This window comes from Vibrio sp. LaRot3, from assembly GCF_027587025.1.
GTDB lineage: Bacteria > Pseudomonadota > Gammaproteobacteria > Enterobacterales > Vibrionaceae > Vibrio.
Genome location: NZ_JAPPTI010000001.1, coordinates 1 through 115,343, shown reverse-complemented (window position 1 = coordinate 115,343; position 115,343 = coordinate 1). Strand labels below are relative to the sequence as shown.

The window sequence follows — 115,343 nt, the reverse complement described above, 5'->3', positions numbered from 1 at the left end:
CGCCGGAAAAAGTTAGGTGTGCGAGATCTCGTTACTCACATAGAGAATCTCGTGATTAATACACTGAAGGCTTACAATATAGAATCAGCAGCGAAGCCGGATGCGCCCGGAGTTTACGTTGACGGTAAGAAGATTTGCTCATTGGGTTTGCGCATTCGTAAAGGGTGTTCATTCCATGGATTAGCACTTAACGTCAATATGGATCTTGCGCCTTTCCTACGTATTAACCCATGTGGCTATGCAGGCATGGAAATGGCTCAAGTTAGCCAACTTGGCGGCCCAGACAGCGTAGACAGTGTTGCTGAGCAACTATTACAAGAACTCGTGACTTTGTTGGATTACCAACATATAGAAGTCAGTACAGAAGTCCCAAACTATAAGTAATTGAAGCATGAGTAAACCAATCCAAATGGAAAAAGGCGTCAAGTATCGCGACGCTGATAAAATGGCACTGATCCCAGTGAAGAATATGCCAGTTGAGCAAAAAGAAGTTTTGCGTAAACCGGACTGGATGAAGATCAAGCTGCCAGCAGATAGCCAACGCATTCAAGACATCAAATCGGCAATGCGTAAAAACAACCTGCACTCCGTTTGTGAAGAAGCCTCATGCCCTAACCTTGCCGAATGTTTTAACCACGGTACGGCCACTTTCATGATCCTAGGCGCTATCTGTACTCGTCGTTGTCCTTTCTGTGATGTTGCCCATGGTCGCCCAGTGACACCTGAAGAAGGTGAACCACAAAAGCTGGCCCAAACCATCAAAGACATGAAGTTAAAATACGTCGTAATCACCTCAGTTGACCGTGATGACTTACGTGATGGCGGTGCGCAGCACTTCGCTGACTGTAACCGTGAAATCCGTAAGCTAAACCCAAACATCAAGATCGAAACTTTGGTTCCAGACTTCCGTGGTCGTATGGATGTTGCACTTGATTTAATGCATGACAACCCGCCAGATGTATTCAACCACAACTTAGAAACAGCACCGCGCCTGTACCGTAAGGTTCGCCCGGGCGCAAACTACAAGTGGTCTCTAAACTTACTTAAGAAGTTCAAAGAGCAGCACCCACACATCCCAACGAAATCTGGCGTGATGATGGGCCTAGGTGAAACCAAAGAAGAGATCGTTGAAGTATTAAAAGACCTTCGTGAACATGGCGTCACTATGCTGACACTTGGCCAATACCTTGCGCCAAGCCGTCACCACCTTCCTGTTGAGCGTTACGTGCCACCAGCAGAGTTTGATGAGCTTAAAGAGATAGCCTTAGAACTTGGCTTTACTCATGCCGCTTGTGGTCCATTTGTACGTTCTTCTTACCACGCAGATCTGCAAGCACAAGGTGTGGAAGTTAGCTAACAATTGCAAAAAAACATGAACTAAACAATAAAGCCAGCACCTCGCTGGCTTTTTTCTTATCGTCAACTTGAATCCGCAGATCGCCACTTCTAGGCTTAAAATTATCTTCAATCTTATTCACAAGATTGCTCATGTAAGCACCGTCAGAGTGCGTCACCTAAAAGGATTCAGCCATGATTAGATTTGGATTGTTCGCAGTGATATCCGCCCTGATACTTACCGCCTGCTCAAACTCAGAGCAGCAAGATAATTTCCGCGAGGCTTCATTTGAACTATGTAATACCGAAGTCGATATCTACTCCGTCAGCGACGACGGCCGCGTGCGTATTCTATGCTCCGATGGTTCTAAGTTTGCGCTCACAACAGAGAATACCCTTGAGACCATGCGCGATATAAACATCGATTACTGCGATGGTGAAGGGCTAGGTAAGTTCAACGAAAGCTCCAAATATTACTCCTTCAAATGTAAATCCGGCACGCTACTTAGCATCGCCAAATAATCGAAAAACTACCCCACCTAAAAAACAAAAAGGACTCCAAACGGAGTCCTTCATCATTCAATAATTTTCAAAGTAGATGGACGAAATTCAAGGAGAACACACGGAGTTTGCTCTAGCAAATGAGTATGTTCGACACAGAAGTTCGTTCACTCTACGAAGAAAATTTAAGCGTAAACCGGTAGACGCTTACAAATATCTAATACTTTCGCTTTTGTCGCTTCAATCACTTCATCGTTGCCGATGTTATCAAGCACGTCTGCCATCCAGTTTGCTAGCTCTTTCGCGTCTTCTGTTGTGAAGCCACGACGAGTGATTGCTGGTGTACCAACACGGATACCTGAAGTAACAAATGGGCTACGAGGATCGTTTGGTACTGAGTTCTTGTTTACAGTGATGTTTGCTGCACCTAGTGCTGCATCCGCATCTTTACCTGTGATGTCTTTGTCGATTAGGTCAACTAGGAACAGGTGGTTCTCTGTCGAGTTAGATACGATTTTGTAACCGCGCTCTTGGAACTGAGCTACCATCGCTTTTGCGTTATCAACTACACGTTGCTGGTACGCTTTGAACTCTGGCTCCATTGCTTCTTTGAACGCTACCGCTTTACCTGCGATTACGTGCATTAGCGGGCCACCTTGACCACCAGGGAAAACTGCTGAGTTCAGCTTCTTGTACATGTCTTCACCTGCATTAGACAGGATTAGACCGCCACGTGGACCTGCTAGCGTTTTGTGCGTAGTGGTTGTTACTACGTGTGCATGAGGTACTGGTGTTGGGTAAACACCTGCAGCGATAAGACCCGCTACGTGAGCCATGTCTACGAAGAAGTAAGCGCCTACTTTGTCTGCGATTTCACGCATGCGAGCCCAGTCTACGATTTGCGAGTAAGCAGAGAAGCCACCGATGATCATTTTCGGCTTGTGTTCAACCGCTAGAGCTTCCATCTCGTCGTAGTTGATTTGACCTGCTTCATCGATACCGTAAGGAATAACGTTGTAGTGCTTACCAGAGAAGTTTACTGGTGAACCGTGAGTTAGGTGACCACCGTGCGCTAGGCTCATACCTAGAACCGTATCTCCTGGGTTAAGTAGCGCCATGTATACTGCGCTGTTTGCTTGAGAACCAGAGTGAGGCTGTACGTTCGCGTATTCACAACCAAATAGCTCACAAGCACGATCAATTGCAAGAGCTTCTGCTTTGTCTACGTACTCACAACCACCGTAGTAACGCTTGCCTGGGTAACCTTCAGCGTATTTGTTAGTTAGCTGAGAACCTTGAGCTTCCATTACACGTGGGCTTGTGTAGTTTTCTGAAGCGATAAGTTCGATGTGTTCTTCCTGGCGAAGAGTTTCTTCTTGGATAGCTGCGAACAGTTCCGCATCGTAATCTGCGATGTTCATATCACGCTTAAGCATCTGTATCTCCTGACTCAGATTTTGACTGAAAGTTACAAAAAACCGGTTAACGACCCCGACGCAAACGTTTTCGTCACCCTAATGGCGCGCATTTTACATAATTTGATCTAGGTCATAAAGAGAAAATTTCATTTTTTCTCATGCAGTTTTTTCATACTGGTTTACAAGGTTTGTCATGTTGACCTTTATCTCATTGCAAAATGAGGAAAAGTGTCAAATTTATCCTTTACACCCCGTAAAACGATAATTACATAGGTTTACCTTAAATTTCGCTCTCAAGCTACCGAAAACCTCATCTTTTACATACTATGCTCGCCATTCGTTCAACGTTTAATTGTTCATTGATGGAAAAACACTCACGTAAAGAAGATTGGATCGCGATACTGACTGGCACTTTCTTAGTCGCTCAAGGTATCTTCTTTCTTCAATCCGCCACATTGCTGACTGGTGGAACAACAGGTTTAGCGCTTTTGGTTAGCCAGTTTGCAACTTGGTCTTTTGGTACGCTTTATTTTCTTGCGAACTGTCCATTCTACCTGTTGGCTTGGAAACGTTTTGGCGCGCGCTTCGCATTTAATAGTGCGATTTCTGGCGCGATGGTGTCGATTTTGGCCGATCACCTCTACTTGGTTATCAGCCTAGATAAAATTAACCAAGCATACTGCGCGGTTGCAGGCGGCTTATTGATGGGCTTGGGCATGCTGATTCTATTCCGTCATCGCTCCAGTCTTGGCGGCTTTAACGTTCTATGTCTGTTCATCCAAGATAAATTTGGCATCTCTGTGGGTAAAACGCAGCTTGCGATTGATTGTGCAATTCTAATTGCTTCGTTCTTCTTCGTTGATACCACCACCATCATTTACTCGGTAATTGGTGCTGTTGCGCTTAACTTAGTGTTAGCGATGAACCACAAACCTCAACGTTACACAGTCAGCTACGGCTAGATTGCCAGCATAAAACAAAGGCTTTGGTTGACGAGACCAAAGCCTTTTTTCTTATTTAAAAGTAATAGAGGTTACTTTTTTATCAGGAGAATTCGCGTTTCATAAGGCTTTAAGTGAATGCGCTTACCTTCATACTGCAATGGGTGAGAGTAATTAGTTAGCAAACACTCTGAGTTTTCTATCGCGAGATCTACAGGCATTTCACAGAAGACTTCTTGAGGATAGTAATTACTTACACATACCAATTGGTGAGTGGCGTTTTCTCGTAAGTAAGCCCAACAATGTTGATGATCTGGCAATAAATCTAGATAGCTACCATCGGTAATGACTGGTAAGTGCTTACGCAGTTCAATCAAAGCTTTATAGAAGTAAAAAACGGAATCGCCATCTTCTACCGCTGCCTTGGCATTCACTTGCGGATAGTTTGCCGCCACTTCTAGCCATGGTTTGCCTTGTGTGAAACCGGCATTGTCAGAGCCATCCCACTGCATTGGTGCTCGCGAGTTATCACGAGATTTCTGCGCCAAAATCGCCATCATATCGTCATGGCTAACTCCTTGTTGATTCACCATGATGTCGTACATGTTGGTGCTTTCAACATCGCGATATTGGGTAATGTCGGTATACGCAGGGTTAGTCATACCAATCTCTTCGCCTTGGTAGATATAAGGTGTGCCCTGCATCATGTGCAAAGAGGCTGCCAGCATCTTTGCTGATTCGACTCGATAAGTTTGGTCGTCACCTAATCGGCTGACTATTCGTGGCTGATCGTGGTTACACCAAAATAGCGCACCCCAGCCTTGGCCATTAAGCCCTGTTTGCCAATGATTGAAGATTTGCTTAAGTTGAATGAAATCAAAAGGGGCTTTAGTCCACTTCTCACCATTGGGATAATCCACTTTAAGATGATGAAAGTTAAACACCATCGATAGCTCTTTACCATCTTGCGCCGAGTATTGCTGGCAATGCTCTAACGTGGTTGAAGACATTTCACCCACAGTGACACTGCCGTATTTTTGAAATACCGCTTCACTGATCTCTTGTAAGTATTCATGTACACGCGGACCATCAGTGTAAAAACGTCGGCCATCACCAGACTCATCACTCGGGAAATCTTGTTGCTTAGAAATCAGGTTAATCACGTCTAAGCGGAATCCATCGACACCTTTTTCAGCCCAGTAGCTAATCACCTGTTTTACTTCTTGACGCACCGCAGGATTTTCCCAGTTAAGGTCTGCTTGTTCAGTGGCAAATAGATGCAGGTAATACTGGTTTGTTGCTTGATCCAGTTGCCATGCACTGCCACCGAACTTAGATTGCCAGTTGTTAGGCTCGCCCCCTTCCACAGGGTCTTTCCAGATGTAGTAATCACGGTATGGGCTTTGTTTGTCACCTAATGCGGATTGAAACCATTGATGATGAGTCGAGGTATGGTTAACTACGATATCCATAATGATGCGAATGCCACGCTGATGTGCTTGGGCAAGTAGCAGATCAAAGTCCGCCATGGTGCCAAACTCAGGGTTTATCGCGTAGTAATCTGAAATGTCGTAGCCATTATCCACCATTGGCGATTGGTAAACCGGTGTTAGCCAGATGGCATCAATCCCTAAACGTTTTAAATAATCGAGTTTAGAAATAATGCCTTTGATATCTCCGGTACCTTGACTGCCGCTGTCACAAAAACTTTTCGGATAAATTTGATAGATAGACGCGGTTTTCCACCAATTAGCATCTTGATTGAGAATCGTCATCGCAATACTCACTTACCAGTAAATTAGATAAATAAGCCATGAAAGCCATGGCAAAAAAGAATTGAGCGAGACCTTAGCCTCGCTTGTTTAACTTAAGCGCTTGCTGTTTCCAGCTCGCCTTTTGCTTGGGCACGCTTGTATAGGAATAGAGTTAAAGTGACTGGAACTGCAACTGCCACCAGCATAGCAACAGCAAACACACCCCAGTATTGTGGCTGAATAGAGAGAATACCCGGTAGACCACCTACACCAATGCCATTGGCCATTACACCCGCCATGCCACAAATCGCCGCAGCAATTGCAGAACCAATCATGGCACTCAGCATTGGGAATTTGTATTTCAAGTTAATGCCGTACATCGCAGGCTCAGTTACACCAAGGTAGGCCGAGATAGCTGCAGGCACAGAGATGTCACGTTCACCATGTTTTTTGCTAATAATGATGATGCCCACAACCGCTGATGCTTGCGCGATGTTAGAAAGTGCAATCAATGGCCAAATTGGTGTACCGCCAAGGTCTTGCATTAGTTGTAGGTCAACGGCGTTAGTCGTGTGGTGAATACCCGTAATCACAAGCGGAGCATATAAGAAGCCGAAGATCATAGAGCCAATCACGGCAAAATCACCAGTCATGGCCGCTTTAGCCGCAAACGCCACACCATCACCCAACATACGACCAAATGGACCAATCAGAGAGTGCGCCAAAACAACAGAGAGAATGATAGAAACAAAAGGTACTACCACTAGGTATAGGTACGAAGGAATAATGCGTTTCAAATTAGTTTCGATAAAGGCTAAAGCAACACCCGCCAACATGGCTGGAATTACTTGCGCTTGATAACCGACTTTCTCAATGACAAACAAGCCAAAGTCCCAGACTTCCGGCACTTGCTTACCAATCAAGTAGGCATTCATTAGCTGTGGCGAAACTAGCGTCACACCAAGAGTAATACCAAGAATCGGGGTACCACCGAGTTTTTTCACCGTCGACCAACACACGCCAACTGGCAAGAAGAAGAAGATCGCTTCACCAATCAACCATAGGAAGCTATGTACAGTCGCCCAGAACTGGCTGATTTCAGTCAGAGACTGGCCATCAAACATCTTGATGTCGCCAATCACATTACGGAAACCAAGGATCAAACCACCAGTGATAATCGCAGGAAGCAGCGGCACAAAGATTTCAGCAAGATGGGAGATACCGCGTTCGAGAATATTCATGTTTTGACGAGCAGCAAGCTTCGCCTCATCTTTTGAAGCCGCTTGCTTACCCGTTAAAGAGATCAATACTTTGTAGACCTCATCAACTTCAGTACCAATCACAACTTGGAACTGGCCCGCATTGGTAAAGCAGCCCTTAACGACACTCAATGCTTCTAGCCCTGCCTCATCCGCTTTGGCAGTGTCATTTAAGACAAAACGTAAACGCGTTAAACAGTGACTCACACTGGCAATGTTTTCAGATCCGCCAACGAGTTCGATCAGACGCGCCACATCTTGTTTAGCAATCTTCCCCATAACCTTGTCCACCCTATTGGAAATTCGATTTATGTTCTTAATTTTACTTTTTTTGGGAACGTTCCCTTTAATTGTTTATTATATTGGCAGAATCTATCAAACTCAGAAATGGGAACAGTCCCATTAATTGAGAACGATCACAGTATAATTTTAAACCAATTGAAAAAGAATTACTTAGATTAGGACAGGTTCTTGGGTAATATGAGTCAGCTCTGACTCTCCATTTATATGAGATATCAGAAGGTTAGCCGCTTTCACCCCGGCATCAGCGTAGCCTGGGTCAATGCTGAATACATTAGGGAATAAGAAAGAAAGCAATTCGCTTCCACCTACACCAGTGACTATCACATCTTCTCGCGAGAGTTCTTGCAGCCGCTTTATGACCCCAAGAGCAAGGCTATCACTGGCACACACAATCGCTTGAGTGTGTTCTGTCAGGACTTGTTCGACTAGCTGATAAGCGCTTTCATGGTGAAGATCACCGGTTCGATAAACACTCTCGATACCATGTTGCGCGCACCAAGATTGATACGCCTCTAGACGTAACTTACCCGTCGTCTTGTCGCTTGGGTCTACGCCAATGTAACTGATATTGCGGCCGCCTTGCTGATACAAATGCTGCAAGGCTTGAGTGATCACACCACTGTTGTCATAGTTAATAGAAGAGACTTGTTGCGTGTCCATCGCGATAACAACCGCTTTACCTTGCCACGCCTCGAGCTTATCCAAATCAAAATCGCTAAAACCAAACACGATCACGCCATCGACATTGCGTCTTTTCAGTACTTGAAGGTGCTCATTGGTTTTATCACGATCGAACTGGCTTTCCATAATCACCGCATCATAACCCGCTTGATACAAAGCTTGCAGCATACTACCAACGGCTTTGTTTTCAGACGGAGAATCAAGACGAGAGATGATCACCCCAACCACTTTTTGGCTACCACCACGCATAGACTGCGCAGATTTAGACGGAACATAACCTGACTTTTCAATCACTTGGAGAACCTTTTCACGAGTTTCAGGCTTCACCTTTGGATCGTTAGTCAACACGCGAGACACGGTAGACTTACCGACTCCCGACAAACGCGCGATATCAAGAATGGTCAGTTTTTTGCTCATACAACAAGTATTCAATAGATAAAAGGAAAGTTCCTATGGGGCATACCACATAAGATGCCCCAAGGTTAGGTGGCTAACATTATTGTGTTTTACAGTTTTTGTAAATCTCTCGCCCTAATTCTAAGCGGGCGTACTCACCTTTCGTGTACAAAGTCACAGGCTGAATGTTGGATTGGGCATTCTGTGGTAATGAGTAACGCGTCCCTGAACCAGAAGGAACTTGCACTAATGCGAAGTCTGCTTGATCAATTCGAAGCAATGCCCCTTGTTCCTCGACCAAATAGGCGACATCAAAGGTCAAATCCGAGTCACATTGATAGTGATAAAGTTGTTCACTATTGACCTTATCCATTCCATCTGATGACTGGCCGCTAGAACAAGCAAACATGAAAAGACTACTGAAAAGAGTTAAGCCGGTTTTTATCATTGTCCCTGCCATAAAATAGTTACCTCCTATAGAAATAAAGGCCGCTCAATGAGCGACCTTTACAGGGTAGACTATTTTTTTAGATAGGCTGGCACATCTCTGAGACTATCGAGCACAGTTGTGGCGACCGCCTCACCGCGCTCTGTAACAGGCTTACCAGTACGAACCAAAATCTTAGTCCCCACACCTGCTGCATCAGCTGCCATCATGTCTTCAGGTTTATCACCCACCATAACTGAATTGGCCATATCTATTTTTAGAAAATCGCGAGCAGAAATAAACATCCCCGGCTTTGGCTTACGGCACTCACAGTCTTCTTTGTATTTACCAATGCCATGCTCACTATGATGCGGACAGTAATAGATACCATCAAGCTCTACACCGTTATCAACAAAGTTCCAATCCATCCACTGGGTTAGCGATAAGAATCGGTCTTCACTGAATTTACCGCGTGCAATGCCCGATTGGTTAGTCACTAAAACAAGTAAATAACCCATCTCTTTAAGTTGCTTAGTCGCTTCAAACACACCTTCGATAAATTCAAAGTCATGCTCGTCGTGCACATAGCCATGATCGACATTAATCACGCCATCGCGATCTAGAAAGACTGCTGGTTTAGCCAAAATTCGGTTCTCTATTTTGCTCACTATTTTTAAGGATTATTGCACGCTTTATTTCTTTCATCACTATCTAATTACCTAATCGTTTGCCTAAAATAACCATTTAGACGTCTAGACGTAAAAATATCTATTGACACAAAACCAACAAAGCCATAGCATCTTCTACTAAATGAGATGTAGCTCAACATATTCTTCTGTTCCGAACTCGAGCAAAAAGTAGGTTTCTCAATGATTAGCATTAACCAAGTCAACAAGGTGTTCTACCAAGGCAAGAAAGAGATTCATGCCTTAAAAGACATCAATCTGCATATTCCACAAGGCAACATCTTTGGTGTTATCGGCTCGTCTGGTGCAGGTAAAAGTACCCTAATCCGTTGTGTAAACATGTTGGAAGCCCCAACAAACGGTGAAATCATTGTTGATGGTGTTGATCTAACGAAACTGACTAAATCACAGCTCAGCGAAGCTCGCCGCAACATCGGCATGATCTTCCAACACTTCAACCTACTTTCTTCACGCACAGTCTTTGACAATGTCGCACTGCCATTAGAGCTTGCAGGGAAAGAACAAAAGCAAATCGAAGCAAAAGTCACCGAGCTATTGAAACTGGTTGGTCTAGAAGATAAACATGAAACCTACCCGGCGAATCTAAGTGGCGGTCAAAAGCAGCGTGTTGCTATCGCCCGTGCACTGGCATCGGACCCAAAAGTACTACTGTGTGATGAAGCCACTAGCGCGCTTGACCCAGCGACTACACAGTCAATTCTTGAGCTACTAAAAGAAATCAACCGTAAACTCAACATCACTATTCTCATCATCACCCATGAAATGGACGTGGTAAAAAGCATCTGTCACGAAGTGGCAATCATCGGTCGTGGTGAACTGGTTGAGAAAGGCACAGTGGGCGAGATCTTTGCTCACCCTAAAACGGAGCTGGCTCATCAGTTCATTCGTTCAACATTAGACCTTTCAATTCCAGAAGATTACCAAGCACGTTTACAAGAAACGCGCGTAGAAGGCAGCTACCCATTAGTGCGTTTAGAGTTCACTGGCGCGACTGTCGACGCACCACTAATGACGCAAATCGCTCGTAAATTTAACATCGATGTCAGCATTTTAAGTTCAGATCTGGATTACGCTGGTGGCGTTAAATTCGGCATGATGGTCGCTGAGCTATTTGGTTCAGAACAAGATGATAACAATGCGATTGAATTCCTACGTGACAACAAAGTAAAAGTAGAGGTACTTGGCTATGTCCTTTAATACGATTTCAGAATGGCTAAACCTAAACAGTAAACTACTTATAGGCGCGACATGGGAAACGCTATACATGGTAGCGGTTGCTGGCATTGTAGGCTTTGCTGTGGGCATTCCGCTTGGCGTAATTCTTCACACCACCAAGAAAGGCGGCCTAATTGAAAACACCAAACTGAATGGTGTGCTCGGTGCAATTGTCAACGTGGGTCGTTCAGTGCCTTTCCTCGTACTGATGGTTGCGATTATTCCAGTGACCAAACTGCTTGTTGGCACCTTTATCGGTACGACAGCAGCCATTGTCCCACTCACCATTGGTGCAATTCCATTTGTTGCCCGCCTTATTGAAGGCGCACTATTAGAAGTGCCAACAGGTTTAGTAGAAGCCGCGCAATCTATGGGCGCGACTCCATTACAAATCATTACCAAAGTATTGCTACCAGAAGCGATGCCAACCATTGTTAACTCAGTCACTATCACACTTGTAACCCTAGTGAGCTACTCTGCGATGGCTGGCACAGTTGGCGGCGGCGGCTTAGGTGATGTAGCCATTCGTTATGGCTTCCACCGCTACGATGTCGTGATCATGGCTGTAACCGTCGTTATGCTTATCGTATTGGTACAAATTATTCAGTCTATCGGTGATGCCATTGTTCGCCGTGTAGACCACAGATAACCCGATTTAAAACGAAGACTTAAAAAAGAATTTTAAGATTTATACAAGGAGACAGTCATGAAATTTAATCTTAAAGGTTTACTTACCATCGCAGCAGCGGCCTCTGCCCTAATTCTTTCTGGTTGCGGTGAGAAAGAAGCTGATACTAGCACAATCAAAGTAGGCGTTATGGCTGGTGCAGAAGCACAAGTTGCTGAAGTAGCTGCAAAAGTAGCGAAAGAGAAATACAACCTAGATGTAGAGCTAGTAACATTCACTGACTACGTAACACCAAACGCGGCGTTAGATGACGGCTCTATCGACATCAACGCGTTCCAACACAAGCCATACCTAGATCAGCAAGTAGCTGACCGTGGTTACAAGCTAGTTATCGCAGGTAATACATTCGTTTACCCAATCGCGGGTTACTCTAAGCAAGTAAAATCAGTGGATGAGATCCAAGAAGGTGCGCGCATTGCAGTACCAAACGATCCAACGAACCTTGGTCGTTCCCTACTTCTTCTTGAGCAACAAGGTCTAATCACACTGCGTGAAGGTGCTGGTCTACTAGCAACAGTTCGTGACATCGTTGAAAACCCGAAAAGCATCACTATTGTTGAGCTTGATGCTGCCCAACTACCTCGCTCTCTTGACGACGTAGCACTGTCTGTAATCAACACTACTTACGCAAGCTCTATCAACCTTACTCCACAAAAAGATGGCGTGTTCGTTGAAGACAAAGAATCTCCATACGTAAACCTAGTTGTCGCTCGTGAAGACAATGCAGCAGCTGAAAACGTAGTAAACTTTGTAAAAGCATACCAAACGGAAGAAGTGTACTCAGCAGCGTCTGACATCTTCCAAGGTGGCGTCGTTAAAGGCTGGTAATCACCTTTTCTTCACCAAACAAACTCTAAGGCTAGCTTCGGCTAGCCTTTTCTATACCTGCTCCTCCATTGCGATCCATTTCACAGCTATCAACATTTCACCTTGTGTTAGAGCTAACTCAAACCCGCATAACTTTGACTTCTTTAGATTCACATATAAGAAGGACACCACATGCAAACACACACGCTCGGAAATTCACAACTCAAGATATCTACACTGGGATTAGGAAGTTGGGCTATTGGAGGAGATATCGGCGATTGGGGATGGGGTACTCAATCAACCCGGGAGTCCGTAAAAGTCATTCATGCAGCCCTAGACCAAGGGATTAACTGGATCGATACCGCACCCGCTTATGGCTTAGGCAATGCCGAGAAAGTTATCGCTAAAGCGCTTCATCAAACTCATTACACACCATCTATCTTTACTAAATGTGGTTTTCGTTGGAATGATGGGGAATCAGAGTTACAACCTTGCCTCACCAAGCAATCGATACTTCAAGAAGTAGAGCACAGTCTTCGCCGTCTTAATATTGACTGTATCGACTTGTACCAAATTCATACGCCAAATCCATCAGCTCAACTTGAAGAAGCATGGCAAACTCTAGCGGAACTGCAACAAGCAGGAAAAGTAAGACACATTGGCGTGTCCAACTTTTCTCAATCGCAATTGCAGCGAATACAAGAAATCGCACCTATCACTTCACTACAGCCCCCCTACTCTCTACTCAACCGCCGCATAGAGCAAGATGTACTGCCTTGGTGTACAGATAACAACATTGGAGTCATTCACCATTCGGCGATGAGTCACGGACTCTTAACAGGAGATTGGAATATCGAAAGGCTCAACAAGCTAGATAAGCGAGATTGGCGGCATAAAAGTAACCAATTCCAGCAACCGGAGTTCAACCGGATTGTAGAAGCAGTAAATAAATTAAAAGGCTTAGCAGACAGCAAGCAATGTCAAACCGCACAATTAAGCTTAGCGTGGACATTAGCCAATCAAGCAACAACAGGTACGATCATCGGTGCACGAACAGAAAAGCAACTTAACCAATTATTACCAGCTACAGAGATAGGCATAACCCACGAAGAAATGACCATCATTGAACAACTATTTCCACACTGATTTAAAAGCTATAGCAGATTTTGATAGTGCTCTATTTTCCAACTAATATGCTTTAAGCATTCATCAATCTCTGCACGACTGATCTCTAAACGTTGTTTATGTTCTGCCAATATTTTCAACAAATACTGTGGCTGTTTATCATCAGACACTACACGTTTAGCATAGGCTTGGATGTCTTTTAATGGCATCCCAGTCATCTTCAAGCATTGGATAAACTTGAGCCAATGGACATCTTGTTCTCGATAATATCTATGACCAAACTCATCTCTTGGCACCGCCCAAATCAGCCCCTGCCGCTCATAATACCGTAATGTATGCTGGCTTAATCCCGTATCCTTTGCAACTTGCTGAATTCGCATTCCTATACCTCAACTCATTCACTAATAGCCAAAGTATCAATTCACTGCTCGTTGTTTCTAGTATTTCTAATAAGCAATAATTCACATGCGACTCAAATCTCAGACATAAAAAAAGGGTTAGCAGTTTGCTAACCCTTTCTTATCAATACGATTTACTTAAGCGGCTACTTGCTCAGTCGCTACCGCAGCTGGTTTCTTCTCACCAATAGGAAGAATCGTGCGGCCGTATTCATTATTTAGAACTTGAGCCATCGCGAAGTAGATTGCGCTCGCACCACAGAAGATGCCTTCAAAGCCAGCAATCGTGCCAATCAGTTCGCTACCCGTGAAATCACGTGCTGCAAGTAGGAAGAATAGAATGGTTAGTGAACCGAATACTACTTGTTTCGCTACTGGGTAACATAGTGAACCGATGAACATGAAACCAGTGAAGATACCCCAAAGTGTTAGGTACCAACCCATGAAACTATGAGGGCTTGCTGGTAGACCCATGTATGGCATTACAATTAGACCAACAAGCGTTAGCCAGAATAGGCCGTAAGAAGTAAATGCAGTGGTACCAAACGTGTCGCCACGCTTAAAGCACATCATGCCAACAAGAACTTGGCTAAGACCACCGTAGAAAATACCCATCGCTAGGATCATAGAATCAATTGGGAAAAAGCCTGCATTGTGGATGTTTAGCAGGATGGTTGTCATACCGAAACCCATTAGGCCTAGTGGCGCAGGGTTAGCCAGTTTAGTCGACATTGGCGTGTACCTTTTCAAAAAAGTTGATAAAAATTACGCGCGAATTTTAAAGGTCAATCCTACAAACACAATAAGCGTTACGCGCAATCTTAGATTGCACAAAACACCAATCAGTTGATTTCTCTGATCAAAGAGCATTAACTGAAAATAAAGACGAAAAAAAGCCTGCAAATAGACATAAACACATAGTTGCAGGCTTAAAAACAGCTGATATTAGATTTCAGCTAAAAACACTTTATTGTGCAGGTACTGCAGAGATAAATTTCCATGGGTCGCCTTTGGTAGGATCATCACCTTGTGTCCACCATTTCGCTTCATAGATTGCATTCTGATGAGTGACCTGATCACCGGTGTTGTACACCTTATTAACGTCCCACGCAGGAGCTGTGCCCGGTGGATCAACCGGTGGCGGAGCTAGGTTATCAACCACTCGCACTTCCGGCCAACTTGCATGAGATTGATAGAAGTTGGTGACACATTTCTCGTAGTCCCCTTCAACCAACGCAGAATAAGCTGTTTGGAAGCCAACTAACTCACACTCAAACGAGTAACCTTCAGGACGGTCCGCATAGTATTTCCAGTTACCATCCCAGTTGGTGTAAAGCACATCAGTCGCGCCATCTAGGTTCAAACTTGCGTAAGGCGTTTGCTGCCAACAAGTATTCACTTCATCAGCTTCAATTGGGATCTGATAATGCGCTGATAGGCCTTCCCAATATTTGATTCGGTTAACTGGCTGACCTTTGTTTTTGTTTTGTTCACCACACTCAATACCACCATTGATGATGTTAATTGTGGTACCAAAGCCATAACCGATACCCGCATCGATTTCACGCTGTGATGGAACCCAAGTACGGTCAATCACATGCAGCATGGCAGGCTTAGGCGCTTGAGGCGTTAAGAAGAACCAAATTGCAGAAGCAAGGTTCAGCCAAGAGTCTGCTACTAATGCTGGGTTGTTAAGCAGTACCGTTGCGTCGCCGTCGTACATCGCCTCAGAGAATGCGCCGTAGTTAAAGTGGTAAGAAAGCTGTTTAGCACCACGGCCAAAGTAACCTTGCCCTGGAGCACATGGCCACTTACGGTTTTGCCAATCATTTTGACCACAACCGGTGGTGTAACCTTCTTGACCTTCAGACCATCCCATTTCACGCACATGAACTAAAGCCTGCTGCCACTCTTCAAGACCTAATGGATTATCCCAATGATTGTCTTTAGAGATGTGACCGCCTGTCTCTTGAGCAAAGTGTGCAAATGCCGTGATGATGGACTTCTTACAGATTGCATCAGAGTTACGTCCATCAGTGTAAGTAGCACAAAACGCTGGGAACTTACCGATTGCACGTAAGAATTTGGTGTAGGTGTATTCTGGCGCTGCCATTTGAGTTAAGTAGTCCCATTCGCTTTGAGGGAATACCAGTTCTGCTCGTTTGACGTTCTCTGGGTTAGTCGCTAGACCAGGTTCAATCGCTTCGACAACCGTGTTGCTTGCCGTGCGAAGAGCGTCTGCCCATACCGCATACATAGGGTCAGAAGTTTTACTGGCTTCCATCGCTTGGATCTCTGCGCGATCCATCACGTAGCCAGTCGGGTTTTGAGGGTCAGGTTGGATGTTAGGGCTAGCCCAGACACTGGATGCACTGGCTACAGCGATAGCCGCGGCAATGCTAGTTATTGTTTTCATGTTGTTGGAGTCCTCTAATTAATATTAACGTCCAACGAAAGCATAGAAAAACGAGGATAATTTGGTGTCAAATGCCATCTGGCAAATAATAATCTTGCGATATAACTATAGAAATTTTCCATTGATAAACAGCACAATTAATATGCCATTTTGATTGCGCTCCCAAAACTGAATGCCTTACCGTATGATAAAAAACGCGCAGCCCATTTTTAGGCTACGCGTCACCGAATGGTACTAAGTTGTCGCGATTATACGTTCGCTTTATACAACTTTTGCCCTATTTGAGTTTTGGTAATTAGCAGGTAGAAGCTAATTTGAACCGTTAATGCCGCAAGTAATGTCAAAGGTGATTCAGACAGACCAGCGACAACAAAGCTAAGCAGCGCAATCGCTCCATTGACCAGCGCGTAAGGAAGCTGAGTTCTAAAGTGCTCGTACTGCTCACACGCTGCACCTGTCGATGATAATATGGTCGTTTCTGAAATTGGCGAACAGTGGTCACCAAACAAACCGCCCGACAGTACCGCACCAATACACACCAGCAATGGCGCATCAATCGCTATGCCAGTTGGAATCACGAGTGGCATCATGATGGCAAATGTTCCCCATGATGACCCTGTCGCAAAGGAAATGATCCCAGCGAGTAAAAAGGCCATTGCTGGTAATAACCAACTCGGGAATCCTGCTTGTGCTTGCTCGGCAATATAAGCAGCAGCGCCCAGTTCTTTACCCACAGAGCTTAATGCCCAAGCCAATACCAGAATGACCGCCACAGACATCATTCCCGACATGCCTTTTAAGTAAACTTGAATGCTATCAGCGATTTTCCTTACTCCGTAGAACGCCATTAAACTAATCAAAGTAAAGGCCGCAAATAAATATGCCGTCGAGAGCGCAGCACGGAATGTCGAACCTGCCACCTTTTGGAATGGGAAGCCCAGCGGTACAAGCATTGAACACAGCACAATTAACATCACTAGAAGCGGAGCCCAAACAAAGGATGCTTTCGCATTTTTATGCGAGAACGCTTGATGCTGCTCTGTGCCAATTGGCTGACTGATGATTCCTTGCTTAGCCTCTTGCTCGGCCTTAGCCATAGGACCAAAGTCACACTTAAAAATCGAGATAATCGGCACAATCGCGATCGCGAGGAATGCATAAAACTGATAAGGAATCGCACCAATGAAAGCATCCCAGTCACTCATGCCCACATCAAGCTGTGAGAACTCCTTTTGGATCAGCCCCATGATATACACCCCCCAACCAATGAAAGGGATTAAAATAGCCACTGGAGATGACGTCGAATCGATAATAAAAGCTAGCTTCTGGCGAGAAATTTTCAGCTTATCAAACAAAGGTCTAAACACCGGACCTACGATGAGTGGCGTACCTAAGTCTGAGAAAAATATAACAATACCGCCAAACCACGCAGAAATTTGAGCCTGACACTTACTGGCGACAAGCTTAGTGACACGTTCAGCAAATGCCACGCCGCCTCCTGACTTTTCCATCAAAGCCACAAAGCCACCAATGAAAACCAATAGCAAAATAACCCCCGCGTTATAGCTATCCGTCAATTGAGGTAGTAAGTAACCTTTCATGAGCGCACCAAAGGAATCTAAAGGACCACTCTCAACAAAAGTGCCTTCTAGCATAGCCACACCACTGACTACACCAGCAAACAAACCAACAACCACATTTCGAGTCGTCAAAGCTAAGGCTAAAGTTATTAAAATGGGAATAAGAGAGGTAAATTCAGCCTGTTCCATAGCAAACACCAATTAAAATATTTAAACAACAAAACTGAATATACATGCAAAATATCGTATTGTATATGCATTATAGTAAAAAAGTTTAGATTACTATTCATTTGAAATTAGACACAAAAAAACCAGCCCGAAGGCTGGTTTTACTATTTTAATCTTTACGTCAAATACTCCAACTCATTCCCAAAATAGTTGGAGTTGCAACTAGGCGACAACGTTGCTACTTCAAATATGAAGAGAATATTATTCCCATTCAATTGTTGCTGGTGGCTTACCTGAAATATCGTAAACCACGCGCGAAATGCCATCTACTTCGTTGATAATACGGTTAGAAACCTTACCTAGGAAGTCGTATGGTAGGTGCGCCCAGTGAGCTGTCATGAAGTCGATAGTTTCTACCGCACGTAGCGATACAACCCAGTCGTACTTACGGCCATCGCCCATTACGCCTACAGAGCGTACTGGTAGGAATACTGTGAACGCTTGTGATACTTTGTCGTAAAGGTCTGCTGCGTGTAGCTCTTCAATGAAGATAGCATCAGCACGACGTAGTAGGTCACAGTACTCTTTCTTGATTTCACCAAGAACGCGAACACCTAGACCAGGACCAGGGAATGGATGGCGGTAAAGCATGTTGTAAGGTAGGCCAAGCTCTAGACCGATCTTACGAACTTCATCTTTGAATAGCTCGCGTAGCGGCTCAACAAGACCCATTTCCATATCATCTGGAAGACCACCAACGTTGTGGTGAGATTTAATAACGTGTGCTTTACCCGTCTTAGAAGCTGCTGACTCAATAACGTCCGGGTAGATAGTACCCTGAGCTAGCCATTTTGCGTTCTTCAGTTTCTTAGACTCTTCATCGAATACGTCGACAAATACGTGACCGATGGTTTTACGTTTTTCTTCAGGATCCGCTTTGCCTTCAAGCGCTTTTAGGAAGCGATCTTCTGCATCAACTTTGATGATGTTTAGGCCGAACTTATCGCCAAACATATCCATTACTTGTTGGCCTTCGTTTAGACGAAGTAGACCGTTATCAACGAATACACACGTTAGCTTATCGCCGATTGCACGGTGAACAAGCATTGCAACTACTGATGAATCAACACCACCAGATAGACCAAGAATAACTTCGTCGTCACCCACTTGCTCTTTAATACGAGCAACTGCATCTTCGATGATAGATTCAGAAGTCCATAGACGCTCACAGCCACACACGCCAAGAACAAAGTTCTCTAGCATTTGTTTGCCTTGCTTAGTGTGCGTTACTTCTGGGTGAAACTGTACGCCATAGTACTTCTTCTCTTCATTCGCCATTGCAGCGTAAGGACAAGTATCTGTCTCACCTACTTTTACGAAATCAGCTGGAATTTCTACTACTTTGTCACCGTGGCTCATCCATACATCTTGAGTTGCTTCAAGATCTTTAAATAGTGCAGATTCGCCAGAAACTTTTACTTGTGCGTAGCCAAATTCACGCTCATTTGAGCCAGCTACTTTACCACCTAGCTGCTCAGCCATAGTTTGCATGCCGTAACATACACCTAGAACTGGCACACCAGAATCAAAAACATATTGAGGAGCGCGTGGAGAGTTATCTTCCGTTACGCTTTCAGGGCCACCAGACAGGATGATGCCATCTGGGTTGAATTCACGAATATCCGCTTCTTCTACGTCCCAGCTCCATAGCTCACAGTAAACGCCGATTTCACGAACGCGGCGCGCGACAAGTTGAGTGTACTGAGAACCGAAGTCCAAGATCAGAATACGTTGGTCATGGATATTTTTAGTCATTTTGGCAGTCTTATAAGCTAGGTTATTAAAACGAAGGCGAGTGTACTCGCCTTCGTTTTATGCTTCAAGGGAAAACGCAAACGTTTCCGTTAAATGTATAGGTTTTAATTTTTCGACGGTTTTCGTTAAAGAGCCTTTACCGAATGAACGGAGAAAGCGCCCTGTTTATATGCATAAATGAGCACTTTCGATGTAACTATCGAACGAAATAACCAGTAGAAATTAGCCTAAACGGTAGTTTGGCGCTTCTTTAGTGATCTGAACGTCGTGTACGTGAGACTCTTTCATACCTGCACCTGAGATACGAACGAATTCCGCTTTAGTACGCATATCTTCTACTGTTGCAGAGCCTGTTAGACCCATGCTTGAACGTAGGCCACCCATTTGTTGGTGAACGATCTCTTTTAGACGACCTTTGTATGCGATACGACCTTCGATACCTTCTGGTACTAGCTTGTCGGCTGCATTGTCTGATTGGAAGTAACGGTCAGAAGAGCCTTGAGACATTGCGCCTAGAGAGCCCATGCCACGGTATGCTTTGTATGAACGGCCGTTGTAAAGAATCACTTCGCCCGGAGCTTCTTCAGTACCTGCAAACATTGAACCAACCATTACACATGATGCGCCAGCTACGATTGCTTTACAGATATCACCAGAGAAGCGGATACCGCCATCTGCAATAACTGGAATGCCGTATTCATTCGCAACTTCTGCTGCATCTGCGATTGCAGTAACTTGTGGAACACCAACACCTGTTACGATACGTGTTGTACAGATTGAACCAGGGCCAATACCTACTTTTACTGCGCTTACGCCAGCTTCGATAAGTGCTTTAGCGCCTGCGCCAGTCGCTACGTTACCACCGATAATGTCTAGATCTGGGTAAGCTTCACGAGTTTCGCGGATGCGGTTTAGGACACCTTCAGAGTGACCATGTGAAGAGTCGATAAGTAGAACGTCAACACCCGCTTCAACGAGCGCTTTAACACGTTCTTCGTTACCTGCACCGGCACCTACCGCAGCACCTACACGTAGACGACCTTGTGCATCTTTACATGCATTTGGTTTACGTTCTGCTTTGTGGAAGTCTTTCGCTGTGATCATGCCAGTCAGTTGGAAGTCGTCGTTTACTACTAGAACTTTCTCAACACGTGCGCTGTGCATTTTCTCTTGAACTTCTTCACGAGATGCACCTTCTTTAACAGAAGCTAGGCGCTCTTTTGGCGTCATTACTACGTTTACTTTTTTGCTTAGGTCTGTCACGAAGCGTACGTCACGGCCAGTGATGATACCAACTAGCTCATTGCTTTCAGTCACAACAGGGAAACCCGCAAAACCGTGCTTTTTAGTTAGCTCAACCACATCTGCAATAGTTGCATCAGGGTGAACCGTTACCGGATTGGTCACAACACCAGCTTCAAAGATCTTCACTTGGTGAACCATCTCTGCTTGCTGCTCAATAGACATGTTCTTGTGGATAAAGCCAATGCCACCCTCTTGGGCTAGCGCAATCGCTAGACGAGCTTCAGTTACGGTGTCCATAGACGCCGAGATCATTGGGATGTTTAGGGTGATGTTCTTAGTTAGCTGAGTGCGAAGATCAGCTGTGTTTGGGAGAACGGTGGAGTGTGCTGGCACAAGTAATACGTCGTCGAATGTCAGCGCTTCTTTGGCAATTCTTAGCATTTGCAATATCTCACAATTAGAGGAGTAAAAAGAACAATCCAATCTCATCGTTTCGCATAATGAGGGTAACCAAAGTTAGGAAATCAGTTACATTTGGATTAGATATTGCGGAGGGATTATACGTTCAACGTAATCGCTTGACCACCAATTTTTTTAATTTTTTTCTTGCATTTACCCCCTTGCTATGTATTATATTGCCGCTAATTTCCATACTCACGCCTTCGAGATTAGCTGTGTCATCTCTGACCTATTCCCACAACAGTAGTAATAGCAACGCGAACATCTTCACGGTCTCTCGTCTCAATGCCGAAGTACGTCTTCTACTAGAAAACGAAATGGGTATTGTGTGGCTGATTGGCGAAATATCCAACTTCTCTGCACCGGTTTCCGGTCACTGGTATCTCACTCTTAAAGACTCTCGCGCTCAAGTAAAATGTGCCATGTTCCGTGGTAACAATCGTCGCGTAACCTTTAAACCACAAAATGGCAATCAAGTATTAGTAAAAGCCCGTCTTTCACTGTATGAACCGCGTGGTGACTATCAGTTAATTATCGAAAGCATGCAGCCAGAAGGCGATGGCCGACTTCAACAACAGTTCGATGAGCTGAAAATGAAGTTAGCTGGCGAAGGCTTGTTTGCCCAAACCAACAAGCAACCTTTACCTGAACACCCAAAGTGTGTGGGTGTGATTACCTCAAAAACGGGCGCAGCTCTGTTTGATATTCTTGATGTGCTTAAACGTCGTGATCCCTCTTTGCCCGTCGTGGTTTATCCAACCATGGTACAAGGCGAAGAAGCGGCGATTCAAATCGCTCAAGCGATTGGCCGTGCAAATAGCCGCGACGAGTGTGATGTTCTGATTGTCGGCCGAGGTGGCGGCTCGCTGGAAGATCTTTGGTGCTTTAACAATGAGATCGTTGCGCGCACGATTGCCGCTAGCCAAATCCCGATTATCAGTGCCGTTGGTCATGAAATTGATGTCACTATTGCTGACTTCGTCGCTGATATGCGAGCACCGACACCATCGGCTGCCGCTGAATTAGTAAGTCGAGACAATAGCCATAAAGCACAAGGGTTATCTACTCGTCAGCAAAAGCTCGCTAGTGCGATCAAGCATTACTTTGCTGAGCAAAAGCAGCATTTAACTCGGTTACAGCACCGCTTAGAACGTCAACACCCTAAACAGCAACTCGAGCGTCAAAGCCAACAGTTGGATGATTTAGATGGCCGCTTAAAACGTGCGATGGCCACGCTTATCAACCGCCATCAGCAAAAGGTTGAACGTCAACTACACCGCTTACAGCTCAGCTCACCAGCAAAACGTTTAAGTGAACAACAAACGCAATTGGCTCGTGCAGAACAAAAACTGCTTGATGCCATGGATCGAAAACTGCTGCAAACCCGCCATCAATTGGCTTTAGCCGCAGAGAAGCTTGATACGGTTAGCCCGCTTGCAACACTCAAACGTGGTTATTCGATCACCCAAAACCAAGATGGCCAAGTGATTCAATCGGCGAGCGATGTAAAAACGGGCGACACATTGGTCACCCGTTTAGCGAAAGGCGAAATTCACTCAACGGTCAACTAATTGACCACCAGCTTATTCGCGAATAGTTATGAGTCTAACTTGTGAAACTCAAAGCGAACTCGTGATTTCGATTTCAGTTCATTACAGCTGTTACAAAAGTAGTTTGCCGCTCCACAAGCCTGCAACTTTTCCAACTCTGCATCACAGTCAGGACAAAATCCTACCTTCTTAAAACTCACATCACACTGAGTGCATTGATAGTGGCCTTGCCAATCTAATTCGCTGTCGCACGTTGGGCATTGGTTCTGATTCATAGTTTGCCTCGAATACATCTAAATCGGTTACTGACACTATTGTCACGCGTTTTGGTGTGATGCCCTTTGATCTTAGTCACTTCACATATCTTCTCGGCTTTCATTGACCATGTACACTTTTTGGACAACCATGATCTTTATAAGATCATCTGCGAAATCCATTTTGATCAGCGATCTGCCCTAAAAAGAATATTTATATCACCACATACCGAAAGCATAAGTTACATGTGCTGTTTTTGGATTTTAAAAAGATTTAAATTCCACAAATCAACCTCAAAAACCATATTTCAGAATTAAATAAAAAGATCGCTAATTTGTCACATGTCCAATTACATCGGTCTGCATTTCGATGTTTTGTGCATCTAATTGACGTAAGCTCACCTTCAATTCCGGCAGCTCTTTTAATGATGATATATGGCTACCACCGCAAGGTATAACGGCTTCTACACCCTCTTTTAAATCACAATGCCAGTAACGTGAATCGGTTAAGTACGAGCCATGACATTTCATTTCTACAGCACTAGAAAGTTCAAGCCAGGTAACAAGCTGTTGATTCACCAACTGCTCAATCTTATCTAAGTCCTCCAGCATTTCTGCACTGTTTAGGCCACGTTTACGGAGTGTTTTACCTAATCTGTAGGTGTCCAAACATTTATCTTCGGTGACAAAGCTTGTCTCTTGGGCATAGCTGTTAAAGTCAAAATGACCATGTGGGTCTTTCCTATCCGCATCTTTACGCCAATATCCCTCCGTCGCTAGCACTTTATTTAATGCTAAGAAAGCCAAATGCCCTGCACTATGTCCACGGCTTAACGCTTGCTGGTAAGCCTTGTCTACAATGAGCTCAACTTCACAACCCAGCTCAAAACTCGATGCCTCCGCTTCAATTTGGTGCGCGACGACAAATACCCATCCTTCAGTATCGCGTTTTACGGGAATCGCTTTATCGACATACAGTTCGCCAGTGGCAAGTTCTACCGCACCAACGAGACACTGAACTACCTCATAACTTTGACCACTCATGCTCAAGCTGCCTTTATCAGATGGATGATCAGGCCAAATGTGGCTAACAGGATGAAAGGGCGTTTGTTCCGTCACTATGTACAGACACTTTTCGTCTTGCTGCGCGAGCAAAAGTGATGAAGTAAGTTGCCATGTTTGATGGCAAAACTGGGTAATGGTGGGAGTGATTTGCAACATAGAGATAGCTCTTTAAAAAGTGAGCGAAACACCAACTGAAGTTAAGAACCACAGCTGAACTCATTTAGGTAGATACGAAAAAGCGCCTATCAAATAGGCGCTTACAGTATACTGATTTTTTTAACGGGATCGCATTTACGATCGTCCAAATTTACACTAAAGCGTCAATTTTCGGCAGTAGATCCGCAACCTGTTCATCAAACCATTGGCGATCTTTTTCACTGAGTTTCTCCAAGGCTTGCTCAACTCGGTATTCATCGGCCTTACCATGACCAAAGGTGGAATTAATGGTTTTTGCCACAATGAAATCCCAAACTAAGGATTCAAGATCATAACCTAATCTTTTCGCATGATGAGGCATCTCATGAATCGCAATATAATGCCCATCTAGCGCTGAGCGACGAATGACAGAAAAAGCATTGGCTTTCTCTTTATCTGACGAGCTGTCACTAGTCAGTAAATTATGACCATACTGGTAGTTAATCTCAGATTGCTGCTCTTTCGTGATCGGATGAGACGACTTGAATCGCTTCACCATTTCCTCAACCTGCCTTTTCTCATCGCCGCGCAGTTGCTCAGACACTCGTTGATAATGAGCAATGTAGTCAGGGTCTTTCGTCATTGTAGCCAATTGATAATGCAGCGCCGCTTTTTGCAAGTTCACTTCCACACCAAGCCCACGCTCATGCATTTTACCTAATGCGACTAAAGCTTGGATTTCCCATTGTTTAGCAAATGTCTCTAACGTTTGTTTCGCGTCGACTAAATTGGCTTCATTTTGTGGATGTTCAATGGAGAACTCTGCGACTTTGATTGCAATGTAGTCGTTAGGCTCTTCAGCTTCTCCAGCTTTAGTAAACCAATAGCGCGCTTTATCGATATCTTGTGTCAGCTCTTCCCCGGTTAGATAGCGCTCTGCAAGCTCTGCATAGGTAAACTGATCATTTTCTTCACGGGCAATCTCTATCAGTAGCTGCTCTGCTTTCGATGAATCTTGCTCACCGCCAAAACCAAACAACACCATTTTCGCATAACGTTCTTTTGCTGAACTGTCACCACCAAGCATCGCTTTTTCAAATGCTTGTCGAGCCTTTACTGCAACATCTGACTGCTTGTCATCACTTTCCCAATCAAGCTGGTCATAATAATAATCGGCTAACTCCGATAAAGCTTTCGGTTCATTACTCTCGACTGCAATCGATAACCACTGAAATTGCTTCTGTTCATGATTTTCAATGCTTGGGCGCTGGCTATAAAACCTAGCGAGGTTGAGTTGCGCTTCAACATTGCCCTTTTGAGCATCTAAACTCAGAATTTGCAGCAATTTATCATCAGCCCCTTCCCAAACTTGTCCATTCGGTAAGCGGCCATCTTGCAACAATAGGATATAACCTTGGCGAAAATCTTCATTGAGATCAGCTGCGCGACTATACCAATAAGCAGCAGTCAGCTTTTCATCCGATTGCTCAGCTTTGCTGACCACCTGACAGAGTTCAGCTAACATGACAGCAGCTTCAAAGTTCCCTTCTTCAACCTGTTGCGCCAATATTTCTAGCGCTTCCTCACCTCGACCTTGATTGATCAAATTGACTGCGGTTTTCATCGGGGTTCTTGATTTAATACTGACGATAATGAATACAGCGGCAACAACGATACCAAGTACCACAAAAAATAGGCCTGTTGATTCCATAACTCTCTCTAATTCTACTAACTGATGCGGAGTAAACTTATGATTGCCAAGCCAAGATCATTTCGCAAGTACAACCAACTAACGGTGCAATGAACCTAAATTCATTAAGCGAAAGTGTCTGACGTTTATTGATAAAACTCAATAAAAACAATCTTTAAACGATACTTGTACGCCATAATTTGACTCTCTAGCCAATAAAAAAGCCATTTAGTAAAACTAAATGGCTTTCTTTCAAAGGTTCATCATTGTGCTATTTCTTTGGCATTTCTAGTTGCATCTCAGGGATGGCTGCACGTTTCGCTTTCACTTTTCGTATCACAAACCAAATCAATAAACCGATAACAATGGCTGACACGTTACCTATCGCGATGATCATCATGCTTTGCTTGCGCTGCGCTTCACGCTCTTGCTTAATACGAATCTCTTCTAGTCGCTTAAGCTGTTTTAAGCGCTCTTGCTCTTGCAAACGTCGAGTTTCTTCCAAGTCAATATCATCCACCACGCTGTAAGTATGCTCGCTTAGTGGGAAGACCAGTTCACGGTTAGACCCCATCTCGGTCGCAAACACTTTCCCCGTCCAAGAATAGTTACCTAACTCACCACTGTATGGAATAGTAAGCTGAAGTTTCTGCGCATCTTCTTCCGCCGCAGCACCTTCAACACCGATGGTGGCTCCCTTAGCATCTGTATGTTCGATATGAGCGGCAATCGAACCGGGTAAAATCATCCCCTGCTCACCAGAGAAGACAACTTCATGAGGCTTGCCTTCATCGCGTGATTGAATGAACGAGGTTTGAATTGGCGTTGGATAAACCAACACTTCTTGTTCTTGCGCTCTTAAAAAGACACCATTGCCCGAAGTAATTCGCACTCGATACTTACCCGGCTGAGAAGAAATCGGCAACGAGACCGTAAACACCCCGTCACCCGCTTTTTCATCTAGCCCTATACCATCGTCAGCGAACTCACCAATTTCCATTGGCACCGGACGCGCCTCTTTAATGAGCGACTCCTCGTTCTCTACGTATTTGGTAAAGGTCACCTTTAGCTTAACTCGGTCTAAAAAGTCTCTTAGTACCAGAGGCTTATCATTAGACGTTAAACGGGCGGTAAATTTGATGTCTTCACCAAGGAATAGGCGATTCGGTAATTGATCAGCGGTGAGCTTAAGGTGAGAAATCAGTTTGATTTTATTTTTTGGCGTCACCTTACCGATAGCTTGCCATGGCCCAGCCATCGGCTTATCGATAGAGACGATATCCATCGCTGATTCTTGGTACCAACGCACATTATCAGGACTGCGGTGAGCGTAATACTTCTTACCGTCAGGGCGAACCAATACCACAGGTTTAGAGGCTTCTGAACGATAAATTACAAAGGTGATCTGTTGAATGCTAGGGTCGACACGAAAGCGATTGTCGAGCAAAGACATTGAGGAACTCTGAGCGGCATAACTCAGTGAACTGACTAAAAGCCCAATCAGGGCAAACCAAATCCTCAACATCTTGTCTCCTATTGACGCCAGAGGCAGCTTCCGCTTTTCTCGACGATATCTAAACGGCTATTGTGCGCTTCTATTTCATCGGCGCTTGCACGCAAAACCTTTAGCGCTTTTCGTTGGCTGGATACTCGTTTTATTGATGCTCCTCCCACTCCTTCACTGTTTTCACCCGCATTAAACTGCAGGGATGTTTGTCCACCCGTCATTAATAGGTAGACGTCAGCGAGGATCTCCGCATCGAGCAATGCCCCGTGGAGAGTACGGTGCGAGTTATCGATACCATAGCGGTCACACAACACATCGAGGTTGTTTCGCTTGCCCGGGAAGATTTTCTTCGCCATGGCGAGGGTATCGGTCACTTTACAGAAGTCGTCAGTTTTACCAATCGACGGATCTAACTTCTCAAACTCATAATCCATAAAGCCCACATCGAAGGGAGCATTATGGGCAACTAACTCAGCGCCTTGAATAAATTCTAAGAACTCGCGATGCACATCACGATATTCTGGTTTGTCGACCAAGAACTCATCGGTAATACCGTGAACTTCTATCGCGTCAGGCTGAATTTCGCGATCGGGCTTAATATAGACATGGAAATGACGCCCAGTCAGCTTACGGTTGACGATCTCAACCGCACCGATTTCGACGATGCGATGGCCAAGGTAGTGTGGACCACCCTCTTGGTTCATACCTGTGGTTTCGGTATCGAGAACCACAATACGATGCTGATTAGAATTGTTACTGGTATTCATTGCAAACTATGTGTCAGACTATGGGAATTATGTGCAAACACCAATAGTACCAAAACATGACGAAACAAGTGGAAATTTTCACAGATGGTTCTTGTTTAGGCAATCCGGGCCCTGGTGGCTACGGCATTGTAATGCGATACAAACAGACCGAGAAAACCCTCGCCAAAGGCTACACGCTGACCACTAACAACCGTATGGAAATGCTCGCGACTATCGTTGCTCTCAAAGCGCTCAAAGAACCATGCCAAGTGATTTTAACTACCGATAGCCAATATGTTCGTCAAGGTATTACTCAGTGGATTCATAACTGGAAAAAACGCGGTTGGAAAACAGCAGACAAAAAACCAGTAAAAAATGCCGATTTATGGAAAGCGCTCGACGCTGAAACTGAGCGCCATGAGATCGATTGGCGTTGGGTAAAAGGCCACGCAGGCCATCGCGAAAATGAAATGTGTGATGAATTAGCGCGCGCCGCAGCTGAAAACCCGACCGATGAAGACACCGGATATCAGCCTAGCTAATCCGGTTAAGAATGTTTATCGGACACTTTGTAATTGACGCCTAAGGGCGTCAATTTTCGTTTAAAGTTCCAGTGTGGTTTGATTGGCTTTAATGGGTAAGTTCGTTTTCGAGCCACAATAAAATACAAGCTACCAAGCGGCGATGCCCAATCACCAATACCATTTTCTAGCCACGTCCACATGGTTCGATAACGCTGCATAGGAAACAGACCATATTGGTCACATTCCACCACCTGATAATTCAGAATCCCTAACCAATCTTTGATTCGGTTCGGCGTAAACATACGCCCACTCCATGGCAAGTTGTTCCTACGCCATGGCATCAAGCTTGCCAAGCCAGTGAAACTGATCGGGTTAAATCCGGTAATGATCAAATACCCATCATTTATCATCACACGGTCTACTTCACGCAGCATTCGGTGTGGATCATTACAATAATCCAATTGATGAGAAAGAATCACCGAATCGAAGCTTTTTTCAAGGAAGGGTAAATCGTAACCATCTGCAATCACATTATGCAAAGGGTTCTGGATATCGAGGTTAACTTGATGTTGAATGTTACAGTTACAGCTAGTGAGCTCGCAGCTTAAACCACCCATCTTAAGCATATGATAGCCAAACAATCTTGGACACCACTCATCAAGTCGTGTTTGAATGGACTCACTCACCCATTGGCCATTCTTGAGTTGCGACCAAGAGTGGGGTTGCTCAAGCTGTTTTTCACTGCGCGCTGGTTTCATAGCCTACTGGAGATCCACCATGTTAGATATAAAAAGCATACCTGCATTTAACGATAATTACATCTGGCTGATTGAAAATAGCGATCGCCGTTGCGCTGTGGTTGATCCAGGCGATGCAGCACCTGTTCTCGATTACTTAAAGCAGCATGACCTGACCTTAGAAGCCATTTTGATTACTCATCACCACAATGACCACATAGGCGGTGTGCCAGAGTTGGTTCGACAGTACCCAAATATTGATGTTGTAGGCCCAGCGAATGAACCTGTACCAACGCTCACTCACGCCGTAGAAGCCGGAGATCAAATTGATTTGTTTGATGAAGTGTTTCTCGTGCTCGGCCTAGAAGGGCATACCCTTGGTCATATCGGGTATGTAGGAGATGGCAAACTGTTTTGTGGCGATACTCTGTTTTCTGCGGGCTGTGGCCGTGTGTTTGAAGGCACAATGGAGCAAATGTTTACCTCACTGAGTAAAATCGCCGCATTACCGATTGAAACTGAGGTTTACTGTGCGCACGAATACACCGCAAGTAACCTTGCCTTTGCGCTTGCGGTTGAGCCTGATAATTCTTTACTGCATAAGTATCGTGACGAAGTGAATCGACTTCGCGCGCAAAACAAGCCAACCTTGCCTACCACACTTAGGCAGGAGAAGTGGATAAACCCATTTTTGCGAACCGATGAGCCTAGTGTCATAAAATCCGTGAGCAATCGAACTTCACAAATCGATCCTGTGTCAATTTTTACAGCATTACGTGAGTGGAAGAACGAATTTTAACGTTTTCTTGCTTGTCACTACGCTAGCGAGGAAAGTATTATCAGCAGCCGTTGAAAAAAAGGGCTGTACAATGCGATTGAAACACAGCTGGGTATTGGCACTACTACTGTCAGGCTGTCAGGTTACCCAGCACACTACACAAGATTCGAATAGCGAAACCAATTCGAATAACACTTCTTCCACTACAGTAACTCCAGCGACACCGGTGACCACACCTGTAGAGCCAGAAGTGACCGCACCTGTTGTTGTCACTCCTCAGATGCAGCAAGACGTGTGGAAACGCATTGCTATGCAACTAGAAATGCCAATTCCAGATCATAAAATGGTCGACTACTACCGAACTTGGTATTTAAAACACCCTAATCACCTAAAAACGGTATCTAAACGTGCTGAACCGTTCTTATACCTTGTGACAGAGAAAATAGAACAACGTGGTCTTCCGCTTGAACTGGCGCTACTGCCAGTTGTTGAAAGCTCTTTTGATGCGTTCGCATATTCTCATGGTAGCGCCGCGGGTCTTTGGCAGTTCATTCCATCGACAGGCAAAATGTATGGCCTAGAGCAAAACTTCTGGTACGACGGTCGTCGCGATGTGGATGCAGCAACGGATGCAGCCCTCGAATTCTTAACCAGTCTGAATAAACGTTTTGACGGTGAATGGACCCACGCGATTGCAGCTTACAACAGTGGCGGTGGTCGCGTTTCAAGTGCGATTCGCAAAAACACCAAAGCGGGTAAGCCGATTGACTTCTTCTCATTAGATTTGCCAAAAGAGACCAGTGGCTACGTGCCTAAACTGCTTGCTCTTGCCGACATCGTGGCAAACCAAGAGAAGTATGGCATTAGCATCCCACCTATTGCCAACAAGCCAGTGGTGCAAATTGTAGAGCCGAAAGAACAGCTCGATCTCGCTATCGCTGCAAGCTATGCGGGTATTTCAGTTAAAGAACTGCAAAGTTTAAACCCTGCTTATAATCAATGGGCTACATCACCAAGCGGTAAAGACAAACTTCTTCTGCCAATCGAATCCGTTGATCAATTCAACAAAAAGCTAGAAGAAAACCGCGGTAAAGGCATGAAAGTGGTTCGCTACAAGGTGAAATCTGGCGATACCGTGAGCGTGCTTGCTTCTAAGTACAACACCACCAGCAAGGTGATTCGTACCGCGAACCAGATGAGTAACAACAACATTCGTGTTGGCCAGCATCTATTGATTCCGGTATCGACCAAAGATGATAAAGCCTACACTTTAAGTGCTTCGAATCGTCTAGCGAAAACGCAATCTAAAGCTCGCGGTCAAATCAAACTGACCCACACAGTACAAAAAGGCGACAGCCTTTGGGGCATTGCGAAAAAGCACAAGGTATCGCACCAATCTTTAGCTAAGTGGAACGGTATGGGACCACGCGATACGCTACGTGTTGGTCAAAAACTGGTTATCTGGAAGAATGGCTCTGATGGCGCCATTATTCGTACCGTTTTCTACAAAGTACGCTCTGGTGACACAGTAAGTGGTATCGCTAACAAATTTAAAGTGAAATCAAAAGACGTGGTGAAGTGGAATAACCTTCAGCACAAGAAATACCTTCAGCCGGGCCAAAAGCTTAAGCTTTATGTTGATGTCACTAAGGTGAGCGTATGACCCCGTCAAGCAACCCTTTGATTATGCTAGTCGACATATTTCGTTCACCTAGCGTGTGCTTTTTAGCTCTCTACCAACGAGGTATGTGGGGATGGCAACCTTTTATCTTCTTGCTGCTGTCACCATTTCTGTTTTGGGGAGCTTATTTTGACATCGTCGATTTTGAATGGCTAAAAGCAGGTTTAATGCCTCAACTTGAGGTATTAAATTCAGGTAGTGTGACTCCGTTAGATGCCGATACGTTAATGGCATCAGAGATCATTAACGACGTGATAGGCCGTATCACCAATATTGTTCTGCTGGCGTTCTGGTTTATGCTCGCAACCAAACCGAGCCAACATCAACACGGCTATTGGAAATGGTTTGCCGCAAGCAGTGCGATTATGTTCCCGGCCGTGATTGGCGATTTAGCGAGTTACATCAGTGTGTTGCTTAAGCACGGCGCGGTAATGAGCTACGCAGCAGACTTAAACAGCCTAAACGGCTTGATTAAGTTGCCAATGACCAGCGAATGGTTCCACTTTGCCAACTCACTACCATTGCTTATGCCTTGGTACATCGCACTTGGTTATGCTGCCGTAGGGACATGGACTGAGTTTGAACGAGGCCAAGCCTTGGCTATTTCAGCGCTTCCTTGGTTGGCATACTACCTAATTTGGGCGCTGTACTTAGCGATTTTCTAATCAATGACACTTGAGGCTCACTGCTCAATAGAGAAGCGAGCTTCAATCGGATTATGATCAGAGGCATCCGTAATGGATGCCTTTGCTGTTTCTAGCGCTAATCCACGATAGAACAGATGATCGAGCGGTAATCCGGTCACAAACTGTGTGCGATTGTCTGGTTGGAGGCTTGCTTCTATAACACCAACACTTTCTAACACTTCACGCATTACGAGCATGCGTTGTTCACTCCAGCTATTAAAATCACCCGCAACGATCATTGGCCCTTGGTGCTGTTTTAATGCATTGGCAAGCGTAGATAACTGACGATGGTATTCCTCAGTTCCGTAAGTGAAATTCACAGCGTGGATATTGACCACCGCAAGAGATTGACCATTAGAAAGTGCGTATTCAGCGTAAAGCGCCGACTTAGGTAAACGCAACCAAGGCTCTAACTCGGTGTAGGCACAAGCTTTGATTGGCAATTGATGAGCAAGGTTTAACACGCCAGCAGAGGTATCAAACGCTTTAAATGCATCGACTAAGTTCCCACTCCAGTTATCTTGGTTAATCCAAGCTTTAAGAGCGTCTGTCATGCTTGCCTCTTGAAATAAGAGTAACTGCTTATCTTGAGTAATTTCTTGGCTAATTTGCTGCCAATTGCTGCGATTTTGCTTATATATATTCCAAACTAGCAGGTTAATTTGACCATTCAAATCAATCGGTTCTGCGGTTTGGCTTTCAAAGCAGGTTAGCTCTGGTTGTCCTTGGTTAGTGGAAACTTCCAACTGAGAAGATTGACCCGATACCGTGGTCAACTGAGGGGATTGAGGTAATTTGAAGATAGTGTGATAACCAATCACCGCGACGCTCACCACAGCTAGGGGTAGCAATAAAGCCAAACGTTTTCTATTCATTAATACTCTATATCCAAATGCCCCGCAGGCAGTGCAATAAAAAAGAGCCTTGCGGCTCTTTTTTAGTATTCTTAGATAGCGTCTTCGTCTTCTTCACCGGTACGAATTCGCACAACGCGCTCGACATCAGTGATAAAGATTTTACCATCACCGATTTTACCTGTTTGAGCCGTCTCGATAATGGTATCCACACACTGCTCCGCGACTTCATCGGTGACGACAATTTCCAGTTTCACTTTAGGTAGAAAATCCACCATGTATTCCGCGCCGCGATACAGCTCTGTGTGACCTTTCTGACGACCGAAGCCTTTTACTTCAGATACCGTCATACCAGTAATGCCCACTTCAGCCAACGCTTCACGTACATCATCAAGTTTGAATGGCTTGATGATCGCTTCAATCTTTTTCATGTTCATCCCTTAAACTATTTTTCTTTATTATCACACGAAGCGCAGTCAATAAAAAGAGTGCACACAGTGCGTTACTTGCGTTGCCAGTCAATTTGGTAATCATTACCTGCAAAGCGCTTATCAACAAATAGCCCTACGACGGCAACAACCTGATCACCGCACATGATGATTGGCATCCGACGACGTAGCCAACTTGGTACTTGGTACTCTTGAAACAACTTTTTCAACTTACGGCTATGTCCTCGCTCTTGAGGGTGAGCAGACAAGCCTTCAGGGTTAAAGGTGACTGTGAGTTTACTCGCCTGCTCATCAATTAAAGAAAGTTGCCCTAGCTTGTTTTTGGTCATCAGTATCGAGCCCAAGTTATCGGGCAAGGAGAGGCTTTCGTTTAGCGTAAGTTGGCGATGCCAACCTGAAACATCATTAGAGACACAAACATGATACAAACGCCCAGCGAAACGGCGCACCTCAATCTCACCCAACTTTAAAATCGGATTCGCATCGTGAGTCGCTTGTGCCACTTGTTGCCAGATGGCATGTAAATGGTCGCGACTTGGCATAGCTAAATGAGCACGTTCAAACCACAATCGAATCAATTGCAATCTCACTCGTTCACTTTCTCGCTCTAATCCATCAATTTCGAGGCTATTGTCTATTCCGATAACCGCAGCGAGTTTGTCGCTCAATAGCTCTGCTAATAAGGACTCTTGCTCGGCACATAGCTGAGCAGAACGATTAACTGCGCGATGAATACTGGGCCATCGCTCGGTTAGCAATGGAGTCACTCGATGGCGAATATAGTTTCGATCAAAGCGAGTATCTTGATTGCTTTCATCCTCTAGCCACTCTAGCTGATGATCATTCGCATATTGCTCTATCTGCTCCCGAGTAACACTTAACAACGGACGTACTAACTTACCTCCGGCAAACGGCATACACTCCGCCATAGCGGATAAACCTTTAGGACCACTCCCCCGCTTTAACGCAAGGAGTAAGGTTTCAATTTGGTCATCCGCATGTTGGCCCACCAGCAACAGGTCGCCTGTATTTACATGGCGAGCAATCGCGTTGTAACGTGCCTCTCGCGCAGCAGCCTCAATACTGTTACCTTGAGTCTCCAACGTCACTCGTTCAACTACGCACTCAACCTTAAGCTGCTGACACCACATTTGGCATTGCTGCGCCCACTCATCGGCATTCTCACTAAGCCCATGATGAACATGAACCGCCAACACTTTACCGCTTTTAGCTTGCTGGTAATCCGCCAACAGTTGCAGCATCACGCGTGAATCTACCCCACCACTAAAACCTAAGACGAGCTTATTGGTAGCAGAAAAATCCGCACTATGTTGCTCAATAACTTGGGTAAAGGTAGTCGCTAGTTGATTCATATTAATGATTGGTCTGTAAAATAGGTCAGAGGTTATTCTACCGTTAATCTTCTATCGGGAGAAAACAAAAAGGGTTGAGACATGCTCAACCCTTTTCAAAATTGCGAATAGTGTGATTAGCAGTAACCGTAGCTCATTAGGCGTTGGTAACGGCGCGCCATTAGCGCTTCATCATCAAATTGTTCTAGCTCTTCAAGTTGGCGAAGCAGAGTTTGCTTCATATTAGCCGCTACCGCTTGATGATCTCGGTGCGCACCACCCAGCGGCTCTTCGATGATTTCATCGATCAGCTCAAGCTCTTTCAAACGAGGCGCAATGAGGCCCATCGCTTCTGCTGCTTGTGGCGCTTTATCAGAATCACGCCATAGGATTGATGCACAACCTTCAGGAGAGATTACTGAGTACGTTGAGTATTGCAGCATGTTTACATAGTCACCGACACCAATAGCTAATGCACCACCAGAGCCACCTTCACCGACAACGTTACAAATAACCGGCACTTTCAGACCCGCCATTACTTTTAGGTTCTTCGCAATAGCTTCTGATTGACCGCGCTCTTCAGCGCCAACACCTGGGTATGCACCCGCAGTATCGATGAACGTAATGATTGGCATATTAAAACGCTCAGCAGTCTCCATTAGACGAAGCGCTTTACGGTAACCTTCTGGCTTAGGCATGCCGAAGTTACGTTTTACTTTTTCTTTCGTCTCACGACCTTTCTGGTGACCAATGATCATCACAGGACGGCCTTCAAGACGTGCGATACCACCTACGATAGCTTTATCGTCAGCGTATGCACGGTCGCCCGCCAGTTCGTCAAACTCGGTAAATACGTGCTCGATGTAATCAAGCGTGTAAGGACGCAATGGGTGACGCGCCAATTGAGCTGTTTCCCATGCACCTAAGTCATTGAAGATTTTCTTCTTCAGCTCTAGGCTTTTCTTTTCAAGCTGTTCGATCTCTTTATCTAGATCGACACCGTCATCACCGCCGTGGCGTGAAACGTCGCGAAGAGCTTCGATTTTAGCTTCAAGTTCTGCGATAGGCTTTTCAAATTCTAAAAAGTTTAGGCTCATCTATCGGTCCTTTCTTATTCAGCTAATGTGCTGAATTTTAGTTAAATTCGAGTTCAACTTGGCTATTACCAAGCAACTGCTTTAAATCGTCAATCAACGCATCACTCGGGGTGACTCGCCATTCTGTGCCAAGCGTTAAGCGGGCACGGGCATCATTGCGTTGATAATAAATATGAACAGGCACTGTACCTGCTCGGTGAGGCTCTAGAATTTTGCTAAAGCGCTCAAAAAACTGGCCGTCGATCTGAGATTGCTCAATCGAAACGGATAATCCACGTGCGTATTTTTCACGTGCGGAGCCGAGGTCCATAACCTCGCGCGCGGACATTTTAAGACCACAATTGAAATCATCAAAGCTGACCTGTCCGGAAACCACTAATATTTTGTCAGTTTCTAGTAGTTCGGCATAACGATCAAGCGCATCTGAGAACAACATCACTTCCATTCGACCACTTCGGTCGTCAAGAGTCATAATCCCGATACGAGTTCCACGTTTTGTGGTCATTACCCGAGCTGCAATCACCAAACCTGCTACAGTCACAGATTGATCGCGTCTTGTTGGTGTTGCGTCCTTTAGTCGACAACTGGTGTACTTGCCAAGTTCCTTTATATAGGCATTTATTGGATGTCCGGTCAAATAAAGACCTAAAGTTGTGCGTTCACCCTCAAGCCAAACCTTCTCTGGCCATGGTGGTACTTTCGTGTATTTATGCTCAACTTCTTCTGGCGCTTCGGTGAGTACGCCAAATAAATCACTTTGCCCAAATGCTTCTGCTTGGTGGTGTTGGCTAGCGGCTTTTACCGCATCATTTAGCGATGCCATTAACGCTGCACGATGCGGACCTAATCGGTCTAATGCGCCAGCATAAATTAGCTTTTCAATCACGCGTTTATTGACTTTTTTCAGGTCAATTCGAGCACAGAAATCAAACAGGTCTTTAAAGTGACCATCTTTATTGCGCGATTCCAAGATGGCTTCAATCGGGCCTTCACCGACTCCTTTGATCGCACCGATGCCGTAAACAATCGCCCCCGTTTCATCAACGTTAAAACGATACAGACCCGCATTAATATCTGGTGGTAGCACTTTAAGCTTCATGCGGAAACATTCGTCGACCAGACCAACCACTTTCTCAGTGTTATCCATATCTGCGGTCATTACCGCCGCCATGAACTCCGCAGGATAGTGAGTTTTTAACCATAGTGTTTGGTAGGAAACCAGCGCATAAGCCGCCGAGTGAGATTTGTTAAAGCCATAACCTGCGAACTTTTCTACCAAGTCGAAGATCTTCATCGCCAACTCACCGTCGACGCCGTTTTCTATCGCACCTTGTTCGAAGGTCGCACGTTGCTTGGCCATCTCTTCCGGTTTCTTCTTACCCATTGCACGACGAAGCATATCCGCTCCGCCAAGGGTGTAACCAGAAAGTACCTGTGCAATCTGCATTACCTGCTCTTGATACAAGATAATGCCGTAAGTCGGATCTAGAATTTCTTTCAGCGATTCGTGTTGCCACTGTTCATCTGGGTATGAGATTGCTTCGCGGCCATGTTTACGGTCGATAAAGTTATCTACCATGCCCGATTGCAGTGGGCCCGGACGGAACAAGGCCACCAATGCGATAATATCTTCGAAACAGTCAGGCTGAAGTCGCTTGATAAGCTCTTTCATACCACGTGATTCTAACTGGAATACTGCGGTTGTTTCTGAATTTTTCAGCAATCGAAACGAGGCTTCATCAGCCAGAGGAATCGACTCAATACGAACCGCTTCTTTACCTTCACGCTCTAGTCGCGGGTTAATCAGTCCCAGCGCCCAATCGATGATGGTTAGGGTACGCAAACCCAAGAAGTCAAATTTAACTAAACCCGCTGTTTCTACATCGTTCTTATCAAACTGGGTTACAGGGAAGTGACCTTCCGCATCAGCATAAATTGGCGCAAAGTCGGTAATCGTAGTCGGCGAGATTACAACACCACCAGCGTGTTTACCGGCGTTACGTGTACAACCTTCAAGGATGCGACACATGTCGATGAGTTCTTTCACTTCCTCATCGTTGTTGTAAAGCTCAGGCAACGCAGGTTCGGCTTTGAACGCCTTTTCTAGCGTCATACCCGGGTCAGGCGGAACCAGCTTGGAAATACGGTCAACGAAACCAAACGGATGGCCGAGTACACGGCCAACATCACGGATTACCGCTTTCGCCGCCATGGTACCAAAAGTAATGATCTGCGATACCGCATCACGGCCATACATTTCGGCTACGTGATCAATCACTTGGTCACGTTTATCCATACAGAAATCGACATCGAAATCGGGCATGGATACACGTTCTGGGTTCAAGAAACGTTCGAATAGTAGATCGTATTCTAGCGGATCCAAATCGGTGATTTTAAGCGCGTAAGCGACCAAAGAGCCGGCACCAGAACCACGCCCCGGACCAACCGGAATATCGTTATCTTTCGACCACTGGATGAATTCCATTACGATCAAGAAGTAACCTGGGAATCCCATGTTGTTGATAACTTCAAGCTCGATTTGAAGACGCTCATCGTATTCAGGGCGGCGTTCAGCACGCTCTTTTTCATCGGGGAATAAGAACTCTAAACGCTCTTCAAGGCCTTCTTCAGACTTCTTAACTAAGAATTCAGTCTCTTCCATACCTTCGGTTGGGAAGGCTGGTAGGAAGTATTCACCGAGGCGAACAGTAACGTTACAACGCTTAGCAATCTCTACACTGTTTTCGAGCGCTTCGGGAATGTCGGCAAACAGCTCGCACATTTCTTCTTCACTACGCAGGTATTGCTGAGGACTGTAATTTTTTGGTCGACGTGGATCTTCTAACGTATAGCCATCATGAATAGCAACTCGAATTTCATGAGCATCAAATGACTCTTCAGTTAAGAACACGACATCATTGGTCGCGACAACTGGTAGTTCCTGAATTTCAGCCAACTCCAACGCAAAGTGTAAGTAGGACTCTTCATCTGCTCGGCCAGTGCGGGTTAGCTCCAAATAAAAGCGGTCTGCAAAATGGGTTTGATAAAACTCAACACACTGGTTAACCAACACTTGGTTACCCTTCAGCAGCGCTTTACCTATCTCACCACTTTTGCCACCAGAAAGCAGAATCAGACCTTTGCTGTGCTCAATCAACCATTCTCTGTCGATCACTGGCTGGTGCTGAACATGGCCACGAAGATAAGCTTTGGAGATAAGTAACGTCAGGTTTTTATAGCCGTCGTTATCTGCCGCCAGAACGGTCAGTTTCGTCAACTCTTCACCAAACTCGGCAGACTGCATAGCAAAATCTGCACCTATGATAGGCTTAACACCACAACCGTGCGCAGTGCCGTAGAACTTGACTAAGCCACAAAGGTTGGTGAAATCGGTAAGTGCCATCGCAGGCATGCCCATCTCGGCAACTTTTTTAACCAGCGGCGGCACTTTAGATAGGCCGTCGACCATGGAGAAGTCACTATGGATGCGAAGGTGGACAAACTTTGGATCTGACATTAAAAATTTCCGAGGGTGTAGACTGTCAATTTGACTTGAGTATACCCGAACTTAAACACTAAGTTCGGCTATATTTACGCTTAGTGAGAGGTATGGCTAAGGGATGTACGAAACCTTATTCCAGACCAAGTGCACGCTTAACGGGTTTAAAGCTTTTTCGATGCTCATCAATCACACCATGTTGCTCAATCGCTTCAAAATGCGCTTTGGTTGGGTAACCTTTGTGCTTAGCAAAACCAAACTCTGGGTGGATCTTATCCAACTCTTCCATCTCTTGGTCACGTACAACCTTAGCGATGATTGACGCTGCACTGATTTCAGCCACACGTAAATCACCTTTTACCACCGCTTGTGAAGCCATTGATAGCTCAGGGCAACGATTACCATCAATAAGCGCTAGGTCTGGCTGTACTTTCAAACCGGCAATCGCACGCTGCATGGCTACCATGGTCGCTTGCAAGATGTTCAGTTCATCAATTTCCGTCGGGGAACAACGCCCCACCGACCAAGCCAATGCTTTCTCTTTGATTTCTGGTAGTAGTGCTAAACGTTTCTTCTCAGACAGTTTCTTTGAGTCGTTTAAACCTTCGATAGGATTATTCGGATCTAAGATCACCGCAGCAGTCACCACATCGCCTACCAACGGGCCTCGACCGACTTCATCAACACCCGCAACTAAGCTATAGCCTTGTGGATATTCAAATGGTGGTAATTCTTTTGTCTCTTTTGCCATTATTGTTTCTCAATCAATTTCAACACTGCGCTTGCTGCTTGGCGATCCGCATCTTTACGAATCCAATGATGCATTTCCGTAAACTTCTCGACCATCGCGTCGCCAGCACCGTCTAAAAGGCGTGTCACCTCGCCCGCTAAGTTATCTGGCGTACACTCTTCTAACAGATACTCTTTAACTAACTCTTGATCGGCAAGGATATTAGGCAAAGAAACATACTTGGTTTTCACTAAGCGACGAGCGATAAATGCTGTGATGGCATTGACGCGATAGCCAACAACCATTGGACGCTTGATTAACATGCACTCAAGAGCGACAGTACCGGAAGCGAGCATCACCGCATCGGAGGCTGTGATAACGTTTCTTGCCGTATCATTGACCAACTTGAAATCCAGCTCAGGTGCAAACTCCTGCCACGCTGCTTCAAACTGTTCACGGCGCTTTTCGTTAACCAAGGCAACCGCAAAACCCAAATCAGGGAAACGTTTTTTAAGCTGCTGACAAGCGCGAATAAACGGCTCTGACAGCATTTTTAGCTCGCTGCCACGGCTACCAGGCAACACCGCAAGCCAGCGTTTGTCTTGCTTAAGCCCAAGTAGAGCTCGTGCTTGATTCTTATCGGACTCCATCGGAATTGCATCCGCCAAAGTATGGCCAATAAATTCACACGGCACATCAAACTTATCGTAAAAGGCTTTTTCAAACGGCAAGAATGCCAAAACCAAATTTGTCGCAGCCGCAATTTTATGAATACGTTTTTGACGCCAAGCCCAAACAGATGGGCTCACGTAATGAACGGTTTTTATGCCCGCGTTTTTAAGATCCAACTCTAAACGTAAGTTGAAATCTGGCGCGTCGATTCCGATGAATACATCCGGCGGGTTAGTGGTAAAATACTTCACCAACTCCGCTTTCACTTTGAGCAGTCTCGGCAGTCGACCCAACACTTCAACTAAGCCCATAACCGCCAGTTCTTCCATATCGAACAGCGACTCACAGCCTTGAGCTATCATTTTAGGGCCACCAATGCCCACAAAACGAGCATTAGGGTACTGCTCTTTAATCGCCTTGATAAAGCCTTCACCTAGCGTATCGCCGGAAAGTTCTCCCGCCACGACGCCAATAGTAAGAGGTTTGTCCATATCTGTTTTACCTAAGCATAAAAACACAAAAAGACCGCAACTATACAGATGCGATCTTTTTCATCAATTCACGTCTGAATTAGCGAATAATGCCACGTTCAGTCGATTCTAGCATCGCTAGCATTGGTTTAATCGAAGCAAACTCTTTCGCCATTTCAGCCAAAGCAGGCTTCACTTCTTCCATTGTTTTACCTGAACGGTAGATTTCTTTGTACGCTTTTTGTAATGCGCGTAGCTCTGGTTTTTCAAAACCATTACGCTTAAGGCCTACTAGGTTAAGACCATAAGGTGTTGCATGGTTACCTTGAGCAAGCACATAAGGAAGAACGTCTTGAACAACCGCAGAACAACCACCAATGTATGCGTAAGAGCCTACGCTACAGAATGGGTGAATCGCTGATAAAGCCATCACGCCCGCATAGTCACCAACCGTCACATGACCGCCAAGAATAGCGTTGTTACCAATGTGAGTGTGATTACCCACGATAACGTCATGAGCAATATGAGCATTTACACACAGTAGATTGTCATCACCAATCACTGTTGTTGCTTTGTCTTGAACCGTACCACGATGCACTTGAACCGCTTCACGAATAACATTGCGATCACCAATCACAACCGTGGTGTCTTCACCACCGTATTTCTTGTCTTGGTTTTCTTCACCAATCACAGCGTGAGGGAAAATGCGGTTATCTTTACCAATTTTAGTATGGCCTTTAATAACGACGTGAGACATCACTTCGGTGCCTTCGCCAATCTCCACATTCCCTGTGATGTAGGTGAATGGGCCAACGGTTACGTTAGCGCCAATTTTTGCACCTTCTTCTACCACCGCCGCTGGGTGGATTTGAGCGGTTTCATGAATCATATTAAAACTCTCGGCGAGCACACTTAAGATCAGCAGAACAAACAACGTCACCATCTACTTTTGCCGCACATTTGAATGCAGCAATACCACGACGCTCTTTTACAAATTCAACTTCAATAACCAGTTGATCGCCAGGTGTTACCGGTTTACGGAACTTAGCATTATCAACACTTGCAAAGTAGTACAGTTCATTACCTTCTGGCGCACCAAAAGATTTAAACGCTAGCAAGCCTGTCGCTTGAGCCATAGCTTCAAGAATAAGTACGCCAGGGAATACTGGAAGTTGAGGGAAATGACCCGTGAACTGAGGCTCGTTTACTGAAACGTTCTTAATCGCGGTTAGATATTTCTCTTCTTCGAAATCAGTGACGCGGTCAATCAACAGAAATGGGTAGCGATGAGGCAACAATTCCTGGATTTCAGTAATGTTCATCGTTTTCTTTTCAGTAGTCAAAGTCATTATCCTATTTTCAAATTCTAAACTGAGTATCTGATTGGCATTATATACCGAAGTTCAAGCTAGGTGCATAATTCGCTGTACTTTCAACAAGTCTAGTTGAATCCACTTAGCATTGTCGTCTATTTATTCAGCAACGCATTCTACATCAAACGGTTGCTAAGAATAAAAAGACTCGCATTAAGCGAGCCTTTTTTCACAGTAGCTAATTAAGCGTCAGCGCTAGGCTTAAGCTGCTTTTCTACCGCCTTAAGACGTTTATTCATATCATCGATACGGTGCACACGAGTTGCGGTTTTACGCCACTCTTTATTCGTTTGTAGCGGTATACCCGACGAATAAACACCTTTCTCATCAATACTGCGCATTACCATACCCATACCAGTAATGGTAACGCCATCAACGATTTCAATGTGCCCATTGATAACTGTAGCGCCGCCGATAATACAATATTTGCCAATCTTGGTACTGCCAGCCACTACAGTACCACCAGCCATGGCTGTACCATATCCGATCTGTACGTTGTGCGCGATTTGGATTTGGTTATCTAGAATGACATTATCAGCAATGATCGTATCTTCTAGTGCACCACGGTCGATGGTTGTACCTGAACCGATTTCAACACGATTACCAACAATAACAGTGCCAAGCTGAGGAATTTTGATCCACTCACCTTTTTCATTGGCATAGCCAAATCCGTCACTACCAATAACCGTGTTTGCTTGAACTAAACAATCCGTGCCAATTTGCACGTTATGATACACACTGACATTTGCCCAGAGTTGGCTATTTGCGCCTATAGAAGCGTTCTTACCAACAAAGCACCCTGCGCCGATTACAACGTTATCACCAAGTGTTACGCCGCTTTCAATTACCGCATTTGCGCCAATTGCAACGTTTTCACCTAATGTTGCATCATTCGCGATTACCGCTGAAGGTGCGATTTCCGCTGCTGCTTTAGGCGTAGTATCTAGAGCTTGAGCTACCTTTGCAAAGGCAACGTATGGGTCGGCAACCACTAATACGTTCCCGCTACAAAGCTCTCGCTGCGCTTCTTTAACCATAACAACCGTTGCTTGACAGTCAGCCAAATACTTTGCGTATTTAGAGTCTGACAAAAAGGTTACATGGCCATGCTGTGCTTTATCCATTGGAGCTACCATGGTGACGGATGCGTTAGCATCGCCATGTAGCTCACCCCCGGTAATAGTCGCCAAATCGGCTAAAGTCAGTTGTGTCATAAATTATTTTAGTTCTGCGATTACTTTTTCAGAGATGTTAAATTCAGGCTTACCATATTGCATGGTTTGAACATCAATGATGATGTCGTAGCCTTCTTTTTCAGATACTTTCTTCACAGCATCTTGAATCACTTTAAATAGTTTTTGTTTTTCTTGAGCTTCACGACGAGCAGACGCTTGCTCTAGCGCTTGGCCTTTGATCTTGAATTTGCTTTGTAGCTGACCAATTTCAATACGTAGTTTTTCAACCTCGTCTTCACCTAGCAGTTGACCGTCACGCTTAAGCTTTTCAACTTTAGTTTGGATCTGCTTTTGAATCGATTTCAGCTCATCCGCTTTGTCTTTGAATTCGCTTTGCATTTTTTGCAAAACCACTTCACGTTGAGGAAGCGCTTGGAATACTTGAGCAGTATTTACATAGCCAATCTTTTGCGCAGCTTCAGCAGCATTTGCAAAAAGAGAAGACGTCATAACAACAAGGCCAACACCAGCCGCTTTAATCATTTTGTTCACTTTAATTTTCCTTTATTAGAAGGTTCTGCCGATCGTGAAAGTGAAGAATTCTTCGTCATCACCTTCATAAATTTCAATTGGTTTCGCTACAGAGAATACTAGCGGCCCCATTGGAGACATCCATTGCAGCGCCACACCATAAGAAGCGCGGAAGTTGGTTGGATCAGAATAATCATAATACTCAGCGTCTGTTACACCTTCACGGTAGACAAACTCAGTATCCCAAACACTCGCAGCGTCTACAAACGCACTAGTACGAATTTGGCTTCGAGCTTCCTCTGATACAAATGGTACTGGGAAGATAACTTCCATACTTGCTAGCGCTACAGCGTTACCACCAACAGAGTCATCCGTTGCGGTCACACAGCCATTGTTACCACAGCTACCTGAACGGTCAGTATATACCGCTTTAGGACCCGCGCTGTTCGAGCCAAAACCACGCAAGGTAGTAAAGCCACCGGCATAGTAGTTCTCGTAGAATGGGAACAAGTTATCGTTGCCATCCGTTTGACCATAACCGTTACCGTAACCCAAACGACCACGCATTAAGAAAGTAAACTCATGCTTTTTAGTCAATGGGATGTACTGACGGATATCATACTGAGTTTTGAAGTACTGTGCATCAGAGCCAGGTACGGTCATTTTAAAGAATGCACGTTGATAGTTACCAGCTGTTGGGAAATAACCTTTGTTTAGGTTGTTTCGCGTCCAAGATAGGTTCATATCAAAGTCGTTGGTTTTAATATCACCGTCTGGCTGACCAATACTTTGCGCAAAGAGCTCTGCCTGATCGTAAGTTGGCACGTTACCAATCTTGTTGTGAGTATAACCAACGCCAAATTCAACACGATTTAGTTCATCGAATGGAAAACCCCAAGTTAAGCTCGCGCCGTAACTTTCGTTGGTATAGTCAACAATACCAGCTTCAGAAGCTTCGAATTCGTTATAGAACACTTTACCACCCATGCTGACACCATCAAGGTTCCAGTAAGGATCACGATATTCTAATGTTAAGTTCTTTTGGTAATCGTTCATCATGGCACTAACGCCAACACGGTTACCTGTGCCTGCAAAGTTATCTTGTTGCAAACCAACTTGGAAACTAATGCCCGATTCAGTACCGTAGCCGATACCGAAGTTTACGCTACCTGAGTTAGCCTCTTTTACGTTATAGACCAAATCCACTTGGTCATCGCTGCCTGGCACTCGTACCGTTTGAACATCAACCGTTTCAAAGAAGCCTAGACGGTTAAGACGGCCTTTACCTGTTTCTATCGCTTTAGAGTTTAGCCAGCTGCCTTCCATTTGGCGCATTTCACGGCGCAATACTTCGTCCTTCGTAGAGTTGTTACCTACAAAGCGAATATCGCGAACATAAATACGTTTTCCTGCTTGAACGTTAACGATCAACGAAACTTCTTTCGTCTCTTCATCGTATTCTGGGATAGTACGAACTTCAGGATACGCGTAACCTGCCTCACCTAGAGCTCGTTTTACACCGTCTTCTAAAGCCGTTACCGATGCTGCACTGTAAATTTCGCCTTTTTCAAACGGTACCATCAGCTCAAATTCGTGTTCTTTACCAATCAGCTCACCACGGAACTCGACATCTTTAACGCTGTATGCCGCACCTTCATCAAGGCCAAGAGTGATGTACACGCCTTTTTTATCAGGAGAGATAGCAACTTGCGTTGAAGTCAGCTGGAATTTCAAATAACCACGGTTTAAGTAGTACGAGCGTAGTGCTTCAATATCACCGGCAAGGACTTGTTTTTGGTATTTGTCGTCAGAAAGGAAGTTCCACCATGACACATTGGCATTCAAATTGAAGCGACTCATTAACTCAGCATCAGTAAAGACTTCATTACCAATAAAGTTAATTTGTTGAATCTTAGCCGAAACACCTTCTGTGAAGACAAACTTCAGGTCGGTACGGTTACGAGGAAGTGGAGTAACAACCGCTTGAACGCTGGCATTATATTTACCCACACTGTAGTAAAAGTCTTCTAGACCTTTTTCAATGTTAGATAACGTGGTGCGATCCAACGCCTCACCAGTACGAATACCCGAAGCATCAAGGTTTTGCTGTAGTTGCTCATCTTTAATCGCACTATTTCCTGAGAAAGAAATACTTGCGATTGTCGGACGCTCTTTAACTTGAATAACCAGCACGTTGTTATCACGCGACACTTTGATATCTTCAAAGTTACCGGTTGAATAAAGAGCTCGAATGATCTCAGCCACATCCTGATTACTCACGGTATCACCGATACGAATAGGCATTTTGAGCAATGCCGCACCTAGCGCCACACGTTGCAAACCGTCTATTTGAATGTCCTGAACTACAAAGTTGTCAGCACCGTGAGCAGAGACACTGGTTGCAAGCAGTGTCGCTAGCAAAATTTTTTTCATCGCCATATTTGTTTTAGTTATTCCTTACTACAACCTTTATTCCACTTTATAAGCGTGCAAAGTCGTTAAATATCGCTACAGCCATAAGGGTAAAAATTATTGCACCACCTAGTCGGTATCCCATCTCTTGTACCTTTTCTGGTACTGGACGTCGAATCACCGCCTCGATAGCTAAAAATAGTAAATGACCACCATCCAACATTGGTAGTGGTACTAAGTTAATAATGCCCAAGTTAACACTGATTAGAGCTAGGAAACCTAAGAAATACACTAAGCCGTAATCGGCTGTGGTTCCTGCACCTTTCGCTATAGAAATAGGGCCACTTAAGTTATTTAGGCCAACATCTCCAACGATCAGCTTCTTAAGCATACTGAGCGTTAAGTCAATCACTTGACCCGTTTTATCTACCGCTTTACCGATAGAATCAAATACACCAAATTGCAGCTCGAAGCGATAGTTTTCCGGCCATTCTGCGACTTCAGGAGCGATTCCCGCAAAACCTATCTGCTCACCGTCTCTAATTTCACGACTATTCGGAATTAAAGTCAGAGGCAAATTTTCACCACTACGCTCAACGACCAGTGCCATTGGTTTATTTGGGTGACTGCGAATCAACTCAACAATTTGATTCCATTGTTGAATCTCTTGACCATTAATAGCAACAATCACATCACCCGCTATTAAGCCTGCACCTTGACCTGCACTCCCTTCTGTGACATTACTCAGCTGAGTAGAGATCTCAGGGGTATAAGGTCGAAAGCCCAACGTAGTTAACGCAGATTCACTTTCAAGGTCAATTTTCCAACTAGAAAGATCTAAGGTTTTTGTCTGCTCGACCCCAACACCTTGTGCTGGCATCACGGTTATCTGCATTTGCTTGTCGCCAATATGCGAAACAAGCGCCATATTTACCGATTCCCAGTCCGCGGTTTTGACGCCGGAAATGGCTTTTAGTTCCATTCCAGTTTCTAAACCTGCTTCCGCAGCAATCGAATACGGCGTTACTTCACCAACGACAGGCTTAACGGCAGGAACTCCAATAAGAAAAACGAGCCAGTAAGCAAAAATAGCAAACAAGAAATTAAAAGCAGGACCTGCCGCGATGATCGAGGCACGTTTCCATAATGGTTTCTTATCGAATGCGTATTGCTGCATCTCATCAGACACATCATCAACACGCCCATCCAACATTTTAACGAAACCACCTAGCGGAATGATTGAAATGCTGTATTCCGTGCCATCTTTGCCGACTTTACTCCACAAAGACTTACCGAAACCAATCGAGAATTTTTCTACTTTGACACCACAACGACGTGCGACCCAAAAGTGGCCAAACTCGTGCACCGCAACCAAAATGCCTAAGGCAATAATGAATGCGACAAAATTCCACAAAATACCGGTCATAATTTACGCCCGTTGATTATTTCGACTGCCAAAGTGCGTGCCATTCTATCGACCTCAAGAATGCTTTCCAAGTCATCACAGCTTAGCTGAGCATTCATCGCACAAATTTTTGAAGTTACTCCGTTATTGACCTTTGCAATGTCTGTAAATGCGATCTTTTTGTTCAAAAATGATTCAACGGCAATTTCGTTAGCGGCATTGAGTGCTGTCGTTGCGTGCTGGCCTTCATAGCAAGCATCGATCGCCAACTTCAAGCAAGGGTATCGACTGTAGTCAGGCTCAAGGAAGGTCAGCTCACCCACTTTGGTAAAGTCAAGTGGCGCAACGCCCGCTGTAACGCGTTCAGGGTAAGATAGCGTCAATGCAATTGGCGTCGCCATATCAGGTTCGCCCATTTGCGCCAACGTCGAGCCATCTTTGTATTGCACCATTGAATGGATGACTGATTGTGGATGAATCACCACTTTCATTTGCTCACGACTGGCATTAAACAGCCACTTCGCCTCAATGTACTCAAGACCTTTATTCATCATGGTGGCGGAATCCACCGAGATTTTTGGCCCCATTGACCAGTTAGGGTGCGCAATGGCTTGTTCCGGTGTTACCGTCTCAAGTTCAGCCAAATCGCTGTACCTAAACGGACCACCAGAACCCGTCAATAAGATATGTGAGATGCCATGTTTTTCTAAATCACAATGGCCTAGCTGAGTTTGAATCTCAGCCGGAAGACATTGGAAAATAGCATTGTGCTCACTGTCTACTGGTAGTAACTCTGCGCCACTCTCTTTCACTGCATCAACAAACAGTTGACCGGACATCACTAACGCTTCTTTATTCGCCAGTAACACTCGCTTACCCGCTTTTACGGCTGCCATGGTAGGTAATAAGCCAGCCGCACCAACGATCGCCGCCATAACGGTGTCAACTTCTGAGAAAGAAGAAACTTGGCACATCGCATCAATGCCAGCAAACACTTGGGTTTTTGTGCCGTTCAAGAATAAGGCTTGTTGGAGCTGCTGAGCGGCGGCGTCTGTAGCCATCACTGCATATTTAGGCTGCCACTTATGACAAAGCTGAGCCATTTTCTCAACATTGGTGCCTGCGACAAGCGCAACGATCTGAAAGTGTTGAGGGTTGTTTTCAATAACTTTTAATGTGCTTGCTCCAATAGAGCCAGTTGCACCCAGTATTGTTAACTTACGCATAGCATAACCAGTAAGTAATCAGGCGAGCTTAACACTCGCCTTATCATTAGAATGAGAAGTATAGAAGAGCGAAGACAGGAAACGCAGCAGTAAGACTATCGACGCGGTCTAATACCCCGCCATGCCCAGGAATAATGTTGCTGCTATCTTTAATTCCTGACACTCGTTTAAACATGCTTTCAACTAAGTCACCGAGTACTGAAATGACAACCGTGACTAAGGTAATGATGACAAACGTGCCTACACTACTAAATTCGATATCAAAGCTGGTAGCGGCTGCCCATCCAACTAAGATGGCAGTAATAATACCACCAATCAAACCTTCAATGGTTTTGTTCGGACTGACATGAGGTGCCATTTTACGCTTACCAAAGCTCTTACCCGCAAAGTAAGCACCGCTATCCGCTGCCCAAACAATAAAACAAACGTATAAAACGAGTTTAGAACCGTGGTAAGCATCGGTTGTGATACCTTCTGCTCTGAGCATCACAATCGCCCAGAAGAAAGGTAAAAGAGTCAACATACCGAAAATATGACGTAAAACTTTAGAGCCTTGCCATAACGCAGATGACTTAGGGTAAGTGATCGCTAACAAACTTGAAATAACCCACCAAGCCCCACCGATAGCTAATACTAAGTAGTGCGACGAAGTCAGGTTATTTAGGCTAAATGCATCAAAAGGAATAAAAGCCAAACTCAATGCGGATACAGCTACCCCAGGAATTAGAGCTAAAAAGCGAGATTTCGCATCAACAAACTGCGTCCATTCCCAAAAGCCGATCAACGTAACAGCGGCAATAAGTGCGATAAAAAGAGGTAATGAGAGTTTAAAGATCGCAAGGATAACTAATGGAGCAAGGATAAGTGCCGTTATTATTCTTTGTTTCAAACTTGAGTCCTTTAGTTACTTTCCATCAAAGATTTGATTTGTTCACCAGTACAACCAAAACGGCGCTCACGATCGATAAACCATGATATCGCTTCAATCAGACTGTCTTCATTAAATTCTGGCCAAAAAATTGGCGTAAAGTACATTTCTGCGTAGGCCATTTGCCAAAGCATGAAGTTACTGATTCGACATTCACCACTGGTACGAATCAATAAATCAACCTCAGGCAGATCCGCCATGGTCAAATGCTCTGTGATCAGCGCTTCGCTGATTTGCTCTGGCGTAAGTTCACCCTGTTCAACTTTAGCAGCAATGGCTTTCGTTGCTTCCATGATGTCCCATTTACCGCCATAGTTGGCAGCAATATTGATCACCATACCAGAGTTACCCGCAGTCATCTCTTCCGCTTGAGCAATCTTCTTTTGCAGTCGATCGTTGAAGCGGCTCTTGTCACCAATGATACGCAGACGTAAATTGTTTTTATGTAAGCGTTTCACCTCTGACGACAGAACCGTAATAAACAGCTCCATCAACACGCCCACTTCCTCTTCTGGTCGGCGCCAGTTTTCACTGCTAAATGCAAACAGCGTCACCGCTTTAATCCCTAAACGAGCAGCAGTCGTAATGGTTTTCCTGACTGCAGCCACACCGTTTTTGTGGCCGAATACACGAGGTTTACCTTGTGCCTTAGCCCAACGGCCATTGCCATCCATAATAACAGCGATATGTTTTGGAAGTAATTCAGGTGAGATTTGTGAGTTTGACATAAAGGTAAATGGGTTACGAGCAGGGAACAAAGAGTAGCACAAAAAAGCGCTGAACTGCGAGTACAGCGCTTTTTTTTGAAGAGGACTGAAGAATTATACTTCCATCAGCTCTTTTTCTTTTGCAGCAAGTACATCATCAACTTGCTTAACAGCTGCGTCAGTCAGCTTTTGAATCTCATCTTGACCTTTACGATCTTCATCTTCAGAGATTTCTTTATCTTTCAGTAGTGCTTTTAGCTCGCCGTTTGCATCGCGACGGATGTTACGGATAGCAACGCGACCACCTTCAGCTTCGCCACGAACGATCTTAACCAGATCTTTACGACGTTCTTCTGTTAGCGGTGGAAGTGGAACGCGAATGATAGTACCCGCTGACATTGGGTTTAGACCAAGATCAGAAGACATGATCGCTTTTTCAACTTTTGGTGTTAGCTCTTTGTCGAAAACAGTAATTGCAAGAGTACGAGCGTCTTCAGCAACAACGTTAGCCACTTGGTTAAGAGGCGTTGGCGCACCATAGTACTCTACAGAGATACCAGATAGCAGGCTTGGGTGAGCGCGGCCAGTACGAACTTTTGAAAGGTTATTTTTTAGCGCTTCAACGCTTTTTTCCATGCGCTCTTGCGCGTCTTTTTTGATTTCGTTAATCACGGTTTCACCTTAATGATTCATCTTTCTTCAAGAAAGCTCTTTAGGGGTGAGCAAAGCCAAATGCCACCGATATTCGATGGCATCTACGCAGATTAAGCCTTATCGCTGATTAGCGTACCTTCAGCTTCACCCATAACCACGCGACGTAGTGCGCCTGGCTTATTCATATTGAATACACGGATTGGCATTTTATGGTCACGCGCTAGAGTGAACGCTGCCAAATCCATTACTTTTAGCTCTTTATCAAGAACTTCTGCGTACGTCAGTTCACTATACAGCTCTGCGTCTGGGTTTGCTACTGGGTCAGCAGTAAATACACCATCTACCTTAGTTGCTTTGAGAACCAAGTCCGCTTCGATCTCAATACCACGTAGACACGCTGCAGAATCTGTTGTGAAGAATGGGTTACCCGTACCAGCTGAGAAGATAACAACACGACCTTGACGAAGTTCACGAATTGCATCAGCCCAATTGTAGTCGTCACATACGCCTTTTAGAGGAATTGCAGACATTACGCGAGCATTTACGTATGCACGGTGTAGTGCATCACGCATAGCTAGGCCGTTCATTACTGTCGCTAGCATACCCATGTGGTCACCTACAACGCGGTTCATACCCGCTTCAGCAAGGCCTGCACCTCGGAAAAGGTTACCACCACCGATAACTACACCCACTTGAACGCCGAGTTCAACCAGCTCTTTTACTTCTTGTGCCATACGTTCTAGGATCGTAGGGTCAATGCCAAAGCCTTCTTCACCTTGAAGTGCTTCACCACTCAGTTTTAACAGAATACGTTGATACGCTGGCTTAGGGTTCGTTGTCATGGAGTTTACCTTCCAAAGAGAGTTATTGATTAACAGTCATGAATAGATACAGAATTTAGCGGCATTCTACCTGAAATACGCTCTCGCTTCTGATACCCATTCATCACGGCTAGTCATAAAAAGACCGCAGCCTTGGCTACGGTCTTTAAAGTGAACTAACTCTAAGGATTAACCTTTTTGAGCAGCTGCTACTTCGTCAGCGAAGCTCATTTCTTCGCCTTTATCGATACCTTCGCCTACTTCTAGACGAACGAACGTTGCAACAGAAGCGCCACGCTCTTTAAGGATTTCGCCTACAGACTTCTTAGGTTCCATAACGAAAGCTTGACCAGTTAGAGAAACTTCGCCAGTGAATTTCTTCATGCGACCAACAACCATTTTCTCTGCGATTTCAGCTGGTTTGCCTTCGTTCATAGCGATTTCTACTTGAACAGCTTTCTCTTTTTCTACTACGTCAGCAGGTACATCTTCAGGGTTAACGTACTCTGGACGAGAAGCAGCTACGTGCATTGCAACGTGCTTAAGAGTCTCAGCGTCGCCTTCACCAGCAACAACTACACCGATTTTCTCACCGTGACGGTAAGAAGCGATTGCAGCACCTTCAACGTACTGTACGCGACGGATGTTGATGTTTTCACCGATCTTAGCAACAAGAGCAACGCGAGCTTCTTCGAATTTCGCTTGTAGCTCTTCAGCAGTTGCTTTAGTTGCTAGAGCGTCAGCTGCAACTTCTTCAGCAAATGCAGTGAAGTTACCGTCTTTAGCAACGAAGTCAGTTTGGCAGTTAACTTCAAGAAGAACAGCAACGCCGTTTTCTTCTTTAATGATGATTGCGCCTTCAGCAGCAACGTTACCTGCTTTCTTAGCAGCTTTAGCAGCGCCAGATTTACGCATGTTTTCGATTGCTAGTTCAACGTCGCCGTTAGTTTCAACAAGCGCTTTTTTACATTCCATCATGCCAGCGCCAGTGCGCTCGCGAAGTTCTTTAACTAGAGCAGCAGTTACAGCCATTCTCTATTCCTCAGTTGATTCAGAATTTGGTAAAAAACAGGGGCCTATAATGACGGCCCCTGCTGATAACTATAACTCAGACTATGTGACAACCGTGTTGTACACAGACTAAGTGTGACTCGGAGCCGCTATTATTCAGCTTCTACGAAACCATCTTTTTCAGCAGCTACAGCTACGTCTTTGTTACGACCTTCAGTTACTGAAGTTGCAGCAGCGTTTAGGTAAAGCTGTACTGCACGGATCGCATCGTCGTTACCTGGGATGATGTAGTCAACGCCGTCTGGGTTAGAGTTAGTATCTACTACAGCGTAAACTGGAATACCTAGGTTGTTAGCTTCTTTAATCGCAATGTGCTCGTGATCAGCGTCGATTACGAATAGAGCGTCAGGTAGACCGCCCATGTCTTTGATACCACCAAGAGATTTCTCTAGCTTCTCCATTTCACGAGTACGCATTAGAGCTTCTTTCTTAGTTAGCTTGTCGAAAGTACCGTCTTGAGCTTGAGCTTCAAGATCTTTCAGACGCTTGATTGACTGGCGAACAGTTTTGTAGTTTGTAAGCATACCGCCTAACCAGCGGTTGTTTACGTAGAACTGGTTGCTTGCGATTGCAGCTTCTTTAACAGCTTCAGATGCAGCGCGCTTAGTACCTACGAATAGAACTTTACCTTTCTTCTCGCCAACTTTAGCTAGTTCAGCTAGAGCTTCGTTGAACATTGGTACAGTTTTTTCTAGGTTGATGATATGAACTTTGTTACGAGCGCCAAAGATGAATGGCTTCATTTTTGGGTTCCAGTAACGAGTTTGGTGACCGAAGTGAACACCAGCTTTTAGCATATCGCGCATTGATACAGTTGCCATTTTAAAATCCTCTATGGGGTTAGGCCTCCACATTCCCCATAACTCCGACCCTAACTATCAGTTGGGCACCCCGGAATATGTGTCGGAATGTGTGTGATTTAAAGATATAGGTTTATGGAAGTGTGCTGCCTCGCCGCTAACAAGTAGGAAGAATACAGAACACGTTTCCGGCGCGCTTTATACCATATTTACAGGCTAATTGGCTAGTAAAAAATCTATTCGTAGCAAATTCGCGACGATAGAAATTCGCAATTTCTACTTACTTAAATCTGGCACTTGAACCGTTAGCGACAAACTAATGCGATTTGAACGAACCTCGTTATCACTCAACGCATGTTGTGGAATGCCAACATTGCCTATTCGTCATGGCATAAACATGATCCAAATAACACAAATACACATTCTCAACTCTTCCTGTTAAAATGCGTTCATTCGCGCCAATCTGGGCGCAGCTAGTAACAGAGTAAAGCCAATGTCAATCAAGATTAAAACTGCTGAAGAAATCGAACGTATGCGTTTAGCGGGCGCTTTAGCCGCTGAAATCCTAGAGATGATCGAACCCCACATCAAAGAAGGGGTAACAACAGATGAATTGAACCAAATCTGTCACGATTACGGGATCGAAAAAGGCGCTTACTCAGCACCTCTAGATTACCATGGTTTCCCAAAATCAATCTGTACCTCTATCAACCACATCGTTTGTCATGGCATTCCTGCGACCCAAGATGAAGTGGGCAGCAATGGCCAAGTTAAACCTGCGGTATTGAAAAACGGCGACATCATCAACGTCGACATCACAGTTATCGTACCTAACGAAGAAGGCGTAGACTTAAGTGTTCGCCCTGAGGGTTACCATGGTGATACCTCTAAGATGTTCCTAGTGGGTGAAACCTCACCTGCAGATAAACGCCTATGTATGGTAACTCAAGAAGCCCTTTACGTAGGTATGCGCACGGTTAAACCTGGTTCAACCGTTGGCGATATCGGTACTGCGATCGAAAAATACATCAAAGAGAACAATAAGAAGAACCCACGTAACAAGTTCTCTATTGTGAAAGATTTCTGTGGTCATGGCATCGGTAGTGAGTTCCACGAAGAGCCACAAGTTGTGCACTACAAAAATGCAGACCGCCGCGTACTGAAAGAAGGCATGTGTTTCACTATCGAGCCAATGATTAACGCTGGTAAATTCGGCTGTACTGTCGATGCGCAAGATGATTGGACGGTTTATACGGGCGACGGTAAAAAATCAGCTCAGTATGAGCACACTATCGTGGTCACCAAAGAAGGTTGTGAAGTGTTAACTTTGCGCAGCGACGACACCATTCCTCGCTTTATGAAAAACGCATAATCACATCAAACATCACTTTCAATATCCCCGCCTCGGCGGGGATATTTTTTTATCTACCCGCTTTTGCTAAAGTGAACTTCTACACTAAGCACGGAAGCCGCTATGCCATTTCAATCGCCACTCACTTTTACCGATGAACAAATCAATGTTGCAGAGCTTAAGCAGCAGCTTGATCATTTTGCGCAATATCAAAAAGGTGAATTTCTCAATCATCATCCCGTCAATGATCTCGTTCTAGGCCGAGCGGATTATATCGACTTACTGCTCAATCGACTTTGGCAGCATTATGGCTTTACTCAGCTTCCCCATATTAGCCTCGTTGCGGTAGGTGGCTATGGCCGAGGCGAACTGCACCCGCTTTCCGATATCGATATTTTAGTCGTCTCCAAAAAAACGCTGCCAAATCATCTAGCAGCGAAAGTGAGTGAGTTCATCACTCTGCTGTGGGATTTACGTTTAGAAATTGGCCATGCCGTTCGTAGTATTGATGAGTGTGTTGAAATTGGTAAACAGGACCTTACAGTCGCGACTAACTTACAAGAATCTCGTTTGCTGTGCGGCTGTGAAGAGACCTTCCACCAGCTAAAAATGCAGATTCATTCTGAATCCTTTTGGCCAAGCGAAGTGTTTTACAAAGCCAAACTACAAGAACAAATCACGCGCCACGCTCGTTACCATGACACCACTTACAATCTAGAACCTGATATCAAATCCACCCCCGGTGGTCTGCGCGACATCCATACTTTAAGTTGGGTTGCTCGCCGTCATTTTGGTGCAACATCACTATTTGAAATGAGCCGCTATGGCTTCCTCACTGATGCCGAATATCGAGAATTAGTTGAGTGCCAAGAATTCCTATGGCGAGTTCGTTTTGCCCTACATATCGATTTACGTCGTTACGACAACCGATTAACCTTCGCTCACCAAGCGCAAGTGGCGGAAAACCTCGGCTTTAACGGTGAAGGCAATCGTGGCGTTGAAATGATGATGAAAGAGTTCTACCGCACGCTTCGTCGCGTTGCTGAACTCAACAAGATGCTACTAAAGCTGTTTGACCAAGCCATCTTAAATAATGGCACTGAGATTCGCCCAGAAGTTATCAATGACGACTTCCAACGTCGTGGTCGATTGATCGAAGCGCGTAAACCCGCCCTATTCCAAGCAAGACCCGAGACGATTCTCGATATGTTCTTGCTGATTGCCAACGACTCGACCATCGACAGTGTCGCGCCATCCACTTTACGCCAACTGCGTACCGCGCGTCGTCGACTGAACAAGTTCCTGCATACCATTCCTGCAGCTAGAGAGAAGTTCCTCGACTTATGTCGTCACCCGAATGCCCTGCACCGAGCCTTTGTGTTGATGCACAAACTTGGGGTGTTAGCCGCTTATTTGCCACAATGGAGCCAAATTGTCGGTCAAATGCAGTTTGACTTATTCCACGTCTACACCGTGGATGAGCACAGTGTTCGCTTACTCAAACACATCAATACCTTCAGCTATGCCAAAAACCATAGCAAGCACCCTATTTGCTGCGAAATCTACCCGCGAATTCAGAAAAAAGAGCTGCTGATCATTGCCGCCATCTTCCATGATATTGGTAAAGGCCGAGGAGGGGATCATTCCGAAATAGGCGCAGTAGAAGCGTACGATTTTTGTATTGAACATGGCCTATCTAAGCCTGAATCCAAACTGGTTTCATGGTTGGTTCGCAATCACCTATTGATGTCTGTAACCGCTCAGCGCCGCGATATTTACGACCCTGAAGTGATCACTGAGTTTGCGAAACAAGTGCGCGATGAAGAGTATCTAGAATACTTAGTCTGTCTCACTGTGGCCGATATCTGCGCCACTAACCCAGAGCTGTGGAACAGTTGGAAACGTACCCTATTGGCAGAGCTTTTCTATTCAACGCAAAGAGCGCTGCGTCGCGGGTTAGAAAACCCCGTGGATGTGCGTGAACGTATTCGCCACAACCAACAAATGGCCTCTGCCCTACTTCGTAAAGAAGGCTTCTCAAGTCGAGAAATTGATATGTTATGGCAACGCTTCAAAGCCGACTACTTCTTACGTCACACCCACAAGCAAATTGCTTGGCATTGCTCTAACCTGCTCAGCCATGAAGATCACTCCAAACCACTGATTCTGATCAGTAAAAAGCCGACTCGCGGCGGTACGGAAGTATTTGTCTACACCAAAGACCAAGAAGCATTATTTGCAACCGTGGTAGCAGAACTTGATAGACGCAACTTTAACGTACACGACGCTCAAGTAATGACCAGTAAAGATGGCTATGTACTCGATACTTTTATGGTATTAGACCAACATGGTGATGCAATTGATGAAACGCGCCATAAAGCGGTCTACAAGCATCTAACCCATGTACTGGAAGATGGCAGGCCAACTAAAATTAAGACTCGCCGCACTCCGCGCAACTTGCAGCACTTCACGGTAAAAACCAAAGTGGACTTCTTGCCAAGTAAGAGTAAAAAGCGCACCACACTTGAGTTTGTTGCTTTGGATACTCCGGGGTTGCTTGCCATCGTCGGTGCAACCTTTGCTGACCTTAACATTGGCCTACACGCGGCTAAAATCACCACCATAGGTGAGCGAGCAGAAGACTTATTTATCATTACCGGCGCAGAAGGTGGGCAGCTTAGCGAGCAAGAGCAACAAACCTTGCGCGAGCAATTGTGTGCCAACGTTGCCGAGCTCGCGCCACACTGATCTCGTGCACAAGTTGATAAAATAGCCTGCGCTTCAACTATCTAGCTCAAAAATAGGCTGCTACATTAAATGTGATAGCTTTCAATTCACATTGCATGAGGTAGCCTATGTTTCCTAATCTCACTGGTTTAGGCATTCAAGATCCAAAACAAATCGAGCGCTATTCCCTTCGCCAAGAAGCGCATAAAGACGTGCTAAAGATTTACTTTCGAAAACAAAAAGGCGAGCTGTTTGCCAAAAGCGTTAAGTTCAAATACCCGCGCCAAGTGAAAAATGTGTTGGTCGACAGTGGCAGTCACAAGTACAAAGAAGTAACCGAGATAAACCGCAATCTTACTTTGGTGATTGATGAGCTAAACAAACTGACTAAACCAGAGAAAATGGCCGAAGTGGATGTAAAACAGAAGATCTTATCTGACCTACGCCATTTAGAAAAAGTGGTATCAAGTAAGATAGCCGAAATTGAATCCGATTTAGAGAAGTTGAAATAATTCCCCCGAACAAAATAGGTTGCTCCTCGAGCAACCTTTTTTGCGTTCATGCTTAACCAAGTTTCGGCGCATCATAGTTATTAGGCTCATCCGTATAAACACATACGTTCGATTTATCAACTAACCCTGTTTCTGCTACACATTGCTCTTGGAAGAATTGTTGTATCTCTGCACGCTGACAGTGCGCTTCAAACGATTCATTGTCCACCCAGATCTCATTAAAGGCAATTGGGTAACTGTCTCCTTCTGCAAACGGTGTTGTGATATGACGAGTCACTGTGTATTGCAGGCAACCATCTTCACGTAATGTGTTTGGCTCTAGCGCTTTTAGCACCTCAAATAATTCATCCAACTTACCTGGTTTCGGTTGAAACTGAGCGATACAGTAAACTTTCTTAGACATTGTTTTTCCTTATCAGTCTTTGATTTATCTATTTGGTATTAGAGCCAACCTGCATACTTACCTACGAAATAGAGGCTTACACCCGCCATGACACCGGCGACAATATCGTCGACCATAATGCCCAATCCGCCATGTACTCGTTTATCTAACCAACCAATTGGCCATGGTTTGACCATATCGAAAAAGCGAAACAACACAAAACCAGTCAGTAGCCACTTCCAGTCTGTCACAGACAATTGGAACATAGGCACAACCGCCATCGTGATCCAAAAACCAGCGAACTCATCCCAAACGATGGAGCCATGATCGTGCACGCCCATATCGTCTGACGTCACCTGACAAATTTTAATACCTACGATACAAGAGATGATAACTGCGACTAAATAAAGGCTCAGCGGTAACTGTGCCAACAGCAAATATAGCGGTATTGCAGCAAGTGTGCCCATGGTTCCCGGAACAACCGGAGACAAACCACTACCAAAACCTGTCGCCAGTAAGTGCCACGGATTTTTTAAAGAAATGAGAGATAAAGGATTGGCCATAACAACTTCTTTTAGGCTTTAAAATGATCATAGCCACTTAACTGCCAAGTGACAGGGCGACCATGGTGTAACAATTCCACCGATTCAGATGGCTGAGCGTTTCCTAGCGGACGAATTTGACCAATACAGGTGACCTTGCAACCACAGTGCGCTAATGCGCTTTCCAAAGAGCCTTTATTTTGCTCAGGAACAGTGAAGCACAGTTCGAACTCCTCTCCACTAGAGAGCGCGTATTGTAGAGCGATTTGCTCATCTTCTACAAACTTGACCAGTTCATTTGAGATCGGCAAAGCATCTAAATTCAGACTCGCTCCAACCTTGGAACGCTTTAAGATATGTTTCAGGTCTGAAATGACACCATCAGAAATATCGATAGCAGAGCTTGCTAAACCGAGTAATGCTTGGCCAACAAGCACGCGCGGGTTAGACAGATAATGACGCTTTTCTAACTCTTGAGCAAATGGCTTAGCGCGCAATTCCTCATCTAAAATGACATCCAGTCCTGCTTTACTGTCACCCAAATTACCAGTGACATAAATCCAATCGCCGATGCTCGCACCATCACGACGCAGCGCTTTACTCGGGTCAACCAAACCTTGAACGGTTAAGGTTAAACTTAATGGACCTTTGGTGGTATCACCGCCAATCAATTGAATACCGTAGTAATCCGCTAGCTCAAAAAAGCTATCGCAAAATGGCTTAAGCCAGGCTTCATCGACATCTGGCATCGTCAAAGCAAATGAGACCCACGCAGGGGTCGCTCCCATCGCGGCCAAATCACTAATATTGGACGCCAACGCTTTATGCGCTACCCAAGCGGGATTAGCCTCAGATAAAAAGTGCGTGCCAGCGACTAAAGTATCCGTACTAATCGCAACAGAGACACCCTGCGGCACTTCAACCAGTGCGCAGTCATCGCCCGCAGCAAGCAATACGTCTTTACGTGGCTTTTGGCGGTTGACCAAATACTTATCGATTAAATTAAATTCACCAGACATCTTCTATCTCTGTCCATAACTTATCGGGGTGATTGCTAGCGATTGCGAACACCAGCGACCACACTAGCTAAGATGTTAAAAAAAAGGCCAGCAATTTGCTGGCCTTTTTTTAAATAATTCACGTAATTAATTCTTACGGCTTATTATTTTTTACGTACATGCGGCGCTGCTTTATCAAGCACACCGTTCACAAACTTGTGACTCTCTTCCGCTGCGAATACTTTTGCAAGTTCGATAGCTTCATTGATAACCACTTTGTAAGGTACATCTTCGCGACGAGTCATCTCGTACATAGCTAGACGAAGCAATGCTAGCTCCATCATATCCAAGTCTTGCATTGGACGAGCTGTGTAAGGACGAATCTTGCTATCTAGCTCTGTGTGACTTAGCACAACACCTGTTAGTAGGTCACGGAAGTATGCAACGTCTGTGTCTGGTGTAGAAAGAGCTGGCTCTGATGCATGATGTTCTTCTTCATCATACTTACCACCAGATAAAAACTGCTCTTCAATTGTGGCAACATTTTCTTTAGTGATTTGCCAAGAGTAGATCGCTTGTAGAGCGAATCGACGTGCATTACGACGTGCGGCTGGTTTCACACTGGCCCCCATTAGGAATCAATTTCTGAAAGAACGTTAATCATCTCAAGTGCGCTTAGTGCAGCCTCTGCACCTTTATTACCAGCCTTGGTTCCTGCGCGCTCAATTGCTTGGTCAATTGTATCAACCGTCAATACACCGAATGCTACTGGAAGGCTGTATTCCAGAGATACTTGTGCAAGACCTTTGTTACATTCACTACAAACATAGTCAAAGTGCGGAGTTCCGCCACGAATCACTGTACCTAGTGAAACGATAGCGTCAAATTTACCTGTTTTAGCAACACGTTGAGCAACCAATGGTAATTCAACTGCACCAGGGCAACGAACAACAGTGATGTTGTCTTCGCTAACTTGTCCATGACGCTTTAAAGTATCGATTGCACCAGACAATAGACTTTCGTTAATAAAACTGTTGAAACGAGAAATAACGATAGCAATTTTTGCGTTTGGCGCTGGGAAGCCACCCTCGATCACTTTCATAAGCTTTCCTTTAACTATGTTCATCAAGTGAGAATCGCCGGATTCTAGCATAAAACTGTGAGCAATATCTAATAGGATTTTGCAGAAATCTGGCGCTAAAAAATTAAAAGCGAGATACCAAAGACATCTCGCTCAATATACCTAACGACTTCAGTAGTGAGCTTTACTCACAAACGTATTCAACCACGTTCAAGCCAAAACCACCCAGAGCATGGTATTTCTTATCCGCTGAAGAAAGTAGTCGCATATCATGCACACCCAAATCTTGTAGGATCTGAGAACCTACGCCTACACGACGAGAAGTGCCTTGTTTCTTCGCCAGTGTCGGTGCTTGGCCTTTATCTTGCGCTTCAAACATTTTCACTCGGTGAATAAGCAGATCCGTCGACTCTTCATTACCCAGAATAACTAGAACACCGCCTTCTTGACCAATGCGCGTCATGGCTTTATCTAGAGTCCAGCTACGCTCAGCGTTACGGTCACTACGAAGTAAATCAGTAAACGTATCTTGTAGGTGTACACGAACTAATGGCGCTTTGTCTGATGACGCTTCTTTACACAGTGCGTAATGTACTTGGTTATCAATGGTGTCACGGTAAGTCACTAAGTTGAACTCACCAAATTCAGTCGGAAGCTTACACTCAGCCACACGTTCAATGGTGGTTTCAGTGTTATTACGGTATTCAATCAAATCAGCGATTGTGCCTAGCTTAATGTCATGTTTTTCAGCAAACACTTCTAGGTCAGGACGACGCGCCATCGTGCCATCATCATTAAGAATTTCAACAATCACAGAGGCTGGTTCTAGCCCTGCTAGGCGAGCTAAGTCACAGCCTGCTTCAGTGTGACCAGCACGTGTTAGTACGCCACCTTCTTGCGCGGCAAGCGGGAAGATATGACCCGGCTGAACCAGATCCGCAGCTTTTGCATCTTGAGCAACCGCAGCTTGAACGGTGCGAGCACGGTCAGCCGCAGAAATACCAGTCGTCACCCCTTCCGCCGCTTCAATCGATACGGTGAAGTTGGTGGTGTACTGTGCGTTGTTGTCTTGCACCATAGGGGGTAAACCTAAACGCTCACAACGCTCTTTCGTCATCGTCAGACAAATTAGGCCACGGCCATAAGTCGCCATAAAGTTAATTGCTTCAGGAGTCACACACTCCGCAGCCATGATCAAATCGCCTTCATTTTCACGGTCTTCATCATCCATTAGGATGACCATTTTACCGAGGCGAATATCTTCAATAATTTCTTGTGGCGTACTAATTGGCATCTCTTCTTCCTATTTGTGACTGATTATATGAACTTGCGCTTACGCGAAGCCATTTTGTTGTAAGAATTCCATCGTAATGCGTGATTCTGGCTCAGCAGCCTCACGGCTCGTCAGTAGGCGCTCCATGTATCGAGCTAATACATCAACTTCTAGATTCACTTTACGACCAACCTGAAAATCGTCGATCGTGGTTTCGGCGCTCGTGTGCGGTACGATCGTCAGTTTGAACGCATTTTTACGTAAGTCATTAACCGTCAAGCTAATGCCATCGACGGTAATTGAACCCTTCTCAGCCACATATTTACTGATCTCTTGCGGCATTGAAACCCAAAACTCAATAGAACGACCCACGATATTGCGCTCAACAATTTCACCAACACCATCTACGTGACCAGAAACAATATGACCACCAAAACGAGTAGTCGGTAGCATGGCTTTTTCTAAGTTCACTTTATCGCCAACTGAATAGTCAGCAAAGCCTGTTTTGTTTAATGTCTCTAAAGAGAGATCCGCGGTATAGCTGTGCTGATTAAATTCTATAACCGTTAAGCACACGCCATTGGTCGCGATGCTATCACCCAACTTTACATCGGCCATATCCAGTGACTCGCAGTTCACCGTTACGCTAATGTCTTCGCCTTTTGGTGTAATGGCAGCAAGCGTACCTACTGCTTCGACAATTCCTGTAAACATGATTACTTATCTTTGTACTTTGGTGTCACGACTAAACGTAGGTCGGGGCCTACTTGGGTGACATGTTTAAATTCTAGGTCAATGACCTCAGCCATGCTCTCTAATCCAAGCTGACCAAATAAGCCTCGGCCATCACTGCCCATTAGCTTAGGCGCGATGTATAACACGATCTCATGCACTAAACGTTGTTGGAGTAAGCTAGCCGCTAAGGTAGCGCCAGCCTCAACCCACAAATGATTAATGCCATGGTCTTTAGCTAATGCCATAAAAGTAGCGGGTAAGTCGATCTGATTGTTGGCATCAAGCGGCGTGGAAACATCACCTTGTGGGCCAACCGTTATAATATCGCCCTCGCAGCTAAACAGCTTTAGATCTGGGTTCAATCGAGATTGGCGATCTAGGATAACTCTAGTAGGTTGGCGTAGTTGGTCTTGAGGGTATTTCGCTTGCGTTGATTTCGGTAAATCATCCCAACGCACGTTAAGCGATGCATTATCATCAATAACGGTTTTGCTCGTAGAAAGAATCGCACACGCTTGGGCGCGATAGTTTTGTACATCTTGACGAGCCTGCGGAGAGGTAATCCATTTGCTTTCGCCATTCGCCAATGCGGTTTGACCATCAAGGCTGGCAGCCATCTTTAACTGAACAAATGGCATGCCTGTTTGCATTTGAGTCAGAAACGGAGGGTTAAGCGCAATCGCGTCTTGCTCTAGCAAGCCGACTTGAACCTCGATACCGGCATCTTGCAGCATTTTGATACCACGCCCTGCCACTAATGGGTTAGGGTCTGTCATGGCACAAATGACCTTGCCGACTTTGGCCTTAATGAGTCCTTCAGCACATGGAGGTGTGCGGCCATAGTGAGAACACGGCTCAAGTGTTACATAGGCAGTTGCGCCAACGGCTTTCTCGCCAGCCATACGCCATGCATGCACTTCAGCATGAGGCTCACCAGCTCGATAGTGGAACCCTTCGCCAACAATTTCATCATTGAGAGTAATAACACAGCCTACTTTAGGATTAGGGGCAGTTGTATAGTTGCCTTGGCGTGCGAGATGAATTGCTCGTGACATCATTGCATAATCTTGGGCGCTAAACTGTGTCATGGTTTCCTACCTAATCTTCTAACTTGGCGATCTCTTCACCGAATTCGCGAATGTCTTCAAAGCTACGGTATACGGATGCAAAACGGATATATGCCACTTTATCGAGTTCTTTGAGTTGATCCATCACCAAGTTACCAATCATTTCGCTTGGTACTTCACGTTCACCCGTCGCGCGCAATTGCGATTTAATCATGCTGATTGCAAGCTCAACTGAATCCGCCGCCACTGGGCGTTTTTCTAGCGCTCGCTGCAAGCCACCGACCATCTTATCTTCATTAAATGGTTCGCGGTTGCCGTTAGATTTAATCACTCGCGGCATCACTAGTTCTGCCGTTTCAAAAGTAGTGAAACGTTCACTACACGCTAGACACTGTCTGCGACGACGTACTTGGTGCCCGTCAGCAACTAAACGAGAGTCGATTACTTTAGTATCGTTCTCGGAACAAAAAGGACAATGCATATCACCTCCATATCAATGCCAGTAGTGTAGCGGAATTAGTAACTTGAGGAAAAGAAAAAGGGGCGACTTCGCCCCTTTTTACTAGATACTTCACCCGAACGTCTAAATTGTTGGTGTTACTAGCCAACAACGCTGTGACTTCAGGTACAGCCGAACTCTATCCGCGTGCTAGGTAATTCGCCTTACCCACCCACTTATAGCTGGTCAACTCTTCCAAACCCATAGGGCCACGAGCGTGGAGTTTTTGCGTCGATACCGCAACCTCCGCACCTAGGCCGAACTGCGCCCCATCAGTAAAGCGTGTTGACGCATTTACGTATACTGCGGCTGAACCTACAGAGTTAATAAAGCGCTCAGAGTTTTCTAGGCTATTGGTCATGATGGCATCGGAGTGACTCGCATTGTGCACACGCATGTGGTCAATCGCTTCAACCACATCGCCCACAACTTTGACACCTAAGGTGTAGCTTAGCCATTCCGTATCAAAGTCGCCTTCGCCCGCATCACGCAGCTCTGCTGCATTAGCTAGTAACGCTTTCGCCTTTAGCTCTGCAACTAAAGCAACTTGACCATTTAAGCGTTCCGCTAGCTTTGGTAAGAACTCTGCTGCAATTTTCTCGTGAACTAACAAGGTATCCAAAGAGTTACACGCCGATGGACGTTGCACTTTTGAGTTTTCAACCACGTTGAGCGATTTTTCAAGATCTGCACTTTCATCAACGAAGATGTGGCTAATACCAAAGCCACCAATGATCACTGGAATGGTGCTGTTCTCTTTACACATTTTGTGTAGACCTGCACCACCGCGTGGAATAATCATATCCACGTAATCATCAAGTTTAAGCAGTTGAGAAACTAGCTCGCGATCTGACTTTTCAATGTATTGCACTGATGCTGCAGGTAAACCGGCTTTATCCAATGCAGATTGAATCACCTTCACTAGCTCCATGTTTGAGAAGAAGGTTTCTTTACCGCCACGCAGGATGCTTGCGTTACCCGTTTTCAAACAGAGCGCTGCAATATCAATCGTCACGTTTGGGCGCGCTTCGTAAATCACACCGACCACACCAAGCGGTACGCGACGACGAGACAGTGACATACCGTTTTCCAGCACTTTGCTGTCAATTTCACTGCCGACTGGATCATTCAAGCTGATCACATTACGCACGTCATTAGCGATGCCCGCTAGACGTTGTTCGTTAAGTAGTAAACGATCGAGCAAAGCGTCAGTAAGACCGGCTTCTCGCCCTAGTTCGATGTCTTTTGCATTGGCTTTTAAAATAGCATCAGCGTTTGCTTCAAGCTCATCAGCAATAATGGCAAGAGCTTGGTTCTTTTGTGCAGTTGAAGCCGTTGCGAGTGCGAAAGCAGCATCTTTTGCTGCTTTACCCATGTTGATTAATTCCACGTCACTTCCTTTTAAATTTGTTCTTATTCTTGAATTACGACCATATCATCGCGGTGCAATACTTCTGCACCGTAGTCGTAACCTAATATAGAGATGATATCTTTGCTGTGTTTACCAATAATTTTGGTCATATCTTGGCTTGAGTAAGCTGAAATACCACGTGCAATCAGTTGACCCGTTTGGCTGGTAATTCGCACCACTTCTCCGCGAGCAAACTCACCACTTACCTTAACAACACCTTTGGCCAATAAGCTGCTGCCTTTACCAATCACGGCGTTTACTGCGCCATCATCAACCACGATGTCACCTGATGCCGCAGGGCCAGCTAGAATCCAACGCTTACGGTTTTCTAGCGCTCCTTCACAAGAGAGAAAACGTGTGCCTTGCGGCTCTTCACCAAGAGAATCAAAAATAACATTTGGCGCGCTACCCGCAGCGATGATCACTTCAATACCCGCGCGGCGAGCGATGTCTGCCGCTTGCAACTTAGTTGCCATACCGCCAGTACCCAACGTTGTACCACTGCCACCAGCAATTTTACGTAAGGTGTCATCAATGGTCTTCACTTCTTTGATCAGCTCAGCGTTTGGATCTTTACGCGGATCAGCCGTAAACAGACCTTTTTGGTCCGTCAGCAACAACAACTTGTCAGCGCCACACAAAATACCCACTAGTGCTGATAGATTGTCATTATCGCCAACTTTAATTTCGTTGGTCGCGACTGCGTCGTTTTCGTTCACGACAGGAATAATGTCATTCTCTACCAAAGCGTTGATGGTATCGCGTGCATTTAGGAAACGTTCGCGATCTTCTAGGTCAGCACGCGTTAGCAACATCTGCCCGATTTTGATGCCATAAATAGCAAATAGAGATTCCCATGTTTGAATCAACTGGCTCTGCCCGACTGCAGCGAGCAATTGTTTGCTTGCCATAGAGTTGGGCAGTGCGGGGTAACCAAGATGCTCACGACCCGCGGCGATAGCGCCAGACGAGACGATAACCACTGAGTGGCCAAGTTTTTTGAGCTCTGCACACTGACGTACCAACTCAACCATATGAGCACGGTTAAGCTGTAAAGTACCGCCAGTAAGCACACTGGTACCAAGTTTCACAACCACTGTCTGAGGTTGAGCTACTTTTGCGCTTTGTTGATTCGTTGTCATGATCTACTAAAAATAAAAAATAAGAGCTGATGTTTTAACAATCAAATCTGAATTTAACAAGTAGAAAAGGCGCTAAAAAGCGCCTTTTTACTAGTCAATGAGGATAAATAGATGAAACTAGACAAATTCGACCGATTTGTCGTGCATAGACACTGTCATTTCGTAGTCTTTGCTGAGCATTTCCACCAGCTTTTCATGGAAACCAATTTGAATCCGATTCACCTCGGCAATCGCCTCTTTAGGAATCGACTCATCAACCCACTGACCACTCTTATCGTACTTACCAACCCGATATCGCGCAGCAAACTGATGTTCTACTAATTCTAACTCTAGCCACCATCCCCAGAACTCTCGTTCTTCTGGTGACTTCTTGTCATCAACACACACACCTAAACAGTCGAACAGATAAAATCCATCTTTACTCTGAGATTCCCGTAGATAAGGGCCGATAGCTCTTAAGCTAGTAATCAAGCGAAAATGAGTCGGGATTTTCGTCACTTTTGACATGTAGACTCTCCATAGTTTTTCTATTTTAGTTATCATAAGGTTATAAAAGTTAACCTTACATTACTGTTAACTAATTTAAGAAAGATGTCATCTCATTAACTCTTCTTCGAGCCATTTAATCGCTAAATCGAGGGATTGCTCATATCCTTGTGTAATTGTCTTGGAACTTATTTTCTTTGCTTTACCGTAATCACTAAATAATGCAACGAGCTGATTGTCGCTGAATGGTGAAACGGGATCTCCTTCCAAGCTCATCGCTAAAATAGGCACTCTCGTTTTTCTGCTCGACAGAATACCCTGTGTTTTCAAAGACCAAGCCATCATCTGCCCAGCAAGGCTATTAATATCAACCACCTCTTTACCTAAACGTGTTGCAAGCACGTCCAAGTACATCTTCGACATCTTTTTAAGCTTAGCTGGCGAGGACAACACATCGTGAATCGGCGCCCCCATCGAAACACATGCTTTGATCTTGGTTTGTTCCATAAAGGACAAGCGCACTAAGGCATTGCCGCCAAAGCGAAAGCCGATTAGGCCCACTCGATGATGATCGACCCAAGGCACATTCGGCAGTTCATTGAGTACCGCTTGGTGTAAACAAGAGGAATCTTCTGTCAGCGACCAATGGCTAGAATGCCCTATCGAAGGCATGTCGATGGTCAACATCGCAATATCTTTGTCGGCCAGATGATCTCTAAATAATCGCCACATATCACTTTGCAAGCTATCTAACCCAGCACTTACCATCACGACCGGTTTAGGTTTATCGGTGCTGGCAAGGTGTAAATGCGCGATGATTTTCTTTCCTTTGTACGGTACTTCTATCTTTTTGATCACGTACTTGGTTTTACTCGCCGCGTCTTGATACGCCTTAGACGCAAGCACTTGCGCTTGAATCGCTAAGTTGTCATTTTTTAGATGTGGGTAACCTGCGATACTGTAGCAGAGTGAAGCATTAAACAGTTCATCAGCCGCCTCTTCACCTTGTTTATCAGTCGCTCGCTTTTGATGGCGCATACCGAGCTTAGTCCATTCGTACGTCCAGTTACCACTGTGGTAACCCATCACGGTATCAAGCCATTGATCGTGGGTTCGGGAATGAGTTGAGTTAGCAATTTTGGCTAACGTCTCTTCCATCTCAATAGGATCTAACCCTTGCCAAGTCCACTGTAAGCGATGCAAGTTACGGTACCACTTCTGCCCCGATTGCTCGCGCTTCTCGTCAAGAATGGCTTTGTTGGTTGGCATATAGCGTGTCAGATCAGAGGTTTCCTTTGCCTGTTTATGCTTGGCAAACAAGGTTTCTGAAATGTTTTTGTTATCAGCTTCTGACATGACGGTCCCTAACTAAATTTCTCATGAGTATCATATACTCAAATCAACGGCCTAAGCACAATCTGCATCAATCAATACGATACCAACAAGCAGAAATGCAAAGGGAATCGCTAAAATCAAATGTATACCCATCTTACCAACAAGACGACTGAATGCTGGCTCGGCAATCACTAACCCATAAACAAAAAATGACCCTGAAGGGTCATTTTTTAAATCTGTCTCAAGCGTTATTTTTGCTTGCGATTTACTGGTTCAGCATATTGGATAGACATATCCCATGGCTGCTCAATCCATGTATCTTGAGCGATGTCTACTACGTAGTCATCTAGCAGTGCAGCACCTGATGGCTTAGCACATACCGCAATCAGTTTTGCTTTCGGGTACATTTCACGTAATTTACGCGCTGTATCACCGCTGTCTACTAAGTCTTCAACGATTAGGAAACCTTCACCATCACCTTCAGGCGCTTTTAGAACGCTCATATCGCGCTGATGATCATGGTCGTAGCTTGAGATACAGATAGTATCTACGTAACGAATACCAAGCTCACGTGCCAAGATAGCACCAGGAACTAGACCACCACGGCTTACAGCCCAAATACCTTTCCACTGTTCTGCTGGCATTTGTTTTTCAGCAAGTTGACGGCAGTAAGTCTGCATGTTGTCCCAAGTAATAATGAATTTATTGCTCATTGTAATAACCTAAATGTTTGAAAATCTGCATCCCCGTAATCGGTTGTAAAGTGAAAACCACCTCACTTCGCATATCGCAACAGGCATGAATGGGGAAAAGCGACGCAAACGTTTATTCTACCGAAAGCCAACTACAATACCAAACAGAAATCCTGCTCAAATTGAAATTAACGGGACAAAGAGCAAACGTTCAACATAAAACCAACCATGCAACTTTTCACTACGCATTTAAAAACAAAAACGCCACACAAGTATCAACTCATGTGGCGCTTCAATCATCGAGGTAATGTTTAACTCATCGAGTCGTATTAGCTCAGCATGTATTTAATAACGAAGATTGCTGACAGTACCCAAACACTGATTGATACTTCACGACCTTTACCACTTAGTGCTTTAATCGCCGCGTAAGAGATAAAACCAAGCGCGATACCTTCCGCGATAGAGTAAGTCAGTGGCATTAGCAAACACGTTACCACGACCGGTGCCGCTTCTGTTAGGTCACGCCAATCAACGCTTACTAGACCAGACATCATCAAAATAGCGACGTAGAACAACGCCCCCGCAGTCGCGTATGCTGGAATCATACCTGCCAGTGGTGAGAAGAAGATAGCCAGTAGGAACAGCACACCCACAACAACTGCAGTAAGACCAGTACGACCACCCGCAGCAACACCAGCGGTAGACTCAACGAATGACGTTGTACTTGATGTACCCAATACCGCACCAACTGACGTTGCAGTAGAGTCCGCAAGTAGTGCTTTGTCTAGACGAGGCAGTTTACCATCTTCTTTGATAAGATTTGCTTTAGTGGCAACACCAACTAGCGTGCCAGCGGTATCGAAAAGGTCAACGAACAAGAACGCAAACACGACCGAAATCATACCCACTTCGAATACGTCTGCGATGTTCATTTCCATGAAGGTTGGAGCAATGCTTGGTGGTGCAGACATCACGCCGCCCCATTGAACATCACCTAAAACAAGACCAATACCAGTGATGATTAGAATCGCTAGCATTACGCCGCCACGTACACCTCGGTAAACAAGTGCAATAGTCAAAAAGAAGCCGAGAGCAGCAAGCGCAGGTTTAAGGCTAGTAATATCGCCACGACCCACCAATGTTGCAGGGTTGTCGATAACAATACCCGCATTTTGTAGACCAATGAAAGCAAGGAAAAGACCGATACCTGCTGAGATACCCGTACGCAATGACATTGGAATTGAGTTAATGATCCATTCGCGAACTTTGAAAATACTCAAAGCCATGAAGATCAAACCTGAAATGAATACCGCACCAAGCGCAACTTGCCAGCTATGACCCATGCCAAGTACAACGCCATAAGTGAAGAAGGCGTTAAGACCCATGCCCGGAGCAAGCGCGATCGGGTAGTTAGCCACAAAACCCATAATGAAACAGCCGATTGCTGCCGCTAAACATGTCGCAACAAATACAGCGCCCTTGTCCATGCCCGCATCAGCAAGCATCGCAGGGTTAACAAAAATGATGTAAGCCATCGTCAGGAAAGTCGTAATCCCTGCGATGATTTCAGTTCTCACGGTGGTACCGTTTTCACTGAGTTTAAATAGCTTCTCGAACATGGTCGAATCCTATCCAGATTTAAAAGTAAGCGATTGCGTAAACGATTGGCTAAGGATTATAAAGTCATCAATTAGCAAATTCCAGATAGAATTATCACTCTAATCGATATTTTCAGGCTAAGGTTCAGTAAAACGACAGCAGAAACAACCAAACAAAATAAAAAAACACCGATATTTCAACAAATAAGATAATGAAAACCATCTAAAGCTAATTGATGATATTTCGAGCCATGTTGTAAACTTTCAGCGTAATTATTGAATTGATATCGTGCCTAGATATGAGTTTATGCGAGTAAAGTGGGCGAGCTTTAAGCAAAAGGAAGAAATGGCGTGACTGCTGGTTACAAAAACAGCAGATAAAAAAACGCCACTCAATTTGAGTGGCGGTTGAATCATGTCAGTTGAACAGCAACTGAAAATAAATTCCAATAATAGGGGGTGAACAAAACTGTTCGATAAACAAGTTAAAACTTAGTAGCCGAAACTTGTTGGGTATACAAAGTTACTAGTGTAAACAGAGTTGTTTAGCCAGAACGTTGCACTTGGTAAACCTTTCATACTATCACCTTTTAAATCAATGCAATTAACAGTAAACGTTGATTTCTCGGTTCCTTGGAGGCGATAAATCGGACTCATCCTTTGAGCATTTTCTCTTCACTCGTGAAGTTGGTTACAAATATACCTCACAGAAAATAAATTACAACCCTTTTGGTGATAAAAGTCACAAAAACTTTAATAATTGATTTAGATCATACTAAAACTGAAAGTTAATTACAGAATTATCAAGTTAAATGTGAATTTTCAAACAAAAAGAATGAAAACGATTGCGCATTAAAGCAGAGAAACGTTTGCTCAATTTGTGATTACAGCAGTAGAAAACCGTGCTCCAGCTACTATTCCCTAATATAAAGGAGTGGTATTCTTGCTGCCTCTACTCAAAAGACCGACCTAGTATTTCGTGCTAGATAAATAGCCTAAAAACAAAACATGATCTGGTCTTATTCTTAATAAGGAGTCATCCGTGTCTGAATTCCATTCTGAAATCAGCAAGTTATCACCTGCTCCACTTTGGCAGTTCTTTGATAAAATCTGTTCTATTCCTCACCCTTCAGCTCATGAAGAAGCGCTTGCGCAATACATTGTAAACTGGGCTCAAGAGCAAGGCTTAGATGTCCGCCGCGATCCAACTGGCAACGTATTCATTAAAAAGCCTGCAACTCCGGGTATGGAAAACAAGAAAGGTGTTGTTCTGCAAGCACACATTGATATGGTGCCGCAGAAAAACGAAGATACAGACCATGATTTCCTTACAGATCCAATCCAACCTTACGTTGACGGCGAATGGGTAACAGCAAAAGGCACAACTCTAGGCGCTGATAACGGCATGGGCATGGCTTCATGTCTAGCGGTTCTTGCTGCTGATGACATCAAACATGGTCCATTAGAAGTACTGCTTACTGTAGATGAAGAAGCAGGTATGACTGGCGCATTCGGTCTTGAAGCAGGTTGGTTAGAAGGCGATATCCTTCTTAACACTGACTCTGAGCAAGAAGGCGAAGTGTACATGGGTTGTGCTGGCGGTATCGATGGTGAAATTTCGCTATCAATTGCTCGTGAAGCGATCCCAGCTGGTTACACTACACGTCAACTTGTACTGAAAGGCCTAAAAGGTGGTCACTCTGGTTGTGACATCCACACTGGCCGTGGTAACGCAAACAAACTGCTTGCTCGCTTCTTAGCGGGTCATGCTCAAGAACTAGACTTACGTCTGATCGAGTTCCGTGGTGGTAGCCTACGTAACGCGATCCCTCGCGAAGCTTTCGTAACCGTTGCCGTTCCAACAGCAAACGAAGAGAAACTAGCAGAGCTATTTACTTTCTACACTGAGCTACTTCGTTCAGAACTAGGCCGCGTAGAAACAGATATCGTCAGCTTCAACGAAACCGTTGCTACAGCAGATCAAGTATTCACTATTGCCGATCAACAACGCTTCATCGCTATCATGAACGCTGCTCCAAACGGTGTTATCCGCATGAGCGATGACATTGAAGGAGTGGTAGAAACATCACTCAACGTTGGTGTAGTAGAAACAGAGCAAGACAAAGTATCTATTCTTTGCCTAGTTCGCTCTCTAATGGATTCTGGTCGTCAACAAGTTGAAGGAACTCTAACTTCTCTTGCTGAGCTTGCTGGTGCTCAAATTGAGTTCAGTGGCGCGTACCCAGGCTGGAAACCAGATGCTGAGTCAGAGATCATGCACGTATTCCGCGACATGTATGAGCGCGTGTACGGCCGCAAACCAAACATCATGGTTATTCACGCAGGTCTTGAGTGTGGTCTATTTAAAGAACCTTACCCGAACATGGATATGGTTTCTTTTGGCCCAACCATCAAATTCCCGCACTCTCCAGATGAGAAAGTAGAAATCAGCACAGTTGCTCTATTCTGGGAACAGATGGTTGCTCTACTAGAAAGCATCCCTGAGAAAGCGTAATTTCGATTAGTTTTTCTTATGCATAAAGCCAGCTAGCATTAGCTGGCTTTTTTAATGTCTGTAATAAATATTTTTTGTCGTTAAGAGTAAATATTTTCGTTAGTCATCAAGAGATCAGGTTGCTACATTCGCCGTCCTTGAAGCGTCTTAGGGCAAACCATCTTGCCTTCTTCAAGCCATAACACCGTGTTGTTATGTTGGTAGCGCTCCATCCTGGAGTGTCTTTATTCTCTCTTATACTAATCTGTATAAGTAGCCGTTGAATAGTTGCACTGCACTGAACAATCGTTACGTATATAACAGGGCTGCTTTAATGCCTTATTGTTCGCTAACTCAAGTGCATATTCAGCATTCTTATTACTTTTAGTATTAAAAAAACTGATTACTGCGATGAAGAAAGAAAAATTACTTGTGGGCTGGCGTGAAACGTTAAGCCTACCGAGCCTTGGTATTGAAAAAATTAATGCAAAAATCGATACCGGAGCCAGAACATCTTGCTTACACGCGTTCAAAGTAGAGAGCTTTGAAAAAGACCAAGAGAAATGGGTGCGTTTTTGGGTTCACCCAATTCAACACAACACGGAAGTTGAGATGGTTTGTGAAGCTAAAGTTATTGACGAACGCACCGTACGCGACTCAGGCGGCCATGAAGAATCCCGCTATGTGATTGAGTCTGAATTGAGCATTGGTGGCCAAACTTGGCCAATTGAAATCACGTTAACTAACCGTGACAACATGGCATTTCGCATGTTGCTAGGTCGCACAGCAATGCATCACCGCATTCAAGTTGACCCTGTTGAATCGTTTTTAATCCCTTTCGAGGAAAGCAAATAATGAAAATTGGTATTCTATCTCGTAACGCCAAACTGTACTCCACTCGCCGTCTAATTGAAGCGATTGAAGCCCGTGGCCATGAAGTCAAAGTGATCGATGCTCTGCGCTGTTACATGAATATCAACTCAGAGAAGCCAGAGATCCACTTCAAAGGTGAAGAACTGTCTGGTTTCGATGCGATCATTCCTCGTATTGGTGCATCTGTGACTTTCTACGGCACAGCGGTTCTGCGTCAGTTTGAAATGATGGGCGTTTACCCAGTTAACGAGTCAGTGGCGATTACACGTTCTCGCGACAAACTACGCTCAATGCAATTGCTATCGCGTAAAGGCATCGGTATGCCTATCACTGGCTTTGCAAGCAAACCAGATGACGTGAAAGATCTACTTGAAATGGTTGGCGGTGCGCCAGTCGTGATCAAACTGCTAGAAGGTACTCAAGGTATCGGTGTTGTCTTGGCTGAAACACGTAAAGCGGCAGAGAGTGTGGTTGAAGCATTCATGGGCCTAAAAGCCAACATCATGGTACAAGAATACATTAAAGAAGCTGGCGGTGCTGATATCCGCTGCTTCGTGATTGGTGACAAAGTGATTGCTGCGATGAAACGTCAAGGTGCTGAGGGTGAGTTCCGCTCTAACCTGCACCGCGGCGGTAGCGCATCACTGGTTAAAATCACACCAGAAGAGCGCCGCACAGCGGTTGCTGCTGCGAAAATAATGGGTCTAAATGTGGCTGGGGTGGATCTTCTACGTTCTGACCGCGGTCCATTAGTCATGGAAGTAAACTCATCTCCAGGTCTTGAAGGTATTGAGGCCGCAACTGGTAAAGACATTGCTGGAATGATTGTCGAATTTATTGAAAAGAAAGCGGCAACTAAAAGGACGAAAACTCGTGGCAAAGGCTAAAAAGAATCGCGCTTTTGAATTTCTCGGCGAGTCAATCTTGCCGGGAGAACGTAAGGTAGTCGAGCTTGAAGCTGCAAAGCTTTACACTCACTCACCATTATCGATTCCGGTCGAGATCATTAATGGCAAGTTGGAAGGCCCAACATTAATGGTCAATGCTGCAATCCATGGCGATGAACTGAATGGTGTAGAAATTGTACGCCAGCTGATCAACACCATTGATGCAAACAAACTGAGAGGTACAGTGATTGCTGTGCCTATCGTCAACGTATTTGGCTTTATTCATAAGTCACGTTACTTACCGGACAGACGCGACTTAAACCGCTGTTTCCCGGGCAGTGAAAAAGGCTCGTTAGCCTCACGCATGGCGCACACCTTTTTCTCACAAGTAGCGAAACGTTGTGACTACATCTTGGACTTGCATACAGGCGCGATTCATCGCACTAACCTACCGCAAATCCGAGCGGATTTGAGCAATGCTGAAACATTGAGAATTGCGCAAGCGTTCGCAACGCCAGTGATCGTCGATGCACCACTTCGCGATGGCTCACTACGTAGCGAAGCAGAACGTTTAGGCATTCCGGTACTGACTTATGAAGCGGGTGAAGCTCTGCGCTTTGAACCGATTTGTATCAGTGCTGGCTTCATTGGTGTGCAACGCGTAATGCAAGCCATTGGTATGCTGCGCGCAAGCCGTAAGAAGCTACCAACACCCGTGATTGCTAAATCCACCAGCTGGCTACGTGCTGAAAGTGACGGTATTTTGCGTACTGTTGTTACTTTGGGCGAAAAAGTCGCAAAAGGTCAGACACTGGCATACATCAGTGCACCATTAGGTCATAGCGAAATTGAACTCAAAGCACGCAAAGGCGGTATTGTGATTGGTCAACAGACACTGCCGTTAGTCAACGAAGGCGATGCCATCTTCCATTTAGCCTATTTTGAGGAAGATGATCAGGAAGTTGAACAAGTGGTAGAAGAGTTCATAGAAGAAGTGATTGACGCCGATCTAGAACCTTTAACCACCGGCCAAATCAACTCACCTTCATAGGTTTGCTCGGCTAGTACTTGTGTTAAAGACAGCAAAGCCCGCAAGTTTAATCGCGGGCTTTTTCATTGCAAGTTATCGTTAATTCGTTTAGCCGAATGATGCCCAAATAACGGTCGCTACCAGAATCGGACAAACAAACTTCACGTAAACCGGCCACAGCTTACCAAACCAACCTTGGGTGAAATCAGGACAGCCTTGTTCTAGCTCTTTAATCTTGGCATTGCGATTCCACACCCAGCCACCAAATAGACAGAACAATAACGCAGCTGTTGGCTGTAGGTATTGAGTCGCTACCGTGGCAACTAAGCCAAATAGCTGACCAAAGTTAAACACAATCACCGCACTGCCTAGAGCAATCACGCCGCCCAATACCCAGCTTGTAATACCGCGTTTAGTGTTAAAGCGCTCGCTTACCAAAGCAACCGGACACTCAAGCATTGAGATAGATGACGTCAGCGCTGCAATCGTTAGAAGTAAGAAGAACACAATGGCAAATAGCTGACCAAGCAAGCCTAAGCTATCAAACATCAATGGCAGAACTGTAAATACAAGAGTGTCAGAACTTAACAATGAGCCATCTTCTGCATAAATTTGTACACCCTTTTGCATCGCAACAAACATTGCAGGCATTACCACTAGGCCAGCGATAAACGCCACCGCGGTATCAACTAAGGTTACGTTCATGGCCATCTTAGGTAAGTTTTCTTTCTTACTTAGGTAAGAGCCATAAATCAGCATTGAACAGCCACCGATGGTCAAAGAGAAGAAACCTTGCCCCATCGCTGCCAAAATCAACTTACGGTCGAATACTTTTTCAAAATCTGGCACTAGGTAGTGCTTGAGCCCTTCCATCGCGCCCGATTGCGACATGATGTAGATAAACAGCAAACCAAAAAGTACGAACAATGCTGGCATTAAACGAGTCGACCACTTTTCGATCCCCTGTTTTACCCCGCCTTGCACAATCAAAATAGTCAGAACGTAAAAGGTGATGGTGCCAAATAGATTGCGCTCTACACTAAAGCCTTTAAACCAAGCCGTTGCCGCCTCTAGGCCAAACACATCGGTAATCGCTCCTAGCAAGAAACAGATTAACCAGCCACCGACGATACTGTAAAAAGCCAACACGGCACTTGGCACACTTAAGCCAATCCAGCCAACTAAGCCACCCACAATTTTACCTTTCGGGTTGCTGGTTAGTGAGCGCATGCTATCAACTGGGTTAGCTTGGCCATAACGACCAATGGCCATTTCAACCACCAGCATAGGGAAAGCAACGATTAAGATCATTACTAAGTAAACCAAAAGGAATGCGCCGCCACCGTTACTGGCCGCTTGTGTTGGGAAGCCCCAAATATTACCTAAGCCGACTGCCGCGCCTGCTGCGGCGAGAACAAAGCCTAAACGAGAGCCAAAATGCTCGCGAGGTTGTGATGTTGCTTGCTGTGTCATACTACTCACACGATACCAATGAACTAGTTGACTAGTACGTTATAAATAAACATCTGCAATTGCAAGATCAATTAGCCAATTATTCGGCAAATGTATGTTTATATCTATTTAACTGTTCGTAAAATAGACATTACACATCATAACCAATCGATTCTGGTGACATTCTCTTTGCACATAATCAGCTGATATAAAAAAAGCGCCTATTGGCGCTCTTCGTTTAACCCCTTAAGGCTAGATAGTGAAAACTTGGTAATCTTTCAACTCAGGAATTTTTTCCATTAGTTGCTGTTCTTGCTCTGCCATATCATCCAGAGATTCACAGAAATCTTGCGCCTGTTGCTCTGCCTTTTTAGCATGCTCTGCCATACGCTGTTCAATCTTAGCCTTCAACTCGTACATAGAGTCAGACAGCTCCGTAAGGTTCAGGCCGCCATCTTTTTTCATCTTTTCCGACAAAACGCCCATCGCATCACTTAGAAACTCGGTATTAAACAACTCTTTCGCTTTTTGAAAATCTTCCGACCACGAAGACGTCATTTCAGACAAGCTCTGCGCGGGTAACACTAAGTCACCATCTTTGTAGTAACGTGATTCCACATCCGCATAAAACTCTTTAAGCGCGGTTTTCACGTTATCAAATGAGCCGGGTGCATCTAGGCTTTGTGCGAGGTCATCAATGATATCATTTGCTAACGCTAAGCTATCATCAGCGACTTTTTTCGCTCTTGGTAGGTAATCATTCATCTGCTCACGATACGCTTCAATCGCGGCTTGCTGATCGTCATTCAGTTCGATTTTTTCACCATGAATAGTAAGCGAGTTATCACTATTGACGACGGCTTTATGACCGTTTTCCTGTGCAATTTCAATATTCTGCCCGTCTAGTCGAACTTGGTTCTTAATGTCGATTCGACACTGAGCCGCTTGGCTACCAACACTGACCAACAGAAGAGATAAGGCCATTACTTTTTTCATTTTGAACTCTTTAATACGCGCTGTGATTAAACGTTAATATACCATCAGTTTAGCCAATATATGTTAGCAAACTGTCACCAAATAATACTCGGTTCGCTTGCCTGCGATTTCAAGCTCTATCTCATCTTCTTGTTGCTTACCCATCATCGCTTTCCCCATAGGAGACTCAGGGGTAAGCAAAAACACATCCACGCCATTGTAATCAACACATAAACCACCACTATTCGGCGCAATAAAAAACCGCTTCAGCTGTTCATTCTCATCTTCCACTTCCACATAACATCCGATGGAAACGGGTAAACCTTGTTTATCAATAATTGGCATGGTGCGAAATTGGCTTAGCTGCTGCTCACACTCTTGTACACGCATTGCCTGACCATGGGCTAAGTAGGCGGCCTCTAAAGCTAACGTATCGTATTTGTGCTCAGGGACAGTCTCCTCATCGGTTGCTGCATCAATCGCTCGCTGCGTTGACGAGTGAGCGACTTGTAACTTGGCTTTTAATGCCTGCACGATAAGCGCAACTAACTGCGATTTATTAATGTTCATAACCAAATAGAGTAAAGATAGACAAGCACAAGATTAGCATGAAATGGCTCTCGAACTATCGAGAAAATTCCACCATACGCCACCAAATAGTTCCGGTAGAATAGTGTTGGGCGAACAAAAAGGACAAACTCTGTGATTCAGCAAACTCTGCAGAAAACATTTGGCTTTGAACAGTTAAGAAGTGGCCAACAAACTGTGATTGAAAACGTGATGGCCGGTCACTCAAGTGCTGCAATTTTCCCAACTGGTTCGGGAAAGTCGCTTTGTTACCAGCTACCTGCCACGTTGCTGCCTAATTTAACTCTGGTTATTTCACCGCTGCTTGCGTTGATGAAAGATCAACTGGAGTTTCTTGCCAGCAAAGGCATTCCAGCAGCATCCATTGATAGCAGCCAATCTCGTGAAGACGCACAACGCATCATGGCCGAAGTAAAAAATGGCCAAATCAAAGTATTGATGATTTCCGTTGAGAGACTGAAGAACGAACGCTTTCGACAGTTTATTCGCCAAGTGCCGATCTCATTATTAGTAGTGGATGAAGCGCACTGTATTTCTGAATGGGGACATAACTTCCGCCCAGATTACCTCAAGTTACCCAACTACCAACAAGAATTAAACATCCCCCAAGTGCTACTGCTGACTGCCACAGCGACACCCGCCGTGATTGAAGACATGCAAAACAAGTTCGCCATTGCGCCTCAGCATGTCACGATTACTGGTTTTTATCGTTCTAACCTCGATATTTCGGTTATTCCTTGTGAAGAGCACAACAAGCTCGCGCAACTTGAGCAACTCCTATTGCCTACACCAAACTTACCGACCATTGTCTACGTCACTCAACAACAGACTGCCGAGCTAGTCGCAAGTGCGCTACACCAACAAGGGATTAATGCACAAGCCTACCATGCCGGAATGGGCCATGATCTTCGCGAGCAAATCCAAAACCGATTTATGCAAGGCAGTGTCGATTGTGTGGTTGCAACGATAGCGTTTGGAATGGGGGTTGATAAGGCGGATATTCGCCGTGTGATTCACTTTGATTTACCTAAATCAGTAGAGAACTACGCACAAGAGATAGGCCGAGCTGGTCGCGACGGGCAATTGTCTCACTGCATTGTGTTAGGCAACCTTTCGGGCTTAACTGTGCTGGAAAATTTTGTTTATGGTGACACGCCAGAACCGAGCTCCATTCAAACTGTCATCGAACAGTTACGTAGCAATGCGCCAGAATGGCAAGTGATCACGACTCGCTTGTCTAAAGAAAGTAATATTCGTCAGCTGCCGTTAAAAACTCTTTTGGTCTATTTAGAGTTAGCCCAAGAGATTGAAGCAAAATACAGTTTCTTTGCCGACTATCGCTTTAAGTTTGTGATGTCTCAGCAGCAAATAATCGAACAATTCTCAGGGGAACGAAAACACTTTATTGAAGCCATTTTCCAATCCATGACGAAAGCAAGAGTGTGGTGCCAAATTGATTTCGAAGCATTGTGGATGGACTACCGAGCTGAACGAGGCCGCGTAGTCGCTGCATTAGACTACTTTGACCAACAAGGATGGATTGAGTTGGAATCCAAGCAATTGACGGATGTTTACCAAGTGCTCAACAGCTCTAATCCCGTTGAGGCTGTAGTGCATCAACTCGCTCAGTTATTTGAGCAAAAAGAACAAAAAGACATTCAGCGTATTCATCACATGCTGCAATTATTCCAAGCTGAAAGTTGTATCAGCCAGCAGCTTGCCCACTACTTTGCCGATCACAATGCACCTCTGCTATGTGGTCACTGCTCGGTTTGCCGCGGCCAAGCAGCCCATTTTGCGCCGCTTCAATATAATTCAATTGAAGAGAGCCAAGTGAAAGAATGGATTGAACCTCTGCGAAAACCGTCAAACGGGGTTATCTCTAACCCATTACTGACTCGATTCTTATGTGGTATCGCCACTCCAAAACTGACTCAGTTAAAAGCCAGTAAAATGGCTGGGTTCGGTGCGTTAAGTCATATCTCATTTAGCCAAGTGCTCAAACACGTCGAGCTCATCACCAACGAACCTGCGGCTTAGAAGAAACTGAGCTGCTTTGATTCGTCTTCTGGCTTAAGCATTACGTTTAACCCCAGCAGGCGGATCTCTCGGCCATTTTGGCGCTTTAAAATATCACGTAACAACTGCTTAAAGTCTTCTAGCTCGAGTTGAGGATGGATATGCTCGATGGTGGTAAGTTGAAAGTCGGCAAATTTAAGCTTAATCCCCTGCTTGATGATGGCCTTGTCTGGTCTCGCTTTAGCCAAACGGACATCAAGCTCTGGAAATAATTTCTGTTCGATCACTTGCCAGCATTCATCGTAAGTCGAAATGTTTTGCGTAAAGGTTCTTTCTACACCAACGGATTTTCGCTCTCGTTCGACTTCCACTTCGCGCTCATCAATACCATGGCTGCGTTTCCACAACGATTCACCCTGACGGCCAAACCGCAATAGCAACTCTCGATAATCGCTGTTCTTAATATCTTCACACACGTAAAAACCCGCTTGGTGCAGTTTCTCTAAACTGACCTTTCCAACGCCGGGGATTTTTTCTAATGGCAGCTTATCAATCTCTTGCTGAACCTGTTCTGGAGGGATGACATATTGCCCATTCGGCTTATTCATATCAGAGGCGACTTTGGCTAAGAATTTGATTGGCGCCACTCCAGCTGAAGCCGTTAAATTAAGCTCTTGCCATATATCACGCCGAATCGCCTCGGCAATCAAAGTCGCAGACCCGCGATGAGCGGTCGCATCTGTCACATCGAGGTAAGCTTCGTCGAGGGAGAGTGGCTCAATGATCATGGTGTAACGTTCAAAGATCGCGCGAATCTGCTTAGACACCTCCTTATAGACCTGCATACGCCCCGGAACGACCAAGAGTTGCGGACACAGTTTTAATGCTCTTGCTGTCGGCATAGCACTGCGAATTCCGAACTTACGAGCCTCATAGTTACAAGTACTCAGCACACCACGCTGCTTTTCGTGGCCACCGACAGCCAAAGGTCGCCCCCGGTATTCTGGGTTATCACGCATTTCTACTGCGGCATAAAAACAGTCCATATCAACATGAATGATTTTACGTTGGCGCTCCGACATACCTGAACTCGATTAAACACTGTCTAAAAACACAGTATAATAAATAACACTAAAGAATAGAAATCAATTTAACAGCACTCATTCTGTGGATTTCCTCATAGTGTAAATAATCAATAAGTTCTATTATGTTTACACTCAAGAAACATCAAGTTAACTCGAAAGTATTAGAATATCTAAATAAGATGTGACTTGAACTAGGAACCAATTAAGTAGTAGGGATGCGGTGTGAAGAACAAAGTCTTAGTCGTTGAAGACAGTCGTGCATTTAGAAATTATCTCGAGCAGCTCTTAAGCCAAGCAGGCTATGAAGTGTTATCTGCCGAAAATATCGCCCAAGCAAAAGTGATACTCGCCCACCAGCCTGACCTGCTCTGTGCGGTGCTTGATTATTGCCTACCCGATGGTCAAGACGGGGAAATTATAGAGCTGGTATTGAAAGCACAGCACAAAGTCATCGTGCTCACCGCTATGTTTCAAGATGATCTGCGCGAGAGTATGTTGGCGAAAGGTGTCGTCGATTACCTGCTTAAAGACAGCATGGCCTCTGTCTCTTATCTTCTTCCTCTTATTAAACGATTAACCAACAACCACAAGCATAAGTGCTTGGTTGTTGATGATTCCGCAACCGTGCGCAACCATGTGGTGCAGTTATTAGAGCATCAATATATTCAAACGGTTCAAGCTGAAAATGGCGCTGAGGCTATCGCAATATTACAGCAAGATCCCGATATTACTTTCGCGATCACCGATCATGATATGCCTGAAAAAGACGGGATTAGCATGATCCAAGAGATCCGCCAAAGTTGGGATAAGAACAGTCTTGCGGTGTTAGGGGTTTCAGGCAGCGATGATCACTCCCTTACAGCTCGCTTCTTGAAGGCTGGCGCTAATGATTTTCTCTATAAACCCTTTAACCAAGAAGAGTTCTACTGCCGTGTACATCAAGTGTTGGATATGAAAGAGGCCAATAACGAACTGTATCGCATGGCAAACCAAGATTCTCTAACTGGTTTATGGAACCGTCGATTCTTATTTAATCAGGCTTGTGGAGGCTGTGACAAGCGAAATATCGCTATGCTCGACATTGATCACTTTAAAAAGGTCAATGACACCTATGGCCATGATGGCGGTGATGCAGCATTGGTGACCTTAGCCAATATCTTAAAGATCTATTTCCCAGAGGATGTCGTGGCGCGATTTGGTGGTGAAGAGTTCTGCATTCAAGCCTGCGGCCCGTTTGCTGATTTTGCTACCCGTTTAGAGAAAATGCGTCAACGTGTGGAAAGTACCCCGATTCATTACAACGATACGCAAATCAAAATAACCATCAGTATTGGTGTCGCTAGCGCTCAAGATACCCTAGATTCGCAAATCAAACTTGCCGATGACAGGCTCTATTTAGCCAAAGAACACGGCCGAAACATGCTGATTTGTCGCTAAATAACTCTCGCTAACAAGCAACAAAAAGCCGACCATAGGTCGGCTTTTTCAATTGTCTCATTTGCTCACTTAAGCAATTCGATCTTTTTCCCAAGCGGCTAATTTTTCAGCGCGGGCGGCTTCACGTGCTTCACGCTTCTTACGTGCATCACATGGCTCTGGGCAGTTACACACTTTATCAATGCCTACTGCATCTAGGCCACCACAGCTACCTTTAACCACTTTCTTCTGAAAGATGTAACCAACAGCCATCGCTGTAATCACCGCTAGAAAGACACCGAATGTAATTAGAAAAGTATTCATAATGACATGCTCACTTATAAGTTATTTATTTAAGAATGGCTTATATGCTTCCGATGCCAGTTCTTTAAATCCGTCTGTGGTTTTTACAATCATAAGCACAGGGATATGATGTTTATTTGCTACGTCCATGCCGACTTCTTCACCCAGCACCATTAAACCAGTCGCTAGGCCATCAGCTGTCATAGACGATTTATCCAAAACAGTTACCGACACCACTTTGTGGTTAATCGGTTTGCCTGTTTCAGGATTGATAATGTGAGAGTAACGCACGCCGTCACGCTCGAAATAGTTGCGGTAGTCACCCGAAGTAGCGATCGCCATATCACCCGGTTCGATGATTTCTTGAACATTACGTTCATTGACCGTCGGCTTCTCAATCGCGATGCGCCATTTCACGCCCTCGCGGTTAAGACCTTTTAAGCGAATTTCACCACCAATCTCTACCATGTAGTTGTGAATGCCTTGAGACTCAATATAGTCGGCAACCACATCAACGCCCCAACCTTTTGCGATAGTTGAGAGATCGACATATAAGTGCGGGATATCTTTGCTGAGCTTGTTACCTTCAACACTTAGATGAGAAATACCAATGTTCGCTTTGCGCTCTGCAAGCTCTGCATCACTTGGAACGACTTCAGGACGAGCTTCAGGCCCAAAGCCCCAAAGGTTCACCAATGGTCCTACCGTTACATCTAACGCACCTTTAGTTAGACCGTTTAAACGAATCGCTTCTTTCACAACGGTGGCTGTTTGCTCTGAAACTGTGAATGGCTCACTGCCTTGATACTGGTTAAAACGGCTAAGCTCAGACTTAGGTCGGTAGGTCGACATTTGATCGTTCACTTGCTCTAGCAGACGATCAACGCCTTGTTGAATCTGCTCCGCAGTCGGCACGCCTTCCGCTTGAATATATTTAACGTTGTAGCCCGTACCCATAGTAGGACCACTTAAATGCACTTGTTCAACGGGTTTCTCGCAACCCGCTAAAACCAATAGAGAAGCTAAAGCAACAAGCCACTTTTTCACTTGTTAGACTCCTATTGTTAGAAAATAAACAGAGCAAATAACCCGCTATATCCAGGCAATTTACTCTATTGATTTACTGAGTATCACTAAGAAAAATAATGGCTGGCTACTGAGCCAGCCATTGTATATCAATGATTTATTGGGGATTAACCGCCAAAGTCATCAAGTAGGATGTTCTCATCCTCTACACCAAGATCTTTCAGCATGCCGATAACAGCTGCGTTCATCATCGGTGGACCACACATGTAGTACTCACAATCTTCAGGCGCTTCGTGATCCTTCAGGTAGTTTTCGTACAATACGTTGTGGATGAAGCCAGTGTAACCATCCCAGTTATCTTCTGGCATAGGATCTGACAGTGCACAGTGCCATACGAAGTTATCATTCTCAGCTTGTAGGCCATCGAAGTCTTCTACGTAGAACATTTCTCGCTTAGAACGCGCACCGTACCAGAAAGACATCTTACGAGTTGAGTTAAGACGCTTAAGTTGGTCGAAGATATGCGAACGCATTGGCGCCATACCCGCACCACCACCAACGAATACCATTTCATTATCTGTGTCTTTCGCGAAGAACTCACCAAATGGACCAGAAATAGTACACTTGTCGCCTTCTTTAAGAGACCAGATGAACGAAGACATGATACCTGGCGGTACGTCTGGATTATTAGGCGGCGGCGTAGCGATACGCACGTTCAGCATAATAATACCTTCTTCTTCTGGGTAGTTAGCCATTGAGTAAGCGCGGATAGTTTCTTCGTTTACTACAGACTCATAACGGAACAGGTTAAATTTGTCCCAATCTTCGCGGTACTCTTCTGGTACATCGAAGTCAGCGTATTTCACGTGGTGAGCAGGCGCTTCAATCTGGATGTAACCACCAGCACGGAAAGGTACTGATTCGCCATCTGGAATTTGTAGCTTAAGCTCTTTGATGAATGTTGCTTTGTTATCGTTAGAGATAACTGAACATTCCCACTTCTTAACGCCGAAGATCTCTTCAGGAAGTTCGATGTCCATGTCAGTTTTCATTGCTACCTGACACGCTAGACGTTCACCTTCACGAGCTTCACCTTTAGTAATATGGTCAAGCTCAGTTGGTAGAATATCGCCACCGCCTGATTTAACTTTTACGCGACACTGACCACATGAGCCACCGCCACCACAAGCAGAAGATACGAACACGCCAGCACCAGCTAGAGCACCCAGAAGCTTACTGCCCGGTTGTGTAACGATCGCCAACTCAGGGTTATCGTTCACAGAAATTGTAATGTCACCTGTTGGTACCAGCTTAGATTTAGCGAAAAGAATCACTAAAACTAGAGCTAGGATGATCAGAGTAAACATCACTACACCAAGAATAATGTCCATTGACTATTCCTTATAAATTGTGCGGTTTACCCGACTTACAGTTGAACACCAGAGAAAGACATAAAGCCTAACGCCATAAGACCTACAGTGATGAACGTGATACCTAGGCCACGTAGACCAGGAGGTACATCAGAGTACTTCATCTTCTCACGGATACCTGCAAGAGCAACGATAGCCAGCATCCAGCCCACACCTGAGCCGAAGCCGTACACTACAGACTCAGCAAAGTTGTAGTCACGCTGTACCATGAAGGATACGCCACCGAAGATTGCACAGTTTACTGTGATCAGCGGTAGGAAGATGCCCAGTGCGTTGTACAGAGGTGGGAAGAAACGGTCTAAGATCATTTCTAGAATCTGTACTAGAGCTGCGATTACACCGATAAAGGTAATGAAGTTTAGGAAGCTTAGATCCACGCCTTCAAGTAACGCATTCTCTTTAAGAACTAGGTTGTATAGTAGGTTGTTCACTGGTACTGCAACAGTCAGTACGAAAACAACAGCTACGCCAAGACCGAAAGAAGTCTTAACTTTCTTAGATACCGCAAGGAAAGTACACATACCTAAGAAGAACGATAGTGCTAAGTTCTCGATGAAAATCGATTTAACTAGCAAGCTAATGTAATGTTCCATGTCGTCCTTACTCCTTCGCTTCTACTTGCTCTGGTTTCAGAATACGGATTGCCCAAATAAGGAAACCGATTAGGAAGAATGCAGATGGTGCAAGAAGCATCATACCGTTAGGCTGATACCAACCACCATTGCTCACTAGAGGTAGAACTTCCATACCGAACAATTTGCCTGAGCCAAACAGTTCACGGAAGAAACCAACAGTGATAAGAACGAAACCGTAACCTAGACCGTTACCAATACCATCGATAAGTGATGGAAGTGGCTCAGACTTCATAGCGAAGGCTTCCGCACGCCCCATTACGATACAGTTAGTAATGATTAGACCAACGAATACAGATAGCTGCTTAGAGATATCGTATAGGTAAGCTTTCAATACTTGGTCAACCACGATTACAAGTGATGCAATGATCGCCATTTGAACGATGATACGTACACTGTTAGGAATGTGGTTACGAATTAGAGAAACTGAAAAGTTAGACAGTGCAGTTACGAAAATAACCGCTAGTGTCATTACGAATGCAGTTTCAAGCTTGGTGGTTACCGCAAGAGCAGAACACACACCAAGAACTTGTAGCGCGATTGGGTTGTTATCCAATACTGGCGCTAGAAGACTCTTTTTAACATCTTTTGCACTAGACATTAGTTAAGACCTCCGTCACGTACTTTTGTTAGGAATGGACCAAAGCCCATGTCACCTAACCAGAAGTCAAATGTACCTTGAACACCGTTCGCAGTCAGTGTCGCACCTGATAGGCCATCAACACCGTGGATAGAACCTTCTGGAGCACCGCCTTTTACAATCTTAATTGCAGGCTTGTGTTGCTCATCAAATAGCTTCTTACCAACAAACTGAGCGCGCCAAGTTGGGTTTTCAACTTCACCACCAAGTCCAGGAGTTTCACCCTGTTCGTAGTAAGTGATACCAGCAACAGTGTTACCGTCAGTTTCAACCGCAACGAATGCGTACATCATTGACCAAAGGCCGTTACCGTGAACAGGTAGAATAACTTTAGACACTGCATCGCCATCTTTCACTAGGTAAACAATACCTGTTTTTGCACGACGTAGAATCTTAGCTTTATCTTCTTCTGCGCTTAATTTAGTTGATAGCGAAGGATCTTTTGCCGCTTTACGCTGATCATAAGATGCAGCGTCGCCTTCAATAAAATCACCCGTTTTGAAGTCAACTAGACGAGGTTCAATATTTTCCTTGAACTCTTTCTTTACATCTTTGCCCGCAAGCTCGATACCTGCAACTTCAAGGATCTTAGTTTGCTTGTCTAGAACCGCATTGTCTTGCTGCTTTTCACGCAAACCAACTGCTGCTGTTGATACAATGATTGAACATACAAGGCTCAACCCGACAACAACACCCAGCGTCTTTTTAATGCTGTCGTTATTACTTGCCATAGCGTGCTAGTCTCCGCTTGATGTTCTTCTCGATCACAACATGGTCGAACAGAGGTGCGAATAGGTTCGCGAATAGAATCGCCAGCATCATACCTTCTGGGTACGCTGGGTTAACTACACGGATTAGTACACACATCACGCCGATTAGCGCGCCGTACCACCATTTACCTTTGTTAGTAAATGAAGCTGATACAGGGTCTGTCGCCATAAAGAACATACCGAATGCAAAACCACCTAGAACTAGGTGCCAGTGCCATGGCATGTCGAACATTGGGTTAGTGTCAGAACCGATAACGTTGAACAGCGTTGCTGTTGCAATCATACCGATCATTACACCCGCAATGATGCGCCATGAAGCGATTCGCATGTAAACGATCATCGCTGCACCGATCATAAGCGCTAGCGTTGATACTTCACCGATAGAACCAGGGATGTTACCGATGAATGCGTCTAGCCAAGAGATGGTTTGATTAGTCACTGCGTTATGAAGACCTGCTGCGCCACCTTGTGCCCATTGGCTCAGTGCTGTTGCACCAGAGAAGCCATCAGCCGCAGTCCATACTACGTCACCCGAGATTTGAGCAGGGTAAGCGAAGAATAGGAAAGCACGGCCAGCTAGAGCTGGGTTAAGGAAGTTACGACCAGTACCACCAAAGATTTCTTTAGCTACAACAACACCAAAGGTAATACCTAGTGCCGCTTGCCATAGAGGAAGTGTTGGTGGAACGATCAGTGCAAACAGGATCGAAGTAACAAAGAAGCCTTCGTTAACTTCGTGCTTACGCACCATACAAAACAGAACTTCCCAGAAACCACCGACAAGGAATACTGTCGCGTAGATAGGTAGGAAGTAAGTCGCACCTAGCAACATCTTGCTACCGATACCTGCATCGGCCGCTAAAGAGCCACCCAGCATTTCGGTTAACCAGTAGTGCCAGTTACCTGCGATAATGTCAGTTAGCGCATCACCTTGGTAAAGGTAATTTAGCGCTGCGATAGCTTGGCCACCTGCGTTGTACATACCCCAAAACATTGCTGGGAATACCGCAAACCAAACCATGATCATGATACGTTTTAAATCAACGCTATCACGAACGTGCGAGCTTTTCTTAGTCACTAGACCCGGCGTGTAGAAAACTGTCGCTACAGCTTCGTACAGGGCAAACCACTTCTCGTGTTTGCCACCCGGCTCAAAGTGATGCTCGATATCTTCAAGAAACTTTTTTAAGCCCATGAGAATTACCCTTCTTTCTCAATCGTATCTAGGCATTCACGAAGTAACATACCGTACTCGTATTTACCCGGACATACATAGGTACACAATGCTAGATCTTCTTCATCTAGTTCTAGCGCACCCAGTGCTGCTGCACTGTCGGTATCGCCTGCACATAGATCGCGAAGTAGCAGTGTAGGTTCCATGTCTAATGGCAACACACGTTCGTAGCTACCGATTGGAACCATTGAGCGTTCACTACCATTGGTCGTGGTTGTCATGTTGAACAACTGACCTTTGAATAAGTGACCAAGGAAAGAGCGAGTCACAGAGAACTTGTTTTTACCAGGCATTGCCCAGCCAAACAGTTCCTTCTCATAGCCTTCGCGTAATACAGACACTTGCTGATGGTAGCGACCTAGGTAAGCGTGAGGACCTGTAGCATGAGTACCAGTTAGTACTGAGCCAGAAATCACACGAACGTCACCAGGCATTAGTTCACTATCCGTTAGCTCGTCAAGGTTTGCACCAATGATAGTACGAACTAGACGTGGGTCATTCACAACAGGACCTGCTAGTGAAATAACGCGATCAACGCAAAGTTCACCAGTAAGGAACAACTGACCGAAAGCGATAACGTCTTGATAGTTGATGCTCCAAGCCACATTGTTTGCATTTACAGGGTATAGGAAATGCATGTGGGTACCCGCAAGACCTGCTGGGTGTGGGCCATCGAAAACGTGCTCTTCTACATTAGATTGAGCGGAACGAGGTAGACTTGAGCCAGATTTACAAACGTAAACCTTACCTTCCGTGAGGGCTGAAAGAATGTCTAGACCAGCGACAAATGCTTCTTCTTGCTCGTTGATGATCAACTCAGGCTGAGCTGCTAGTGGATTAGTATCCATTGCAGTCACAAAAATAGCCTGTGTAGAAGATGCAATAGCTGGAACCTTGCTGAACGGACGAGTACGTAAAGCAGTCCAAAGACCAGATTCAACCAGTTGAGATTTGATCGTTTCACGATCTAGACCCACTAATTTATCTGCTTCAAACTTATCGAACGTTACCTGCTCTTCACCTGCCACTTCAATCACAACAGATTGAAGGACACGTTTAGCGCCACGGTTAACTTCGATCACTTTACCGCTAACTGGCGAAGTAAACTTCACGCCTGGGTTCTTTTTATCTTCAAAAAGAACTTGCGCTTTTTTCACTTCGTCACCTACGCGGACATGCATGGTAGGACGCATGCCAACGTACTCTTCGCCAAGCAAGGCGACTTTTTTGATGGTCTTACCATCATTAATCACCTGGGTAGGAGCTCCTGCGATAGGAAGATCCAGACCCTTCTTTATTGTAATCATACGCACTTGCACTACTTTATCGGGAAAAAGATTCTTTGATTGCGTAACTTTAAGACACGACATTAGTGTCCGGTTTTGGTGCAAATTTAACCACCAAAATCGCAACATCCTATTAAAACTCTCGTCACAAAAAATAAGCGAGATTTATCAGGTGCAATAGTTTAGCATCTTTTTAGAATGTGATGCCATGACCAATCAGAGGTATAGAGCGAATATTTGCGAGGAATTGAGTTTAAAAGGCTAAGGAATAGTCATAACTTTGAGCCATCGCACACCCATAGCGGTCAATAAAACCCTTGCACCAATATTAACAATTAACATAATGAAACAATTACTTTTATTTAGACGCATTCACTCTTATGTTTCTACGTTGTTAATAGTTATAGAGTAGCAAAATAAAAAAGAGCAGCGAAAGCTGCCCTTTTGATGCCTTTATTTTCCACCACCTAAGCACATGGGGCTGTCCGGCGCTTTTTGCATTTCTCGCCACTCATTTGGAGTGTAAGTATGAATGGCCAAGGCATGAATATGATTCGCTAATTCTTGTGCGAGCGCTTGGTTCACTCGTCGATGGCGAGCGATGAGCCTCAAGCCTTCAAAGGCTTCACTCACTACGATAACTTTAAAATGGCTTTCTGAGCCTGGCGCGACATTGTGCATGTAGCTTTCATTGATAACATCAAGGTGCTGAGGGGCTAACTCTTGATGGAGTTTAGTTTGAATCACTTCTTCTAGCATGTGCTTCACCACTCCCATGAATAGTATGACTGATTATTACTGATAGGCATATTGAGCATTGCCCTAATTATTATGTTTGCATCATAGTCTGAAGATACGTAAATCAAAAGGTTTTAGTTTTCACTTCACTCATCATCTGCGACAATTTCTCAAACTGTTAATACCGAACGTTCCATATATGAAAACTGAGCTTACCCTGCACGACAGAACCCTAACCCTATTTCGCTTCCCCAAGAGAAGTAATGAAACGCTGCAAGCTTGGGACGCCGGTGACGAATACTTAATCAATCATGTAGAAGAGATGGCATTGCCCGAGCAACAAAACATCTTGCTGCTCAATGATAATTTTGGTGCATTAAGTTGTTGGTTTTCACATCAACACCAAGTCACCATGCTTAGCGACTCCTTCATTGCACAAAAAGCCACATTACAAAATCTACAACGCAATCAGTGTAATAAAGTGGATTTTGTCACAAGTTTAGACTCGCTCCCGGTGAACATAGACCTTGTGCTAATGCAAATTCCACGTAATAACCGTTTTCTTACGTGGCAGTTGAACCAGTTACGTAAAGTACTACCGACTAACGTGCCCGTTATTGCCGTCAATAAAGCCAAAGAGATCCATTCATCGACACTTAAATTGTTTGAAAAGCATCTTGGTGAAACATCGACCTCACTAGCATGGAAAAAACATCGTTTAGTGTTTAGTTACGCCAACTCTGCACAAATATCAGAGGTTGAACCATTCACTACTTGGCAAGTTGATGAACATCCAATTCAGTTGAAAAACTTACCAAACGTTTACTCTGGCGAGACGTTGGATCAAGGCGCTCGATTTATCCTAAAACGTCTGCCACAGCGAGCAGAGGCATTTAAGGCGATTGATTTAGGTTGTGGTAATGGCGTGCTATCGGTCAAATTGGCGCAGCTAAACCCACAAATATCACTGACCAGTGTCGATGAAAGCCACATGGCCGTGGCATCTGCAAAACAAAACTTGCTCGATAATGTAGGTCAAGATGTCGATTTTCACTGCGTCGCTAACAATTGCTTAGATGGTTTCGCTGCAAACGAGACGGACTTGGTGGTTTGTAATCCTCCATTCCACCAGCAGCAAGCCATCACAGATCATATCGCATGGCAGATGTTCTGTGATGCAAAGCATGTTCTTAGCACTGGTGGACAATTATTAGTTATCGGTAACCGTCACCTCGGCTACGATGTGAAGTTAGCAAGACTTTTTGGGAAGTCACAGGTGAAGGTTGTTGATGCAAATAAGAAATTTGTTATTTTACAAGCCACTAAATAGTCCACTATTATCCAATTAGATTTTGACTTCTCAGCATTAATAGAAAAGGAAATGACAATGAGAAAACTGGTTCTAGCCGCGTCAATGGCACTACTTACTGCTTGTTCTGCGCCTCAGCAAGAACAACTCAATTTCATGCCACGCGCTGAGCTGAGTAACAGTAATATCGTTAACGGCAGTACATTTTCCCTAACGAGTAAAGATGTTCGCTCTGCACAATACGTTGCATTGGTTGATACTGGCCGCGCAAATATCGAACCTATCCACTCTAAACAGAATGTTCGCATTGCTTTAGAGAACGCGCTACTGGAACAGTTCCAATCACAAGGTTTCCGCAGCGCACTAAACAGCGAAAACACCATTGATGTTGAAGTTCAAGAAGCACTAGTATCCGTAAAGCATTCAGTTATGGAAAACCAAATGGATGCCAAACTAGTCATTGAAATTACAGCGGAAACACCAAAAGGTAAGCTAGTTAAGACTTACACAGGTACAGCGCAACGTAATGGCGCACTAAGCGCGTCAAACGAAGAGATCGAGCTAGTACTGAACGATGTGGCAAACCTTGTGCTTCGTGAAGTTGCCTCTGACCGTGAACTACAAAGCTACATGCAGGAGCGCTTCTAATGTGGAAGTACCTTGTCGCAAGCTTTGCACTATTTAGTCAACTCGCTTTCGCGGGGCCAAAAGTGGAAGTTGAAACCAATATCGGTAATTTCACTATCGAACTCAATGAAGAGAAAGCGCCTGTATCTGTCGCTAACTTCATCAAATACGTTGAAGATGGCAGCTATGTCGGCACTCAATTCCACCGCGTAATTCCTGGCTTTATGGCCCAAGGCGGTGGTTTTGACAAAGACATGAATCGTGCAAAGACGAACGCGCCTATTAAAAATGAAGCTCACAACGGCTTAAAAAATGATACGGCAACTATCGCAATGGCTCGTACTAACGATCCAAACTCTGCGACTCGTCAGTTCTTCATTAACCTAGTTGATAATGATTTTTTAAACTACGACTCACGTCCACCAGGTTATGCGGTATTTGGTAAAGTCACTCAAGGTTTCGAAGTGGTACAAGAGATGGCTCGCAAACCAACTCATACCGTTGGTCGTTACCGTGACGTTCCCGTCGAAGCTATTATCATCACTAAAGCAACTCTCATTAAGTAAGTTGAATGTGATTGCGTGAATTGGGCTCTTACTTTTAAGTGAGAGCCTTTTATTTTCAACCTAACTTATCTACCTTAAGCCTCTCAAACCTATCAATTCAAGGGAACACAATGGCCAACGCTTCCATGTCATGGTACGACACATTCCGCAGCTACCTCGACCGACGCCTTATGTGGGTGTTTATGCTGGGCTGCTCAAGTGGTTTTCCTTGGGTTTTGATTGGCTCGAACATGTCTGGCTGGCTTAAAGATGCCGGCTTAACTCGTACCGCCATTGGCTACTTTGGTAGTGTATTTGCTGTTTATGCGATTAACTTCCTTTGGGCACCTTTGGTTGACCGCGTAAAACTGCCTTTTCTACATTCAGCATTAGGACAACGCCGCAGCTGGATCTTTTTCTGTCAATCAATTGTGTTGGTGTGTACGTTGCTCATTGCTGGAGTTGACCCAGCAAACAACTTAATGCTCACGTCTATGCTCGCATTGTGTATAGCGATCTCTTCCGCTACGCAAGATATCGCTATCGACGCTTACCGGATTGACACTTTCCCTAAATCTGAAGCATCAAAGCTACCACAAGCCTCAGCAATGGCCGTGATTGGTTGGTGGACAGGTTACTCGGTACCGGGCTATTTAGCGTTCATCAACGCCGATCAAATTGGCTGGAATGGCGTTTATTATGGGATGGCAGCGATTGTCGGTGTGCTGTTGATGTTTACGCTTATCACCCGCGAGCCCACTACCAAGCGAGAACAGCTACAAACTGAAGCTGAAAAACGTCATAGCGAATATGTCGGCAACCCAATCTTCGCGTGGCTGAGTGTGACGGTATTAGAGCCATTCATCGACTTCTTCCGTCGTAATGGGTTCCGTGTGGCGATTACCTTGTTGATGTTTGTATTTCTCTTCAAAATTGGAGAAGCTTTTCTTGGTCGCATGTCGATTACCTTCTACAAAGAGATCGGCTTTTCAAACGAACAAATTGGCTATTATTCCAAATTGATTGGCTGGGGCTTAACCATCCTCTTTACCCTGCTAGGCAGTATGGTTAATGTGAAATTTGGTATTGTTCGCGGCTTAATGATTGGTGGTACAGCGATGGCGGCGAGTAATTTAATGTTCGCTTGGATGGCGAATGTAGGACCAAATGAAAACCTGTTTCTTGCTACCTTAGTTGTCGATAACTTTACTTCTGCTTTCTCTACCGTCGCCTTTGTTTCATTCTTAACGGTAGTAACGGGACAAGCGTTCTCCGCGACTCAATATGCACTGCTTGCATCACTCGGTAACTTAGGTAGGACGACGCTTGCTTCTTTCAGTGGCGGTTTGGTTGACTTGCTCAATGATTGGTCGCTGTTCTTTATACTGACAGCATTGATGGTCATCCCGAGTCTGATCATGCTTTACTCTCTACGTCACTACTTTAATGACATATTAGAAAAAGCACGTAATAGAAAAGATTAACCGTAAAAAGGGTCGCAAAAGCGACCCTTTCGTTTATTTGGAGAACATGGCTTTAAGGATACATCCCTTTGCCAAACATATTAAACAGTCTCGCTACGCCTTGGGTGAACAGCATTGGTTCAGTTAAAACTGTTAGACATAGACAATCGTCCATACTGGTCTGCGGGCTATGCTTGTCAGAGGCATCTTTCACCACAAAATCGCCTTGGTGGTACTCGCCTTCTTCATCACTAAAATTACCATGAAGAACTAAGGTTGTTTCAAGCCCTTTGTGAGTGTGTTGAGGAATAGAAACGTCTTCAGCAATATAAAGTAGATTCACCTTCGCCTCTTCGCCTAAATCGATATTAGCGCTAAACACTTTTCCGCCGTAACTGCGCCAATCACCAATCTGGGAAGCGATACGGCTCATCGACCGTGGAAGCTGAAATGTCCTGCCATTGACTTCAACCGATGCTGACTTAGGCTCTTTAACAGTGATGTCCTGCTGAGGATCAAGAGCAACAATCTGATCGAACATATCGCCAAAATCAAAATCTTGCTCAACGATTTGGTTTTGCAAATCAAGCCCTGCCAAACGCTCTAGATGCATCACATGTTCACGACTAGAACTGGACAACTCCAAATGCGCGGCAATGGCGAAACTGTTTGCTGCATCGAGCTCACCCGCAACGTAAGCTTGCAGCATTTCTTGCTTTGGTTGGTAACTCATAATTGCTCCGCTTCGATAGTGTGTCTTAAACGTTCAACAGCCAGTCTCAAGCGAGACTTCACCGTGCCTAGTGGAATATCAAACATGTCTGCTACCTGTTGATGTGGCAACTCTTCTAAGTAGACTGCTTGCACCACTTTCTTTTGAGCATCAGGCAAAATGTCTAAAAACTTTACGACCTGCTCTTTGAGCATCTCATGCTCGGGCGCGTAATGATCAACTAAGTCGGGAGGCAAAAAATCGCTCGGCCAAATATCCTCCGAGAGTAAATATGCGTCTCTACCTTTCTGTTTTCTCAGAAGATCAAAACAAAGGTTTCTGGCTATTGTATAGATCCACGTAGACAGAGAACTTTTCGCTCCATTAAATAACGCGCTTTTTTGCCACACCGTGGCTAAAGTGTCTTGCACGATCTCCAACGCTACTTGCTCATTCCCAACATGCTTTAAAGCAAATTGCTTTAAACGAGGAGAAAAGTGACTAAATACTAACGCAAAGGCCTGTCGGTCTTGTGCTTTCACCTTGTCCATACATCGCGACCAGTCTTCTCGGCCAAATGTACTGGTTTGTTGAAACGTCATTTTGAACATCCTTGCAGATCCGATAACTCATTCGTACGAAAGTTGTCATCAATCGATCACTCTGGTTCTATCGCTGTGGTTAAAAATCTCAGCGCCTCTTGGCAGTCACTCTGCCTTGCCAAATAGTCGAACTGTTGCTTGGGCAAAGGTAATAGCTCAAGCCATCGCTGAGAAACCCAACTAGCATCCTCAAAAAAGCATTGGTCATAAAGCGTCTTTATTTGAGGAAACTTTATATACACTCTCTGTAATTGTAGTGCGAGATATTGCTGCTCAGAGGATAAATCTTGCATTTGCCAACTTGGGAGCCAAGCGATTTGGGCGATACGTAAACCATCGTACTCAATTCGAACTGATTGAACACTGAATCGCTTTTCACCGACCACGGTAATCCCGAGCAAACCATCTTCTAACGTTTCAAAATCGACGATTCTAACTTGAGAACCAATCCGAGATAATCCGCTGGCACCCGACTGCTTTTGCTTTTCGAGCAAACAGATACCAAAAGTACCATCTTGCTTGAGCGCTTGTGTCACCAATCGCTTATAGCGAGGTTCGAAAATCCTCAGCCTCATTTTGCCTTCAGGAAGCACCACGGAACTGAGAGGAAATAGCATAATGTCGTCCATGTTTGACTCCCGTAATTGCTGTTTCCTTTCTTTACGAAACCAATCCTCTCTACGATCATTCACTTTTTGTGTTGATTAGGAGATCGACATAAAAAAACACGCAAGCGCTTGCGTAATCGATTTCTGTTTCATTTTTCGTGCAAATTGGTGAAACAGATATTCTTAGTAAGTATTTTGTCATTAAGTGTGACCCGCATCTCTAAATAATATGAACTTTTCATAACACGACACTTTTATTTGCGAAATATATCGATATTACTCCGATCAGAAACAAGCACGACCTAGCAAGTGCAAACAGTAAATAAACAACCTTTTTCATACCAACTAGAGAGTTCCACTTATGCGTAAATCACTTTTAGCTCTTGGTGTTGTAGCTGCAATGTCTGCACCTGCGATGGCTGCTGACTATACAGATGGCGATACTCACAAAAATGACTACAAATGGTTCCAATTTAACATCATGGGTGCATTTGATGAGCTTCCTGGCGAATCATCTCACGACTACATTGAAATGGAATTTGGCGGTCGTTCGGGTATTTTTGATCTTTACGGCTACATCGATTTCTTCAACGTATTAAACAGCGATGGTAGTGATAAGAGCGGTTCTGACCGTATCTTCGCAAAAATTAACCCTCGCATGTCTCTAGATGGCCTAACGGGTAAAGACCTATCGTTCGGTCCAGTTCAAGAACTGTACTTTGCAAACCAAATCGTGATCAACGGTGGTGGTGAGTACACTTACTTAGACAGCAACGGCCAGCCGATGGTTGATGGCGACGGTAATATCCGTAAAGCAGACAAGCCAACATACAACATCTACACTGGTATTGGTTCAGATGTAATGGTTCCATGGTTCGGTAAAGTTGGTGTTAATGCGTATGCAAAATATGACATGAACGCTAAAGACTTTAATGGTTACCAAGTATCATTAAACTGGTTTAAGCCTTTCTACTTCTTTGAAAACGGTTCGTTCATCACATACCAAGGTTACCTAGATTACGAATTTGGTATCGAGAAGACTGACATTGCAGGTACTCCACTGAACTCTTCAAACGGCGGTGCAATGTACAACGGTATTTACTGGCACAATGACCAATTTGCTCTTGGTTACGGTCTGAAACTTTACAGCGATGTATACGGCCTAGCTGATGGTGGTATTGCTGGCAAGACTTCTGGCGTAGCGCACTACATCGCAGCAACTTACAAGTTCTAATAGACTTGACAGTTCCCCCTAAAATGGCACCGAAAGGTGCCATTTTTATTTGCTTTCCTCTGGTATGACATTATCCTCTTGGCATTCGTCTCAATTTGATTTCATACCATGAATTTTGCCATCGTTGGCCCTGGTGCAATTGGTTCACTTTGGGCAACTCATCTTTACCAAGCGGGCCACAAAGTAAACTTGTGGAGTCGTCAAACCGATAATCAGCTCACTATTCAGTGCGACAGCAATCCACCCGTAACATTGCCAAATAATCATTGCCAATCCCTCAATGATAGCGATGTAGTTTTAGTGACTTTAAAAGCGCCATTTGTCGTTTCTGCTCTACAAGGTTTAGTCGAACACATCCATTCCGATGCCATTATCGTTCTAATGCACAATGGCATGGGCACCGCAGACCAAGTATCAGCATTACTGCCTAACAACCCGTTACTGCTTGCGACAACCACTCATGGAGCGTATCGGCCAACCCCGCAACAAGTGCTCCATACAGGTGAAGGCAACACACAAATTGGCGCAGCGAACTCATTGGGTCAACAATGTGAGTTTATCGTTGATGTACTCAACAATGCGCTGGCAACGGTCGAATGGCATAGCAATATCCAACAAGCATTGTGGAACAAACTCGCTATCAACTGCGCGATTAACCCTCTTACAGCCATCAACAACATCAATAATGGCGAGTTAGCTCAACCGACATATAAACATGAACTGCAAAACATCATTGCTGAAGTGGTTGAGGTAATGAAAGCTGAAGCCATAGAAGTAAACAAACAGACACTAACCAACACTGTCCAACATGTTATTGAAGCCACTAGCGCTAACTACTCTTCCATGCAGCAGGACATTGCGCATCAGAGAATGAGTGAGATAGATTTCATTACTGGATACTTAATTGCTAGAGCACAGCATCATCAAATTGATGTTTCCTTTAATCAATCGCTCTACAATTCAATTAAACAAATCGAACAAAGCTGGTAACCCTTATGAGTAAAAAAGTACTAATCCCTATCGCGACGGGTAGCGAAGAAATGGAAGCTGTCACCATCATCGATATGATGGTTCGTGCAGGATACGAAGCCGTGGTTGCTAGCGCTGACTTCTCTGGCCAATTAACCATGAAAGCCTCTCGAGGTGTAACCCTTACCGCTGATTGCCGTTTGGTTGATGTTGCCGATGATGAGTTTGATGCGGTTATTCTTCCAGGTGGCGTTGGCGGTTCTGAAGTCTTTCGTGATAGCACAGTACTGATTGAGATCCTTCGCCAGCAAATGTATGAAGGTAAGCTGGTTGCCGCTATTTGCGCAGCACCTGCTTTGGTTCTTGCTCACCATAAACTTTATCCGAATGCGTTAATGACTTGCCATCCAAGTTTCCAAGATCACATTGCCGAACAAAACTGGCGTGTTAAGCGCGTTACTCTAGACGTAACTCATAACTTGATAACCAGCCAAGGCCCTGGCACAGCACTTGAGTTCGCGATGGAAATCATTATTCGCCTTTCAGGTAAAGAACACGCTTGGACTGTCGCAGAACCAATGGTCACCATCCCTACTTTGCAATATCACAAGATGGGTGAAGCCTAATGTTGGATATCGCAGGTATTCGCGCGCAATTTCCAGCACTGCAGCAAAGCGTGAACAATCAGCCTTTGATTTATTTAGATAGCGCTGCAACCACACAAAAGCCACAAGTGGTGATCGATGCGATCAGCCAATATTACAGTGCCCAAAATGCCAATGTTCATCGTGGTAGCCATAGCTTAACCGCTCATGCCACCAGCCAGTTCGAAGCAGCTCGCTCGGATATAGCTAAGTTTATTAACGCTGCAAGCGATAAAGAGATCATTTGGACTCGTGGCGCTACCGAAGCTATAAATCTGATTGCTCAAACCTACGCTCGAAAAACACTACAAGCGGGCGATGAAATTTTAATTGGTGAGATGGAACATCACGCCAATATCGTACCTTGGCAGATCGTCGCAGAGCAGACCGGTGCTAAAGTGGTGAAAATCCCGATGACGGCTGATTGCCAGTTAGATATGGACGCTTTTCGCCAGCTATGTACCGAGCGTTGTAAGATTGTCGCGCTTGCTCATACCACTAATGTCACTGGCACCCGCCAACCAATTGAGCAAGCCATCGAAATAGCCCATGCTCAGCAGGCGGTCGTCATCATCGATGCTGCGCAAGGCATCGTGCATGAAGCTATCGACGTGCAAACGCTTAATGCTGACTTCTTGGTATTTTCCGGCCATAAAATTTTCGCTCCAGCGGGCATTGGCGTACTGTATGGCAAGCTAGCCCTCCTAGAAGCTATGCCTCCATGGCACGGCGGCGGGAAAATGGTTGAAAAGGTCTCCTTCTCAGGCACAACCTATAGTGAACTACCGGGTAAATTTGAAGCGGGTACACCAAATGTTGCTGGTGCAATCGCACTTGCTAAGGCAATAGAGTGGTATCAAGCATTTGAGCAGCAGCAAATCGAAAGCCATATTCACAATCTAGTGACCCAAACCTATCAAGCACTAAGCCAATATCCTGAGATTAAAGTAGTCGGCTACCAACCTCATGCTTCGGTACTGTCATTTACCGTTGATGGTGTTCATCATCAAGATGTCGCAACCCTACTCGATCAACAGGGAATCGCTGTACGAGCTGGCCATCATTGCGCTCACCCACTAATGGATGCCCTTAATATCAAAGGCACGATTCGCATCTCTTACGCTATCTATAATAATCAGCAAGATGTTGAGCGAGTTATCTCTGCGATAGAGAAAGCCCTAGATATGCTTTAGATTAAGGCCTTTAAAGCTTCAGATACAAAAAGAGCCTCACAAGTGAGGCTCTTTTATTTTAACGAGAGTTATCGAGGACAAATCTCAGACTCAGGGAAGAAGAAAGCAATTTCACGTTCCGCCGATGCAGGGCTGTCTGAGCCATGCACTGAGTTATGACGCATGCTTAATGCGTAGTCAGAACGAATCGTACCGCATGCCGCTTCTTCTGGGTTAGTCTTACCCATCAGTTCACGGTAGCGACAAATCGCATCTTCACCTTCCAACACTTGCACCATGATCGGACCAGAAGTCATAAACTCCTTGAGTGATGGGAAGAACTCTTTACCTTCATGTTCAGCGTAAAAGCCACTCGCTTGTTCATCGGTTAGATGAACCATTTTAGCCGCCACTACACTCAAACCTGCTTTTTCAATGCGATTGTATATTTCACCAATCAAGTTACGCTTTACCGCGTCAGGCTTAACAATGGAAAATGTTCTCTCTAGAGCCATAAGGTTTCCTTCTACTTCTCTTAATATTTATCTTAATTGCAGTCTAAACGCTGCTCATTCTGTTGTTCTGTTTATTGCGTCAAAATGCGAGCTAGGGTACGTACGCCCATACCAGTCGCACCTGCTGCCCATTTGTCTGATGGTGACTTACGGTAAGTACCAGCGCAGTCAAAGTGCAACCAACCTTTCTTGTAATCTTCAACGAAGTAAGAAAGGAATGCAGCTGCCGTACTTGCGCCAGGAGAGTAATCACCGCTGCCGATGTTAGACAGATCAGCAAAGTTCGATGGCAACATACCACGATGGAAATCGGCTAATGGTAGTGGCCATAAACCTTCTTTCTCTTCACGAGCAGAAGTCAGCGCTTGATGAGATAGCTCTTCATCAAAGCTCATTAATGCATGGTAATCGTTACCTAGTGCGTTTTTCGCCGCACCGGTTAGTGTCGCACAGTCAATGATAAGCTCAGGCTTTTGCTCACTTGCGTAGATAAGACCATCCGCCAGTACCAAACGGCCTTCAGCGTCAGTATTCATGATTTCAACTGTCTTACCATTTTTGTAAGTGATGATGTCGCCAAGCTTCAGCGCTCGACCAGAAATCATGTTCTCTGCACAGCAAAGGATTAGCTTAACACGCTTATTAAGGCCACGAAGAATTGCCAGACCTAGGCCACCAGTAATCGTACCTGCGCCGCCCATATCTGCTTTCATCGCAGTCATGAAGTTTGATGGTTTTAGACTGTAACCGCCAGAGTCAAAAGTGATACCTTTACCCACTAGACACGCATAAACCGGTGCATTTTCATCACCAGTAGGGTTAAAGTCTAATTGCAGCATTGCAGAAGTGCGTTCAGAGCCACGGCCTACCGCGTAGATACCTTCCCAACCTTCGGTTAGCAAATCTTTGTCTTTAACGATCTTAGCCGTCACAGTACCTTGAGGCGCAACAGACTTAATAAACTCAGCGGCCATTGTCGCCAATTGGCGCGGTGCGACTTCTTCAGCGGTTTTGTTGATGATATCGCGCGTGAAATCCGTTGCTTTAATGCGAGCTTCCAGTTCTGTTTGCGCAGCTTCTTCTAGCGCTACCCACTCAAGTTGGTTTTGCTTTTTAGGGCCGCGGTAGCCTTGGTGGAAAGCCCAAACACTTTCTAGATCCCAGCTGTCACCTTGTAATGAGATTTGCGTAATACCTTGCGCATCTAGCTTTCGAGCAGCTCGCTGAATAGCACCAAGATCGTGACCTTCACCTAGGTGAATCGTCGCGCCTTGCTCAGCAAATGAAAGAATCGCTTTGTCACCCCATTGAGGAGCCGCTGCATCTTGGCTTAAAAATACCGACATCTGTGTAGACATGGTTTCTCCTTGTCTGAATCATGGCGCTGCCTACGCCTTTTGTTTTATATACTCAAGTAATCTTTAAAATGCGATTTTAGAAGTATTTCGACCACTTAAGCATATTGCTTGATGTTAGCATTTTGTCAGTGAAAAATGTCAATTGGATAAAAAAACGGGCCGCTTGGCCCGTTAGTTTTACTAAATTTTGTTAACTGCGTAGAATTTGTCTCAGCAGATTAATCTGCCTCATCCATCCACATTAGGATCACCGCTTCTAAGATCTTCTCATTAGAGCGATTTGGTTCATCATCAAAGTCTTCTAACTCTAAGATCCATTGATGCAAATCGGTAAAACGTACCGTCTTAGGATCAACATCAGGAAACTTATCACACAGTTCAATCGCAATATCGCGCGAATCCGTCCATTTCATTGCTCACTCCCTTTATTTGAATTGTTTAGTGGTCTTCAGATGCGTGGTTAAGCGTATACTTCGGAATCTCTACAACCAAATCTTCATCCGCGACTAATGCTTGGCAACCTAAACGTGATTCAGGCTCTAGACCCCATGCTTTATCTAGCATGTCATCTTCTAGCTCATCGCTCTCTTCAAGCGAGTCGAAGCCTTCACGAATTACGATGTGACATGTCGTACATGCACAAGATTTTTCACACGCATGCTCAATCCCAATACCATTTTTAAGCGCCACATCTAATACGCTTTCACCTGTTGCGGCTTCAAGCACTGCGCCTTCTGGGCACAGCTCATCGTGTGGCAATACAATAACTTTAGGCATAGCTTCCAACTCTTAAATATTATCTACAGATTGACCAGCAAGTGCTGCTCGAATTGATTTATCCATACGGCGTGACGCGAAATCTTGGCTCGCTTTGTCCGTCTGTTTAATGCCGACTTCAATCGCATCAGCATCGTCGCCATTACGCAGCTCAATCAGAGCTTCGATTGCGGCTAGTAAATCTTGTTTTTCTTGCTCTGATAGCAGCTCATCGCCATCGGCTTGCATCGCTGCAATTAAGCCTTCAATCACACGATCCGCTTCAACTCGTTGCTCTGCGAGTGCGCGCGAGTGCATGTCTTCTTTAGCATAGGTCATCGAGTCACGTAGCATGTTTGCTACTTCATCATCGCTTAGGCCGTAAGAAGGCTTAACTTGAATCTCTGATTGTACGCCGGTGCTCTTTTCCATTGCGGTTACAGATAGTAGACCATCGGCATCCACTTGGTATGTGACGCGAATATGCGCCGCACCTGCAGCCATCGGCGGAATCCCTTTCAAAGAGAATCGTGCCAATGAGCGACAGTCATCCACCATTTCACGCTCACCTTGAACAGTGTGAACCGTCATTGCTGTTTGACCATCTTTGAAAGTTGTAAACTCTTGTGCACGTGCCACCGGAATAGTCGTGTTACGAGGAATGATTTTCTCAACCAAACCGCCCATGGTTTCAATGCCAAGTGACAGTGGAATCACATCGAGAAGCAGCATTTCAGAGTCTGGTTTGTTACCCGCTAGAATATCCGCTTGAATACCTGCGCCAATCGCCACAACTTCATCTGGGTTAATGCTCGTTAACGGCGTACGACCAAAGAAATCACCAACCATTTCACGAACCAAAAGTGTGCGAGTTGAACCACCAACCATCACCACTTCATTCACTTCGTCTAACTCAACGTCCGCATCTTTCAAAGCACGGCGACAAGACATCAGGGTTTTCTTCACCAACGGGCGAATCAACTCTTCAAACTCTTCGCGAGTCACTTCACCTTGCCAACCCAGAACGTCAACAGAAACAGAGTCTTGTTCTGAGAACGCGATTTTCGTCTGTGAAGCGGTATTAAGAAGGATACGTTGCTGCTCTGCACTGAGTGCTTGCTCGATACCCGCTTTAGCTTGAACATGATCAGCCAATAGATGGTCGAAATCATCGCCGCCTAGAGCAGAATCACCGCCAGTGGCTAATACTTCAAACACCCCTTTTGAAAGACGAAGAATAGAGATATCAAACGTACCACCACCAAGGTCATACACCGCGATAACACCTTCTTGACCAGAGTCTAGGCCGTAAGCAATAGCTGCTGCTGTTGGTTCGTTTAGTAAACGTAATACATGCAGACCCGCTAACTTAGCGGCATCTTTTGTGCCAGCACGCTGCGCATCATCAAAGTAGGCAGGAACGGTTATAACGACACCTGCAAGTTCACCACCAAGTGTTTGTTCTGCTCGCTGACCTAAGGCTTTTAGAATATCAGCCGACACTTCGATTGGGTTTTTATCACCACTCGCGGTTTGCAAAATAGGCAGCCCGTTATCGCTCTCTTTCAATGCATAAGGCAGTGATGGGTAACGCTGTTGGATGTCTTTTAACGAGCGACCAATAAGACGCTTAACCGAAATAATTGTGTTAGTCGGATCCGTTTCTGAATGCGCTTGAGCCGTATAACCGACATCAATAGAATCCGCTGCATAATGGACAACGGAAGGAAGAATACTACGACCTTGCTGATCAGCTAACGTGGTTGCGTTACCACTGCGAACGGAAGCAACTAACGAGTTAGTTGTTCCTAAATCGATACCTGCGGCAAGTTTATGCTCATGAGGTGCCGAGCTTTGGCCCGGTTCTGCAATTTGGAGTAATGCCATTGTTAATCCTTGCTCTGGAATTAACCGAGTAGCTTATCTTCGACTAGCTCGATTTCATTTTTTAGTTTGGCAATAAATTTTAGTTTACGAACGCTGTCTGCCGCTTCCAACCACAGAGCATCGTTAAGTTGTTGTTCTACTGTTTGTAGTTGCTGCTTGTACATGCGTGATACTTTGCCATCAAAGTCAAATAAAGCAGCTTCAGGCTCGCCTTTCGATGGGATCTCTTCGAGTTCTTCTCGCAATTCCATTTGTTCCATTAAGAACATCGGATCTTGCATTGTTTGTTGTTCACCACGGATCTCTACTTGATTCTCTGCAAGTAGGTATTCAGCGCGAGAAATAGGGTTCTTTAAAACTTGGTGCGCGTCATTGATCTGAGCGGCTTTCTGTACCGCCATGAGGCGATCTCGCTCAGATGCCGTAGCAAAATTATCGGGATGAAAACGCTTTTGCAGTTCACGGAACTGAGAAGAAAGAAGGCTACCATCCAGCTTAAACTGAGTTGGTAGCCCAAATAATTCAAAGTGGTTCATGATTATTCTGGTCCTTGGTCATCTCTCCTACCAAGAGTCAGCAGGAGAGCAATCGTTAGACGTTGAAGCTCTCACCACAACCACATTCACTTTTCGCATTTGGGTTGTTGAACTCAAAACCTTCGTTCAAGCCTTCTTTAACGTAATCTAGCTCGGTGCCATCTAAGTAAACAAGACTCTTCTTATCGATGATGATCTTCACACCGGAATGATCAAACACTTCGTCTTCTTCATTTAGATCGTCTACAAATTCAAGCACATAAGCCATACCGGAACAGCCTGTTGTCTTAACTCCAAGACGTAGTCCGATGCCCTTCCCTCGATTTGCTAGGAAAGCACTGACGCGACTTGCTGCTGCTTCTGTTAATGTGATGGCCATACTGCACCCTGATAGTTCTGGTTATGAATGAAATGGGAGCACTTCGCTCCCATTAATGACAAAGAGAGTTTACTGATGTTTCTTCTTGTAGTCAGCAACTGCTGCTTTAATTGCATCTTCAGCAAGAATTGAACAGTGAACTTTCACTGGTGGAAGCTCTAACTCTTCTGCAATTTCAGCATTTTTGATTGCTGCTGCTTCTTCAATGCTCTTACCTTTAACCCACTCAGTTACAAGCGAGCTAGAAGCGATTGCACTGCCACAGCCGTATGTTTTGAACTTCGCATCTTCAATAATACCTTCTGGTGTTACCTTAATTTGAAGTTTCATTACGTCACCACAAGCTGGAGCGCCAACCATGCCGCTACCTACTGCTGGATCTTCTTTGTCGAATGAACCTACGTTACGTGGGTTCTCATAATGATCGATTACTTTTTCACTGTATGCCATTGTCTTTACCTCGAATCCTCTACCTACACATCATTAGAGTGATCTAGGGTTTAGTGGTGTGCCCACTCAACCGTACTTAGATCAACTCCTTCCTTGTACATATCCCATAGAGGAGACATGTCACGCAGTTTAGTTACTGCTGTACGAATTTGTTCTACTGCGTAATCCACTTCTTCTTCTGTCGTGAAACGACCGAATGAGAAACGAACTGAGCTATGCGCTAACTCATCATCTAGACCTAATGCACGAAGTACATACGAAGGCTCTAGACTTGCAGAAGTACATGCACTACCTGAAGAAACCGCTAAGTCTTTCAAAGACATTAGTAATGATTCACCTTCAACGAATGCAAAACTGATATTAAGGTTGTGAGGTACACGTTGGTCAAAATCACCGTTTACCGTTACTGCTTCAAGGTCTTTTACACCTTCAAACAGACGGTTACGAAGTGCTAGCGCATGGTCAAAGTCTTTTTGCATATCTTGTTTTGCGATTGCAAATGCTTCACCCATACCCACGATTTGGTGAGTTGCTAGTGTGCCAGAGCGGAAACCACGCTCATGACCACCACCGTGCATTTGAGCCTCAAGACGAATACGAGGCTTACGACGAACATACAGAGCACCGATACCTTTCGGGCCGTATACTTTGTGTGCTGAAAGCGAAATTAGATCCACTTTCATTTCTTGAACGTCTAGCGGGATCTTACCTGCTGATTGCGCTGCATCGACATGGAACACAATCTTACGAGAGCGGCAAAGCTCGCCAATCTCAGTGATATCTTGAATAACGCCAATTTCATTATTCACGTGCATGATAGAGACAAGTACTGTGTCATCACGCATCGCCGCTTCAAGCTTATTTAGATCAATAAGGCCGTTAGATTCCGGCTCAAGGTAAGTTACCTCATAACCTTCACGTTCCAACTGACGGCATGGATCTAGCACAGCTTTGTGTTCTGTTTTGCAAGTAATTACGTGCTTACCCTTCTTCGCATAGAAGTGTGCCGCACCTTTAATTGCTAAGTTATCTGATTCAGTTGCACCAGATGTAAACACAATTTCTCTTGGGTCAGCGTTTAACAGATCCGCGATTTGCTCACGAGCATTATCTACTGCTTCTTCGGCTTGCCAACCGTAACGGTGTGAACGGGACGCTGGGTTACCAAACGTTCCATCCATCGTCATGTACTGAACCATCTTTTCAGCAACTCGCGGATCAACCGGACAAGTTGCCGAGTAATCAAGATAAATCGGCAGTTTCATTCTCTACTCCAATGTAACATTGCTGACCGCTTAAGAGCGGACGTCTAAACCCACAACCGCTTTATTTGTATGATTTGCGAGGCCATGGTTAACCGCAAGATCGATGTCTTGTCGGTCTGAAATTTCTAATACTTCGTTATCTTTCATCAACTCGCCAAGAGTGATGTTGTTGAGAAAGTCGCTAATGCGTGAGCTCAAATCACGCCATAAGGTGTGCGTTAAACAACGCGTGCCACCTTGACAGTCACCTTTCCCATTGCACTTAGTCGCATCTACGGACTCATCAACGGCCGCGATCACTGTTCCTATTGCAATTGTGTGTGCATCAGCACCTAAGCGGTAACCGCCACCTGGGCCACGAACACTAGCAACTAACCCTGCTTTACGTAACTTAGAAAACAACTGTTCTAAATACGAAAGTGAGATTCCTTGTCGCTCTGAAATGTCGGCTAGCGGTACAGGATTCTGCTGAGAGTGTAAAGCCACATCTAGCATAGCTGTAACTGCATATCTTCCTTTAGATGTAAGTCTCATATAACACCATATCCACATCATTTATGTGGTATGAAGTTTTTCATACCTGACTAAAATGGTCAAGTATTTATTTGACTAAATTAGTCAGGTATTAAGTCACTGACTAAAATCGTAATTATCGACTACCAATCTTCTTTTCAATAGCAGTTAATACGCCTCTCAACGTATTGATCTCTTGCAGCTCTGGTCGTGCTCGACTAAATAGGCGGCGCATCTTGTTCATGACTTTTCCAGGCTGCTCCTGAGAAATAAACTGGGTATCAACCATCACTTTTTCAAGGTGATCAAAGAACATTTCTAGTTCTTTATGTCTAGGATACTCAACTGGTTTCTGCTCTGGGTGCAGTGCTTTTTCTTGCTCTAAATGCGCAACACGGATTTCATAACTGATAGTTTGTACGGCCATCGCTAAGTTTAGAGAGCTATACTCTGGGTTAGCAGGAATACAAACATGATAATGGCACGTTTGTAGCTCTTCATTGGTCAACCCAGTACGCTCACGACCAAATACAATCGCAACCTTACTTGTTAAACCTTCTTGAGCACACTTTTCGCCACACTCTCTAGGCTCTAACATAGGCCACTCTAGTGTACGAGAGCGAGCACTCGAGCCAACGACTAAAGAACAATCCTCTACCGCTTCTTCTAACGTACTTACAACCTGAGCATTCTGCGCGATATCCGCAGCGCCAGCTGCTAAGGCAATGGATTGACCGTCAACTTCACATTGCGGATCAACTAGCACCATATTTGTAAAGCCCATCACTTTCATAGCACGAGCTGCAGAGCCAATATTTCCTGAATGCGATGTTCCAACCAGAACCACTTTTACGTTGTTAAGCATGTAATAAACCTGTAGCAAAATAGAGCTGCGAGATATTAACACATAGAAAATAGAAATGGTGTTTGCCTTTACGTTAAAGCCGTTAATAGTGCAATAATTAGCCACTTCCATTTGCCATTTATTCTGTTATACTCGCGCTCGTTTTTCTGTTCTTTAACATCCGTTGGGAAATTAGTATGCATCCAATGCTTAATATCGCTATTCGTGCTGCACGAAAAGCTGGCAACCATATTGCTAAATCTTTAGAAAATGCTGAGAAGATCGAATCTACTCAGAAAGGCGTAAACGACTTTGTTACAAACGTAGACAAAGAAGCGGAAGCTATCATCATCGATACAATCAAAGCGTCTTACCCAGAGCACTGTATCGTTGCTGAAGAAAATGGCGTTATCGAAGGTAAAGATAAAGAAGTACAATGGATCATCGACCCACTGGATGGCACTACCAACTTCGTTAAAGGTCTACCACACTTCTCAGTTTCAATCGCTGTTCGCTTCCGTGGCAAAACAGAGGTTGCGTGTGTTTACGATCCAATGCTAAACGAACTATTCACAGCACAACGCGGCGCTGGCGCTCAGCTAAACAACGCTCGTATTCGCGTTAAGCAACTTAAAGACCTTCAAGGTACTGTTCTAGCGACAGGTTTCCCATTCAAGCAGAAGCAACACTCTGAATCTTACTTCAAGATCATGTCTTCTCTATTCGTAGACTGCTCTGACTTCCGTCGTACTGGCTCTGCTGCTCTAGATCTATGTTACCTAGCAGCTGGCCGCGTTGACGGTTACTTCGAGCTTGGCCTTAAGCCATGGGATATCGCAGCAGGTGAACTTATCGCTCGTGAAGCAGGCGCTATCGTAACTGACTTTGCTGGCGGTACTGAGTACATGAAGTCTGGCAACGTTGTAGCTTCAAGCGCTCGCGGTGTTAAAGGTCTTCTTAAGCACATCCGTGAAAACGGTAACGAAGCTATCCTAAAATAATAAGCTCCGTCACAGCTGAATATACAAAGCCCCGCTCAATGAGCGGGGCTTTTTTTGTTGTATCGAGTAAACATTACACAGCTCTACTCGACTGCTTCTCCATACTCGCTAGGCAAAATTGGTGATATAAATCAGTGGTTAGTGTATAAGTTATGAACAATTTATAATTCCCCGCTGACCCGATGAAGAAAACAGTTCCTCTTTTATGCTCACTCAGCCTATTGTTGGTTGGCTGCGATATGACTCCAGATAGTGTCCCGTTATCTGACAAAGACTATTGTGATGCTATCCCACAACATCAAGTGAAACCCTTATCTCTGTTTCTAGAACCATACCAATCACATCTTAGTGATCAAACAGGCATCTATGTGCTAGAGCAAGGAGCTGAAGCGATGATGTCTAGAGCTTGGCTAACAGAAAGAGCTGAGCACACTATTGATATTCAATATTTTATATTCTCAGTTGATAATATCGGGCTTATTGCCACAGACTATCTTGTCCACGCAGCGGAGCGAGGTGTAAAGGTTCGGGTTTTAATAGACGACATTATGCTAGATGCGAAAGGTGATGAGCTTTTGATGCTATCAGCACATGAAAACATCGAGATAAAAATCTACAACCCCAATGTAAACATTGGTAAGAACATAATAAATAAGTTTGGGGTGGTGCTGACTGACTTCCATGGCTTGAACCAAAGAATGCACAACAAAGTCTTTCTAGTGGATGGAAAAGTCGCGATTACCGGCGGTAGAAATGTCGCCGATGAATACTTCGGGTTTGACCACGAATATAACTTCAGAGATAGAGATGTATTCTTAGCAGGAAAAGTCGTGACTGATGTTGAGCATTCTTTTGAACAGTACTGGAACAGTGACCTAAGCGTCGACGTAGACAGACTAATTGATAGTAATCCCTACCCTAAAAATCCAGACTTTTCTCGATTGCATTCCTATGCGTGCAACCCAGAAAACTTTCATCCTGAGATACGTGCAGAAATCCAAAAAGTTCCCGATACTTTCAATCATTTGATAGCCGAAGGGCGCTTCCAGTTCATTGAACAAGTGGAGTATATTTCAGACCACCCTGGTAAAAATGATCAGAGTTCATTCTTGGGTGGAGGTAGTGTTACTCAAAAGAAACTGGCCGATCTCGCTGAAAAAGCAGAAAGAAGTATTTTAATTCAGACTCCCTACTTAGTGACGACAAAAGCAGATCGTCAGTTCCTTAAGCGTCTCGTAGATAAAGGAATTAACGTAAAAATCCTCACTAATAGCCTTGCCTCCAACGATAACCTTGAAGCATTTAGTGGCTATCAGCGAAATCGCTCCGCATTATTGGATACAGGAGTCGAAATTTATGAGTTCAAACCCGATGCAAAGATAAGACAGCGAGTGATGACAGAACACATGTTCAAACGTTTACCTACAACTCCAATATTCGGTTTACACGCTAAAACGATGTCGATAGACAATAAAATATCTGTCATCGGTACCTACAATTTTGACCCTCGAAGTGCCAACTTAAACACAGAAAGTTTTGCCATTATACACTCGCCGAAAATTACCGAGATTCTAAATACCTCGTTGAACATCGAGATGGCACCAGAGAACGCATGGCGTATCAGTGAAGACTTTAATCCCGATAGCGAGGTTAGCTTGCTAAAGCAAATTAAAGTAAAGATGCGAAGAATAGTACCTAAGAATATTCTTTAGATCATGACTGAAAAATGAAGGCAGCGATGATCAGAGAGATCCAAGCGCGTTGCTTTCTTTCGTTAAAAATGGCGAGTACTTAGTACTCGCCATTTGTTTGTCGATGCAGGTGGAAGATTCGACCGGGCTTGCGTACAAGCTCCCAACACTTGCTTTGTAAAAGCAACAGATGCAAAAAAGCCTCAGCATTACTGCTGAGGCTTAGTATATGGCAGGGGTGGAGAGATTCGAACTCCCAACACGCGGATTTGGAATCCGCTGCTCTGCCAATTGGAGCTACACCCCTGTTGTTCGTGTTTAATGAGACGACTCTCGG

General features: G+C 44.8%; 110 protein-coding genes, 1 tRNA gene and 2 pseudogenes (1 of these 113 running past the window's edge). 32 read left to right on the top strand and 81 right to left on the bottom strand.

Annotated features, from left to right (window positions below):
- The 3 genes from lipB to OH461_RS00555 all read left to right on the top strand — a co-directional run.
- On the top strand, positions 1 to 384 hold the 3' portion of the coding sequence (gene lipB / locus OH461_RS00565; RefSeq protein WP_270018734.1) for a lipoyl(octanoyl) transferase LipB. The gene continues 270 nt to the left of window position 1, outside the view; the window shows 384 of its 654 coding nt (coding positions 271-654); the start codon falls outside the window, past its left edge; the stop codon is at positions 382 to 384.
- A 7-nt stretch (positions 385 to 391) separates the two neighbouring features.
- Complete coding sequence (lipA, locus tag OH461_RS00560; RefSeq protein ID WP_270018733.1) at positions 392 to 1,357, top strand: lipoyl synthase; 966 nt, start codon at positions 392 to 394, stop codon at positions 1,355 to 1,357.
- Positions 1,358 to 1,530: 173 nt separating this feature from the next.
- Positions 1,531 to 1,857 carry a hypothetical protein gene (locus OH461_RS00555; protein ID WP_270018732.1) on the top strand — a complete coding sequence of 109 codons (327 nt, stop codon included), beginning with the start codon at positions 1,531 to 1,533 and terminating at the stop codon, positions 1,855 to 1,857.
- A gap of 164 nt (positions 1,858 to 2,021) precedes the next feature.
- Here the strand turns inward: OH461_RS00555 and glyA are convergent, their stop codons facing one another.
- Positions 2,022 to 3,272 (bottom strand): serine hydroxymethyltransferase, encoded by a 1,251-nt coding sequence (gene glyA, locus OH461_RS00550; protein ID WP_270018731.1) that lies wholly within the window; start codon positions 3,270 to 3,272, stop codon positions 2,022 to 2,024.
- 344 nt (positions 3,273 to 3,616) lie between these two features.
- Between glyA and OH461_RS00545 the strand changes: the two genes are divergently transcribed.
- Complete coding sequence (locus OH461_RS00545) at positions 3,617 to 4,216, top strand: YitT family protein (RefSeq protein ID WP_270018730.1); 600 nt, start codon at positions 3,617 to 3,619, stop codon at positions 4,214 to 4,216.
- 71 nt (positions 4,217 to 4,287) lie between these two features.
- On the opposite strand, the gene treC is transcribed toward OH461_RS00545, so the two are convergent.
- From treC to gmhB, 5 genes are all read right to left on the bottom strand, one after another.
- Entirely contained in the window at positions 4,288 to 5,970 is a 1,683-nt protein-coding gene (treC, locus tag OH461_RS00540; RefSeq protein ID WP_270018729.1) for an alpha,alpha-phosphotrehalase, read from the bottom strand.
- 92 nt (positions 5,971 to 6,062) lie between these two features.
- On the bottom strand, positions 6,063 to 7,487 hold the full coding sequence (gene treB / locus OH461_RS00535; RefSeq protein ID WP_270018728.1) for a PTS trehalose transporter subunit IIBC: 1,425 nt from the start codon (positions 7,485 to 7,487) through the stop codon (positions 6,063 to 6,065).
- Positions 7,488 to 7,661: 174 nt separating this feature from the next.
- Positions 7,662 to 8,609, bottom strand: a complete 948-nt coding sequence (treR, locus tag OH461_RS00530) for a trehalose operon repressor TreR (RefSeq protein WP_270018727.1) — start codon at positions 8,607 to 8,609, stop codon at positions 7,662 to 7,664.
- Positions 8,610 to 8,688: 79 nt separating this feature from the next.
- On the bottom strand, positions 8,689 to 9,048 hold the full coding sequence (locus OH461_RS00525; protein ID WP_270018726.1) for an MliC family protein: 360 nt from the start codon (positions 9,046 to 9,048) through the stop codon (positions 8,689 to 8,691).
- Positions 9,049 to 9,107: 59 nt separating this feature from the next.
- Positions 9,108 to 9,659 (bottom strand): D-glycero-beta-D-manno-heptose 1,7-bisphosphate 7-phosphatase, encoded by a 552-nt coding sequence (gene gmhB / locus OH461_RS00520; protein WP_260261130.1) that lies wholly within the window; start codon positions 9,657 to 9,659, stop codon positions 9,108 to 9,110.
- A 225-nt stretch (positions 9,660 to 9,884) separates the two neighbouring features.
- Between gmhB and metN the strand changes: the two genes are divergently transcribed.
- From metN to OH461_RS00500, 4 genes are all read left to right on the top strand, one after another.
- Positions 9,885 to 10,919, top strand: a complete 1,035-nt coding sequence (gene metN / locus OH461_RS00515; RefSeq protein WP_270018725.1) for a methionine ABC transporter ATP-binding protein MetN — start codon at positions 9,885 to 9,887, stop codon at positions 10,917 to 10,919.
- On the top strand, positions 10,909 to 11,586 hold the full coding sequence (locus tag OH461_RS00510; protein WP_270018724.1) for a methionine ABC transporter permease: 678 nt from the start codon (positions 10,909 to 10,911) through the stop codon (positions 11,584 to 11,586). Before metN ends, OH461_RS00510 begins: the two co-directional genes overlap by 11 nt.
- Before the next feature lie 57 nt (positions 11,587 to 11,643).
- Positions 11,644 to 12,453 (top strand): MetQ/NlpA family lipoprotein, encoded by an 810-nt coding sequence (locus OH461_RS00505; RefSeq protein ID WP_270018723.1) that lies wholly within the window; start codon positions 11,644 to 11,646, stop codon positions 12,451 to 12,453.
- Between the two features lie 171 nt (positions 12,454 to 12,624).
- Complete coding sequence (locus OH461_RS00500) at positions 12,625 to 13,578, top strand: aldo/keto reductase (protein WP_270018722.1); 954 nt, start codon at positions 12,625 to 12,627, stop codon at positions 13,576 to 13,578.
- Positions 13,579 to 13,586: 8 nt separating this feature from the next.
- On the opposite strand, the gene OH461_RS00495 is transcribed toward OH461_RS00500, so the two are convergent.
- From OH461_RS00495 to guaB, 6 genes and pseudogenes are all read right to left on the bottom strand, one after another.
- Positions 13,587 to 13,937 carry a MerR family transcriptional regulator gene (locus tag OH461_RS00495; protein ID WP_270018721.1) on the bottom strand — a complete coding sequence of 117 codons (351 nt, stop codon included), beginning with the start codon at positions 13,935 to 13,937 and terminating at the stop codon, positions 13,587 to 13,589.
- Positions 13,938 to 14,093: 156 nt separating this feature from the next.
- Positions 14,094 to 14,687, bottom strand: coding sequence for an acetate uptake transporter (locus tag OH461_RS00490; RefSeq protein ID WP_270018720.1), 594 nt, complete (start codon positions 14,685 to 14,687; stop codon positions 14,094 to 14,096).
- Positions 14,688 to 14,925: 238 nt separating this feature from the next.
- A pseudogene (locus tag OH461_RS00485) lies at positions 14,926 to 16,371 on the bottom strand (chitinase); the annotation flags it as partial.
- Positions 16,372 to 16,619: 248 nt separating this feature from the next.
- Positions 16,620 to 18,140, bottom strand: coding sequence for a Na+/H+ antiporter NhaC family protein (locus OH461_RS00480; RefSeq protein ID WP_270018718.1), 1,521 nt, complete (start codon positions 18,138 to 18,140; stop codon positions 16,620 to 16,622).
- A 240-nt stretch (positions 18,141 to 18,380) separates the two neighbouring features.
- Positions 18,381 to 19,934, bottom strand: coding sequence for a glutamine-hydrolyzing GMP synthase (gene guaA / locus OH461_RS00475; protein WP_270018717.1), 1,554 nt, complete (start codon positions 19,932 to 19,934; stop codon positions 18,381 to 18,383).
- A 222-nt stretch (positions 19,935 to 20,156) separates the two neighbouring features.
- Positions 20,157 to 21,620, bottom strand: a complete 1,464-nt coding sequence (gene guaB, locus OH461_RS00470; RefSeq protein WP_270018716.1) for an IMP dehydrogenase — start codon at positions 21,618 to 21,620, stop codon at positions 20,157 to 20,159.
- A 233-nt stretch (positions 21,621 to 21,853) separates the two neighbouring features.
- Between guaB and xseA the strand changes: the two genes are divergently transcribed.
- A complete protein-coding gene (xseA, locus tag OH461_RS00465; protein WP_270018715.1) occupies positions 21,854 to 23,209 on the top strand; it encodes an exodeoxyribonuclease VII large subunit in 1,356 nt (451 codons plus the stop codon).
- A gap of 26 nt (positions 23,210 to 23,235) precedes the next feature.
- Here the strand turns inward: xseA and OH461_RS00460 are convergent, their stop codons facing one another.
- From OH461_RS00460 to dnaQ, 5 genes are all read right to left on the bottom strand, one after another.
- Positions 23,236 to 23,463 carry a zinc ribbon domain-containing protein gene (locus OH461_RS00460; RefSeq protein ID WP_270018714.1) on the bottom strand — a complete coding sequence of 76 codons (228 nt, stop codon included), beginning with the start codon at positions 23,461 to 23,463 and terminating at the stop codon, positions 23,236 to 23,238.
- Positions 23,464 to 23,772: 309 nt separating this feature from the next.
- A complete protein-coding gene (locus OH461_RS00455; RefSeq protein WP_270019825.1) occupies positions 23,773 to 24,660 on the bottom strand; it encodes an alanyl-tRNA editing protein in 888 nt (295 codons plus the stop codon).
- A 154-nt stretch (positions 24,661 to 24,814) separates the two neighbouring features.
- Entirely contained in the window at positions 24,815 to 26,353 is a 1,539-nt protein-coding gene (locus OH461_RS00450; RefSeq protein ID WP_270018713.1) for a tetratricopeptide repeat protein, read from the bottom strand.
- Positions 26,354 to 26,603: 250 nt separating this feature from the next.
- Positions 26,604 to 27,857, bottom strand: a complete 1,254-nt coding sequence (locus OH461_RS00445) for a TIGR03503 family protein (protein WP_270018712.1) — start codon at positions 27,855 to 27,857, stop codon at positions 26,604 to 26,606.
- Between the two features lie 8 nt (positions 27,858 to 27,865).
- Positions 27,866 to 28,606, bottom strand: a complete 741-nt coding sequence (dnaQ, locus tag OH461_RS00440) for a DNA polymerase III subunit epsilon (protein ID WP_270018711.1) — start codon at positions 28,604 to 28,606, stop codon at positions 27,866 to 27,868.
- A 56-nt stretch (positions 28,607 to 28,662) separates the two neighbouring features.
- Here dnaQ and rnhA point away from each other — a divergent pair, with 56 nt between their 5' ends.
- Positions 28,663 to 29,127 carry a ribonuclease HI gene (gene rnhA, locus OH461_RS00435; protein WP_270018710.1) on the top strand — a complete coding sequence of 155 codons (465 nt, stop codon included), beginning with the start codon at positions 28,663 to 28,665 and terminating at the stop codon, positions 29,125 to 29,127.
- Between the two features lie 5 nt (positions 29,128 to 29,132).
- On the opposite strand, the gene OH461_RS00430 is transcribed toward rnhA, so the two are convergent.
- Positions 29,133 to 29,867 (bottom strand): class I SAM-dependent methyltransferase, encoded by a 735-nt coding sequence (locus OH461_RS00430; RefSeq protein WP_270018709.1) that lies wholly within the window; start codon positions 29,865 to 29,867, stop codon positions 29,133 to 29,135.
- Positions 29,868 to 29,886: 19 nt separating this feature from the next.
- Between OH461_RS00430 and gloB the strand changes: the two genes are divergently transcribed.
- The 3 genes from gloB (at position 29,887) to OH461_RS00415 (ending at position 32,970) form a co-directional block, all read left to right on the top strand.
- Positions 29,887 to 30,645, top strand: coding sequence for a hydroxyacylglutathione hydrolase (gene gloB, locus OH461_RS00425; protein WP_270018708.1), 759 nt, complete (start codon positions 29,887 to 29,889; stop codon positions 30,643 to 30,645).
- Positions 30,646 to 30,715: 70 nt separating this feature from the next.
- Positions 30,716 to 32,287, top strand: a complete 1,572-nt coding sequence (locus tag OH461_RS00420; protein WP_270018707.1) for a LysM peptidoglycan-binding domain-containing protein — start codon at positions 30,716 to 30,718, stop codon at positions 32,285 to 32,287.
- Positions 32,284 to 32,970 (top strand): YIP1 family protein, encoded by a 687-nt coding sequence (locus tag OH461_RS00415; protein WP_270018706.1) that lies wholly within the window; start codon positions 32,284 to 32,286, stop codon positions 32,968 to 32,970. The genes OH461_RS00420 and OH461_RS00415 overlap by 4 nt, the downstream gene beginning before the upstream one ends.
- Before the next feature lie 17 nt (positions 32,971 to 32,987).
- Here the strand turns inward: OH461_RS00415 and OH461_RS00410 are convergent, their stop codons facing one another.
- From OH461_RS00410 to rpsB, 20 genes are all read right to left on the bottom strand, one after another.
- Positions 32,988 to 33,866 carry an endonuclease/exonuclease/phosphatase family protein gene (locus OH461_RS00410; protein ID WP_270018705.1) on the bottom strand — a complete coding sequence of 293 codons (879 nt, stop codon included), beginning with the start codon at positions 33,864 to 33,866 and terminating at the stop codon, positions 32,988 to 32,990.
- A gap of 71 nt (positions 33,867 to 33,937) precedes the next feature.
- Positions 33,938 to 34,276 (bottom strand): nitrogen regulatory protein P-II, encoded by a 339-nt coding sequence (gene glnB, locus OH461_RS00405; RefSeq protein ID WP_270018704.1) that lies wholly within the window; start codon positions 34,274 to 34,276, stop codon positions 33,938 to 33,940.
- Between the two features lie 71 nt (positions 34,277 to 34,347).
- A complete protein-coding gene (gene tilS / locus OH461_RS00400; RefSeq protein WP_270018703.1) occupies positions 34,348 to 35,667 on the bottom strand; it encodes a tRNA lysidine(34) synthetase TilS in 1,320 nt (439 codons plus the stop codon).
- Positions 35,668 to 35,783: 116 nt separating this feature from the next.
- A complete protein-coding gene (gene accA, locus OH461_RS00395; RefSeq protein ID WP_270018702.1) occupies positions 35,784 to 36,743 on the bottom strand; it encodes an acetyl-CoA carboxylase carboxyl transferase subunit alpha in 960 nt (319 codons plus the stop codon).
- Between the two features lie 37 nt (positions 36,744 to 36,780).
- The gene (gene dnaE, locus OH461_RS00390; RefSeq protein ID WP_270018701.1) at positions 36,781 to 40,260 is read right to left on the bottom strand and encodes a DNA polymerase III subunit alpha; all 3,480 of its coding nucleotides are present in this window, start codon (positions 40,258 to 40,260) and stop codon (positions 36,781 to 36,783) included.
- Positions 40,261 to 40,375: 115 nt separating this feature from the next.
- A complete protein-coding gene (gene rnhB, locus OH461_RS00385) occupies positions 40,376 to 40,993 on the bottom strand; it encodes a ribonuclease HII (protein ID WP_270018700.1) in 618 nt (205 codons plus the stop codon).
- A complete protein-coding gene (gene lpxB / locus OH461_RS00380; RefSeq protein WP_270018699.1) occupies positions 40,993 to 42,135 on the bottom strand; it encodes a lipid-A-disaccharide synthase in 1,143 nt (380 codons plus the stop codon). Before lpxB ends, rnhB begins: the two co-directional genes overlap by 1 nt.
- Before the next feature lie 79 nt (positions 42,136 to 42,214).
- Positions 42,215 to 43,003: an acyl-ACP--UDP-N-acetylglucosamine O-acyltransferase gene (lpxA, locus tag OH461_RS00375; RefSeq protein WP_270018698.1), complete on the bottom strand. Its 789-nt coding sequence runs from the start codon at positions 43,001 to 43,003 to the stop codon at positions 42,215 to 42,217.
- A gap of 1 nt (position 43,004) precedes the next feature.
- Complete coding sequence (gene fabZ / locus OH461_RS00370) at positions 43,005 to 43,457, bottom strand: 3-hydroxyacyl-ACP dehydratase FabZ (protein WP_260261227.1); 453 nt, start codon at positions 43,455 to 43,457, stop codon at positions 43,005 to 43,007.
- A 212-nt stretch (positions 43,458 to 43,669) separates the two neighbouring features.
- On the bottom strand, positions 43,670 to 44,701 hold the full coding sequence (gene lpxD, locus OH461_RS00365) for a UDP-3-O-(3-hydroxymyristoyl)glucosamine N-acyltransferase (RefSeq protein ID WP_270018697.1): 1,032 nt from the start codon (positions 44,699 to 44,701) through the stop codon (positions 43,670 to 43,672).
- A gap of 3 nt (positions 44,702 to 44,704) precedes the next feature.
- Entirely contained in the window at positions 44,705 to 45,214 is a 510-nt protein-coding gene (locus OH461_RS00360) for an OmpH family outer membrane protein (protein ID WP_270018696.1), read from the bottom strand.
- A gap of 15 nt (positions 45,215 to 45,229) precedes the next feature.
- The gene (gene bamA, locus OH461_RS00355) at positions 45,230 to 47,632 is read right to left on the bottom strand and encodes an outer membrane protein assembly factor BamA (RefSeq protein ID WP_270018695.1); all 2,403 of its coding nucleotides are present in this window, start codon (positions 47,630 to 47,632) and stop codon (positions 45,230 to 45,232) included.
- 40 nt (positions 47,633 to 47,672) lie between these two features.
- On the bottom strand, positions 47,673 to 49,031 hold the full coding sequence (gene rseP / locus OH461_RS00350) for a sigma E protease regulator RseP (protein ID WP_270018694.1): 1,359 nt from the start codon (positions 49,029 to 49,031) through the stop codon (positions 47,673 to 47,675).
- Complete coding sequence (gene ispC, locus OH461_RS00345) at positions 49,028 to 50,236, bottom strand: 1-deoxy-D-xylulose-5-phosphate reductoisomerase (RefSeq protein ID WP_270018693.1); 1,209 nt, start codon at positions 50,234 to 50,236, stop codon at positions 49,028 to 49,030. The genes rseP and ispC overlap by 4 nt, the downstream gene beginning before the upstream one ends.
- A gap of 46 nt (positions 50,237 to 50,282) precedes the next feature.
- The gene (locus tag OH461_RS00340) at positions 50,283 to 51,125 is read right to left on the bottom strand and encodes a phosphatidate cytidylyltransferase (RefSeq protein WP_270018692.1); all 843 of its coding nucleotides are present in this window, start codon (positions 51,123 to 51,125) and stop codon (positions 50,283 to 50,285) included.
- Positions 51,126 to 51,136: 11 nt separating this feature from the next.
- The gene (gene uppS, locus OH461_RS00335) at positions 51,137 to 51,892 is read right to left on the bottom strand and encodes a polyprenyl diphosphate synthase (RefSeq protein ID WP_270018691.1); all 756 of its coding nucleotides are present in this window, start codon (positions 51,890 to 51,892) and stop codon (positions 51,137 to 51,139) included.
- A gap of 93 nt (positions 51,893 to 51,985) precedes the next feature.
- A complete protein-coding gene (frr, locus tag OH461_RS00330; RefSeq protein WP_260261166.1) occupies positions 51,986 to 52,543 on the bottom strand; it encodes a ribosome recycling factor in 558 nt (185 codons plus the stop codon).
- Between the two features lie 92 nt (positions 52,544 to 52,635).
- Entirely contained in the window at positions 52,636 to 53,367 is a 732-nt protein-coding gene (pyrH, locus tag OH461_RS00325; RefSeq protein ID WP_260261167.1) for a UMP kinase, read from the bottom strand.
- 168 nt (positions 53,368 to 53,535) lie between these two features.
- Positions 53,536 to 54,378: a translation elongation factor Ts gene (tsf, locus tag OH461_RS00320; RefSeq protein ID WP_270018690.1), complete on the bottom strand. Its 843-nt coding sequence runs from the start codon at positions 54,376 to 54,378 to the stop codon at positions 53,536 to 53,538.
- A 131-nt stretch (positions 54,379 to 54,509) separates the two neighbouring features.
- On the bottom strand, positions 54,510 to 55,238 hold the full coding sequence (rpsB, locus tag OH461_RS00315; protein ID WP_260261169.1) for a 30S ribosomal protein S2: 729 nt from the start codon (positions 55,236 to 55,238) through the stop codon (positions 54,510 to 54,512).
- Between the two features lie 472 nt (positions 55,239 to 55,710).
- Here rpsB and map point away from each other — a divergent pair, with 472 nt between their 5' ends.
- From map to OH461_RS00300, 3 genes and pseudogenes are all read left to right on the top strand, one after another.
- Positions 55,711 to 56,589, top strand: a complete 879-nt coding sequence (gene map, locus OH461_RS00310; RefSeq protein ID WP_270018689.1) for a type I methionyl aminopeptidase — start codon at positions 55,711 to 55,713, stop codon at positions 56,587 to 56,589.
- A gap of 99 nt (positions 56,590 to 56,688) precedes the next feature.
- Positions 56,689 to 59,316: pseudogene (gene glnD / locus OH461_RS00305) on the top strand (bifunctional uridylyltransferase/uridylyl-removing protein GlnD); the annotation flags it as partial.
- Between the two features lie 107 nt (positions 59,317 to 59,423).
- Complete coding sequence (locus OH461_RS00300) at positions 59,424 to 59,807, top strand: DUF3461 family protein (protein WP_260261172.1); 384 nt, start codon at positions 59,424 to 59,426, stop codon at positions 59,805 to 59,807.
- Between the two features lie 52 nt (positions 59,808 to 59,859).
- On the opposite strand, the gene OH461_RS00295 is transcribed toward OH461_RS00300, so the two are convergent.
- From OH461_RS00295 to OH461_RS00225, 15 genes are all read right to left on the bottom strand, one after another.
- Positions 59,860 to 60,210 (bottom strand): putative quinol monooxygenase, encoded by a 351-nt coding sequence (locus tag OH461_RS00295; RefSeq protein WP_270018687.1) that lies wholly within the window; start codon positions 60,208 to 60,210, stop codon positions 59,860 to 59,862.
- Positions 60,211 to 60,248: 38 nt separating this feature from the next.
- Positions 60,249 to 60,752 carry a phosphatidylglycerophosphatase A gene (pgpA, locus tag OH461_RS00290; RefSeq protein ID WP_270018685.1) on the bottom strand — a complete coding sequence of 168 codons (504 nt, stop codon included), beginning with the start codon at positions 60,750 to 60,752 and terminating at the stop codon, positions 60,249 to 60,251.
- A gap of 11 nt (positions 60,753 to 60,763) precedes the next feature.
- Entirely contained in the window at positions 60,764 to 61,750 is a 987-nt protein-coding gene (gene thiL / locus OH461_RS00285; protein WP_270018684.1) for a thiamine-phosphate kinase, read from the bottom strand.
- A gap of 143 nt (positions 61,751 to 61,893) precedes the next feature.
- Positions 61,894 to 62,361 (bottom strand): transcription antitermination factor NusB, encoded by a 468-nt coding sequence (gene nusB / locus OH461_RS00280; protein ID WP_005473507.1) that lies wholly within the window; start codon positions 62,359 to 62,361, stop codon positions 61,894 to 61,896.
- Positions 62,361 to 62,831, bottom strand: coding sequence for a 6,7-dimethyl-8-ribityllumazine synthase (gene ribH, locus OH461_RS00275; protein ID WP_004415274.1), 471 nt, complete (start codon positions 62,829 to 62,831; stop codon positions 62,361 to 62,363). Before ribH ends, nusB begins: the two co-directional genes overlap by 1 nt.
- Before the next feature lie 163 nt (positions 62,832 to 62,994).
- On the bottom strand, positions 62,995 to 64,104 hold the full coding sequence (gene ribBA, locus OH461_RS00270; RefSeq protein WP_270018683.1) for a bifunctional 3,4-dihydroxy-2-butanone-4-phosphate synthase/GTP cyclohydrolase II: 1,110 nt from the start codon (positions 64,102 to 64,104) through the stop codon (positions 62,995 to 62,997).
- A 39-nt stretch (positions 64,105 to 64,143) separates the two neighbouring features.
- A complete protein-coding gene (locus OH461_RS00265; RefSeq protein ID WP_270018682.1) occupies positions 64,144 to 64,797 on the bottom strand; it encodes a riboflavin synthase in 654 nt (217 codons plus the stop codon).
- 2 nt (positions 64,798 to 64,799) lie between these two features.
- The gene (ribD, locus tag OH461_RS00260) at positions 64,800 to 65,906 is read right to left on the bottom strand and encodes a bifunctional diaminohydroxyphosphoribosylaminopyrimidine deaminase/5-amino-6-(5-phosphoribosylamino)uracil reductase RibD (RefSeq protein WP_270018681.1); all 1,107 of its coding nucleotides are present in this window, start codon (positions 65,904 to 65,906) and stop codon (positions 64,800 to 64,802) included.
- Positions 65,907 to 65,916: 10 nt separating this feature from the next.
- Positions 65,917 to 66,366 carry a transcriptional regulator NrdR gene (gene nrdR, locus OH461_RS00255; RefSeq protein WP_270018680.1) on the bottom strand — a complete coding sequence of 150 codons (450 nt, stop codon included), beginning with the start codon at positions 66,364 to 66,366 and terminating at the stop codon, positions 65,917 to 65,919.
- 157 nt (positions 66,367 to 66,523) lie between these two features.
- Entirely contained in the window at positions 66,524 to 67,774 is a 1,251-nt protein-coding gene (locus tag OH461_RS00250) for a glutamate-5-semialdehyde dehydrogenase (protein WP_270018679.1), read from the bottom strand.
- 23 nt (positions 67,775 to 67,797) lie between these two features.
- Positions 67,798 to 68,937: a glutamate 5-kinase gene (gene proB, locus OH461_RS00245; RefSeq protein ID WP_270018678.1), complete on the bottom strand. Its 1,140-nt coding sequence runs from the start codon at positions 68,935 to 68,937 to the stop codon at positions 67,798 to 67,800.
- 117 nt (positions 68,938 to 69,054) lie between these two features.
- On the bottom strand, positions 69,055 to 69,444 hold the full coding sequence (gene crl, locus OH461_RS00240; protein WP_270018677.1) for a sigma factor-binding protein Crl: 390 nt from the start codon (positions 69,442 to 69,444) through the stop codon (positions 69,055 to 69,057).
- Between the two features lie 87 nt (positions 69,445 to 69,531).
- Positions 69,532 to 70,779: an esterase FrsA gene (frsA, locus tag OH461_RS00235; protein ID WP_270018676.1), complete on the bottom strand. Its 1,248-nt coding sequence runs from the start codon at positions 70,777 to 70,779 to the stop codon at positions 69,532 to 69,534.
- 227 nt (positions 70,780 to 71,006) lie between these two features.
- Entirely contained in the window at positions 71,007 to 71,471 is a 465-nt protein-coding gene (tet(34), locus tag OH461_RS00230) for an oxytetracycline resistance phosphoribosyltransferase domain-containing protein Tet(34) (RefSeq protein WP_270018675.1), read from the bottom strand.
- Between the two features lie 308 nt (positions 71,472 to 71,779).
- Positions 71,780 to 73,069 carry an NCS2 family permease gene (locus tag OH461_RS00225; RefSeq protein WP_270018674.1) on the bottom strand — a complete coding sequence of 430 codons (1,290 nt, stop codon included), beginning with the start codon at positions 73,067 to 73,069 and terminating at the stop codon, positions 71,780 to 71,782.
- A gap of 1,021 nt (positions 73,070 to 74,090) precedes the next feature.
- Between OH461_RS00225 and OH461_RS00220 the strand changes: the two genes are divergently transcribed.
- The 4 genes from OH461_RS00220 to OH461_RS00205 all read left to right on the top strand — a co-directional run bounded on the left by OH461_RS00220 (position 74,091) and on the right by OH461_RS00205 (position 78,353).
- Complete coding sequence (locus tag OH461_RS00220; RefSeq protein ID WP_270018673.1) at positions 74,091 to 75,563, top strand: aminoacyl-histidine dipeptidase; 1,473 nt, start codon at positions 74,091 to 74,093, stop codon at positions 75,561 to 75,563.
- 390 nt (positions 75,564 to 75,953) lie between these two features.
- Positions 75,954 to 76,397 (top strand): ATP-dependent zinc protease family protein, encoded by a 444-nt coding sequence (locus OH461_RS00215; RefSeq protein ID WP_270018672.1) that lies wholly within the window; start codon positions 75,954 to 75,956, stop codon positions 76,395 to 76,397.
- A complete protein-coding gene (rimK, locus tag OH461_RS00210; RefSeq protein WP_270018671.1) occupies positions 76,397 to 77,302 on the top strand; it encodes a 30S ribosomal protein S6--L-glutamate ligase in 906 nt (301 codons plus the stop codon). The genes OH461_RS00215 and rimK overlap by 1 nt, the downstream gene beginning before the upstream one ends.
- Positions 77,289 to 78,353: a succinylglutamate desuccinylase/aspartoacylase family protein gene (locus tag OH461_RS00205; protein WP_270018670.1), complete on the top strand. Its 1,065-nt coding sequence runs from the start codon at positions 77,289 to 77,291 to the stop codon at positions 78,351 to 78,353. Before rimK ends, OH461_RS00205 begins: the two co-directional genes overlap by 14 nt.
- Before the next feature lie 87 nt (positions 78,354 to 78,440).
- On the opposite strand, the gene OH461_RS00200 is transcribed toward OH461_RS00205, so the two are convergent.
- From OH461_RS00200 to OH461_RS00190, 3 genes are all read right to left on the bottom strand, one after another.
- A complete protein-coding gene (locus OH461_RS00200; RefSeq protein ID WP_270018669.1) occupies positions 78,441 to 79,805 on the bottom strand; it encodes a sodium-dependent transporter in 1,365 nt (454 codons plus the stop codon).
- 231 nt (positions 79,806 to 80,036) lie between these two features.
- Positions 80,037 to 80,780, bottom strand: coding sequence for a YggN family protein (locus tag OH461_RS00195; RefSeq protein ID WP_270018668.1), 744 nt, complete (start codon positions 80,778 to 80,780; stop codon positions 80,037 to 80,039).
- Between the two features lie 63 nt (positions 80,781 to 80,843).
- Positions 80,844 to 81,323, bottom strand: a complete 480-nt coding sequence (locus OH461_RS00190; protein ID WP_270019824.1) for a GreA/GreB family elongation factor — start codon at positions 81,321 to 81,323, stop codon at positions 80,844 to 80,846.
- Between the two features lie 138 nt (positions 81,324 to 81,461).
- On the opposite strand from OH461_RS00190, the gene OH461_RS00185 reads away from it, so the two are divergent.
- Complete coding sequence (locus tag OH461_RS00185; protein ID WP_270018667.1) at positions 81,462 to 83,387, top strand: RecQ family ATP-dependent DNA helicase; 1,926 nt, start codon at positions 81,462 to 81,464, stop codon at positions 83,385 to 83,387.
- Here OH461_RS00185 and dinB read toward each other — a convergent pair.
- Positions 83,384 to 84,448: a DNA polymerase IV gene (gene dinB, locus OH461_RS00180; RefSeq protein WP_270018666.1), complete on the bottom strand. Its 1,065-nt coding sequence runs from the start codon at positions 84,446 to 84,448 to the stop codon at positions 83,384 to 83,386. The genes OH461_RS00185 and dinB overlap by 4 nt on opposite strands.
- Before the next feature lie 225 nt (positions 84,449 to 84,673).
- Between dinB and OH461_RS00175 the strand changes: the two genes are divergently transcribed.
- Positions 84,674 to 85,888 carry a diguanylate cyclase gene (locus tag OH461_RS00175; RefSeq protein ID WP_270018665.1) on the top strand — a complete coding sequence of 405 codons (1,215 nt, stop codon included), beginning with the start codon at positions 84,674 to 84,676 and terminating at the stop codon, positions 85,886 to 85,888.
- A 69-nt stretch (positions 85,889 to 85,957) separates the two neighbouring features.
- Here OH461_RS00175 and nqrM read toward each other — a convergent pair whose 3' ends face one another.
- From nqrM to OH461_RS00130, 9 genes are all read right to left on the bottom strand, one after another.
- Complete coding sequence (gene nqrM / locus OH461_RS00170; protein ID WP_260261195.1) at positions 85,958 to 86,191, bottom strand: (Na+)-NQR maturation NqrM; 234 nt, start codon at positions 86,189 to 86,191, stop codon at positions 85,958 to 85,960.
- A 21-nt stretch (positions 86,192 to 86,212) separates the two neighbouring features.
- Positions 86,213 to 87,217 (bottom strand): FAD:protein FMN transferase, encoded by a 1,005-nt coding sequence (locus tag OH461_RS00165; protein ID WP_270018664.1) that lies wholly within the window; start codon positions 87,215 to 87,217, stop codon positions 86,213 to 86,215.
- Positions 87,218 to 87,363: 146 nt separating this feature from the next.
- Positions 87,364 to 88,587 (bottom strand): NADH:ubiquinone reductase (Na(+)-transporting) subunit F, encoded by a 1,224-nt coding sequence (gene nqrF, locus OH461_RS00160; protein WP_270018663.1) that lies wholly within the window; start codon positions 88,585 to 88,587, stop codon positions 87,364 to 87,366.
- A 35-nt stretch (positions 88,588 to 88,622) separates the two neighbouring features.
- A complete protein-coding gene (nqrE, locus tag OH461_RS00155; RefSeq protein ID WP_004744903.1) occupies positions 88,623 to 89,219 on the bottom strand; it encodes an NADH:ubiquinone reductase (Na(+)-transporting) subunit E in 597 nt (198 codons plus the stop codon).
- 7 nt (positions 89,220 to 89,226) lie between these two features.
- Positions 89,227 to 89,859, bottom strand: a complete 633-nt coding sequence (locus OH461_RS00150) for an NADH:ubiquinone reductase (Na(+)-transporting) subunit D (RefSeq protein WP_270018662.1) — start codon at positions 89,857 to 89,859, stop codon at positions 89,227 to 89,229.
- Complete coding sequence (locus OH461_RS00145; RefSeq protein ID WP_270018661.1) at positions 89,859 to 90,629, bottom strand: Na(+)-translocating NADH-quinone reductase subunit C; 771 nt, start codon at positions 90,627 to 90,629, stop codon at positions 89,859 to 89,861. The genes OH461_RS00150 and OH461_RS00145 overlap by 1 nt, the downstream gene beginning before the upstream one ends.
- Entirely contained in the window at positions 90,619 to 91,863 is a 1,245-nt protein-coding gene (locus OH461_RS00140) for an NADH:ubiquinone reductase (Na(+)-transporting) subunit B (RefSeq protein ID WP_270018660.1), read from the bottom strand. The genes OH461_RS00145 and OH461_RS00140 overlap by 11 nt, the downstream gene beginning before the upstream one ends.
- Before the next feature lie 5 nt (positions 91,864 to 91,868).
- A complete protein-coding gene (locus OH461_RS00135) occupies positions 91,869 to 93,209 on the bottom strand; it encodes a Na(+)-translocating NADH-quinone reductase subunit A (RefSeq protein ID WP_270018659.1) in 1,341 nt (446 codons plus the stop codon).
- Positions 93,210 to 93,641: 432 nt separating this feature from the next.
- Positions 93,642 to 93,947, bottom strand: a complete 306-nt coding sequence (locus OH461_RS00130; protein WP_270018658.1) for a BolA family protein — start codon at positions 93,945 to 93,947, stop codon at positions 93,642 to 93,644.
- A gap of 178 nt (positions 93,948 to 94,125) precedes the next feature.
- On the opposite strand from OH461_RS00130, the gene OH461_RS00125 reads away from it, so the two are divergent.
- The 4 genes from OH461_RS00125 to OH461_RS00110 all read left to right on the top strand — a co-directional run bounded on the left by OH461_RS00125 (position 94,126) and on the right by OH461_RS00110 (position 97,891).
- Positions 94,126 to 95,256, top strand: coding sequence for a methyltransferase (locus OH461_RS00125; RefSeq protein ID WP_270018657.1), 1,131 nt, complete (start codon positions 94,126 to 94,128; stop codon positions 95,254 to 95,256).
- A gap of 57 nt (positions 95,257 to 95,313) precedes the next feature.
- Positions 95,314 to 95,883: a YajG family lipoprotein gene (locus tag OH461_RS00120; protein WP_270018656.1), complete on the top strand. Its 570-nt coding sequence runs from the start codon at positions 95,314 to 95,316 to the stop codon at positions 95,881 to 95,883.
- The gene (locus OH461_RS00115; protein ID WP_270018655.1) at positions 95,883 to 96,428 is read left to right on the top strand and encodes a peptidylprolyl isomerase; all 546 of its coding nucleotides are present in this window, start codon (positions 95,883 to 95,885) and stop codon (positions 96,426 to 96,428) included. Before OH461_RS00120 ends, OH461_RS00115 begins: the two co-directional genes overlap by 1 nt.
- Positions 96,429 to 96,538: 110 nt before the next feature.
- The gene (locus tag OH461_RS00110) at positions 96,539 to 97,891 is read left to right on the top strand and encodes an AmpG family muropeptide MFS transporter (protein ID WP_270018654.1); all 1,353 of its coding nucleotides are present in this window, start codon (positions 96,539 to 96,541) and stop codon (positions 97,889 to 97,891) included.
- A 52-nt stretch (positions 97,892 to 97,943) separates the two neighbouring features.
- Here OH461_RS00110 and OH461_RS00105 read toward each other — a convergent pair whose 3' ends face one another.
- From OH461_RS00105 to OH461_RS00095, 3 genes are read right to left on the bottom strand one after another with little or no spacing between them, the layout of a single operon-like run.
- Entirely contained in the window at positions 97,944 to 98,603 is a 660-nt protein-coding gene (locus tag OH461_RS00105) for a ChrR family anti-sigma-E factor (protein WP_270018653.1), read from the bottom strand.
- On the bottom strand, positions 98,600 to 99,184 hold the full coding sequence (locus OH461_RS00100) for an RNA polymerase sigma factor (RefSeq protein ID WP_270018652.1): 585 nt from the start codon (positions 99,182 to 99,184) through the stop codon (positions 98,600 to 98,602). The genes OH461_RS00105 and OH461_RS00100 overlap by 4 nt, the downstream gene beginning before the upstream one ends.
- A 56-nt stretch (positions 99,185 to 99,240) precedes the next feature.
- Positions 99,241 to 99,813 carry an LON peptidase substrate-binding domain-containing protein gene (locus OH461_RS00095; protein ID WP_270018651.1) on the bottom strand — a complete coding sequence of 191 codons (573 nt, stop codon included), beginning with the start codon at positions 99,811 to 99,813 and terminating at the stop codon, positions 99,241 to 99,243.
- A 340-nt stretch (positions 99,814 to 100,153) separates the two neighbouring features.
- Between OH461_RS00095 and OH461_RS00090 the strand changes: the two genes are divergently transcribed.
- The 4 genes from OH461_RS00090 (at position 100,154) to csdA (ending at position 103,832) form a co-directional block, all read left to right on the top strand.
- Complete coding sequence (locus OH461_RS00090) at positions 100,154 to 101,026, top strand: nucleoside-specific channel-forming Tsx family protein (RefSeq protein WP_270018650.1); 873 nt, start codon at positions 100,154 to 100,156, stop codon at positions 101,024 to 101,026.
- A 108-nt stretch (positions 101,027 to 101,134) separates the two neighbouring features.
- Positions 101,135 to 102,016 carry a 2-dehydropantoate 2-reductase gene (gene panE / locus OH461_RS00085; RefSeq protein WP_270018649.1) on the top strand — a complete coding sequence of 294 codons (882 nt, stop codon included), beginning with the start codon at positions 101,135 to 101,137 and terminating at the stop codon, positions 102,014 to 102,016.
- Between the two features lie 5 nt (positions 102,017 to 102,021).
- Positions 102,022 to 102,621: a DJ-1 family glyoxalase III gene (locus OH461_RS00080; protein ID WP_270018648.1), complete on the top strand. Its 600-nt coding sequence runs from the start codon at positions 102,022 to 102,024 to the stop codon at positions 102,619 to 102,621.
- Positions 102,621 to 103,832 (top strand): cysteine desulfurase CsdA, encoded by a 1,212-nt coding sequence (csdA, locus tag OH461_RS00075; protein WP_270018647.1) that lies wholly within the window; start codon positions 102,621 to 102,623, stop codon positions 103,830 to 103,832. Before OH461_RS00080 ends, csdA begins: the two co-directional genes overlap by 1 nt.
- A gap of 68 nt (positions 103,833 to 103,900) precedes the next feature.
- On the opposite strand, the gene ndk is transcribed toward csdA, so the two are convergent.
- The 11 genes from ndk to trmJ all read right to left on the bottom strand — a co-directional run bounded on the left by ndk (position 103,901) and on the right by trmJ (position 112,335).
- Positions 103,901 to 104,326 carry a nucleoside-diphosphate kinase gene (gene ndk / locus OH461_RS00070; protein WP_270018646.1) on the bottom strand — a complete coding sequence of 142 codons (426 nt, stop codon included), beginning with the start codon at positions 104,324 to 104,326 and terminating at the stop codon, positions 103,901 to 103,903.
- Between the two features lie 71 nt (positions 104,327 to 104,397).
- Entirely contained in the window at positions 104,398 to 105,684 is a 1,287-nt protein-coding gene (gene pepB / locus OH461_RS00065) for an aminopeptidase PepB (protein ID WP_270018645.1), read from the bottom strand.
- A gap of 218 nt (positions 105,685 to 105,902) precedes the next feature.
- Positions 105,903 to 106,097, bottom strand: a complete 195-nt coding sequence (gene iscX, locus OH461_RS00060; protein ID WP_270018644.1) for a Fe-S cluster assembly protein IscX — start codon at positions 106,095 to 106,097, stop codon at positions 105,903 to 105,905.
- 25 nt (positions 106,098 to 106,122) lie between these two features.
- The gene (gene fdx, locus OH461_RS00055; protein ID WP_270018643.1) at positions 106,123 to 106,461 is read right to left on the bottom strand and encodes an ISC system 2Fe-2S type ferredoxin; all 339 of its coding nucleotides are present in this window, start codon (positions 106,459 to 106,461) and stop codon (positions 106,123 to 106,125) included.
- A gap of 12 nt (positions 106,462 to 106,473) precedes the next feature.
- The gene (gene hscA / locus OH461_RS00050; protein WP_270018642.1) at positions 106,474 to 108,327 is read right to left on the bottom strand and encodes a Fe-S protein assembly chaperone HscA; all 1,854 of its coding nucleotides are present in this window, start codon (positions 108,325 to 108,327) and stop codon (positions 106,474 to 106,476) included.
- Positions 108,328 to 108,347: 20 nt separating this feature from the next.
- Positions 108,348 to 108,863 carry a co-chaperone HscB gene (hscB, locus tag OH461_RS00045; protein ID WP_270018641.1) on the bottom strand — a complete coding sequence of 172 codons (516 nt, stop codon included), beginning with the start codon at positions 108,861 to 108,863 and terminating at the stop codon, positions 108,348 to 108,350.
- A gap of 55 nt (positions 108,864 to 108,918) precedes the next feature.
- Positions 108,919 to 109,242, bottom strand: a complete 324-nt coding sequence (iscA, locus tag OH461_RS00040) for an iron-sulfur cluster assembly protein IscA (protein ID WP_270018640.1) — start codon at positions 109,240 to 109,242, stop codon at positions 108,919 to 108,921.
- Positions 109,243 to 109,311: 69 nt separating this feature from the next.
- On the bottom strand, positions 109,312 to 109,692 hold the full coding sequence (gene iscU / locus OH461_RS00035; RefSeq protein ID WP_270018639.1) for a Fe-S cluster assembly scaffold IscU: 381 nt from the start codon (positions 109,690 to 109,692) through the stop codon (positions 109,312 to 109,314).
- Between the two features lie 50 nt (positions 109,693 to 109,742).
- Entirely contained in the window at positions 109,743 to 110,957 is a 1,215-nt protein-coding gene (locus tag OH461_RS00030; protein WP_270018638.1) for an IscS subfamily cysteine desulfurase, read from the bottom strand.
- Between the two features lie 30 nt (positions 110,958 to 110,987).
- Positions 110,988 to 111,491 carry a Fe-S cluster assembly transcriptional regulator IscR gene (iscR, locus tag OH461_RS00025; RefSeq protein ID WP_270018637.1) on the bottom strand — a complete coding sequence of 168 codons (504 nt, stop codon included), beginning with the start codon at positions 111,489 to 111,491 and terminating at the stop codon, positions 110,988 to 110,990.
- A gap of 115 nt (positions 111,492 to 111,606) precedes the next feature.
- Positions 111,607 to 112,335 (bottom strand): tRNA (cytosine(32)/uridine(32)-2'-O)-methyltransferase TrmJ, encoded by a 729-nt coding sequence (gene trmJ, locus OH461_RS00020; protein WP_270018636.1) that lies wholly within the window; start codon positions 112,333 to 112,335, stop codon positions 111,607 to 111,609.
- Positions 112,336 to 112,511: 176 nt separating this feature from the next.
- Between trmJ and suhB the strand changes: the two genes are divergently transcribed.
- Both suhB and OH461_RS00010 read left to right on the top strand, forming a co-directional pair.
- Complete coding sequence (suhB, locus tag OH461_RS00015; protein WP_270018635.1) at positions 112,512 to 113,315, top strand: inositol-1-monophosphatase; 804 nt, start codon at positions 112,512 to 112,514, stop codon at positions 113,313 to 113,315.
- A gap of 239 nt (positions 113,316 to 113,554) precedes the next feature.
- Complete coding sequence (locus tag OH461_RS00010) at positions 113,555 to 115,027, top strand: phospholipase D family protein (protein WP_270018634.1); 1,473 nt, start codon at positions 113,555 to 113,557, stop codon at positions 115,025 to 115,027.
- A gap of 209 nt (positions 115,028 to 115,236) precedes the next feature.
- On the opposite strand, the gene OH461_RS00005 is transcribed toward OH461_RS00010, so the two are convergent.
- Positions 115,237 to 115,313: transfer RNA gene (locus tag OH461_RS00005), tRNA-Trp, on the bottom strand.
- Positions 115,314 to 115,343: the final 30 nt, after the last annotated feature.

Coding starts and splice junctions, on each gene's coding strand:
- treC (WP_270018729.1), bottom strand. CDS start 5,970: ATGACGATTCTCAATCAAGATGCTAATTGGTGGAAAACCGCGTCTATC.
- nqrE (WP_004744903.1), bottom strand. CDS start 89,219: ATGGAACATTACATTAGCTTGCTAGTTAAATCGATTTTCATCGAGAAC.
- OH461_RS00105 (WP_270018653.1), bottom strand. CDS start 98,603: ATGAGTTACCAACCAAAGCAAGAAATGCTGCAAGCTTACGTTGCGGGT.
- OH461_RS00095 (WP_270018651.1), bottom strand. CDS start 99,813: ATGGACGACATTATGCTATTTCCTCTCAGTTCCGTGGTGCTTCCTGAA.
- OH461_RS00130 (WP_270018658.1), bottom strand. CDS start 93,947: ATGCTAGAAGAAGTGATTCAAACTAAACTCCATCAAGAGTTAGCCCCT.
- rnhA (WP_270018710.1), top strand. CDS start 28,663: ATGACGAAACAAGTGGAAATTTTCACAGATGGTTCTTGTTTAGGCAAT.
- gloB (WP_270018708.1), top strand. CDS start 29,887: ATGTTAGATATAAAAAGCATACCTGCATTTAACGATAATTACATCTGG.
- OH461_RS00115 (WP_270018655.1), top strand. CDS start 95,883: ATGTGGAAGTACCTTGTCGCAAGCTTTGCACTATTTAGTCAACTCGCT.
- glnB (WP_270018704.1), bottom strand. CDS start 34,276: ATGAAAAAGATTGAAGCGATCATCAAGCCATTCAAACTTGATGATGTA.
- OH461_RS00135 (WP_270018659.1), bottom strand. CDS start 93,209: ATGATTACAATAAAGAAGGGTCTGGATCTTCCTATCGCAGGAGCTCCT.
- OH461_RS00010 (WP_270018634.1), top strand. CDS start 113,555: ATGACTCCAGATAGTGTCCCGTTATCTGACAAAGACTATTGTGATGCT.
- OH461_RS00215 (WP_270018672.1), top strand. CDS start 75,954: ATGAAGAAAGAAAAATTACTTGTGGGCTGGCGTGAAACGTTAAGCCTA.
- OH461_RS00480 (WP_270018718.1), bottom strand. CDS start 18,140: ATGGAACAGGCTGAATTTACCTCTCTTATTCCCATTTTAATAACTTTA.
- OH461_RS00195 (WP_270018668.1), bottom strand. CDS start 80,780: ATGAAAAAAGTAATGGCCTTATCTCTTCTGTTGGTCAGTGTTGGTAGC.
- guaB (WP_270018716.1), bottom strand. CDS start 21,620: ATGCTAAGAATTGCCAAAGAAGCGCTGACATTCGACGACGTATTACTT.
- nusB (WP_005473507.1), bottom strand. CDS start 62,361: ATGGGGGCCAGTGTGAAACCAGCCGCACGTCGTAATGCACGTCGATTC.
- dnaE (WP_270018701.1), bottom strand. CDS start 40,260: ATGTCAGATCCAAAGTTTGTCCACCTTCGCATCCATAGTGACTTCTCC.
- OH461_RS00410 (WP_270018705.1), bottom strand. CDS start 33,866: ATGAATAGAAAACGTTTGGCTTTATTGCTACCCCTAGCTGTGGTGAGC.
- ndk (WP_270018646.1), bottom strand. CDS start 104,326: ATGGCTCTAGAGAGAACATTTTCCATTGTTAAGCCTGACGCGGTAAAG.
- accA (WP_270018702.1), bottom strand. CDS start 36,743: ATGAGCCTAAACTTTTTAGAATTTGAAAAGCCTATCGCAGAACTTGAA.
- OH461_RS00090 (WP_270018650.1), top strand. CDS start 100,154: ATGCGTAAATCACTTTTAGCTCTTGGTGTTGTAGCTGCAATGTCTGCA.
- OH461_RS00545 (WP_270018730.1), top strand. CDS start 3,617: ATGGAAAAACACTCACGTAAAGAAGATTGGATCGCGATACTGACTGGC.
- OH461_RS00200 (WP_270018669.1), bottom strand. CDS start 79,805: ATGACACAGCAAGCAACATCACAACCTCGCGAGCATTTTGGCTCTCGT.
- bamA (WP_270018695.1), bottom strand. CDS start 47,632: ATGGCGATGAAAAAAATTTTGCTAGCGACACTGCTTGCAACCAGTGTC.
- nrdR (WP_270018680.1), bottom strand. CDS start 66,366: ATGCATTGTCCTTTTTGTTCCGAGAACGATACTAAAGTAATCGACTCT.
- OH461_RS00150 (WP_270018662.1), bottom strand. CDS start 89,859: ATGTCTAGTGCAAAAGATGTTAAAAAGAGTCTTCTAGCGCCAGTATTG.
- OH461_RS00295 (WP_270018687.1), bottom strand. CDS start 60,210: ATGTCTAAGAAAGTTTACTGTATCGCTCAGTTTCAACCGAAACCAGGT.
- csdA (WP_270018647.1), top strand. CDS start 102,621: ATGTTGGATATCGCAGGTATTCGCGCGCAATTTCCAGCACTGCAGCAA.
- nqrM (WP_260261195.1), bottom strand. CDS start 86,191: ATGAATACTTTTCTAATTACATTCGGTGTCTTTCTAGCGGTGATTACA.
- OH461_RS00225 (WP_270018674.1), bottom strand. CDS start 73,069: ATGTTCGAGAAGCTATTTAAACTCAGTGAAAACGGTACCACCGTGAGA.
- OH461_RS00420 (WP_270018707.1), top strand. CDS start 30,716: ATGCGATTGAAACACAGCTGGGTATTGGCACTACTACTGTCAGGCTGT.
- dnaQ (WP_270018711.1), bottom strand. CDS start 28,606: ATGAATACCAGTAACAATTCTAATCAGCATCGTATTGTGGTTCTCGAT.
- metN (WP_270018725.1), top strand. CDS start 9,885: ATGATTAGCATTAACCAAGTCAACAAGGTGTTCTACCAAGGCAAGAAA.
- iscR (WP_270018637.1), bottom strand. CDS start 111,491: ATGAGACTTACATCTAAAGGAAGATATGCAGTTACAGCTATGCTAGAT.
- guaA (WP_270018717.1), bottom strand. CDS start 19,934: ATGACTAAAAATATCCATGACCAACGTATTCTGATCTTGGACTTCGGT.
- crl (WP_270018677.1), bottom strand. CDS start 69,444: ATGTCAAAAGTGACGAAAATCCCGACTCATTTTCGCTTGATTACTAGC.
- hscA (WP_270018642.1), bottom strand. CDS start 108,327: ATGGCATTACTCCAAATTGCAGAACCGGGCCAAAGCTCGGCACCTCAT.
- pgpA (WP_270018685.1), bottom strand. CDS start 60,752: ATGGCCAATCCTTTATCTCTCATTTCTTTAAAAAATCCGTGGCACTTA.
- pyrH (WP_260261167.1), bottom strand. CDS start 53,367: ATGACAACGAACCCTAAGCCAGCGTATCAACGTATTCTGTTAAAACTG.
- OH461_RS00555 (WP_270018732.1), top strand. CDS start 1,531: ATGATTAGATTTGGATTGTTCGCAGTGATATCCGCCCTGATACTTACC.
- OH461_RS00265 (WP_270018682.1), bottom strand. CDS start 64,797: ATGTTTACAGGAATTGTCGAAGCAGTAGGTACGCTTGCTGCCATTACA.
- OH461_RS00510 (WP_270018724.1), top strand. CDS start 10,909: ATGTCCTTTAATACGATTTCAGAATGGCTAAACCTAAACAGTAAACTA.
- OH461_RS00500 (WP_270018722.1), top strand. CDS start 12,625: ATGCAAACACACACGCTCGGAAATTCACAACTCAAGATATCTACACTG.
- lpxA (WP_270018698.1), bottom strand. CDS start 43,003: ATGATTCATGAAACCGCTCAAATCCACCCAGCGGCGGTGGTAGAAGAA.
- ispC (WP_270018693.1), bottom strand. CDS start 50,236: ATGCGTAAGTTAACAATACTGGGTGCAACTGGCTCTATTGGAGCAAGC.
- fdx (WP_270018643.1), bottom strand. CDS start 106,461: ATGCCTAAAGTTATTGTATTGCCACACGATGAGCTGTGCCCAGAAGGC.
- thiL (WP_270018684.1), bottom strand. CDS start 61,750: ATGTCTGGTGAATTTAATTTAATCGATAAGTATTTGGTCAACCGCCAA.
- OH461_RS00505 (WP_270018723.1), top strand. CDS start 11,644: ATGAAATTTAATCTTAAAGGTTTACTTACCATCGCAGCAGCGGCCTCT.
- OH461_RS00145 (WP_270018661.1), bottom strand. CDS start 90,629: ATGGCAAGTAATAACGACAGCATTAAAAAGACGCTGGGTGTTGTTGTC.
- OH461_RS00120 (WP_270018656.1), top strand. CDS start 95,314: ATGAGAAAACTGGTTCTAGCCGCGTCAATGGCACTACTTACTGCTTGT.
- iscA (WP_270018640.1), bottom strand. CDS start 109,242: ATGGCCATCACATTAACAGAAGCAGCAGCAAGTCGCGTCAGTGCTTTC.
- OH461_RS00490 (WP_270018720.1), bottom strand. CDS start 14,687: ATGTCGACTAAACTGGCTAACCCTGCGCCACTAGGCCTAATGGGTTTC.
- ribBA (WP_270018683.1), bottom strand. CDS start 64,104: ATGCCAATTAGTACGCCACAAGAAATTATTGAAGATATTCGCCTCGGT.
- OH461_RS00460 (WP_270018714.1), bottom strand. CDS start 23,463: ATGAATCAGAACCAATGCCCAACGTGCGACAGCGAATTAGATTGGCAA.
- OH461_RS00445 (WP_270018712.1), bottom strand. CDS start 27,857: ATGTTGAGGATTTGGTTTGCCCTGATTGGGCTTTTAGTCAGTTCACTG.
- rpsB (WP_260261169.1), bottom strand. CDS start 55,238: ATGGCAACTGTATCAATGCGCGATATGCTAAAAGCTGGTGTTCACTTC.
- frsA (WP_270018676.1), bottom strand. CDS start 70,779: ATGTCAGAAGCTGATAACAAAAACATTTCAGAAACCTTGTTTGCCAAG.
- suhB (WP_270018635.1), top strand. CDS start 112,512: ATGCATCCAATGCTTAATATCGCTATTCGTGCTGCACGAAAAGCTGGC.
- OH461_RS00300 (WP_260261172.1), top strand. CDS start 59,424: ATGTTTCCTAATCTCACTGGTTTAGGCATTCAAGATCCAAAACAAATC.
- treB (WP_270018728.1), bottom strand. CDS start 7,487: ATGGGGAAGATTGCTAAACAAGATGTGGCGCGTCTGATCGAACTCGTT.
- treR (WP_270018727.1), bottom strand. CDS start 8,609: ATGAGCAAAAAACTGACCATTCTTGATATCGCGCGTTTGTCGGGAGTC.
- glyA (WP_270018731.1), bottom strand. CDS start 3,272: ATGCTTAAGCGTGATATGAACATCGCAGATTACGATGCGGAACTGTTC.
- proB (WP_270018678.1), bottom strand. CDS start 68,937: ATGACAACGAATCAACAAAGCGCAAAAGTAGCTCAACCTCAGACAGTG.
- rseP (WP_270018694.1), bottom strand. CDS start 49,031: ATGACCGGTATTTTGTGGAATTTTGTCGCATTCATTATTGCCTTAGGC.
- OH461_RS00450 (WP_270018713.1), bottom strand. CDS start 26,353: ATGGAATCAACAGGCCTATTTTTTGTGGTACTTGGTATCGTTGTTGCC.
- OH461_RS00495 (WP_270018721.1), bottom strand. CDS start 13,937: ATGCGAATTCAGCAAGTTGCAAAGGATACGGGATTAAGCCAGCATACA.
- ribH (WP_004415274.1), bottom strand. CDS start 62,831: ATGAAAGTGATCGAGGGTGGCTTCCCAGCGCCAAACGCAAAAATTGCT.
- OH461_RS00080 (WP_270018648.1), top strand. CDS start 102,022: ATGAGTAAAAAAGTACTAATCCCTATCGCGACGGGTAGCGAAGAAATG.
- rimK (WP_270018671.1), top strand. CDS start 76,397: ATGAAAATTGGTATTCTATCTCGTAACGCCAAACTGTACTCCACTCGC.
- iscX (WP_270018644.1), bottom strand. CDS start 106,097: ATGAAATGGACGGATTCGCGCGATATTGCGATTGAACTGTGTGATAAG.
- OH461_RS00100 (WP_270018652.1), bottom strand. CDS start 99,184: ATGACGTTTCAACAAACCAGTACATTTGGCCGAGAAGACTGGTCGCGA.
- pepB (WP_270018645.1), bottom strand. CDS start 105,684: ATGTCTACACAGATGTCGGTATTTTTAAGCCAAGATGCAGCGGCTCCT.
- lipA (WP_270018733.1), top strand. CDS start 392: ATGAGTAAACCAATCCAAATGGAAAAAGGCGTCAAGTATCGCGACGCT.
- OH461_RS00030 (WP_270018638.1), bottom strand. CDS start 110,957: ATGAAACTGCCGATTTATCTTGATTACTCGGCAACTTGTCCGGTTGAT.
- OH461_RS00415 (WP_270018706.1), top strand. CDS start 32,284: ATGACCCCGTCAAGCAACCCTTTGATTATGCTAGTCGACATATTTCGT.
- map (WP_270018689.1), top strand. CDS start 55,711: ATGTCAATCAAGATTAAAACTGCTGAAGAAATCGAACGTATGCGTTTA.
- OH461_RS00110 (WP_270018654.1), top strand. CDS start 96,539: ATGGCCAACGCTTCCATGTCATGGTACGACACATTCCGCAGCTACCTC.
- tsf (WP_270018690.1), bottom strand. CDS start 54,378: ATGGCTGTAACTGCTGCTCTAGTTAAAGAACTTCGCGAGCGCACTGGC.
- nqrF (WP_270018663.1), bottom strand. CDS start 88,587: ATGGACATTATTCTTGGTGTAGTGATGTTTACTCTGATCATCCTAGCT.
- hscB (WP_270018641.1), bottom strand. CDS start 108,863: ATGAACCACTTTGAATTATTTGGGCTACCAACTCAGTTTAAGCTGGAT.
- dinB (WP_270018666.1), bottom strand. CDS start 84,448: ATGTCGGAGCGCCAACGTAAAATCATTCATGTTGATATGGACTGTTTT.
- lpxB (WP_270018699.1), bottom strand. CDS start 42,135: ATGGACAAACCTCTTACTATTGGCGTCGTGGCGGGAGAACTTTCCGGC.
- tilS (WP_270018703.1), bottom strand. CDS start 35,667: ATGAATCAACTAGCGACTACCTTTACCCAAGTTATTGAGCAACATAGT.
- trmJ (WP_270018636.1), bottom strand. CDS start 112,335: ATGCTTAACAACGTAAAAGTGGTTCTGGTTGGAACATCGCATTCAGGA.
- OH461_RS00125 (WP_270018657.1), top strand. CDS start 94,126: ATGAAAACTGAGCTTACCCTGCACGACAGAACCCTAACCCTATTTCGC.
- OH461_RS00430 (WP_270018709.1), bottom strand. CDS start 29,867: ATGAAACCAGCGCGCAGTGAAAAACAGCTTGAGCAACCCCACTCTTGG.
- OH461_RS00525 (WP_270018726.1), bottom strand. CDS start 9,048: ATGGCAGGGACAATGATAAAAACCGGCTTAACTCTTTTCAGTAGTCTT.
- panE (WP_270018649.1), top strand. CDS start 101,135: ATGAATTTTGCCATCGTTGGCCCTGGTGCAATTGGTTCACTTTGGGCA.
- lpxD (WP_270018697.1), bottom strand. CDS start 44,701: ATGACACAACTGACTTTAGCCGATTTGGCGACTATTACCGGGGGTGAG.
- OH461_RS00140 (WP_270018660.1), bottom strand. CDS start 91,863: ATGGGCTTAAAAAAGTTTCTTGAAGATATCGAGCATCACTTTGAGCCG.
- rnhB (WP_270018700.1), bottom strand. CDS start 40,993: ATGGCAAAAGAGACAAAAGAATTACCACCATTTGAATATCCACAAGGC.
- uppS (WP_270018691.1), bottom strand. CDS start 51,892: ATGTCAAACTCACAAATCTCACCTGAATTACTTCCAAAACATATCGCT.
- ribD (WP_270018681.1), bottom strand. CDS start 65,906: ATGACACAGTTTAGCGCCCAAGATTATGCAATGATGTCACGAGCAATT.
- iscU (WP_270018639.1), bottom strand. CDS start 109,692: ATGGCATACAGTGAAAAAGTAATCGATCATTATGAGAACCCACGTAAC.